At 74.4% G+C, this 115,343-nt stretch carries 88 protein-coding genes and 4 pseudogenes (1 of these 92 only partly in view); 45 read left to right on the top strand and 47 right to left on the bottom strand.

Going from position 1 to position 115,343, the window contains the following annotated elements:
• Positions 1 to 696 (bottom strand): annotated as a pseudogene (locus G9H72_RS04150) (hypothetical protein); the annotation flags it as partial.
• Positions 697 to 1,165: 469 nt separating this feature from the next.
• Here G9H72_RS04150 and G9H72_RS04155 point away from each other — a divergent pair.
• From G9H72_RS04155 to hrpA, 3 genes are read left to right on the top strand one after another with little or no spacing between them, the layout of a single operon-like run.
• The gene (locus tag G9H72_RS04155) at positions 1,166 to 2,086 is read left to right on the top strand and encodes a PAC2 family protein (protein ID WP_166167963.1); all 921 of its coding nucleotides are present in this window, start codon (positions 1,166 to 1,168) and stop codon (positions 2,084 to 2,086) included.
• Between the two features lie 8 nt (positions 2,087 to 2,094).
• Positions 2,095 to 3,174 carry a glycosyltransferase gene (locus G9H72_RS04160; protein WP_166167966.1) on the top strand — a complete coding sequence of 360 codons (1,080 nt, stop codon included), beginning with the start codon at positions 2,095 to 2,097 and terminating at the stop codon, positions 3,172 to 3,174.
• Between the two features lie 60 nt (positions 3,175 to 3,234).
• Positions 3,235 to 7,170 carry an ATP-dependent RNA helicase HrpA gene (gene hrpA / locus G9H72_RS04165; RefSeq protein WP_166167969.1) on the top strand — a complete coding sequence of 1,312 codons (3,936 nt, stop codon included), beginning with the start codon at positions 3,235 to 3,237 and terminating at the stop codon, positions 7,168 to 7,170.
• 20 nt (positions 7,171 to 7,190) lie between these two features.
• On the opposite strand, the gene G9H72_RS04170 is transcribed toward hrpA, so the two are convergent.
• Complete coding sequence (locus tag G9H72_RS04170; protein ID WP_166167972.1) at positions 7,191 to 7,652, bottom strand: hypothetical protein; 462 nt, start codon at positions 7,650 to 7,652, stop codon at positions 7,191 to 7,193.
• A 48-nt stretch (positions 7,653 to 7,700) separates the two neighbouring features.
• On the opposite strand from G9H72_RS04170, the gene G9H72_RS04175 reads away from it, so the two are divergent.
• The 3 genes from G9H72_RS04175 (at position 7,701) to G9H72_RS04185 (ending at position 10,661) form a co-directional block, all read left to right on the top strand.
• The gene (locus G9H72_RS04175; protein ID WP_166167975.1) at positions 7,701 to 8,786 is read left to right on the top strand and encodes a hypothetical protein; all 1,086 of its coding nucleotides are present in this window, start codon (positions 7,701 to 7,703) and stop codon (positions 8,784 to 8,786) included.
• A gap of 179 nt (positions 8,787 to 8,965) precedes the next feature.
• Positions 8,966 to 10,129, top strand: a complete 1,164-nt coding sequence (locus G9H72_RS04180) for an RtcB family protein (protein WP_166167978.1) — start codon at positions 8,966 to 8,968, stop codon at positions 10,127 to 10,129.
• 7 nt (positions 10,130 to 10,136) lie between these two features.
• Positions 10,137 to 10,661: a molybdenum cofactor biosysynthesis protein gene (locus G9H72_RS04185; protein ID WP_166167981.1), complete on the top strand. Its 525-nt coding sequence runs from the start codon at positions 10,137 to 10,139 to the stop codon at positions 10,659 to 10,661.
• 23 nt (positions 10,662 to 10,684) lie between these two features.
• On the opposite strand, the gene G9H72_RS04190 is transcribed toward G9H72_RS04185, so the two are convergent.
• The 4 genes from G9H72_RS04190 to G9H72_RS04205 all read right to left on the bottom strand — a co-directional run bounded on the left by G9H72_RS04190 (position 10,685) and on the right by G9H72_RS04205 (position 12,527).
• Complete coding sequence (locus G9H72_RS04190; RefSeq protein ID WP_166167984.1) at positions 10,685 to 10,888, bottom strand: DUF5302 domain-containing protein; 204 nt, start codon at positions 10,886 to 10,888, stop codon at positions 10,685 to 10,687.
• A gap of 77 nt (positions 10,889 to 10,965) precedes the next feature.
• Complete coding sequence (locus tag G9H72_RS04195; protein WP_166167987.1) at positions 10,966 to 11,379, bottom strand: ankyrin repeat domain-containing protein; 414 nt, start codon at positions 11,377 to 11,379, stop codon at positions 10,966 to 10,968.
• 33 nt (positions 11,380 to 11,412) lie between these two features.
• Complete coding sequence (locus tag G9H72_RS04200; protein WP_166168932.1) at positions 11,413 to 11,883, bottom strand: NUDIX domain-containing protein; 471 nt, start codon at positions 11,881 to 11,883, stop codon at positions 11,413 to 11,415.
• 2 nt (positions 11,884 to 11,885) lie between these two features.
• Entirely contained in the window at positions 11,886 to 12,527 is a 642-nt protein-coding gene (locus tag G9H72_RS04205) for a hypothetical protein (RefSeq protein WP_166167990.1), read from the bottom strand.
• A 212-nt stretch (positions 12,528 to 12,739) separates the two neighbouring features.
• Between G9H72_RS04205 and G9H72_RS04210 the strand changes: the two genes are divergently transcribed.
• The gene (locus G9H72_RS04210) at positions 12,740 to 13,702 is read left to right on the top strand and encodes an SDR family NAD(P)-dependent oxidoreductase (RefSeq protein WP_331271971.1); all 963 of its coding nucleotides are present in this window, start codon (positions 12,740 to 12,742) and stop codon (positions 13,700 to 13,702) included.
• Between the two features lie 54 nt (positions 13,703 to 13,756).
• Positions 13,757 to 14,587: an aldo/keto reductase gene (locus tag G9H72_RS04215; protein ID WP_166167996.1), complete on the top strand. Its 831-nt coding sequence runs from the start codon at positions 13,757 to 13,759 to the stop codon at positions 14,585 to 14,587.
• A gap of 71 nt (positions 14,588 to 14,658) precedes the next feature.
• Here the strand turns inward: G9H72_RS04215 and G9H72_RS23335 are convergent.
• Positions 14,659 to 15,555, bottom strand: a pseudogene (locus G9H72_RS23335) (DUF4192 domain-containing protein); the annotation flags it as partial.
• 153 nt (positions 15,556 to 15,708) lie between these two features.
• On the opposite strand from G9H72_RS23335, the gene G9H72_RS04225 reads away from it, so the two are divergent.
• The 4 genes from G9H72_RS04225 to G9H72_RS04240 all read left to right on the top strand — a co-directional run bounded on the left by G9H72_RS04225 (position 15,709) and on the right by G9H72_RS04240 (position 19,701).
• Positions 15,709 to 17,367 carry an MFS transporter gene (locus G9H72_RS04225; RefSeq protein WP_331271972.1) on the top strand — a complete coding sequence of 553 codons (1,659 nt, stop codon included), beginning with the start codon at positions 15,709 to 15,711 and terminating at the stop codon, positions 17,365 to 17,367.
• Between the two features lie 45 nt (positions 17,368 to 17,412).
• Entirely contained in the window at positions 17,413 to 18,531 is a 1,119-nt protein-coding gene (locus tag G9H72_RS04230; protein ID WP_166167999.1) for an NAD(P)-binding domain-containing protein, read from the top strand.
• Positions 18,532 to 18,697: 166 nt separating this feature from the next.
• Positions 18,698 to 18,901: a cold-shock protein gene (locus tag G9H72_RS04235; protein ID WP_166168002.1), complete on the top strand. Its 204-nt coding sequence runs from the start codon at positions 18,698 to 18,700 to the stop codon at positions 18,899 to 18,901.
• Between the two features lie 329 nt (positions 18,902 to 19,230).
• On the top strand, positions 19,231 to 19,701 hold the full coding sequence (locus G9H72_RS04240; RefSeq protein WP_166168005.1) for a CYTH domain-containing protein: 471 nt from the start codon (positions 19,231 to 19,233) through the stop codon (positions 19,699 to 19,701).
• A 3-nt stretch (positions 19,702 to 19,704) separates the two neighbouring features.
• On the opposite strand, the gene G9H72_RS04245 is transcribed toward G9H72_RS04240, so the two are convergent.
• The 6 genes from G9H72_RS04245 to G9H72_RS04270 form a co-directional block, all read right to left on the bottom strand.
• Positions 19,705 to 20,529 (bottom strand): hypothetical protein, encoded by an 825-nt coding sequence (locus G9H72_RS04245; RefSeq protein WP_166168008.1) that lies wholly within the window; start codon positions 20,527 to 20,529, stop codon positions 19,705 to 19,707.
• Between the two features lie 4 nt (positions 20,530 to 20,533).
• Positions 20,534 to 21,730, bottom strand: coding sequence for an AI-2E family transporter (locus G9H72_RS04250; protein WP_166168011.1), 1,197 nt, complete (start codon positions 21,728 to 21,730; stop codon positions 20,534 to 20,536).
• Complete coding sequence (locus tag G9H72_RS04255; RefSeq protein ID WP_166168014.1) at positions 21,727 to 22,794, bottom strand: AI-2E family transporter; 1,068 nt, start codon at positions 22,792 to 22,794, stop codon at positions 21,727 to 21,729. Before G9H72_RS04255 ends, G9H72_RS04250 begins: the two co-directional genes overlap by 4 nt.
• Complete coding sequence (locus G9H72_RS04260) at positions 22,791 to 23,648, bottom strand: DUF1206 domain-containing protein (protein WP_166168017.1); 858 nt, start codon at positions 23,646 to 23,648, stop codon at positions 22,791 to 22,793. The genes G9H72_RS04255 and G9H72_RS04260 overlap by 4 nt, the downstream gene beginning before the upstream one ends.
• 90 nt (positions 23,649 to 23,738) lie before the next feature.
• Positions 23,739 to 24,785 carry a coiled-coil domain-containing protein gene (locus G9H72_RS04265; protein ID WP_166168022.1) on the bottom strand — a complete coding sequence of 349 codons (1,047 nt, stop codon included), beginning with the start codon at positions 24,783 to 24,785 and terminating at the stop codon, positions 23,739 to 23,741.
• The gene (locus G9H72_RS04270; RefSeq protein ID WP_166168025.1) at positions 24,782 to 26,446 is read right to left on the bottom strand and encodes a coiled-coil domain-containing protein; all 1,665 of its coding nucleotides are present in this window, start codon (positions 26,444 to 26,446) and stop codon (positions 24,782 to 24,784) included. The genes G9H72_RS04265 and G9H72_RS04270 overlap by 4 nt, the downstream gene beginning before the upstream one ends.
• A gap of 96 nt (positions 26,447 to 26,542) precedes the next feature.
• Here G9H72_RS04270 and G9H72_RS21265 point away from each other — a divergent pair, with 96 nt between their 5' ends.
• Positions 26,543 to 27,190 (top strand): saccharopine dehydrogenase NADP-binding domain-containing protein, encoded by a 648-nt coding sequence (locus G9H72_RS21265; RefSeq protein WP_331271973.1) that lies wholly within the window; start codon positions 26,543 to 26,545, stop codon positions 27,188 to 27,190.
• On the top strand, positions 27,103 to 27,798 hold the full coding sequence (locus G9H72_RS21270; RefSeq protein ID WP_231126423.1) for a saccharopine dehydrogenase family protein: 696 nt from the start codon (positions 27,103 to 27,105) through the stop codon (positions 27,796 to 27,798). Before G9H72_RS21265 ends, G9H72_RS21270 begins: the two co-directional genes overlap by 88 nt.
• On the opposite strand, the gene G9H72_RS04280 is transcribed toward G9H72_RS21270, so the two are convergent.
• Positions 27,770 to 28,435, bottom strand: a complete 666-nt coding sequence (locus G9H72_RS04280; RefSeq protein ID WP_166168028.1) for a TetR/AcrR family transcriptional regulator — start codon at positions 28,433 to 28,435, stop codon at positions 27,770 to 27,772. The two genes, G9H72_RS21270 and G9H72_RS04280, sit on opposite strands and share 29 nt — an antisense overlap.
• A 37-nt stretch (positions 28,436 to 28,472) precedes the next feature.
• On the opposite strand from G9H72_RS04280, the gene G9H72_RS04285 reads away from it, so the two are divergent.
• A complete protein-coding gene (locus G9H72_RS04285; RefSeq protein WP_166168033.1) occupies positions 28,473 to 29,021 on the top strand; it encodes a DUF4188 domain-containing protein in 549 nt (182 codons plus the stop codon).
• An 18-nt stretch (positions 29,022 to 29,039) separates the two neighbouring features.
• Here G9H72_RS04285 and G9H72_RS04290 read toward each other — a convergent pair whose 3' ends face one another.
• Positions 29,040 to 30,356 carry a multidrug effflux MFS transporter gene (locus tag G9H72_RS04290; protein WP_166168037.1) on the bottom strand — a complete coding sequence of 439 codons (1,317 nt, stop codon included), beginning with the start codon at positions 30,354 to 30,356 and terminating at the stop codon, positions 29,040 to 29,042.
• 274 nt (positions 30,357 to 30,630) lie between these two features.
• On the opposite strand from G9H72_RS04290, the gene G9H72_RS04295 reads away from it, so the two are divergent.
• From G9H72_RS04295 to G9H72_RS04315, 5 genes are all read left to right on the top strand, one after another.
• A complete protein-coding gene (locus G9H72_RS04295) occupies positions 30,631 to 31,401 on the top strand; it encodes a SprT-like domain-containing protein (protein WP_166168040.1) in 771 nt (256 codons plus the stop codon).
• Positions 31,402 to 31,470: 69 nt separating this feature from the next.
• Positions 31,471 to 32,073: an antitoxin Xre/MbcA/ParS toxin-binding domain-containing protein gene (locus G9H72_RS04300; protein ID WP_166168043.1), complete on the top strand. Its 603-nt coding sequence runs from the start codon at positions 31,471 to 31,473 to the stop codon at positions 32,071 to 32,073.
• Positions 32,073 to 32,816, top strand: coding sequence for an RES family NAD+ phosphorylase (locus G9H72_RS04305; protein ID WP_166168048.1), 744 nt, complete (start codon positions 32,073 to 32,075; stop codon positions 32,814 to 32,816). The genes G9H72_RS04300 and G9H72_RS04305 overlap by 1 nt, the downstream gene beginning before the upstream one ends.
• Before the next feature lie 105 nt (positions 32,817 to 32,921).
• Positions 32,922 to 33,425 carry a mycothiol transferase gene (locus G9H72_RS04310; RefSeq protein ID WP_166168053.1) on the top strand — a complete coding sequence of 168 codons (504 nt, stop codon included), beginning with the start codon at positions 32,922 to 32,924 and terminating at the stop codon, positions 33,423 to 33,425.
• An 88-nt stretch (positions 33,426 to 33,513) separates the two neighbouring features.
• A complete protein-coding gene (locus G9H72_RS04315) occupies positions 33,514 to 34,356 on the top strand; it encodes a cutinase family protein (protein WP_166168060.1) in 843 nt (280 codons plus the stop codon).
• Between the two features lie 10 nt (positions 34,357 to 34,366).
• Here the strand turns inward: G9H72_RS04315 and G9H72_RS04320 are convergent, their stop codons facing one another.
• Positions 34,367 to 35,236 carry a ParA family protein gene (locus tag G9H72_RS04320; protein ID WP_166168063.1) on the bottom strand — a complete coding sequence of 290 codons (870 nt, stop codon included), beginning with the start codon at positions 35,234 to 35,236 and terminating at the stop codon, positions 34,367 to 34,369.
• Positions 35,233 to 36,738: a ParB/RepB/Spo0J family partition protein gene (locus tag G9H72_RS04325; RefSeq protein WP_166168066.1), complete on the bottom strand. Its 1,506-nt coding sequence runs from the start codon at positions 36,736 to 36,738 to the stop codon at positions 35,233 to 35,235. The genes G9H72_RS04320 and G9H72_RS04325 overlap by 4 nt, the downstream gene beginning before the upstream one ends.
• A 254-nt stretch (positions 36,739 to 36,992) precedes the next feature.
• Between G9H72_RS04325 and G9H72_RS04330 the strand changes: the two genes are divergently transcribed.
• Genes G9H72_RS04330 through G9H72_RS04350 form a run of 5 tightly spaced genes read left to right on the top strand, consistent with a single transcriptional unit; the run spans position 36,993 to position 41,622 of the window.
• Positions 36,993 to 37,619 carry a M15 family metallopeptidase gene (locus G9H72_RS04330; RefSeq protein ID WP_166168069.1) on the top strand — a complete coding sequence of 209 codons (627 nt, stop codon included), beginning with the start codon at positions 36,993 to 36,995 and terminating at the stop codon, positions 37,617 to 37,619.
• Positions 37,616 to 38,740 carry an alanine racemase gene (gene alr, locus G9H72_RS04335; protein ID WP_166168072.1) on the top strand — a complete coding sequence of 375 codons (1,125 nt, stop codon included), beginning with the start codon at positions 37,616 to 37,618 and terminating at the stop codon, positions 38,738 to 38,740. The genes G9H72_RS04330 and alr overlap by 4 nt, the downstream gene beginning before the upstream one ends.
• Positions 38,737 to 39,690, top strand: coding sequence for a D-alanine--D-alanine ligase family protein (locus tag G9H72_RS04340; protein WP_166168075.1), 954 nt, complete (start codon positions 38,737 to 38,739; stop codon positions 39,688 to 39,690). Before alr ends, G9H72_RS04340 begins: the two co-directional genes overlap by 4 nt.
• Before the next feature lie 55 nt (positions 39,691 to 39,745).
• Entirely contained in the window at positions 39,746 to 40,963 is a 1,218-nt protein-coding gene (locus G9H72_RS22220; protein WP_166168078.1) for a sensor histidine kinase, read from the top strand.
• Complete coding sequence (locus G9H72_RS04350; RefSeq protein ID WP_166168081.1) at positions 40,960 to 41,622, top strand: response regulator; 663 nt, start codon at positions 40,960 to 40,962, stop codon at positions 41,620 to 41,622. The genes G9H72_RS22220 and G9H72_RS04350 overlap by 4 nt, the downstream gene beginning before the upstream one ends.
• Positions 41,623 to 41,835: 213 nt before the next feature.
• Here G9H72_RS04350 and G9H72_RS04355 read toward each other — a convergent pair whose 3' ends face one another.
• The 3 genes and pseudogenes from G9H72_RS04355 to G9H72_RS04365 form a co-directional block, all read right to left on the bottom strand.
• Positions 41,836 to 42,660 (bottom strand): hypothetical protein, encoded by an 825-nt coding sequence (locus tag G9H72_RS04355; protein ID WP_231126424.1) that lies wholly within the window; start codon positions 42,658 to 42,660, stop codon positions 41,836 to 41,838.
• 374 nt (positions 42,661 to 43,034) lie between these two features.
• Positions 43,035 to 43,196: pseudogene (locus tag G9H72_RS23340) on the bottom strand (SDR family NAD(P)-dependent oxidoreductase); the annotation flags it as partial.
• Positions 43,197 to 43,204: 8 nt separating this feature from the next.
• Positions 43,205 to 43,636: a hypothetical protein gene (locus tag G9H72_RS04365; protein WP_166168084.1), complete on the bottom strand. Its 432-nt coding sequence runs from the start codon at positions 43,634 to 43,636 to the stop codon at positions 43,205 to 43,207.
• 297 nt (positions 43,637 to 43,933) lie between these two features.
• Here G9H72_RS04365 and G9H72_RS21280 point away from each other — a divergent pair, with 297 nt between their 5' ends.
• Positions 43,934 to 45,778 (top strand): metallophosphoesterase family protein, encoded by a 1,845-nt coding sequence (locus G9H72_RS21280; protein WP_331271974.1) that lies wholly within the window; start codon positions 43,934 to 43,936, stop codon positions 45,776 to 45,778.
• Between the two features lie 141 nt (positions 45,779 to 45,919).
• Here G9H72_RS21280 and G9H72_RS04375 read toward each other — a convergent pair whose 3' ends face one another.
• On the bottom strand, positions 45,920 to 47,566 hold the full coding sequence (locus G9H72_RS04375) for a peptide chain release factor 3 (RefSeq protein ID WP_166168090.1): 1,647 nt from the start codon (positions 47,564 to 47,566) through the stop codon (positions 45,920 to 45,922).
• 141 nt (positions 47,567 to 47,707) lie between these two features.
• Here G9H72_RS04375 and G9H72_RS04380 point away from each other — a divergent pair, with 141 nt between their 5' ends.
• The 4 genes from G9H72_RS04380 (at position 47,708) to G9H72_RS04395 (ending at position 54,273) form a co-directional block, all read left to right on the top strand.
• On the top strand, positions 47,708 to 51,643 hold the full coding sequence (locus G9H72_RS04380) for an Ig-like domain-containing protein (protein WP_166168093.1): 3,936 nt from the start codon (positions 47,708 to 47,710) through the stop codon (positions 51,641 to 51,643).
• 129 nt (positions 51,644 to 51,772) lie between these two features.
• Complete coding sequence (locus G9H72_RS04385) at positions 51,773 to 52,357, top strand: TIGR03086 family metal-binding protein (protein WP_166168096.1); 585 nt, start codon at positions 51,773 to 51,775, stop codon at positions 52,355 to 52,357.
• The gene (locus tag G9H72_RS04390; RefSeq protein ID WP_166168100.1) at positions 52,350 to 53,510 is read left to right on the top strand and encodes a serine hydrolase domain-containing protein; all 1,161 of its coding nucleotides are present in this window, start codon (positions 52,350 to 52,352) and stop codon (positions 53,508 to 53,510) included. The genes G9H72_RS04385 and G9H72_RS04390 overlap by 8 nt, the downstream gene beginning before the upstream one ends.
• A 19-nt stretch (positions 53,511 to 53,529) precedes the next feature.
• On the top strand, positions 53,530 to 54,273 hold the full coding sequence (locus G9H72_RS04395) for a copper homeostasis protein CutC (RefSeq protein WP_331271976.1): 744 nt from the start codon (positions 53,530 to 53,532) through the stop codon (positions 54,271 to 54,273).
• Positions 54,274 to 54,386: 113 nt separating this feature from the next.
• On the opposite strand, the gene G9H72_RS04400 is transcribed toward G9H72_RS04395, so the two are convergent.
• The 4 genes from G9H72_RS04400 to G9H72_RS04415 are packed head-to-tail and all read right to left on the bottom strand — an operon-like array spanning position 54,387 to position 58,119.
• A complete protein-coding gene (locus G9H72_RS04400) occupies positions 54,387 to 55,499 on the bottom strand; it encodes an N-acetylglucosamine-6-phosphate deacetylase (protein WP_166168103.1) in 1,113 nt (370 codons plus the stop codon).
• A gap of 3 nt (positions 55,500 to 55,502) precedes the next feature.
• Positions 55,503 to 56,387 carry an SIS domain-containing protein gene (locus G9H72_RS04405; protein WP_166168109.1) on the bottom strand — a complete coding sequence of 295 codons (885 nt, stop codon included), beginning with the start codon at positions 56,385 to 56,387 and terminating at the stop codon, positions 55,503 to 55,505.
• Between the two features lie 17 nt (positions 56,388 to 56,404).
• Positions 56,405 to 57,340 carry an ROK family protein gene (locus G9H72_RS04410; RefSeq protein WP_166168114.1) on the bottom strand — a complete coding sequence of 312 codons (936 nt, stop codon included), beginning with the start codon at positions 57,338 to 57,340 and terminating at the stop codon, positions 56,405 to 56,407.
• Complete coding sequence (locus tag G9H72_RS04415) at positions 57,340 to 58,119, bottom strand: glucosamine-6-phosphate deaminase (RefSeq protein ID WP_166168120.1); 780 nt, start codon at positions 58,117 to 58,119, stop codon at positions 57,340 to 57,342. The genes G9H72_RS04410 and G9H72_RS04415 overlap by 1 nt, the downstream gene beginning before the upstream one ends.
• Positions 58,120 to 58,349: 230 nt before the next feature.
• On the opposite strand from G9H72_RS04415, the gene G9H72_RS04420 reads away from it, so the two are divergent.
• The 5 genes from G9H72_RS04420 (at position 58,350) to G9H72_RS04440 (ending at position 65,329) form a co-directional block, all read left to right on the top strand.
• Positions 58,350 to 59,549, top strand: a complete 1,200-nt coding sequence (locus G9H72_RS04420; RefSeq protein WP_166168125.1) for an ROK family transcriptional regulator — start codon at positions 58,350 to 58,352, stop codon at positions 59,547 to 59,549.
• A gap of 75 nt (positions 59,550 to 59,624) precedes the next feature.
• Positions 59,625 to 60,944, top strand: a complete 1,320-nt coding sequence (locus tag G9H72_RS04425; protein WP_166168149.1) for an extracellular solute-binding protein — start codon at positions 59,625 to 59,627, stop codon at positions 60,942 to 60,944.
• 94 nt (positions 60,945 to 61,038) lie between these two features.
• A complete protein-coding gene (locus G9H72_RS04430; RefSeq protein WP_331271977.1) occupies positions 61,039 to 61,980 on the top strand; it encodes a carbohydrate ABC transporter permease in 942 nt (313 codons plus the stop codon).
• Positions 61,980 to 62,906: a carbohydrate ABC transporter permease gene (locus G9H72_RS04435; RefSeq protein WP_231126425.1), complete on the top strand. Its 927-nt coding sequence runs from the start codon at positions 61,980 to 61,982 to the stop codon at positions 62,904 to 62,906. Before G9H72_RS04430 ends, G9H72_RS04435 begins: the two co-directional genes overlap by 1 nt.
• Before the next feature lie 158 nt (positions 62,907 to 63,064).
• The gene (locus G9H72_RS04440) at positions 63,065 to 65,329 is read left to right on the top strand and encodes a family 20 glycosylhydrolase (RefSeq protein ID WP_166168152.1); all 2,265 of its coding nucleotides are present in this window, start codon (positions 63,065 to 63,067) and stop codon (positions 65,327 to 65,329) included.
• 53 nt (positions 65,330 to 65,382) lie between these two features.
• Here the strand turns inward: G9H72_RS04440 and G9H72_RS04445 are convergent, their stop codons facing one another.
• The gene (locus G9H72_RS04445; protein WP_166168155.1) at positions 65,383 to 66,750 is read right to left on the bottom strand and encodes a hypothetical protein; all 1,368 of its coding nucleotides are present in this window, start codon (positions 66,748 to 66,750) and stop codon (positions 65,383 to 65,385) included.
• A gap of 95 nt (positions 66,751 to 66,845) precedes the next feature.
• On the opposite strand from G9H72_RS04445, the gene G9H72_RS04450 reads away from it, so the two are divergent.
• The 5 genes from G9H72_RS04450 (at position 66,846) to G9H72_RS04470 (ending at position 70,054) form a co-directional block, all read left to right on the top strand.
• A complete protein-coding gene (locus G9H72_RS04450; RefSeq protein ID WP_166168157.1) occupies positions 66,846 to 67,109 on the top strand; it encodes a helix-turn-helix domain-containing protein in 264 nt (87 codons plus the stop codon).
• Positions 67,106 to 67,597 carry a Clp protease N-terminal domain-containing protein gene (locus G9H72_RS04455; protein WP_166168160.1) on the top strand — a complete coding sequence of 164 codons (492 nt, stop codon included), beginning with the start codon at positions 67,106 to 67,108 and terminating at the stop codon, positions 67,595 to 67,597. The genes G9H72_RS04450 and G9H72_RS04455 overlap by 4 nt, the downstream gene beginning before the upstream one ends.
• Before the next feature lie 95 nt (positions 67,598 to 67,692).
• Positions 67,693 to 68,340 (top strand): TetR/AcrR family transcriptional regulator, encoded by a 648-nt coding sequence (locus G9H72_RS04460; protein ID WP_166168163.1) that lies wholly within the window; start codon positions 67,693 to 67,695, stop codon positions 68,338 to 68,340.
• A gap of 78 nt (positions 68,341 to 68,418) precedes the next feature.
• Positions 68,419 to 69,339, top strand: coding sequence for an NmrA family NAD(P)-binding protein (locus G9H72_RS04465; RefSeq protein ID WP_166168166.1), 921 nt, complete (start codon positions 68,419 to 68,421; stop codon positions 69,337 to 69,339).
• 64 nt (positions 69,340 to 69,403) lie between these two features.
• Positions 69,404 to 70,054 carry a hypothetical protein gene (locus tag G9H72_RS04470; RefSeq protein ID WP_231126426.1) on the top strand — a complete coding sequence of 217 codons (651 nt, stop codon included), beginning with the start codon at positions 69,404 to 69,406 and terminating at the stop codon, positions 70,052 to 70,054.
• 110 nt (positions 70,055 to 70,164) lie between these two features.
• Here the strand turns inward: G9H72_RS04470 and G9H72_RS04475 are convergent, their stop codons facing one another.
• Complete coding sequence (locus G9H72_RS04475; protein ID WP_166168169.1) at positions 70,165 to 71,328, bottom strand: serine hydrolase domain-containing protein; 1,164 nt, start codon at positions 71,326 to 71,328, stop codon at positions 70,165 to 70,167.
• Between the two features lie 524 nt (positions 71,329 to 71,852).
• On the opposite strand from G9H72_RS04475, the gene G9H72_RS04480 reads away from it, so the two are divergent.
• Positions 71,853 to 72,488: a DUF4352 domain-containing protein gene (locus tag G9H72_RS04480; protein ID WP_166168172.1), complete on the top strand. Its 636-nt coding sequence runs from the start codon at positions 71,853 to 71,855 to the stop codon at positions 72,486 to 72,488.
• Positions 72,489 to 72,583: 95 nt separating this feature from the next.
• On the opposite strand, the gene G9H72_RS04485 is transcribed toward G9H72_RS04480, so the two are convergent.
• The 6 genes and pseudogenes from G9H72_RS04485 to G9H72_RS04510 form a co-directional block, all read right to left on the bottom strand.
• Positions 72,584 to 73,237 carry a response regulator gene (locus tag G9H72_RS04485; protein WP_166168175.1) on the bottom strand — a complete coding sequence of 218 codons (654 nt, stop codon included), beginning with the start codon at positions 73,235 to 73,237 and terminating at the stop codon, positions 72,584 to 72,586.
• Positions 73,225 to 74,493: a sensor histidine kinase gene (locus G9H72_RS04490; protein WP_331271978.1), complete on the bottom strand. Its 1,269-nt coding sequence runs from the start codon at positions 74,491 to 74,493 to the stop codon at positions 73,225 to 73,227. Before G9H72_RS04490 ends, G9H72_RS04485 begins: the two co-directional genes overlap by 13 nt.
• Before the next feature lie 177 nt (positions 74,494 to 74,670).
• A pseudogene (locus G9H72_RS23345) lies at positions 74,671 to 75,150 on the bottom strand (ATP-binding domain-containing protein); the annotation flags it as partial.
• A gap of 339 nt (positions 75,151 to 75,489) precedes the next feature.
• Positions 75,490 to 78,342, bottom strand: a complete 2,853-nt coding sequence (locus G9H72_RS04500; protein WP_331271979.1) for a vitamin B12-dependent ribonucleotide reductase — start codon at positions 78,340 to 78,342, stop codon at positions 75,490 to 75,492.
• A gap of 105 nt (positions 78,343 to 78,447) precedes the next feature.
• The gene (nrdR, locus tag G9H72_RS04505; RefSeq protein ID WP_166168181.1) at positions 78,448 to 78,936 is read right to left on the bottom strand and encodes a transcriptional regulator NrdR; all 489 of its coding nucleotides are present in this window, start codon (positions 78,934 to 78,936) and stop codon (positions 78,448 to 78,450) included.
• Between the two features lie 768 nt (positions 78,937 to 79,704).
• Positions 79,705 to 80,052: a LysM peptidoglycan-binding domain-containing protein gene (locus G9H72_RS04510; RefSeq protein WP_166168184.1), complete on the bottom strand. Its 348-nt coding sequence runs from the start codon at positions 80,050 to 80,052 to the stop codon at positions 79,705 to 79,707.
• 189 nt (positions 80,053 to 80,241) lie between these two features.
• Between G9H72_RS04510 and lexA the strand changes: the two genes are divergently transcribed.
• Positions 80,242 to 80,913 (top strand): transcriptional repressor LexA, encoded by a 672-nt coding sequence (gene lexA / locus G9H72_RS04515; RefSeq protein ID WP_166168187.1) that lies wholly within the window; start codon positions 80,242 to 80,244, stop codon positions 80,911 to 80,913.
• A gap of 180 nt (positions 80,914 to 81,093) precedes the next feature.
• Here the strand turns inward: lexA and G9H72_RS04520 are convergent, their stop codons facing one another.
• The 7 genes from G9H72_RS04520 to G9H72_RS04550 form a co-directional block, all read right to left on the bottom strand.
• Positions 81,094 to 81,294 carry a cold-shock protein gene (locus G9H72_RS04520; protein ID WP_166168190.1) on the bottom strand — a complete coding sequence of 67 codons (201 nt, stop codon included), beginning with the start codon at positions 81,292 to 81,294 and terminating at the stop codon, positions 81,094 to 81,096.
• Positions 81,295 to 81,495: 201 nt separating this feature from the next.
• Positions 81,496 to 82,347 (bottom strand): hypothetical protein, encoded by an 852-nt coding sequence (locus G9H72_RS04525; protein WP_166168193.1) that lies wholly within the window; start codon positions 82,345 to 82,347, stop codon positions 81,496 to 81,498.
• 29 nt (positions 82,348 to 82,376) lie between these two features.
• Positions 82,377 to 82,967 carry a DUF6318 family protein gene (locus G9H72_RS22225; RefSeq protein WP_269205050.1) on the bottom strand — a complete coding sequence of 197 codons (591 nt, stop codon included), beginning with the start codon at positions 82,965 to 82,967 and terminating at the stop codon, positions 82,377 to 82,379.
• Positions 82,968 to 83,161: 194 nt separating this feature from the next.
• Complete coding sequence (locus tag G9H72_RS04535; RefSeq protein WP_331271980.1) at positions 83,162 to 83,440, bottom strand: helix-turn-helix transcriptional regulator; 279 nt, start codon at positions 83,438 to 83,440, stop codon at positions 83,162 to 83,164.
• A gap of 10 nt (positions 83,441 to 83,450) precedes the next feature.
• Positions 83,451 to 84,929, bottom strand: coding sequence for a non-homologous end-joining DNA ligase (ligD, locus tag G9H72_RS04540; RefSeq protein WP_166168199.1), 1,479 nt, complete (start codon positions 84,927 to 84,929; stop codon positions 83,451 to 83,453).
• Between the two features lie 9 nt (positions 84,930 to 84,938).
• Positions 84,939 to 86,963 carry an ATP-dependent DNA helicase gene (locus G9H72_RS04545; RefSeq protein WP_166168202.1) on the bottom strand — a complete coding sequence of 675 codons (2,025 nt, stop codon included), beginning with the start codon at positions 86,961 to 86,963 and terminating at the stop codon, positions 84,939 to 84,941.
• Between the two features lie 100 nt (positions 86,964 to 87,063).
• A complete protein-coding gene (locus G9H72_RS04550; protein WP_166168205.1) occupies positions 87,064 to 88,029 on the bottom strand; it encodes a helix-turn-helix domain-containing protein in 966 nt (321 codons plus the stop codon).
• Between the two features lie 223 nt (positions 88,030 to 88,252).
• Here G9H72_RS04550 and G9H72_RS04555 point away from each other — a divergent pair, with 223 nt between their 5' ends.
• A complete protein-coding gene (locus tag G9H72_RS04555) occupies positions 88,253 to 89,080 on the top strand; it encodes an alpha/beta fold hydrolase (RefSeq protein ID WP_231126427.1) in 828 nt (275 codons plus the stop codon).
• 57 nt (positions 89,081 to 89,137) lie between these two features.
• On the opposite strand, the gene G9H72_RS04560 is transcribed toward G9H72_RS04555, so the two are convergent.
• The 5 genes from G9H72_RS04560 to G9H72_RS04580 all read right to left on the bottom strand — a co-directional run bounded on the left by G9H72_RS04560 (position 89,138) and on the right by G9H72_RS04580 (position 111,651).
• Positions 89,138 to 98,866, bottom strand: coding sequence for a Calx-beta domain-containing protein (locus G9H72_RS04560; protein WP_166168208.1), 9,729 nt, complete (start codon positions 98,864 to 98,866; stop codon positions 89,138 to 89,140).
• Positions 98,867 to 99,206: 340 nt separating this feature from the next.
• Positions 99,207 to 107,972 (bottom strand): calcium-binding protein, encoded by an 8,766-nt coding sequence (locus G9H72_RS04565; RefSeq protein ID WP_166168211.1) that lies wholly within the window; start codon positions 107,970 to 107,972, stop codon positions 99,207 to 99,209.
• Positions 107,973 to 108,049: 77 nt separating this feature from the next.
• On the bottom strand, positions 108,050 to 108,226 hold the full coding sequence (locus G9H72_RS04570; RefSeq protein WP_166168214.1) for a hypothetical protein: 177 nt from the start codon (positions 108,224 to 108,226) through the stop codon (positions 108,050 to 108,052).
• Positions 108,227 to 108,306: 80 nt separating this feature from the next.
• A complete protein-coding gene (locus G9H72_RS04575; RefSeq protein WP_166168217.1) occupies positions 108,307 to 111,177 on the bottom strand; it encodes an ATP-binding protein in 2,871 nt (956 codons plus the stop codon).
• Between the two features lie 120 nt (positions 111,178 to 111,297).
• Positions 111,298 to 111,651 (bottom strand): GntR family transcriptional regulator, encoded by a 354-nt coding sequence (locus G9H72_RS04580; RefSeq protein ID WP_166168952.1) that lies wholly within the window; start codon positions 111,649 to 111,651, stop codon positions 111,298 to 111,300.
• A 267-nt stretch (positions 111,652 to 111,918) separates the two neighbouring features.
• On the opposite strand from G9H72_RS04580, the gene G9H72_RS04585 reads away from it, so the two are divergent.
• Together G9H72_RS04585 and G9H72_RS04590 are read left to right on the top strand one after the other, a co-directional pair.
• Positions 111,919 to 112,536, top strand: coding sequence for a TetR/AcrR family transcriptional regulator (locus G9H72_RS04585; protein ID WP_166168223.1), 618 nt, complete (start codon positions 111,919 to 111,921; stop codon positions 112,534 to 112,536).
• Positions 112,533 to 113,069, top strand: a complete 537-nt coding sequence (locus G9H72_RS04590; protein ID WP_166168226.1) for a dihydrofolate reductase family protein — start codon at positions 112,533 to 112,535, stop codon at positions 113,067 to 113,069. The genes G9H72_RS04585 and G9H72_RS04590 overlap by 4 nt, the downstream gene beginning before the upstream one ends.
• A 71-nt stretch (positions 113,070 to 113,140) precedes the next feature.
• Here the strand turns inward: G9H72_RS04590 and G9H72_RS04595 are convergent, their stop codons facing one another.
• Both G9H72_RS04595 and hflX read right to left on the bottom strand, forming a co-directional pair.
• Complete coding sequence (locus G9H72_RS04595) at positions 113,141 to 113,599, bottom strand: DUF4383 domain-containing protein (RefSeq protein WP_331271981.1); 459 nt, start codon at positions 113,597 to 113,599, stop codon at positions 113,141 to 113,143.
• 244 nt (positions 113,600 to 113,843) lie between these two features.
• Positions 113,844 to 115,343 carry the 3' portion of a GTPase HflX gene (gene hflX, locus G9H72_RS04600; RefSeq protein WP_166168229.1) on the bottom strand. 12 nt of this gene lie beyond the right edge of the window, so 1,500 of the gene's 1,512 nt are visible here — the last part of the coding sequence; the start codon falls outside the window, past its right edge; the stop codon is at positions 113,844 to 113,846.

Below are 115,343 nucleotides of genomic sequence, written 5' to 3' on the forward strand. Positions count from 1 at the left end.
GTCCGTGGCCCCTGCTCCCCCGCTCCCCGGCGCCGGGGTCTTCGTCGGCGTGGGGTCGGGCTCGGGCTTCGGGTCGGCGACGGGGCCGCCCGGGCCTCCACCCGTCGAGCCACCCGTGCCTCCGGACGCGGGTGCCGTGGCGCTGGGCGCCGGGTCGGGGCGCTCCGTGGACGGCTGGGTCGGTGGGGCCGAGGGCTTGGCGGTCGGCTTGGGCGTCGCCGGCGGTGGCGCGGGAGTCGGGGCCGACGACGGCGTGCCGGCGCCCGACCCGGAGGGCAGCTGCCCGGGGTCGAGGTCCTCGCCGGAGCCCTCGGCCGCCGACCCGCCGGACGAGCTCGACCCTTTGCTCCCGGAGTCTCCGGCCTCGGCCGAGCTCCCGGACGCCTCGCCGACGCTCTCCGAGGCCTCGGCGCTCGACGCCTGGGCCGAGAGGTGGGCCACGGACGTCTCGGCGACCGCGGGCCCGGCTGCCACCAGCCAGGCGGCGCCGACGGCCACCACGAGCAGCGCCAGCCGGGCCACAGCATGGACGAGGCGGCGGCCGGGGTCGGCGCCCGGCGATGTGCAGGCCATGCCTGCCGTGCCGGTGAGCGAGCCAGAGCCGGTCAGCGAGCCAGAGCGGGTCAGCACGGAACGGGCGGCGGCGACGGCGCGCGACGGCACAGCGCTGGCTGCACTGTCGCGATGTAAGGCCACGCCGTCACCTTTTCGGGGTCGCCGCGCTGACGAGCCGGCGGCTCGCGTCCGCAAATCTAGCGTCTTGTCCTCGGGGTAGCGCCAGGAATCGGTCGGACTCGTCCTCACAGAACGGGCTCGTCACCCATTCCGGGCGTCCCGCCCACGTCCCCGGCCCCGGCCCGACGCGCCGGCTCGGGCGGCGGACCTGCGCGGGAATCCGTCGGCGCCCCCGGGGCTTGACGCCATGGGCTGCGTGCGCAGCCCGGGCGTTGCGCGGGTGGCGGGAGCCGGGAGCCGTGCGCGGGTGGTGTGGGACGGTGTCCCTGGCCGCGCGCGCGTGCCGGCGACCGGCACCGGCCCGGGCGCCCGGGCAGCCGAGCGGCCGCCCGGCCCAGCAGGGCCGGGGTGGACACAGGAGGGGCCGTCGAGGCGCCCGGCTCGCCGCCGGGGCCACCCCGGCGAGCCGGCACCGAGGAGGCGCACGCACGTGCTGGACCCGCAGGAGCTCTTCGAGCTGACCCCGGTGGCGGACGAGCTGCCCGAGGGCTTGGTCCTGGTGTGCGCGCTCGACGGCTTCCTCGACGCCGGCGCGGGGGTCCGGCTGACCCGGGAGCACCTGCGCGCCGTGGGCTCGCCCCGTACCGTCGCGACCTTCGACGTCGACCAGCTGCTGGACTACCGCGCACGCCGCCCCGTCATGACGTTCGCCCGTGACCACTGGGCGTCCTGCGAGATCCCCACGCTGGACCTGCAGGTCCTCACCGACGCCGCAGGCGCGCCGTACCTCCTGCTGGCCGGGCCCGAGCCGGACTCCCAGTGGGAGCGGTTCGTGGCCGCGATCTCGCTCGTCGTCGAGCGTCTGCGGGTCCGGATGGTCGTCGGGCTGGACTCCATCCCCATGGGTGTCCCGCACACGCGCCCGGTCGGCGTCACGGCGCACGCGTCGCGCCGCGAGCTGGTCGCGGCGTACCCGGCCTGGTTCGAGGACGTGACCGTGCCCGGCAGCATCGGCCACGTGCTGGAGTTCCGGCTGGCCCAGTCCGGGCTCGACACGGCCGGGTTCGCCGTGCACGTGCCGCAGTACCTCGCCCAGGCCGAGTACCCGCCCGCGGCGGTCCGCCTGGTGGCAGCGCTGCAGGACCTCGCCGGGCTGACGCTGCCCGCCGACGCGCTGGAGCAGGCGGCGGGCGAGGTCCGCACGCGCATCGACGCCGAGGTGCAGGGCTCGACCGAGGTGAGCGCCGTGGTGTCGCGGCTGGAGCAGCAGTACGACGCCTTCCTCGCGGCCCGGCAGGGCGAGACCCCGCTGGCCGCCGACGCGGCGGACCTGCCGACCGGGGACGAGCTGGGCGCCGAGCTGGAGCGGTTCCTCGCCGAGCAGGCGCGCCGCGACCGGCCGGACGCCTGAGCCGCGGCGTGCGCGTCCTGCTCTACACCGACGGCCTCGGCCGCGGCGGCGCCGAGATCAGCCTGGGCAACCTGCTCGCCGCGGCCCCGGACGGCCTCGACCTCGCGGTGGCGGGGCCGGGGGCCGAGGTGGTCGAGTGGGTCGCGGCCCGCCGCCCCGGCACACCCGCGCACGTCGTGCGCCCGGGGGCGGGCTCCTCCCTCCAGCTGCTGCGCCGGGTACGCCCCGACGTGCTCCACGCCAACCTCAGCGTGCCGTGGGCGGGCGCGGGTGCCCTCGCCGCCGCGTACGCGACCCCCGGCCTGCGAGCCGTCGCCGTGCAGCAGTTGCCCCTGCGCACCACCGCGCTGCCCGAGTGGGCCCGCACCCGTGCCCTGCTGGCCCGGCTCGACGCCCACGTGGCCGTCGGCGAGTCCAGCGCCCGCCGGGTCGAGGACTTCTACGCCCTCGGGCGCGGCAGCGTGCGGTCGGTCCCCAACGGGGTGCCCGACGTCGAGCTGCCGGCCCGGTCCCCGCGTGAGCGCCTGGTCGTCGGCAGCCTCGGCCGGCTCGACGGGCAGAAGGCGTACGACGTGCTGCTGCGCGCCGCTGCGCGGGTCGAGGGCATCGAGGTCGAGGTGGTCGGGGAGGGCAATGAGCGGGAGCGGCTGGAGGCGCTGGCCGCCGAGCTCGGGCTGACCGGACGGGTGCGGCTCCCGGGCTGGTCGGAGCGGTCGCGCGAGGCGCTGGCCCGGTTCGACGTGTTCTGCCTGCCCAGCCGGGCCGAGGGGTTCCCCCTGTCGATCGTGGAGGCGATGCTCGCCGGGCTCCCGGTCGTGGCGACGAGCGTGGGCGGCGTTCCCGAGGCCGTGCTCGACGGCCGGACAGGCCTCGTGGTGCCCCGCGACGACGTGGACGCGCTGGCGGCGGCGCTCGTCCGGGTGCGCGACGACCCCGGGCTGCGCGACGCGCTGGGCAAGGCGGGGCGCGCGCGGGCGCTCGCCGGGCTCACCGCCGACGCGATGGCCGCGGCGTACGCCGAGATCTGGCGCGAGGTGCTGGCCCGGCCCCGGGCCCCCCGGCTGCGGGTGCCCCGGCCCAAGCCCTGAGCGAAGCGCGCAAATCCCGGGCGCGGGCCGCCGCGCGCGCCGCCTAGGCTGGGAGGCGGTATGGGAACGAGCGTCACCGGCCGGCTGGCCGAGCTGCAGGAGCGCCTGTCCGGGGTGACGCTGCGCGACGAGCGCCGCCTCGCGCGGCGGATCTCGGGCGCGCGCCGCATCCGCGACGAGGCCGCCCGGAGCACGGTGGTCGACGAGATCACCGCCGACCTCGAGCGGGCCGAGGCGCGGCTCACCGCGCGGCGGGAGAGCCTGCCGACGATCCGCTACCCGGAGGAGCTGCCGGTCAGCCGGCGCAAGGACGACATCCTCGAGGCGGTGCGCGACGCCCAGGTGGTCGTCGTCGCCGGCGAGACCGGGTCCGGCAAGACCACGCAGCTGCCGAAGATCTGCCTCGAGCTGGGGCGGGGCGTCCGTGGCCGGATCGGCCACACCCAGCCGCGCCGGCTTGCGGCCCGGTCCGTGGCCGAGCGGGTCGCGGAGGAGCTGGGCTCCGAGCTCGGCGGCGCGGTGGGCTACAAGGTCCGCTTCAACGACTCCGTCGGCGACGACACCTTCGTCAAGGTGATGACCGACGGCATCCTGCTCGCCGAGATCCAGGGCGACCGGTTCCTCAACGAGTACGACACGCTCATCCTGGACGAGGCGCACGAGCGCAGCCTCAACATCGACTTCCTGCTCGGCTACCTCAAGCAGCTGCTCGCGCGCCGACCGGACCTCAAGCTCATCATCACCTCCGCCACGATCGAGGTCGAGCGCTTCTCGCGGCACTTCGGCGACGCCCCGATCATCGAGGTGTCCGGCCGCACCTACCCGGTGGAGGTGCGCTACCGACCGCTCGTCGACGGCGCGGCCGGGGGCGACGACGAGGACGGCGACGCCGCCCAGGCCGAGCCGCGCGACCAGGTCACGGCGATCTCGGAGGCCGTGGAGGAGCTGTGCGCGGAGGGGCCGGGCGACATCCTGGTCTTCCTCAGCGGCGAGCGGGAGATCCGCGACACCGCCGACGCGCTCGCCAAGGCCGACCTGCGCGACACCGAGATCCTTCCGCTGTACGCCCGGCTCTCCGCCGCGGAGCAGCACCGCGTCTTCTCCTCACACCCCGGCCGCCGCATCGTGCTCGCGACCAACGTCGCCGAGACCTCGCTCACCGTCCCCGGCATCAAGTACGTCGTGGACCCCGGCACGGCGCGCGTCTCGCGCTACAGCTTCCGCACGAAGGTGCAGCGCCTGCCGATCGAGCCGGTCTCCCAGGCGTCGGCCAACCAGCGCAAGGGCCGCTGCGGCCGTGTGTCCGAAGGGATCTGCATCCGGCTCTACTCCGAAGAGGACTTCCTGTCCCGGCCGGAGTTCACCGACCCGGAGATCCTTCGCACGAGCCTTGCGTCGGTCATCCTGCAGATGACGGCGCTCGGGCTGGGTGACATCGCGGCGTTCCCGTTCGTCGACCCACCGGACCCGCGCAACATCAAGGACGGCGTGCTGCTGCTGCAGGAGCTCGGCGCCATCGACCCGGACGAGAAGGACCCGAAGAAGCGGCTCACCGAGGTCGGCCGCCGGCTGGCCCAGCTGCCGGTCGACCCGCGCCTGGGCCGCATGGTGCTCGAGGCCGGCGACAACGGCTGTGTGCGCGAGGTGCTCGTCATCGCCGCCGCGCTGTCGATCCAGGACCCGCGCGAGCGGCCCGTCGACAAGCAGCAGGCCGCGGCGGAGAAGCACGCGCGGTTCACCGACCCGACCTCGGACTTCCTGGCGTACGTCAATCTCTGGAACTACCTGCAGGAGCAGCAGAAGGCGCTCTCCTCCAGCGCGTTCCGCCGGCTCTGCAAGAACGAGTTCCTCAACTACCTGCGGGTCCGCGAGTGGCAGGACGTGCACACCCAGCTGCGCCAGGTCGCCAAGGCGCTGGGCCTCTCGGCGAACACCGCGGACGCCGACCCCACGCACGTGCACACCGCGCTGCTCGCCGGCCTGCTGTCGCACATCGGCCTCAAGGACACCGACAAGCACGAGTACCTCGGTGCCCGCGGCGCCACGTTCGCCGTCTTCCCCGGGTCCGGGCTGTTCAAGAAGCCCCCGCGGTGGGTGATGTCGGCCGAGCTGGTCGAGACGACCCGGCTCTGGGCCCGCGTCAACGCGCGGATCGAGCCCGAGTGGGCGGAGAAGCTCGCCCAGCACCTGGTCAAGCGCACCTACAGCGAGCCGCACTGGGAGAAGGACCGCGCCGCCGTCCTGGCGTACGAGAAGGTCACGCTCTACGGCGTCCCGCTCGTGGCCGGGCGGAAGGTCAACTACGGGCGCATCGACCCGCCCGTGGCGCGTGACCTCTTCATCCGCAACGCGCTGGTCGAGGGCGACTGGCGCACGCACCACGCGTTCTTCGAGGAGAACCGGCGGCTGCTCGAGGACGTCGAGGAGCTGGAGAACCGCGCGCGCCGCCGCGACATCCTCGTCGACGACGAGACCCTCTTCGACTTCTACGACAAGCGCATCCCGGCCGACGTCGTGTCCGGCGCCCACTTCGACAGCTGGTGGAAGAAGGCCCGCCGCACCGAGCCGGACCTGCTCAGCTTCGAGAAGTCGATGCTGGTCAACGAGTCGGCGAGCGGCATCGCCGAGGCGGACTACCCCGACGTGTGGCGGCAGGGCGACCTCGTGCTGCCGTTGACCTACCAGTTCGAGCCCGGCACCGAGGCCGACGGCGTCACCGTCCACGTGCCGCTGCCCGTGCTCAACCGGGTCTCCCCCGCCGGGTTCGACTGGCAGATCCCCGGGCTGCGCGAGGACCTGGTCACCGCGCTGATCCGGGCGCTTCCCAAGCAGGTCCGCACCAGCTTCGTGCCGGCGCCGAACTACGCGAAGGAGGCGCTGCAGGACCTGCCCGTGCAGGACGTCCCGCTCGTGGACGCGCTCGCCCGCAGGCTGCGGCTGATGACCGGCGTGATCGTCGACCCCGGCGCCTTCGACCCGGAACGCGTCCCCGAGCACCTGAAGGTCACCTTCCGGGTCGAGGACGAGCGCAAGCGCAAGGTCGCCGAGGGCAAGGACCTCGAGGCGCTCAAGCTCCGGCTGGGCGGCCGGATGCGGCAGGCCATCTCCGAGGCCGCGCCGAAGGTCGAGCGGTCCGGGCTCGTCGGCTGGGAGGTGGGCGCCCTGCCGCAGGTCTTCGAGCAGCAGCAGCGCGGCGGCCACCGGGTCAAGGCCTTCCCGGCCCTCGTGGACGAGGGCGACAGCGTGGCCGTCCGGCTGCTCGGCAACCAGACGGAGCAGGCCGCCGCGATGTGGGCCGGCACCCGCCGGATGCTGCTGCTGACGATCCCGTCTCCCGTGCGCAACGTCGTGCGCGGGCTGTCGAACGCGTCGAAGCTGACGCTCAGCGCCAACCCGCACGGCAGCGTCGCGGCGCTGCTCGACGACTGCATCGCGTGCGCCGTCGACTCGCTCATGGCCGAGCACGGCGGGCCCGTGTGGGACGAGGCCGGGTTCGAGAAGCTGCGGGACGCCGTACGGGCGGGCCTCTTCCCGGTCGTCATGGAGGTGCTCGGCGAGGTGGAGCGGGCCCTCGCCGCGGCGGCCGCGCTGCGCAAGCGGCTCGACGGCCTGACCAGCGCGACGCTGGCGGCCTCGCTCGCCGACATGCGCTCCCAGCTCGACGGGCTGGTGCATCCCGGGTTCGTCACGCAGACCGGGCGTCGGCGGCTGCCGGACGTCACCCGCTACCTGCAGGCGCTGGGACGCCGGCTGGACAAGCTCCCGCAGGACCCAGGCCGCGACCGGCTGCAGTTGGCCAAGCTCGAGCAGGTCCAGGCCGAGTACGCCGCGGCGCTCGCCGCCGTCCCGGACGGCCGCCCGGTCCCCGAGGAGCTGCGCGACGTGCGCTGGATGATCGAGGAACTGCGGATCAGCTACTTCGCGCAGACCATGCGGACGGCGTACCCGGTGTCGGAGAAGCGGGTCTACCGGGCGCTGGACGCGCTGGCGGGCTGACGGGGCCGCGTCGTGCCCGCTCAGACGTAGCGCAGCGCCACGCCGAGCACGGTGGCGGTGCCAGTGAGCCCGATCAGCGCGGCTCCGGCACGGGTGAAGTCCGCCCGGTGCCGAGGCACCTCGTCCGGCGTCGCGAAGAGCCGCCGCGGCCACATCCGCCACGAGACCCGGACGAACACGCCCGCGGCGACGAGCAGCAGCGTGGCCTTGACCGCCACCAGGGCCCACCACGCGCCGCTCCGGCCGTCCCGCTCGAGCAGCACCAGCCCGGCCCCGGTCGTGCCGAGGGCGACGAGCAGCGACACGACCTTCCAGCGCGCGCCCGCCGCGACGTACGTCGCCGCCTCCTCGGCCTCGGCCGGGCCGCCGTGGAAGGCCACCAGCCGTGGCTGCACGACGGCCAGGCTGTAGGCCATCGCGCCGAGCCAGCCGGCGGCGAGCAGCAGGTGGGCGATGACGACGAGGAGCTCCGCGACACGCATCGGCCCAGTCCATCAGGGCGACGCCGCCGGTGCTGGCACGCTTGACCCGTGTCCCCGCCGCTGCCGGACGAGATCGCGGTCGGCCGACGGCTGGCCGCGCTGCTGTCGGACGGCCGCCGGGACGGCACCCTGCGGCTGGCGTGCGGCCTCGCCCTGCTCGACGTGGTGACCGAGGCCGGGCAGCCCGGGCCCGGCCCCGCCCTGCCGGTGCCGGTCGACGGGCTGGCCGACCGGGTGGTGGAGCTCTACTGGCGGCAGGCCCGGCCGTACGGGGGCCGCGTGCTCGCCCAGGGCCGGGCGGTGGGCGCGCGCCTGGCCGTGCTCGAGGAGGTCGCCACCCTGGCCGCGGACGCCCGGTCCGCCGACAGCGGGACCGCGCACCAGGCCGCGGTCAGGCTTCCCGCTCGCTACGGCGCCGCGCGTCGGCGCATCGCACTGACGCTGGCCCAACAGCCGCTGACCGACCTGCAGACGCCGGCCGGGCTGGCCCGCGGCAGCGCGCCGCCGTTCCTCTTCGACGACTCCTGGCTCGGCCGGCGCGCCACCCAGGCCGACCTGGACGCGCACGACCGCTCCATCGTCCTCCTGCCCGGGGTCGCGGGCGCCCTGCTGCGGCTCGCGCCGCTGCTGCGCCCCCTGGTGGAGCAGCTCTGGGCCGATCACGTGAGCCGGGTCAACGGCGTCGATGCCCACCGGGCGCTGTCGGACTTCCTCTTCGGCGCCGCTCCGGAGCGGCTGGCCCCGCTCGCCGAGCCGTTGGGCGAGCTGCAGGCAGGCCGCTGCTTCGCCTGCGCAGGGCCGCTGGGCCGGCCGCGCGTCGAGCACTTCGTGCCCTGGGAGCGCTATCCCCTGGACGCCGCCGCCAACCTCGTGGTCGTCGACGAGCGCTGCGCCGCTGACCGCGACGGCGCCCCCTTCGCCCTTCCCCTGGTCTTCCGCTGGCACCGCAGGCGCGGGCTCTACGACCGGGGCGAGATCGCCGGCTGGCCCGTCGAGCACGCCCGCACGCAGGCGGTGGTGCTGGCCGCGTACGCGACGGTGCCGGCTGGCACCCCGCTCTGGGCGGGGCGCGGGACGTACGAGCTCGCGGCCGGCGGCGAGGGCGCGCGGGTCCGCTCGCTGCTCGCCGCCTAGCCGCCCCCCGGTACCGCGGACGGCCGAGCGCGGAATGAGCGCCCCCGGCGGTGGTACACCGAGGAGGAAGCGGGCATCGACCGGGGAGCACACGGAAAACCGCTGGGGCATCCCCTTTTCCCGATGGCACCGTGTGCGGCGGCAACGAGCGTGCCAGCGGGCGGAAAGGGTGAAGTGCAATGCAGCAGCTGACGACGAAGCTTCTCAACTGGGCATCGGTGATCGACCCCCAGACCATGGAGCAGGCGCAGCGGACGAGCGAACTCCCCTTCATCTACCCGCACCTGGCGCTGATGCCCGACGCGCACCTGGGCAAGGGCGCGACGGTCGGGTCGGTCATCCCCACCCTGGGGGCGATCATCCCCGCGGCGGTCGGGGTGGACATCGGCTGCGGCATGATCGCCGTCCGCACGCAGTTCACCCGCGACGACCTCGCGGGCCGCCCCCTCGGGGCGCTCCGCGCGTCGATCGAGCAGGCGATCCCGCTGTCGGCCGGCAACTACAACCGCAGGCTGACCGACACGGCCGCCGCCCGCATCGACGAGCTGCAGGCGCTGCCGATCACCCAGGAGCCGTCCGCGTACGCGAAGCGCTGGGAGCTGCAGCTCGGCACCCTCGGCTCGGGCAACCACTTCATCGAGGTGACGGCCGACGAGACCGGCGCCGTCTGGCTTTTCCTGCACTCGGGCTCCCGCGGGGTGGGCAACCGGATCGCGCAGCATCACATCGGGGCGGCGCGGGCGCAGATGGACCGCAAGGGCGTAAAGCTCCCCGACCGCGACCTCGCCTACCTCGAGGAGGGCACCCCGTCGTTCGACGACTACATCACCGACCTGCGCTGGGCGCAGCACTTCGCCCTGCTCAACCGCGAGGAGATGATGGACCGGCTCGTGGGCTGCCTGGCCAAGGAGATGGGCGAGCCGGTGCAGGAGATCGAGCGGATCAACTGCCACCACAACTTCACCCAGCTCGAGGAGCACTTCGGCAAGCAGGTGTGGCTGAGCCGCAAGGGCGCGATCGAGGCGCGGCGGGGGCAGGCCGGCCTCATCCCCGGCTCGATGGGCACGGCGAGCTACGTGGTGAAGGGAAAGGGGAACGCCGATTCCCTGAACTCCTCCCCGCACGGCGCGGGGCGCGTCTACTCGCGGTCGGCGGCGCGCCGCACGTTCACCCGGACGCAGCTCCGCGAGGCGATGAAGGGCATCGAGTTCCGGGACACCGACGCGTTCCTGGACGAGATACCGCAGGCGTACAAGGACATCGACCAGGTCATGGCCGACGCAGCGGACCTGGTGGAGGTACGCCACGTGCTGCGCCAGCTGGTGAACGTCAAGGGCGACTGAGCCGGGCGTGGAGCTGCCGTACTCCTACTCGGTCGAGGTCCTGCACCTGCTCGTGTCCCCCGGCCACGCCTACGAGGGCCGCCCGGCGGACGGGCCGGCGCTGGTGCCGACGGCAGATGCGGACGAGGTGGAGGTCGTCGCGGGCAGAGGGATCCGCGGCGACCGCTACTTCGGCCGCCCCGCCCACGTGGACGCCTCGGTGACGCTCATCGCCGTCGAGGGGCTCGAGGCGGTCGCCGCCGAGCTCGGCCTCCCCGCGCTCGACCCGCTGCTGGCACGGCGCAACGTCGTGCTCCGCGGCGTCCCGGTCGACGCGCTCGTCCGCACGCCGTTCAGCCTGGAGGCAGGCGGCCCGCCGGTGCTGTTCCGGGGCGGGCGCCCGGCGAACCCGTGCGCCTGGATGGACGTGGTGCACGCCCCGGGCGCCTTCCGTGCGCTGCGCCGCCGCGGCGGGGTGCGCGCCCGGCCGGAGGCCTCCGGCATCCTTCGGCGCGGGCCGGGTGTGCTGCGCACGCCGGCCGAGCTCGGATGAGCCGGCCGGCGCGCGCAGCCGGGTCAGCCGGACTTGCGGCGGAACTGGCGCTGGACCTTCGCGTTGCCGTGCCCGCCCACGTGGGGCTGGTTGCCACCGGGGCGGCCGGGAGCGCCGTGGCCCTGCTTGTGCGCCAGCGCCTCGCGGAAGCGGGCACGCATGTCGTCGTCGGCCGATGGGGTGTCGGCGGCACCCTCGGCGGGCTCGTTCGGGGCTTCGTCGGCCATTGACAACCTCCGGTGCTGCGGCTCGCGGACGTCCCGATCGTGCCACTCGCCCGCTAGCGGGCGCCACGTGCGGTGCCTCAGCCGGGCGCCCGCGGGTGCGGGCCACGGCCGGTGAGCAGCGCCGTCATGTCCGGCAGGTCGAAGAACTCGGCGATGGCGAGTGCCGACTTAGGCCCCAGGGCTGGGTCGGCCCCGGCGTCCAGCAGGGCCCGGACGGTCTCCTCGGACCGGCGGAAGACCGCCGCCGCGAGCGCGGTCTGCCCGTTGTCGTTGACGCGCGCGTGGTCGGCGCCGCGCTCGAGCAGGGCACGGACGGTGCCCGGGTGGCTGTGGTACGCCGCCAGCAACAGCAACGTGTCGCCCTTGGCGTTGGTGAGGTTGACCGGCAGCCCCGCATCGACGTACTCCGACAGCTGCTCGGTCGCGCCGCCGCGCGCGAGGTCGAACATCCGCGCGGCGAACGCCAGCTCTTCCTCGTTCAGCTCGGGCATGCGCTCACCATAGGAGCCCGTCTCGCCCGGCGGTCACGGGACCTCGGCCACGTGTGCGGCGAGCCGGTCGAGGAACGGCAGCTGGCTGGCGAAGATCTTGCGCCGCGCGGCCTCCAGGTCGAACCACTCGGCGCGGTCGATCTCCGGGAACTCCTGCAGCCGGCCGGACCGGGGCGGCCACTCCATCGAGAAGAGGTTGCTGTGCACCCCGGCGACGTCGAGGTCGCCGTGCAGTGCCCAGACAGTGTTCACCTTGCCGCTGGACTGGCGGGCCTCGCCGAGCGGCACCGGCTCCCCGTCCGGCGCGGGCTTGCCCAGCTCCTCGAGGAACTCGCGGCGGGCGGCGGCCAGCGGCTCCTCCTCGGCGGTGTACTCGCCCTTCGGCACGCTCCAGTGCCCGTCGTCCTTGCGGGCGAACAGCGGCCCTCCGGGGTGGGCGAGCAGCACCTGCACGACGTCGTCCCGACGACGCCACAGCAACAGCCCGGCGCTCCGCTTCGGCAGGCTCAGCTCCTTCGGATCCGGTCGAGCAGCCCGGCGAGCGGGCGCGGGTTGACGAGCCCGGACACCTGCCGGGCCGAGGGGGTCTGGACCGGCGGCGCCGGGGGCAGCGCGCGGGCCAGGGTGTCGGCGACGCGCTCGACGAGATGCGGCGCGAGCCGTGGCGGCTGGACGGCGAGCCAGGAGACCAGCGCGGCGACGTCACCGGCCCGCGCCCCGGCCTGGGCCCCCGCGCCACCGTGCGCGGGCACCGCCCGCGCCGGCAACGGCCCGACACCGACGACGGCCACCACGGCGTGCACGTGGCGCCCGAGCGCGGGGTGGAGCAGCCCGGCGATCGCGGCCGCCGCCCGCTCGGCCCGCTCACGCCGCCGGCGCACGGAGCGGTGGTCGAGCACGGCCTCGGGCCCCCGTCGGGGCGCCCGCGGCCGGCGCAGCACGTCCACGGCGAACACCCCCGCCGGGCCGACGAGGACGGTGCCCGGCCCGAGCGGCACCGCATCGGGCCAGCGCCGGTCCTCGAGGCGCACGTAGCCGAGCGCCGTGACCTGGCGGAGCGCGGCGGCGACGAGCGCCTCCCCCGGCAGCGCGCGGGCCCGGATGCGTCCGGGCCGCAGCCGCAACCGGCCCGACCGCCCTGTCCGCACCGGCCCTCCCCCGATCGCGCCGCGGACCTCGCGCCCTCGTCCCGGCCCGTCCCGTCGCCCTTCGACCGCCGCCGTCCCAGATGACCACATCCTCCACACGGCGACAGAGCCGCCCTCACCGGGGCGGCCTCGGCATGCGCCTCCCGCTCCGGCGTGCCAGGGTCGTCGGGCGTCCGAGCGGCAGCGCCGGACGGGGCTCGAGGAGGCGGTCTGTGGGGACTCGGCGCAACCCGCTCGCGGTGACGTTGCCGCCGCGGAGGCCGCTGCGCGCGGCGGGCGGCCAGGGGGACCGGAGCGACCCGGGCGATCCGGGCCGCCGGCCGTCGGTCGTCGTGGTCGTGGGGGCCTCCAGCGGCATCGGCCGGGCCACCGCGCTCGCCCTCGCCGGCCGCGGTGACACCGTCGTGCTCAGCGCGCGGGGGCGGGACGGGCTCGAGCGGGTTGCGGCCGAGTGCGCAGGGCTGCCCGGGCGCACGCTCGTGCTGCCCGCCGACGCGCGGTCGGCCGAGGACATGCGGCGGCTCGCCGAGTCGGCGGTGGCCTCGCTCGGGCGCATCGACGGCTGGGTCCAGTCCGCGGGGGTGATCGCGTACGGGCGGGTCGAGGACGTGCCGTCCGAGGTGTTCCGTGCCGTGCTCGAGACCAACGTGTTGGGCGTGGTCCACGCCGCCCAGGCGGCCCTGCCGGTGATGCGGGCGCAGCGGTCCGGCGTCCTGGTCGTGCTCGGCTCGCTGCTGGACAAGGCGACGGCGCCGCTCATGGGGTCGTACGTCTCGTCCAAGTGGGCGGTGCGTGGGCTCACCCGGGTGCTGCGCCAGGAGACTCGGGACGCCCCCGGGGTGAGCGTGTGCAGCGTGGCCCCTGCGGGCGTCGACACCCCCATCTATCGCAGCGCCGGGACCTATGCCGGCCGGCTCGGCTCGCCGCCGCCGCCGGCCGACGCGCCGGAGACGGTCGCCGCGGCGGTGCTCGCGTGCCTGGACCGCCCGCGCCGGCAGGTCGTGGTCGGGCCGGCCAGCCGGCTCGTCCAGGCGGGGTTCGTCGTGCTGCCGCCGGTCTACGACGCGCTCGTCGGGCCGCTGCTGCGCGTGCTCGGCCTCGCTCCCGGCCGGGTGGGCCCGACGACCGGCAACGTCCTGTCCCCCGACGGCGCCGCAGGGCCCGGACGCACGTGAGCCGCGCCCGTGGGCGAGTCTGATCCGCGCCAGCCAACGCACTCTGGAGGCCACATGCCCGCCGTCCCCACCCGCTCGCTCAACAACGGCGTCGACATCCCGCTGCTGGGCTTCGGCGTGTTCCAGATCCCGCCGGACGAGGTCGTCGCCCCCGTGGCCACCGCGCTGGAGGCCGGCTACCGGCTGATCGACACGGCCGCGGCGTACCGCAACGAGGAGGGGGTCGGCCGCGCCCTGGCCGACAGCGGCATCCCGCGCGAGGAGCTGTTCGTCACCACCAAGCTGTGGAACGAGGACCAGGGCTACGACTCGACGCTGCGGGCCTTCGACGACAGCCTGGCCAAGCTCGGCCTGGAGACGCTCGACCTCTACCTGATCCACTGGCCGAGCCCGCACCGCGGCCTCTACGTGGAGACCTGGAAGGCGCTCGAGCGGGTCTACTCCGAGGGCCGCGTCCGCGCGATCGGCGTCTCGAACTTCACGCAGGCCCACCTGCAGCGGCTGTTCGACGAGACCGACGTGGTCCCGGCGGCCAACCAGGTCGAGCTGCACCCCGAGCTCCCGCAGGACGAGCTGCGCGCCTTCCACGAGGAGCACGGCATCGTGACCCAGGCCTGGAGCCCGATCGGCGCCGGCAAGGGGCTGCTCGAGCACCCCGTCGTCACCGGGCTCGCGACTCGGGTCGGGCGCACGCCCGCCCAGGTCGTCCTGCGCTGGCACGTGCAGCGCGGCACGGTCGTGATCCCGAAGTCGGTCACGCCCGAGCGCATCCGGTCCAACATCGAGGTCTTCGACTTCGAGCTCTCCGACGCCGACATGGCGGAGGTCAGCGGCCTGGCGTCCGGGCGGCGCATCGGCCCCGACCCCGACACCGCCACGTTCTGAGGCCGGGGCGGCAGGCGGGCCAGCTCGTAGCCCGGGTCGGCGGCCAGCGCGCGCTCGAGGGCGACGTTGGCCAGCGCACCGTCCCCGCAGACGTAGGCCACCGTGGCGAGCAGCGCGCAGACCGGTGCCGCGTGCACGTCGGGGGTGAGCCGGGCGAGGTCGGTCCAGAGCAGGGTCAGCGCCGGGCACGGGACGTCGAGCACCATGGTCAGCGCCTGGTCGCGGGTGACCCGGTCGACGAGCCCGAGCGTGATCCGGGCCGCCGTGACGTCCTCGAGCCCGGGGCTGCCCTGGGCGTAGGCGGCCGCCGCCTCCTGCAGCAGGTGCAGGGTCTCGCGGCGCAGCTGCCGGGCCCCGCCGAGCTGCAGCGCGGCCTCGACCGCCTCGTCGGCGGCGGCGTACGCGAGGAGCAGGCCGGCGGCCCGGACCCCGTGCAGTCCCGGCTCCACCGAGGCGGCGAGCGCGTCGCGGCCCGGAAGCGGCGCCCTGCCCAGCAGCGCCGACTCGGCGGCGTAGTGCAGCGCGGCCGACGCGCTCAGTGGCGGCAGCTCGCTGCCCTCCGCGGGGCAGCAGGGGCCGGTGCACGCGTACGACCACCAGCGCCCGCCGCGGGCGAGCAGCACCTCGGTCGCGCCGATCCCGACGGCGCGGAGGCCGGCGAGCAGGGCGTCCACGAGCCCGCGGTAGGCGAGTCCCTCCCGGCCCGTCTCCCCGCCCCGTCGAGCGGTGACGCAGACGACGAACACGTCGTCCGCGCCCTGCCTCCGCGCCCTCTCTACGACCTCGGCGGCGACGCCCCGCTCGTCCTCCGGGCCCGGCAGGTCCAGCCGCATCACCAGCCCCAGCCGTCGACGCGGCCCGGTCAGGCAGCCGACCACCAGGCTCTCCTGTGGAGGGAAGCCGAGCAGGTGCGGGAGGGCGAGGACGAGGTCGGCGGGGGACGTCATGCGGACGACGGTCTGCTCCATGCCCGAAGCCTGGAGCCCCCCCGCGCCTGCCGGGCCGGCCGCGGCGCATCTGTGGACCTGGCGGGAGCCCGGTCACGGGCTGTGGACAGGGCGGGCCCGGTGACGGCGGGCCGGGCAGGATCGACAACGGGCGAGGTGGGGAGAAGGAGGCCCGTGGACGCGATTCCCGGTGTCGGCCAGGCCGGCGCCCTGCAGGCGGGCACCAGCGGCACCGGCGGCACGGGTCGCGGCAGCGGGCCGGCAGCAGGCCCGTGGGCACCGCTGGCCGTGCCGGTCTACCGCGCGCTCTGGATCGCGGTGCTGGTCAGCAACATCGGCACCTGGATGCAGACCGTGGGGGCACAGTGGCTCCTCGTCGACGAGCCGAACGCGTCGACGCTGGTGGCCCTCGTGCAGACGGCCTCCACCCTGCCGGTCGTCGCGCTCGCCCTGCCGGCCGGCGTGCTCGCCGACTCCTTCGATCGGCGGCGGCTGCTGCTGGGCGTGCAGGCCTTCCAGGTGGTGGTGGGCGCGATCCTCACGGCGCTGACGGCCGCCGGCCAGATGCGCCCCGCCCTGCTCCTGACCCTCACCTTCGCGCTGGGGGCGGGCGCAGCCGTCACGGCCCCGGCGTACCAGGCCCTGATCCCCGAGCTCGTCCCGCGCTCGCAGATCACCTCCGCCTCCGCCCTCGGCTCGATCAGCGTCAACCTCGCCCGTGCCGTGGGGCCGGCTGTCGCGGGGCTGCTCATCTCGCACGTCGGCGTGGCCGCGGTCTTCGCGCTCAACGCGGTCACCTTCGCGGTCTTCGGCGCCGTGCTGCTCGCGTGGCGGCGGCCGGTGGACGACCCCCGCGAGCGGGAGCCTTTCGCGTTCGCCCTGCGGGCCGGAGGACGCTACGTGCGCCACTCGCCCGTCGTCCGCCGCCTCCTGCTGCGCGTGCTGCTGTTCGTGGTCCCGGCCATGGCGGTCTGGGCGCTGCTCCCGCTCGTCGCCACCCGCCGCCTGGACCTCGGGGCGAGCGGCTACGGCGTCCTGCTGGGCGCGCTCGGCGTGGGCGCCGTGGGCGGGGCGTTCCTCCTGCCCCGCGCCCGTGCCCGGCTGTCGGCCAACGCCCTGGTGGCGGTGGCGTCGTGCCTCTACGCCCTGGGCCTGGCCGTCGTGGTCGCCGCCGACGTCCTGCCGCTCGTCCTGCTGGCGCTGCTGCCGGCGGGGGCGGGCTGGATCGGCGTGCTGTCGACGATGAACGCGTCGCTGCAGCTGTTCCTGCCCAACTGGGTACGCGCCCGCGGCCTCGCCGTCTACCAGGTCGTGCTCTTCGGCGGGCAGGCCGTGGGCGCCTTCGGCTGGGGGCTCGTCGCCGACCACCTCGGGCTGCGCACCGCCTACCTGGCCGCGGCGGCGGGGATGGCCGTCGGAGCGGCCTCGATCGCGGTGTGGCCGCTGCGGGACACCCGCGGGCTCGACCGCAGCCCCGCCGTGTTCTGGCCGGAGCCGGAGCTGGCCTTCGAGCCGGCCCCCGACGACGGGCCGGTCCTCGTCACCCGGGCCTACACCGTCGCCGAGCAGGACGAGGAGGAGTTCCTCGAGGCGATGGAGCGCGTGCGCCGGGCCACCCAACGGACCGGTGCGGTCCGCTGGCAGGTGTACCGCGACGGGGCCGACCCGCGCCGGTTCCTCGAGGCGTACGTCGTCCCCTCCTGGGCCGAGCACCTGCGCCAGCACGAGGGGCGGCTGACCGGCTCGGACCGGGTCGCCGAGGAGCGCGCCAACGCGCTCTCGAGCCCGCCGCCGGTCGTGAGCCACCTCTTCCCGGCCGGGCGCGCGCACTGACCCGACGCCCGGAAGCCGGGAGGCCGCCCCCGCGTTGCGCTGTCCATGACCACGGGAGCGGCCCGCGAGATCGACGTCGTCGTGGTGGGCGCGGGCCAGGCGGGCCTGTCCGCGGCGTACTTCCTGCAGCGGCTGGGGGTGCCGGCCGAGCGCGGGTTCGTCGTCCTCGACGCGGACGCGGCGCCCGGCGGGGCCTGGCAGCACCGCTGGGAGTCGCTGCGCATGCGGACCGTCCACCGCATCGCGGACCTGCCGGGCCTTCCGTTCGAGCAGCCCGGGCCCGACGCCGTCGCGGCCGAGGCGCTGCCGGCGTACTTCGCCGCCTACGAAGAGCGGTTCGGCCTGCCGGTGCACCGCCCGGTCCGGGTGCGCGCGGTCCAGGAGGGGCGGGACGAGCGGCTGGACGTGCTCGGCGACTCCGGATCCTGGTCCGCGCGCGCGGTCGTGAACGCGACCGGCACCTGGACCCGCCCGTTCTGGCCGTACTACCCCGGTCGCGAGACGTTCCGCGGCCGGCAGCTGCACACGGCGGACTACCGCGGGCCGGACGAGCTGGCCGGGCGGCGGGTGGTCGTCGTCGGCGGCGGGGCGTCCGCGGTGCAGCTGCTGGCCGAGGTGTCGCTGGTGGCGCGCACGACCTGGGTGACGCGGCGGCCCCCGGTGTGGCGGGACGCGCCCTTCGACGAGGAGGCCGGCCGGGCTGCGGTGGCCCTGGTCGAGCAGGCGGTCCGCTCCGGCCGCCCCCCGGCCAGCGTCGTCAGCGTCACCGGTCTGGTGGAGTCGCCGGCAGTCGCCGAGGCCCGGGCGCGCGGGGCGCTCGAGCGGCTGCCGATGTTCGACCGCATCCTCCCCGAGGGAGTCGCCTGGGCGGACGGGCGCTCCCTGCCGGCCGACGTGATCCTCTGGTGCACCGGCTTCCGCGCGGCCCTGGACCACCTGGCCCCGCTGCGGCTGCGCCTGCCCGCCGGTGGGATCGCGATGGACGGGACGCGGCCCGTGGGCGAGCCCCGGCTGCACCTGGTCGGGTACGGCCCGTCGGCCAGCACGATCGGCGCCGCCCGGGCCGGACGGCAGGCCGCACGGGAAGTGGTGGCGTTGCTCGCGGGCGCTTCGCGCCACGCCGGGCCGGGCGACCGGTTGACGCTCTCGGGGGGTGCCGCGTAGTGTCTGGTGTGGTTGCAGTTGTGCTTCACGCTCGTTTCTTGACGCCGCGAAGTTGACAGCGGGCGTCACACGTTCTCCGGATTCTCTGGTCGAACACGACAGCTCGTCGCGACCGAGCCCCGCCGCGTCCGCGTGCGGGCCTACAACCGGAGAAAAGGAGAGCCACATGGCTCAGGGTGTCGTGAAGTGGTTCAACGCCGAGAAGGGCTTCGGCTTCATCGCCCAGGACGGCGGCGGCCCGGACGTCTTCGTCCACTACTCGGCGATCACCACGCAGGGCTACCGCACGCTCGAGGAGAACCAGCGTGTGGAGTTCGAGGTCACGCAGGGCCAGAAGGGCCCGCAGGCCGAGCAGGTTCGCCCCGTCTGAATCGGGGTATGCGGCGCCGGTGGCCAGGCTCAAGCCGCGGCCACCGGCGCCGATGCTCTGCAGCAGCGACGCTGCGGAGCGATAGCAAGTAGGAAGGACTCGTCATGATCGACGACTACGGTCCCTGGGACGACTGACCTCACTCGTCCCGACCGAAGGCTCACGGCCGGCAGCCCCGCGCAGGGCGCCGGCCTTTGTGCTGTCCGGGGGCAGGGCGGCGCCGGCCGGCGTCAGGCCCCGGGGCCGCGGCGCTGCCGCACCCCGGCCGCCGGACCGGGCATGCTGTGCCCAGCAGATGATTACGCAGGAGCAGGGTGAGGGGACGGCCGGTGGGCGAGCGCAGGTTCCTGGTCCCGAGCGTGCCCGACCTGACCGGCCGCCGGGCCACCCTGCTCAACACGGCGTACCTGCCCGGCGCGCCCGGCTGGACGGTGGTGCTCTGCCGGGCGTACGAGCTCGACGACCGGGGCAACCCCGGGCCCGGCCGGCTGACGATGGACGTGCGCGGCCCCGAGTCGGCCGCGAAGTCCCTGCACTACTCCGGCCGCCTCGACCCCGCCGCCGGCGCCGCCCTCTTCGCCGCGGCGCCCGCGAAGGCCTTTCGCAGCAGGTACGACCTGGACGACCAGTGGTCGCTCGACGTCTACCACCTGGAGAACGAGGGCCTGGCTGTCGCAGTCGGCCGCTTCCCGCCCGGAACGACGGTGCTGCGGGTGCCGTCCTGGTGCGGCCGCGAGGTCACCGCTGACCCGGCGTTCAGCGATCTCGGAATCGCCGAACGCCGGGCAGGCGCGCGCTGACCGTCAGCCGGAGGCCGCCCCGGCCCAGCCGGGTGCCGTCGGGAACAGGTGCCGGTCCGCGACCAGGGTGAGCACACGCCGGGCCGCCGCCGGTGCCTCGAGGACGCCCCGGGGCACGGACACGCCGTCGTGCTCGTAGGCCCGGGACGCGAGCTCCTCGAGCAGCGGCGTGACCGGGCCGTCCCACCCGCGCAGCCGGAGCCCGGTCGCGCGCTGCAGCCGGGCCACCTGCACCAGCCCCAGCGCACGCTCGGCGTGCTCGGGGAAGACGCCCGCGAGGAAGAGCGCGCCGTCACCGAGCCGCCGCCACACGGCCGCCCGCTGCTGCGCCGGCAGCGCCTCGAGCACCCCCGCCAGGCGCGGCAGGTCCAGCTCGTCCCACCGGTGGCGCCGCACGCCGCGCCCCGTCTGCCGGTAGGCGACCCCGGAGGCGACGCGCGAGTACGAGGTCAGCAGCTCGATGAGGAAGAGCCGGTGGCGCGGGTCGGTCGCGAACGCCGCCAGCGCCGGCCCGTCGAAGACCGGCACCCGCGAGCGCGGGCCGGTGCGGTCGGCGACGTACGCCGTGCCCACGAGCGCGCCGGTCACGCTGTGCACGGCGGCCGCGAAGACGAGGAAGGGGGACACGTAGCGGAAGCGCTCGGCGTCCGCGTGCCGGTCGTCGAGGATCGGGTCGGTGACCGCCCGCCGGTCGAGCAGGTCCAGGAGGAGGGTCGGCTGTCTGCGCAGGGCCGGGACCTGATCGGCGCGACCGCCCGTCAGGGCGAGCAGGTCTCGGTCGTCCAGGTGCTCCCGGTAGCGCAGCGCCACCGCGTCGAGGCCGTCCATCGCCCTATGGTGCGCCTGCCGTGTTGCCGGCAGGGCCACGGGACGCAACGGGCGTGTCACGTCCGGGCCCACCGGTCGACGGGCCGGAGCCGGCCGCGTCGTCCGGGTCGCCGGCGTCGTGTGGGTCGCCCGCGCCGTCCGGGTCCTCTGCCTCGCCCCCGTCACCTGTGTCGCCTGCCTCCTCGGCGAGCAGCTCCCGCACGACCCCGGCGGCCACGTGCGCCAGCACGAAGGACACGACGGCGCCGACCACGCCGTACATCTCGAAGCCCCCGAGCAGGGCCAGCGAGGAGACGAGCCGCACGGGCGGGCGCTCGCGCCGGGCGCGCCGATGGACGAGGTAGGCCATGGCCAGCTCCACCACGAGGACGGAGGCCGCCACCAGCAGAGCCTGCTCGCGCGGGACCGTCAGCCAGAGCAGGGCGAGGGACGGCACGTATGCGACCACGAGGCCGAGGAACGGCAGCAGCCGCCACATGGCCACCCACAGGCCGATGGGCTGGGCCCCCGGGACGTCGACGGCCGCTCCGAGCCCGGCGACGGCGAGCCCGGCGACCGCCGCGTGCAGGACGGCCCGCCGGGCGGTGGCGGCGCCGTGGACGAGCCCGCGCCCGGCCTGCGTGGTCGAGAGCCGGTCCCCCGTCGCGGCGGCGACCGCCTTGGCCAGCCGGCCCAGCGCGCGGCGGCCGCTGCCGAGCATGAACACGGCGAGCGTCGCCACGACGGCGAAGATCGCCAGCCGGGACAGCGTCCCCTCGGCCACCTCGCGCGGGGCGCCCAGCAGCCGGGTGGGCGCCTCGTCGATCAGCAGGCGTACGCGGTCGACCAGCTCGTCGGCCTGCTCGCGGTCCCGCACCCCCCAGTCCGCGAGCAGGTCGGCCGCAGCCCGGGGGGCGGCGTCCTGCAGCCGGCGGTACTGCAGGACGACGGTGTTGCCGACCTCGTACGTCACGAGGGCGATCGAGGCCAGCGTCGTGACCGTCACGACGGCGACCGCCAGGCCGCGCCGCATCACGCGTCCCAGGAGCCGGACGGGGCCGTCGAGCAGGAAGGCGACCGCCGCCGCGGTGAGGGCCCAGGCGACGACGTGACGTGCCCGGTCGAGCGCGAGGAGGACCGCCAGGGTGCCGGCGCCGGCCGCGACGACCCGCACCGCGGTGGCCAGGTCGAGCTGGAGCCGGGTACGCGAGCTCGAGCTCATGGGAGCGGGACGCTCCGCGGCCTGAGCTCGGTGTAGGCGACCTTGGCCGCCGCGGCGAGCGGCACCGCGAGGACGGCGCCGACGAGCCCCGCGACGGCCGCCCCGCCGAGCGCGCCGAGCATCGTCGTCATCGGAGAGAGCTGGACCGCCCTTCCGATGACGACGGGCTGCACGAGGCGGTTCTCCAGCTGGGAGTAGGCCAGCCACAGGGCGAGCGCCACCAGCGCGGTGCCCACGCTGCGCGTCGCGGCCAGCACGACGAGCGCTCCCCCGCCCACGATCCCGCCGAGCTGGGGGACGAAGTTCCACAGCAGCGCCCACAGCCCGGCCGCGACGGCGAGCGGCACCCCGAGGGCGAGGCCGATCGCGAGGGCGGCCGACCCCGCGAGCATCGCGAGCGCCAGCGAGCCCACGGCATAGCGCCCGATGGCGACGTAGAGGCTCGAGCCCAGCCGGGACGCCAGCTCGCGCCGCGCGGGCGGCAGCCGCCGGTGGGCCGCCGCGACCAGCTGCGGGCCCTCGAGGAGCAGGAGCACCACGAGCAGGAAGGTGAGCGCCGCCCCGGTGACCGCGTCGAGCAGCAGCCGCACGGTGCCGCCGATGGCACCGAGGCCGGAGTCGAGCCGCTCGGGCAGGCCGCCCAGCCAGGACTGCACCCGCTCGGACACCTCGTAGCGGCGCACCAGCTCGCCGACGACCGGCGTCTCCTCCAGGTCCGCGGCCACGGCCCCCGCGTCGAGGCTGCCCTGGGTCGCCTGCCGGACCATGGCCCGCGCGAGCAGCACGAGCGCGCCCGCGGTCAGCGTCGCCGACACGCCGACCACGAGCGCCACCGCGGCCCCGCGCCCGAGGCGCAGCCGGCGCTGGACCGCGCCGACGACCCGGTCGAGGGCGAGGGCCAGCACCAGGGCGACCATCAGTTGCACCAGGGTGCCGCGCACTCCGCGGCCCACGTCCACCGCGACGACGACGGCGGCCACGACGCCGCAGAACAGCAGCAGCGAGCGCGGCTCGACATCGACGGTGCGGACGGCTTCCCGGGCCGTCGCGTCCGGCTGGCTCACAGCCGGCGGTAGCGCGCCTCGACGAAGGAGTACGCCCCGAAGCACAGCAGCCCGGCGGCCGCGAGCAGCAGGAGGTAGCGGCCGTACGGCTGGCCGGCCAGCTCGGTCAGGGCGGCGTCGAGGCCGCGCGCCTTGTCCGGGTCGAAGGTGGCCGCCGCCCCGATGACGAGCGCGCCGACCAGCGCGAGGACCACGCCGCGGGAGACGTAGCCCGCCTGCCCCAGCCGGCGGACCGGCTCACGTGCCGCCGGCGGGACGCGGCCGACGTCCAGCCGCTCCTCGAAGGAGGTCGAGAGCCCCTTCCAGGTCAGCGCGACGGCGATGCCGATCACCACGAGCCCGGCGGCCACGACGAGCGGCCTGCCGCCGGTCGTGCCGAGCAGTCGCGCCGTGACGCTCTCGCTGCCCTGTCCGCCGCCGCTGCCCAGGGCGGTGCGGGCCGCCAGGACGGCGAGCCCCGCGTAGAGCACGGCCTGCGCCGCCGACTCCAGCCTGCCGAACGCCCGTGAGCGGTCGGAGCCGGCGTCCCGGTGGCCCCACCCCGCCTCGGTCGCCTGCCAGACCGCGTAGCCGACGAACCCGGCGGCGACCAGCCAGAGCAGCGCCTTGCCGGCGCCGTTCTGCGCGAGCGTGGCGAAGGCCCCCTCCTGGTCGGCCTGCCCCGAGCGCTCCCCCAGCGCGATGCGCACGGCGAGCACTCCGATGAGCGCCCACACCAGCCCCCGGCCGGCCAGGCCGACGCGGGCGAGCCGCTCGACCCAGACGCTGTCGGCGGCCGCGCGGGCCGATCCCGCGGCCTGGCGGCCGGCGCCGCGCAGGCGGGGGTTGGTGACGGTACTGCCGACGTTGCCCATGGCGTCCCTCCCGAGTCGCCCGGAGCCCTACCCCGCTGCGGCGGCTCTCAAGAGGGCGGCCAGCAGTGGGGCCCTCGCCCCGGGGGCGCGTCAGCGCGGCGGCACGCCCACGCCGGCGGACTCGGTGGCGCCGGTCGGCCCGGCCTGGTCGTTGGCCGCCTCGGGTTCCTGCGCCGAGCCGGCCGCCTCCAGGGCGGTCAGGTCGACCACGTCCGGCTGCCCATCCGCGGACGGCGCCTCGGGCGACGCGTCCCCGAGCGGGTTGGGCAGCGCGGCGCCACCGAGGGTCGCGAGCATGCGCCGCACGTTGGTGAGCTGGGCGTTGATGCTGTCCCGACGTTGCGTGGCGGCGACCAGCTCGCGCTCGGAGTCGGCGCGGATCTGCGCCGCCCGGGCCTTGGCGTCGCCGACGATCTCCTCGGCCTGCCGCTGGGCCTCCTCGACCGCTCGCGCCGCCTTGCGCTCGGCGTCCTGGCGCAGCTTGTCCGACTCGAGCCGCAGCTGGTCCGCGCGCTCCTGCGCCTCGGCGAACTGGCGCTCCGCCGCCGCGGTCCGCTCCGCGAACTCGGCCTCGGCGCGGCGCCGGCGCTCGGCCAACGTGGTCTCGAAGTCGGCTGCCGCCTCCGCCGCGCGGGCCCGCTGGGACTCGTAGAGGGCCTCGGCCTCCTCGCGGCGGGCCGCCGCCTCGCGGTCGGCCTCGTCGCGGATGGTGTCGGCCTGCCGCCGGGACTCCTCCAGCGTCCGCGCCGCCTGCGCGTCGGCGTCCGCGCGCAGCTCCCCGGCGTACCGCTCGGCCTCCGTGCGCTGCTTCTGGGCAGCCTGCTCGGTCAGCTCGCGCTGCCGCTGGGCGTCCTCGGCGGCCTCCACACGCAGCTGGGCCGCCTCCTCCTCCGCGAGCGCGAGGATCTGCTGCACCCGGGCGCCGAGCCCCTCGTAGCTGCTCGGCGCCGTCGTCGGCTCGCCGGCCGCTCTCGCCGCCTCCGCCGCCTGTTGGAGCTGGTCGACGGTGCGGGCGAGGTCCGCGGCCTGGCTCTGGGCGTACTCGAGCCGGCTCTGCAGCTGGGTGACGAAGCTGTCGACCTGGGCCGGCTCGTAGCCCCGACGGGAGATCGCGAACTGGGGGGCGCTGTCGGTCATACCGGCGTCCTGTCCTCGGAGGGTGGGGCGGGGTGCGGCTCGGGGTGGCTCGGCTCAGCGGGGCCGGCGGGCAGCGGCGCCTGCCCAGCGGCGACATCGGCGGAAACATTGGCGGCGACATTGGCTATGGCGGCCGGCGGGCCGGCCTGCGGGGCGGCGGGCGGGTGGGCGGAGCCGGTGGTGGGCGGCCCGGGCACGGCGAGCGCCTCGATCACCCCGGAGAGCGAGGCGAGCTCGTTCGCGATCTCGTCGCGGCGGCGGGTCAGGACCGCCACCTCGTTGCGGGCGCGGTCGAGGATCTCGTGCGCGTCGGTCCGCAGCGTGTCCGCCTCCTGGCGGGCGTCGGCGACCAGCTCGGTGGCCTCGGCCCGCGCGGCGCGGCGCAGGTCCTGGGTCTCGCGCTGGGCCTGGGCCGTCTGCTCGGCCACCCGCTCGCGCAAGGCCCGCGCCCCCGCGTCGGCCTCCTCCATGCGGCGGGCGGCGCGCTCCTCGAGCGCCTGCGCGGAGCGTCGGGCCTCGGCGAGCTCGGCGGCGGCGCGCTGCTCGGCCTCGCCGACCAGGCGAGCGGCCTGCTCCTCGGCGCGCTCGACGATCCCCGCGCTGCGGGCGTGCAGCTCGGCGACCTCGCGCTCGGCCTGCTCGGTGCGCTCGCGAGCGGACGTACGGGCGCGCTCGAGCAACGCCACGACCTCCTCGCGCACCCGGCGCACGGTCTGCGCGGCCTCCGCGTGCGCCTTCGACCGCGCCGCCGCGGCCTCCGCCTCCGCCGCGGCCAGCAGCGACTCGACGGTCTTCTGCGCCCACTCGGTCTGCTCGGCGGCCTCGGCCAGCTGCGCGTCGCTCGTCGCCTGCGCCGAGTCCAGGGTGCGGGCAGCCTCCGCGGCCGCCGCCTCCCGGGCCGCGGCCGCCTCCCGGCGGGCCTCGTCGAGCTCGGAGCGGGCCTCCGCCCGCCACTCCAGGGCGACCCGCTCGGCCTCCTGCCGGGTCTGCCCGGCGTACGCGTCGGCGGCGGTGCGCGCGCCGGCCGCGGCCTCCTCGGCCTCGGCCTCGACCCGTCGGGCCTCCTGCTCGGCCGCCTCCCGACGGGCCTGCGCGTCACGGGTGGCGTCCTCCACCAGCCGGGCCGCTTCGGCGCGCGCCTGCTCGAGGGCCGCCACCGCCGCCGCACGGAGGGCGCCGGCCTCCTCGGCGGCCTCCGCCCGGGCCTGCTCGGCCACGCTCCGCGCGGCCGCGACCAGCTCCGTGCACTGCCGGTCGGTGGCCTCGGCCAGGAGCGCGCTCTGGTCGGCGGCGTCCGCGAGCAGCTGCGCCGCCTCGTCACGCGCCTCCGAACGGCGGGCCTCGGCCTCGGCACGGCTCCGGGCGTCGAGCGCCTCCGCCCGCTCCGTCGCCTCGGCGAGCAGCGCCTCGGCGCGGGCCTCCGCCTCCGCCACCACGGTGACGGCGCGGCCGGCCTCGGCGTGCAGCCGCCGGGTCTCCTCGCGCTGGCTCTCGACGTCCGCGAGGGCGGCGGCGGCGTCCCGCTCGGCCTGGGCGCGGACCATGTCGGCCTGGCGCTGCGCCGTGACGAGCAGCCGGGCGGCCTGCCCGCTCGCGCTGAGGTCGATGAGGGCCGGCGACGCCTCGGGTCCCGGAGCTCGCTCGTCGGCCTGCACGTCCATAGTGCCGCATAGTGCCATTTCTCTCCGGCTGAGGCGACGGCCAGGGCAGGCCCCTCTGGCGGTTTCCCGGCGCCCGCCGCTCCGCATACTCCGGGCGTGCTGCCGACCACGGGCCGTCCCGAGCGCCTTCCTGAGCGCCGTCCCGACGGCCGGCTGGACGTCGCCCTGCTCGGCGCGACCGGGTCCGTGGGGCGGGTGGCCGCCGCGTACCTCGCGGCCGCGGCTCCGGCGGGGGCTCGGATCGGGCTCGCCGGCCGCTCACCGGAGGCGCTGGGCCGGCTGCGCGACACGCTCCCCGAGCGAGCCGCGACGTGGCCGCTGCTGGTCGCCGACACCGCCGACGACCGCTCGCTCGACGCCCTTGCCGAGAGCGCGCGCGTCGTCGCGACCACGGTCGGCCCGTACGCCCGGCACGGCCTGCCCGTCGTCGCCGCCTGCACCCGAGCCGGGGCCCACTACGCCGACGTCACCGGCGAGACCCTGTTCGTGCGCGAGAGCATCGACCGGTTCCACGCCGCTGCCGCGGGCGAGGGGACGCGCGTCGTCCACGCCTGCGGGTTCGACGCCGTGCCCTCCGACCTCGCGGCCCTGCTGCTCGCGGACCGCGCGCGGACGGGTCGGGCGGCCTCACCCGCACGGTGCTCGTCGCCGGCCCGATGCGCGGCGGGATCGGTGGCAGCACGTTCGAGAGCCTGCGCGGGGAGCTGGACGCCGCGCGCGCCGGCGCTCGGGCGCGGGCGCTGACCCGGGACCCGTACGCCTTGAGCCCGTCCGCCGACCGGCCCCTTCCGACCGGCCGCCGGCGGGCGGTCCGCAGCGTCGCCGGCGTCTGGACCGCGCCGTTCCCGATGGCCGCGTTCAATTCACGAATCGTCCATCGCAGCAATGCGTTGCAGGCATTCGACTACGGGCACGAGCTGGACTACTCGGAGGCGCTGCACGTCGGCGGCGGACGCCTGGGCCTGCCGGCCGCGGCCGCCGTGGCCGCAGGGCTGGGGGTGGCCGGCGCGCTGCTCGCCCGTCCACCCTCCCGCCGGGTGCTCGACCGCGTGCTCCCGACGCCCGGGGAGGCACCGTCCCCCGAGGTGCAGGAGGCCGGGCACTTCGGCACGACGACGTACACGGTGACCGGGACGGGCGCGCGGTACGCGGCCACGGTCGCGGCGCCCTTCGACCCCGGCTACGGCGCGACGGCGCGGATGCTGGCCGAGAGCGCGCTGGCCCTGGCGCTGGACGCGGGGCTCCTGCCGCACCGGGCGGGGGTGCTCACTCCGGCCGCCGCCCTGGGCCCGAGGCTGGCCGAGCGGCTGCGGGGCGCGGGCTTCACGTTGACGACGACGCGGTGGCCGTAGGCGAGCTGGCCACCAGCCCCTCGCGGATCACGTCGAGCACCCGGTCGAGCAGGCTGCCGGGCCGCCGCTCCCGGACCGCCTGCTCGACCTCGTCGGGCAGCTGTCCCTCCAGCACGAGCTGCGCGACGCCGTGCACGCACGCCCAGGCCACCTGCTCCGCGCCCGTCCGGCCCTCCGCCGTGAGCCGGCCCTCGTCGACCAGGCCGTCGAGCGCGGCGCCGAGCAGGGCGTACGGGTCGTCCTCCTCCGTGCCGCCCGGCGGGGTGGGGCAGGGGGTGAAGGCCGCCCGGAACAGCCCCGGCTCGTCGAGCGCGAACTGGACGTACGCCGCGCCCGTGGCGCGCAGCGCTCCCGCGGCCGAGCGCTCGCCCTCGGCGGCCTCGGCCCGCATCCGCGCTGCGAGCTGCAGCATGGCCTCGTCACGGACCGCGGTGACGAGGTCCTCGCGGCTGGAGAAGTGCCGGTACGCCGCGGTGGGCGACACCCCCGCCCGGCGTGCGACCTCGCGCACCCCGACCGCGGCCGGGCCGCCCTCCTGCGCAAGGGCGAGCGCCCCTTCGAGCAGCGCCTCGCGCAGCCGCCCGTGGTGGTAGGGCCGCTTCGCGCGGGAGTTGACACTGTCAACATCTGCTGCCATGTTGACAGCGTACACATCTTGCGACGGAGGGACGGGCATGTCCGCGACAGTGGTTCCCGGGCGCATGACGGCGGCGACCGACGACGACGTCGTGGTCTTCCTCATCGGCATGCGGGTGAACCGGCTACGGGCCGTCCGCAGCTGGCTGCCGGCGGCCCTCGCCATGCCGCGCATGCTGCGCGAGCTCTGGTGCCGGCCCGAGCTCGGGATGCTCGACGCACGGACCTACTACTCCGGCCGCGTCATCCTCGTCGTGCAGTACTGGCGGTCCTTCGAGCACCTCGACGCGTACGCCCGCGCCGCCGACCGCGAGCACCTGCCGGCCTGGCGGGCGTTCAACAAGCAGGCGCGCAGCGCGGGGGACGCCGCCGGCATCTTCCACGAGACGTACCTCGTGCCCGGCGGCTCGCGCGAGTCGATCTACGTCGGCATGCCGGCGTACGGCCTCGGCCGGGCGCTGGGCGTCGGCCCGGTCGCCCGGCGCGGTGAGCGGGCGGCACACCGGCTGGACGCGCGTACGCCGGACGTCCCGGTCGTCGACGCGGCCGGCGAGCTCGTCCCGCAGCCCGACGGCGCCCACCGGTAGCCGCGGTAGTGGCGCGGCCTATCGCCTGGCCGCGCCGGGGTCCGCCGCGCCGGTCGTTCCACCCTCGGCGGCCAGCCGGACGGTCGACGCCTCGAAGCCGGCCAGCTGCCAGGGGCGGACCACCGTGACCAGGACGAGGGCCGCAGCCGCCATCCCACCGGCGACGAGCGCGGCCATCGCCGTCCCGTCGTTGCCGAGCGCGCCGACGAGCGGGGAGGCGAGCGAGCCGATGCCGAACTGCGCCGCCCCGAGCAGGGCCGCCGCGGTGCCGGCGGCCTCGCCGTGCCGCAGCAGCGCGAGCGCCTGGGCGTTCGGCCCTGCCATCCCGAAGCCGGCCAGGGAGACGAAGAGGGGGACGAGGATCCCGGCCAGGCCTCCGGTCCCGGTCGCCGCGAGCGCGAGCATGACCAGGCCGGCGCCCGTGCCCACCGCCAGCGCGGCCACGAGCAGCTGCTGCGGCCCCCAGCGGCGCAGCAGCCGGACGTTGAGCTGCGTGGCCCCGATGACGGCGACGGCGTTGGCCGCGAAGGCCAGCCCGAACTGCTGCTCGGAGAGGCCGAACTGGTCCTGCAGGACGAACGACGAGCCGGCGACGTAGGCCAGCAGCGAGGCCATGGACAGGCCGATGACGAGGACGAGCCCGACGTACGGGCGGTCGCGCAGCAGGGCGACGTAGGCCGCCGCCGTGTCGCGCACTCCCCCGCGACGCCGGCGGGACGGGGGCAGCGTCTCGCGCAGGGCCAGGGCCGACAGCGCCATGAGCACGGCGCCGAGCAGGGCGAGCGCGATGAAGATGCCGCGCCACTCGGTCCAGCGCAGCAGCTCGCCACCGATCGTCGGGGCCAGGACCGGCGAGGTGCCGAGCACCAGCATGAGGCGGGAGAACATCGTGGCCGCGGCGAGGCCGGAGAACAGGTCCCGCACGACGGCGAGCGCGACGACGGTCGCGGCGGCGGCGCCGAGCCCCTGGGCGACCCGGAGCACGCCGAGCACCGCCACGTCGGGCGCCACGACGCACAGGGCCGAGGCGACGACGTGCAGCGCGGTCCCGGCCAGCAGCGGCCGGCGGCGGCCGAACGCGTCCGACAGCGGGCCGATCACCAGCTGGCCGACCGCGAGGCCGGCCAGCGTCCCGGTCAGCGTGAGCTGGACCGCGGCCTCGGTCGTCCCCAGGTCCTCGGTGATCGTCGGCAGCGCCGGCAGGTAGAGGTCGATGGTGAAGGGGCCGAGGGCCACGAGCAGGCCGAGGACCGCGACCAGGCGGAGCCGCTCACGCGGGGAGACGGTGGGAGGGGGAGCCGTTTCGGCGTCGCGGGCATCGGTTGTCGCGGTCATGCGGTGTCGTCGTCCTTCGAGGGTGGGGCTGCGCCCGGGAGCGGACGCACGGACCGCGCTGTCCGGACCGGACAAGGATGTCAGACGGACGGCTCCGACCCCTTGTCGATTGTCGTCCCGCCGTGCCCCGGGCCGCGGTGTCAGTGGCGTCGGCGATAGTTCGACCGTGCCGGCGACGTCCGCGGCTGCAGGCTCGCCGCGCGCGGCCGCCGCGCTCGGCGCCGGGCCCAGGCACGCTGGACGTCAGGACGGACAGGACGAGGAGACGGGGACGATGGAGCTTGCGGAGGCCAGGGCGCACGGCGAGGAGCTCCTGCACCGACACGGCCTGGCCGGCTGGAGGCTGGTGTTCGACAACGCCAAGACCCGCGCCGGGGTGTGCCGCTTCGAGCGCAAGGAGATCGGGCTGAGCCGCGTCCTGACCCAGCTGCACACCGCGGCCGAGGTCCGCGACACCCTGCTCCACGAGATCGCGCACGCCCTCGTGGGCCCCCGGCACGGCCACGACCGGGTCTGGCGGGCCCGGGCGCTCGCCATCGGCTGCAGCGGGGAACGGTGCGTCCCCGCGACGGCCGAGCGCGCCCCCGGGCCGTGGCTGGGGGTGTGCCCGCAGGGCCACGAGACCACCCGGCACCGCCGGCCGGAGAAGGTCCAGTCGTGCGCGAAGTGCTCGCGCCGGTTCGACTTGTCGGCGGTCTTCCGCTGGACCTACCGAGGACAGGAGGTGCCGATGCACCCGGCGTACGAGGCGCAGCTCGCGTTCTACCGGAGCCGGGCGGCGCGAGCGGCCCGCACGGCTCAGGCCGCGCAAGCGGGGGCGGCCTCCGCGGGCGGGCAGACCGCCGCGGCCTCGGTGACGGCGACCCCGCGCCCGACCGCGCCCGGCCCGGCCGCGCTGCCCGTCGGGGCTGCCGTGCGGCTGGGCGGCCGGGGCAAGTACGCCGGGCTCCGCGGGACGATCGAGAAGCGCGGCCGTACCCGCTATCACGTCCGCACCCGGCTCGGGCTGGTGGCGGCGCCGTTCGAGCTGGTCGAGCGGCAGTAGCCACTGCCGGTTGACGACGTTGACCCTCCGGGTAGGCTGGAGGTTGACGTCGTTGACCGAGGAGCCGCCGTGAGCCCGTCCCAGCGCATCGTCCGCTCGCCGTCCGCGACCGCGACGAGCACGGCTGCCCGGCGCTCTGCCGCCCCGCCCGCGCTGGTGGGCCTGCGTCCCAGCCAGCAGCGCTTCGTCAACTCCATGATCGCCGAGCTGCTGCTGCGCGACCCGGACGGCAGCCGGCTCGACCGCGTCGACGACCCGGACGCGCTCGCCCGCGAGACTGCGGGCCGCGTCGTCGACACGGCGGCCGCGTGGGAGGCGCACCTCGGCGCGTTCTACGACGTGGAGGGCGTGCGCACGCTGCTCTCACGCGGCGGGCGCCTCATCAGCAAGCAGGCGGTGAGCAAGCGCAAGGGGCTCCTTGCCCTGACGACCGGCTCCGGGCGGGTCGTCTACCCGCGCTTCCAGTTCGCCGACGGCGCCCCGCTCGCCGGGCTCGACGACGTGCTCGCGGAGCTGCCCGAGCCGCTGGTGTCGCGGTGGACGGTCGCCTCCTGGCTGGTGTCTCCGCAGCCCGCGCTCGACGGCGAGCGCCCCGTCGACGTGCTCCGGGAGGGCAGCCCGGCCCCCGTCGCCGCCGCCGCCCGCGGATGGGCGCGGAGCCTGGCGGCCTGATGCAGCGGCCCCGCTCCCCCGAGCCACCGCTCGAGCCCCCCTCCGAGCCGCCCGCGGGTCCCCCCGGCAGCGGGCCCGCCGGCTTCCCGGCGCCCGGCCGCGAGGGGTCCTTCGACGGCTTCCCCGCGGTGGACGCGGCCCGGGCGACCGGCCCCTTCTTCCGCATCTGGCGCGCCCGCGACCCCGAGTCCGGCGAGCGGCGTACGCCGTGGTTCTTCTCCAGCCTGCCCAGCCGGCTGCCCGGCCGGTTCGACCTGCCACGCCCCGAGGGCACCTGCTACTTCGCCGACCGGGCCTACGCCGCCTGGCTGGAGGTCTTCCGCGGCTGCGGGCTCGTCGACCGCGTCGACGTCGAGAGCCGCCGGCTGCTCACCGTGACGCGCACGGCGCCGGCCCCACCCCGGCTCGCCGACCTGCGCGCACCCGCATCCCGGCCGTTCGGCGTCACCGCCGACCTCGTGGGCGGCGATGACTACGCGCTGGCCCACCGCTGGGCGGGAGGCCTGCGCCGGGCCGGCTTCGACGGGATCAGCGGCACGATCCGCCACGACCCCACGCACGCGGCGCGCAACGTGGCGCTCTTCGGCCCCGCCGGGCCGCGGCACCGGGTCGGCGGGTGGCAGGGGTCGAGCACGCCGCTCGCCCGCTCGATCCGGCTGCTGACCGAGCTGGCGCCGTTCGGGACCGGGGTGGCTGCCCGGCCGTGGGACGTCGCCGTGACGCCGGTGGAGCGCCCCGGCTGACCGGCCGCGAGGCGTCCCGGCCGGCCTGGGCCGGAGGCTCGCCCGTGAATGCGCCGTCGACGGCCTGGGGAGAGGACGACTGCACCCGATCACGAGGAGACGCCGATGACCGTCGCTGACCTGCTGAAGGACGCCTTCGAGCGGATGAAGGAGCTCGGGCACGACGCGGTCGACGGGCTCTCGGGGGAGCAGCTGGCGACCCGGCCCGACGGCACGGGCAACTCGATCGCCTGGCTGGTGTGGCACCTGGCCCGCGTGCAGGACGACCACCTCGCCGAGGCCGGCGGCTACGAGCAGGTGTGGACGGCCCAGGGCTGGGCCGACCGGTTCGGGCTGCCGTTCGAGACCGGCGAGACCGGCTACGGGCAGTCCGCGGCCCAGGTGGGGCAGGTGCGGGCGGGCGCCGAGCTGCTCGCGGGCTACCTCGACGCCGTCGTGGACCGCACGCTGGAGTACGTCGGCAGCCTCACCGACGCCGACCTGGACCGGGTCGTCGACGAACGCTGGGACCCCCCGGTCACGCTCGGCGTGCGCCTCGTCAGCGTCGTCGGGGACGACATGCAGCACCTGGGGCAGGCGGCGTACGTGAAGGGCCTGCTTGGCAGCTAGCGGCCATGGCCGCGTCTGCACGGCGCGGGCGGCCCGTCCGGTCACCTAGATTCCGGGACGTCGCACCGCCGTCGTCCCGGGAGCAGCCATGTCCGTCTCGCGCCGCCTTCCTCGTGCCCTGCTCACGGCGTGCGCGGTCGTCGCGTGCCTGCTCGGGCTGCCCGGTCCCGCCCCGGCGGCCGCCGCCGGGGCCGCCGTGGCCTGCACCGACGCCACGCTGGTCTTCGCCCGTGGCTCCGGCCAGCCGCTGGGCGCCGGGGAGGTTACCCGCTTCTTCTCCGCGTCGCTCGCAGCGCTCGCGGCGCGACCGGTGGGCACGTACGAGCTCGGCACCCATGCCCAGGGCGCGGCCCGCTACCCGGCGGTCGGCGTCGGCACCGACTCCACCGAGGCCTTCCTCACCATGATCGGCGCAGACCTGTCCTGGACCGGCCTCGGCAGCTACCGGGCCAGCGTCGCCCAGGGGGTCGCCGAGACGGCGGCCTACCTCTCGGCCCGCTCCGCGCTCTGCCCGGGCGAGCGCTTCGTGCTGAGCGGCTACTCGCAGGGCGCGCACGTCATCGGTGACGCCCTGGCCGGGCTGGCCCCCGCCCTGCGGGCGCGGGTCGCGTACGTCGCGCTCTTCGGCGACCCGAAGCTTCACCTGCCCGAGGGCAAGGGCATCGTCCCCCCGGCCTGCCGCGGCGGCAGCAGGTCCCCCTGGCGCCGCGGCAGCGCCGGCTGCCTGGTGGACAGCGGGATCCTCGAGGCCCGCGTGCCGTACGTCCCGGCCGACCTCGCCGGCAGGGTCGGGTCCTGGTGCGACTCCGGCGACGCGGTCTGCACGAACAACCTCGCGGCGTTCCGCAACACGGCGCACTCGGCGTACGACCTGCCCGGCAAGGGCGTGGACCAGGCCGCCACGGAGATCGCCGCGGCGCTGGCGCGTTGAGGAACGGCCCTCACCACAGCCCGGGCTCCTCCGTCCGCGCCCGTGATTCCGCCGGAATCGCCCGCCGCCGGGGGGCCGGCGGGTCGAGCGGATCCCCCGACGCGGGCAGGACGCCCGCCCGGGCCAGGGCGTCCAGCACCGCGCGGTAGTCCTCGGTGACCGCCTCCCGCGGGGAGTGCACGGGGAGCGGCCGCTGCTGGGCGTACGCCTCCGGGACCCGCACGCTGCGCCGGACCGCGGGAGTGACGATGTCGCCGTAGTTCTCGGCCAGCAGGGCGAGCGCCTGCGCGTAGAGCACGCCCGCCCCGGTGGGCGGCACGTTGCACGGGATCACGCCGGCGAGGGACAGCTTGGGGTTGTAGGCGCTGCGGACGTCCTCGACCGTGCCCTCCAGCTTCGGCACGCCGGCCAGCTCCTTGACCGTCGGCTGGGCCACGGTGATTACCGAGTCCGCTGCGACGAGCGCTGCGATCGTGAAGATGCTCAGCGCCCCCGGGCAGTCGATGATCGTGACGTCCGCGGCCGCCTGCTGCTCGGCCATCGCCTCCAGCGCCTGGCGCAGCCGCTGCTCGCCGCCGAGCGAGCGGGCCAGCTCGACCGCGTCGGCGTCGAGCCGGTCGTCCGCGGGCACGAGCCGCAGCCGCGGCACGTCGGTCTCCACGGCGGCGTCGACGAGCGTGAGCCCTCGCCGGCGCAGCAGCACGTCACCGAGGGTGGCCGCAGGCTCGTCCACCCCGAGCCAGGTGGTGGCATTGGCCTGGCCGTCGGAGTCGAGGAGCAGGACCTCGTGCCCACCCTGGGCGAGCAGGGCGGCGAGGGTCACGGCGCTGGTCGTCTTCCCGGCCGACCCCGCCTGGTTCGCGATGGCGACTGTGATCACTGGACGTCCTCTGCAGGGGTGCCGGCGCTGATTCCGCCGGAATCACCGGCGGGCGGCGCGTCCCGCGCCTGGCCCAGCCGGCGTTGCTCCCACGGGGTGGGGACGTAGCCGACCGCGTCGACGAGCCGCTGGACGTGGGCGGCCTCCCGCCTCCCCCACTCCTCGCGCGGAGCCCGGGCCGCGAGCTCGTCCGCCGCGACGGTCATGGCCCACGCGCCCCACGCGTGCTGCCGGTCCGGGCCCGTCGCCAGGCTGTCCCGCCAGACCTGCGGGTCCTTGGCGTAGGTGTCCCCGATCCGGCGCCCGAGCCAGCCGTGGACGAGCTTGAGCGCGCCGGCGCTGTCCACCCGGCGGTGCAGGGCCGCCTCGGCCAGCTCGCGCAGGAGCGCGCGGGCGTCCGGCGGCGCCTGCACGAGCGCGGTGCACGCCGCAGCGCGGGCCTTGGTCGCGCGCCGGCGCTCGCGCTCCTCGTCGGGGGCCGCGACGGGGCCTTCGGGGTCCCCCGGCACGGTCTCGGCGGACGTGTAGTACTCCAGGCCCTGCGGCGTCGCGACGGCGACCAGCGTCCCCGCCGCACGGGATGCCACCACCTCCTCGTCCGTGTGCAGCCGCCGGCCCTCCGCCGCCTCGGAGCCCCACACGGCCTCCGGCTCGACGAGGGGGACGCCCTCGCGCGCCGCCTGCTCCTGCGCCTGCTCGACGGCCCGCTGCGCCTCGGCCCGGCGGGTCAGCTCCTGCACCGCCGCCGGGACCGGCAGCGACCGCTCCTTGGCCAGCCCGTACGCCGCCTCGGCCTGCTCGGCCGGCATCGCCGCGAGCGCGGCGGCGTCGGCGAGCGAGAGGGCGCCCTCGGCGAGGTCGCGCCGGGCCGACGGGGCCAGCCGGAGCAGGGCGAGCCGCTTGGACACCTGGCTCTGGGCGACCCCGAGCCGGCGGGCGATGTCGCGCTGGCTGACTCCGCGCTCGGCCAGCGCGGCGTACTGGCGGGCCTCGTCCAACGGCGTGAGGTCCTCGCGGTGCAGGTTCTCCAGCCCGGCCGCGACCAGCGCCTCGACCGGGTCGGCAAGGTCCTCGCGGACGATCGCCGGCAGCGTCGCGCGCTCGGCCAGCAGCGAGGCCGCCCGGCGCCGGTGGCCCATGACCACCACGTAGCTCCGCCCGGCCATGGCTGCCGCGTGGTCCGGGTGGGTGGCGACCCAGGCGGCGGTCGGCACGAGGGTGACGGGCTGCTGGACCCCGCTCTCCCGGATCGACGCGGCGAGCTCGGTGACGTCCCCGACCGCGCTGCGCGGGTTGTCCGGGTTCTCGGCGATGTCGGACAGCGGCACGTCGAGGACCGCCCGGCCCGGGCCGGCCTCCTGCCCGGGGCGCGCGAGGGCCGCGACGATGCGCCCGCTGCGGGCCGGGAAATGCTCCTCGGACGTGGCCGCGGGCACCCGTCGGGTGAGCGCCGCCACGGCGGAGCCCTCGAGCCCGCGCCCTCGCCTGCTGCTGGGTGCCACAGAAGTCCTTTCGCCGGTCGATCGGCTCGCCGCGCCGGACGGGCGGGCGAGTCGGACGGGCACTGTCTACGCCAGCGGGTGGGGGCCCGTTCAAGGCGGCGCGCCGCTGCTGCTCGAGTGATTCCGGCGGAATCACCCGCGGGCGCCCCTCCTGCCACAGCAGCACCAGCGGTACCTCCACTCCGCCTCAGGTACCGCAGCCCGGCACCTGCGACCGAGGCGGCGCAAGGTCGGCGATCCCTAACGTCGCGGCCATGACAACGCTCATCGCCGACCCCGACGTGGTCGCGATCCCGGTCGAGGACAACGGCGACCCGCTCGTCGACCTCGCCACCTGCGGCATCGCCTGCGCCGAGCCGGGCAGCGACCGGCGCCACGTGCGCTCCACGCTCGCCGACCGGCTGTTGGCCGCCGACGCGGCGCTCCCCCCGGGGGTGCGCCTGCTCGTCGTCGAGGGGCTGCGCACCGCCCGCGCCCAGGCCGCGGTGCTGACCGGCTACACCCGCGAGCTGCGCACCACGTTCCCCTGGCTCGGGTCGAAGGAGCTGCGGCGGCTCGCGACCCGCTACGTCGCGCCGCTCGAGGTCGCGCCCCACGTGGCGGGGGCCGCGGTCGACGTCACGCTCGCCGACGCGTTCGGCCGGGAGCTGTGGATGGGGACCGAGCTGGACGCCACCCCGGAGGAGAGCGGAGGCCGCTGCGCGTTCGACGCCGACGTCGACCCGGAGGCGCGCCGCAACCGCATTCTGCTCGCGCGGGCCCTCGGCGACGTCGGGCTGGTGAACTATCCGACCGAGTGGTGGCACTGGAGCTTCGGCGACCGCTACTGGGCCTTCGTCAGCGGGGCGGACCGCGCGATCTACGGCCCGGTCGAGCGATGAGCCGCCCCACCCTCACGGTCGATCTCTCGGCCGTCGCGGCCAACACCCGCCTGCTGGCCTCCGCGGCGCGCGGCGCCCTGATGGCCGTCGTCAAGGCCGACGGCTTCGGGCACGGGGACGCGGGCGTGGCCCGCACGGCGCTGGCCAGCGGTGCGACGGCGCTCGGGGTGACCTCGGTCGAGGAGGCGCTGGCGCTGCGCCGGGACGGGGTGGAGGCGCCCGTGCTCAGCTGGCTCAACCCGGTCGACGCGCCCTTCGACGAGGCGGTGCGGGCGGGGGTGGAGCTCGCCGTGCCCTCGCCGGCCCACCTGCAGGCGATCGCCGCTGCGGCCCGCCGCACCGGGCGGCCCGCCCGGCTGCACCTGCACGTCGACATCGGGATGGCCCGGGACGGCGCCTCCCCGCTGGAGTGGGACGCGCTGTGCGCCGCGGCCCGCAGCGCCGAGCTCGCCGGGGACGTACGCGTCGTCGGCGTCATGGGCCACCTCGGGTGGGCGGACCAGCCGTGCGACCCGCTCAACCGGCACGGCCGCGAGCGCTTCCTCGAAGCCGTGGCGGCGGCGCGGGCCGCCGGCCTGCGCCCGGGCACGCGTCACCTTGCCGCGACCGCGGCCACGTTGACCGCGCCCGACACCCACTTCGAGCTCTGCCGCGTGGGCGCGGGGCTCGCCGGCATCGACCCTTCCGGGACGACCCGGCTGCACCCTGCCCTGACCCTCACGGCGCCGGTCGTCGCGGTGCGCGAGGTGCCCGCCGGCACGCACGTGGGCTACGGCCGCACGTACGCCACGTCGCGGCGGGCTTGGCTGGCCCTGCTCCCGGTGGGGTACGCCGACGGCATCCCGCGCGCGGCCTCCGGATCGGCGTGGGTGCAGCTGCGCGGGCGCCGGCGCCGGGTCGTGGGCGCCGTGTCCATGGACTGCGTGGTCGTCGAGGCCGGGGAGGACCCGGTGGCCCTCGGGGAGACCGCGACGGTGTTCGGCCCGGGCGCCTCCGGCGAGCCCACCACCGCTGACTGGGCCCGCTGGGCGGGGACGCTCGAGCACGAGATCGTGACCGGGATCGGCCCGCGCGTGGCACGCCGGACGCTGACGGCTCCGCAGCTGGCGGTGAGCGCGTGAGCGCCCGGCGGCGCGTCGCCGTGATCGGCGGCGGGCGCAACTGCGAGCACGAGGTCGGCCTCGCCACCGCCGCCTCGGTGCGGCGGGCGCTGGACCCGCGGCGCTACGACGTCGTGCCCCTGACGATCGGGCGGGACGGCTCGTGGTCCTCCGACGGCTCCCCGCTCGCCTTCGCCGACGCCGTCGCGGTGCTCGCGGCCTGTGACGTGGCCTTCCCGGCGGTGCACGGCCCGCACGGCGAGGACGGCACGCTCGCGGCGCTCTGCGAGCTGGCCGGCGTCCCCTACGTCGGCGCCGGCGTCCGCGGCGGCGCGCTGGCCATGGACAAGTGGGCCACCAAGCTGGTGGCGGCGGCGCTGGGCATCCGCGTCGCGCCGGGGATGGTCGTGGCCTCCGTCGACGAGCTCGTCCCCGTCCGGCTGCCCGCGGTCGTGAAGCCGGTGGCGGCCGGCTCCAGCCACGGGGTGACGCTCGTCCGCTCGGCCGCGCAGCTCGTGCCGGCGGCCCGCGCCGCGCTGGAGCTGGACACCCGGGTGCTCGTGGAGGAGCTGGTCGTCGGGCGCGAGGTGGACGTGGCGGTCCTCGAGCGCGCCGACGGGACGCGCGTGGCCGGCCCGCCGCTGGAGGTCGTCGTGCCGTCCGGGCGGCTGTTCGACACCGAGGCCAAGTACGACGGGTCTGCCGACTTCCGGCTGCCGGCCGTGGTCTCGGACGTCGAGGGCAAGGAGCTCGAGGAGGCCGCGCTCGCGATGTTCGACGCGCTCGGCTGCTCGGGCGTGGCCCGGGTCGACTTCTTCCTCACGAGGAGCGGCCCCGTGCTCAACGAGGTCAACACCATGCCCGGGCTCACCGAGCAGTCGCAGGTGCCGAAGATGTTCGCGGCGGCCGGCCTGGCGTACCCCCGGCTGCTGGACGAGCTGGTCACGGGGGCGCTGGCCCGCGTTGGGTGACGTGATTGCATGGGCGCGTCCTCTTCTCCGCACCGGATCGGCACGCGCACAGTCCATGGCCCACTCGCTCTCCTGGCCGCCCGACGAGGCGGGGCGGCGCCTGCTCCTCGGCGGCGCGATCGGCCTGGCCGTCGCGGCGTTCGGGCTGTGGGAGACCGGCCGCGGCATCTCCGCGAACAACCCCAGCCCCCTCGCCGCGGTCGCGATGGGGGTGGCGGCGGGGACGTACCGGGTCAAGCCCGCGCTCGCCCTGGCGCTGGTGTGGGCGGCCGCCGTGCTGCAGGTGCTGCTCGGCCGTGACGTCGCGTTCGTGCAACTGGCCACCCTGCTCGTGGCGTACGGGACGGCCCGCTACGGGCGCCCGGTCACGGTGTGGGCCAGCGGCGTCTCGATCCCGATTGGGGCGGTCCTCGCCCTGGCGTACATCGCGACCACCGGCACCGACCTGCCGCGCCGGCTCGGACTGTACCGCTTCGGCGGGGACCTTTCGGCTCCTGTCGTGGCGAACGGGCTCGTGCTGGTGCTCGCCGCGCTGGCCGGCCCCTGGCTGGTGGGGCTGCTGCTCCGGGTCCGCGACGCGTACCGGCGCTCCGTGGCCCAGCGGCGCGCCGCCGAGGCGGAGGCCGAGCGGCACCAGGAGATCGCGGGGCTGGAGGCGGCCCAGGCCCGGCTGGCCCGCGACGTGCACGACGTGGTCGGCCACTCGTTGACCGTCATCCTGGCGCAGGCGGACTCGGCGCAGTTCTACGAGGACGCCGACATCGCGAAGATCCGCTCCGCGATGGAGCAGATCGCCGCGACGGCACGCTCCTCGCTGGGGGACGTGCGCCAGGTGCTGGCGTCCACGTCACCGGACGCCGCTCCCCCGCGTCCACCGGGTGGGCTGGACGAGCTGATCGAGGGCGTGCGCGGCGCCGGCCACGACCTGCGGCTGCGGGTCGAGGGCCTGCCGCAGCCGATGCCTCCGGAGCTGGACGTGGTGGCGTACCGCGTGCTGCAGGAGATGCTCACGAACGCCATCCGGCACGGGCGGCGCGACCTGCCGATCTTCGTGGACCGGACGTGGGGCGCCGACGAGCTGCGCCTCGAAGTGCGCAACGCCGTTCAGGAAATGGAGTACACCTCCGGGGAAGGGCTCGGGCTGCCCGGCATGGCACGGCGGCTCGAGGCCGTGGGCGGCCGGCTGCGTACCCGCCGGGAGGACGTGCCGGAAGGCACGGTGCAGTTCACGGTGACGGCCGACGTGCCGGTGCGGCCCAAGGGGGGACGATGAGCGAGCCGATCCGCGTGCTGCTGGTCGACGACCAGGAGCTCTTCCGGTCGGGGGTGGCGGTGAACCTCGACGCGCAGCCCGACATGCAGGTCGTCGGGCAGGCGTCCAACGGCCGGGACGCCGTCCACCTGGTCGCCACCACCCAGCCGGACGTCGTGCTCATGGACATCCGCATGCCGGAGATGGACGGCGTGGAGGCGACGCGGCTGATCTTCGCGCCGGAGGCCGCCGCCCGCCGCTCCCGGCCGGTCCGGGTCATCGTCCTGACGACGTTCAACCTGGACGACCGGGCCGCGACGGCGATCCGCTACGGCGCGAGCGGCTTCCTGCTCAAGGACGCGACGCCGGACTTCCTGCGGGCCGCGATCCGGACCGTGCACTCGGGGAGCGCCGTCCTCGCGCCGGACGACCTGCACACGCTGCTCGAAGGAGGGTTCCGGCACTCGCAGCCGCTGCCCTCGGCCTACGGCTCCCTGACCGACAAGGAGCGCGAGATCCTCGACGCGGTGGCGCGCGGCCTGAGCAACGCCGAGGTCGCCGCCGAGACCTTCCTCAGCGAGTCGACGGTGAAGACGCACGTGGGCAGCATCCTGCGCAAGCTCGACCTGCGCGACCGGGTGCAGATCGTCGTCTTCGCCCACGAGCACGGGCTGCGCTGAGCGTCAGCGCTCGCGTGGGCGCGCTCTCGCCGCCCTCCACGGCGGCGATGCCCAGGTGCGCGAGCAGTGAGCAGGCGCGCACGCCGACCAGCGTCCCGGCGACCATGACGGCAGCGACCGCCCGAAGGGCGAGCGTGATGACGAGCCCGGTCGTCATGACGGTCCACGTCTGTCGTGAGCCACCGCCCCGGTGCACCACGCCCTGCTGATGCCTCAGCTCCCGAGCAGGCGGTGCTTGACGCCCTTCGCGGTGGCGCCCGTCCGGTAGGACTGGACGAGGTACGACCCGAGGGCGATGTTGCCGCCGGCGAGGACCGGCACGGCGTACTGCGCGAGCCGCTCGCGCTTCTGCCAGCGCGCGATCTCCGGCGGCGTCCCCTCGGTCGGGATCGTCGCGTCCTTGACCTCGACCTGCTCGCCGCGAGCGTGCGCCGCCTCGGCGAGCTTGGCCACCTTCTTGCCGGTGTAGGTGCTGTACGCCGTCGCCGCCGCCCCGAGCACGCCGACCCCGGCCTTGAGCATCCCGGCGGTGGCGAATCCCTGCTGCAGGGCCATCCGCCCCTTCCCGACCTGGGTGAGGCGGAGCCCGGCGCCCAGCACGGCTGCGATCCCGACCCACTCGACCGGGCCGAAACGGCTCCACGCCGAGTCGGCCACGCGGATTCGGTCGATGCCCTGGGGCAGGTCCTTGCCCGCCTTGTTCACGCCGGCGGCGCCCATCACCGCGCCGCCGAGCCAGAGCGCGGCACCGAGGTCGTGCACCGCCTGCGCGAGCGCGTGGTTGTCCGAGGAGCTGGTGGGGCCCTTGCCCATGTCCGAGGCCTTTCCGTCGTGGCGGGTCTGCAGGGCGGCGGTCGCCAGCCCGAAGAGCGCGAGGTCGCGTACCGGGTGATGCTTCTGCAGCTTCACGTAGACGCTGCGCTCGCGGAACCAGCCGCGGTGGGTGCCCCGCTCCTGCAGCCCGTAGCCCGCGTGGTGCAGGCGCTTTTCTCCCGCGGCCGGCCCGGCCGGTCCGCGTGCTGGGAGCGGTAGAGCCACAGCTCGATGGCCCGGTCCATCGTCCGCGGCGCGAGCGCCCCGGCCGGCTGGGCGGCCGTGGCCTGGAACCCGAGGTACATGTCGCGACGCTGCCCACGGTGATGAGCGCCCCGTGCCTGCTGTCCGTGCGCTGCCTGAAGTACGCGACGGCCTCCAGGGAGCCGTACGCCACACCCCACAGCACGGTGTCGTAGACCCGGTGCATGTCCTCGGTCGACACGTCCTCGATGCGGCCGAAGATCGACACACCGCCGTTGTTCTTCCAGGTGTCGAAGCCGCCGAGCTCCTGGACGGCGGTGCGGGCGATCTCCTAGGACGTCCTCCTGCCGGCCGACGTCCGCCACGACGTACGTCGCCCGCCCGCCCTGCGCCCGGATCACCTGCGCCAGGCCGCGCAGGGCCTCCTCGTTGCGGGCGGCGAGCACGACGGCGGCCCCGCGCGCAGCGGCCTGCCGCACCGTCACCAGCCCGATGCCGCTCGAGGCGCCGGTGATGACGACGACCTGGTCGGCCAGGGGCTTGAGCCTGTGGCGCATCCCCCGCCTCAGGCCTGGTCGCCCAGCACCTCGGCGCGCGTGGCCTCACCGGTGCTGTTGTCCGGCACCTGCCCGAACCGGTTGTCCGAGGGGTCGACGCCGATCGCCTCGCGCGCGGCCTCCCCGCCGGTGGACATGTCGCCGAGCGGCGTGTCGGAGGTGCTGCGGTCCAGATCGGCGATACCGGTGGGCGCCGCAGTGCTGCCCGCATCGGACTCGGCCCGGCTCGAGGAGGCCGCGGAGTCGCCCCCGCCGGGCTCGCTCGCGGTGAAGCCGGCCTCGGCGGCCACGTCCTCCGCGCGCCGGCCGATCTGGTCCGGGCTCGTGGCCGTCGCCGGGTCGACGTTGCCCAGCGCGGTCTCGCCGGGCAGGTCCTGCATGGCGGCGCGGGCGCCCTCGCGGTCCTGGCCGGAGGGGGTGGAGCCGGTGTCCTGCGTCATGGGGTCTCCCGGAGCGGGCTCGGTCGTGCTCGTATGCGGCGGTACGCGCGGCCTGGTCTCGACCGGTCAGCGGGGCGCAACGCGGCGTCGCAGCCGCGGCAGCTCCCGGTGTGTGGCGTTCCTTCCCGTTCGTCCGGCTTGTACGCGGAGGAATGCCGCGATTGTTCGGTGGCGCCGTCCTTGCGGCCCCGCGACCCGTTGCAGCGCCGAACGATCTCGGAGAAGCTGCAGCGGACGTTCTTCTGCGCGCCAGCTGGGCAGAACCTCAGGTTCACCGGGCCTCGATCGGGTCGGCGCGTGACTGCGAACTCCCCGCTCCCCGCCTCCGGTGACCCCTCCCTGGTCTCCCGCCGTACCGTCCTCGCCGGCTCGGCCGGCCTCGTCGCCGGCGCCGCCCTGACCGTCTCGGGCGCCTCCGAGGCCTCCGCCGCCCGCCGCGCCTACTCGACCGACGGCCCCGCCCTGCTGTGCGAGCCGTACCAGCTGGACCCGAGCTGGAGCGATGTCAACATCGTCTGGCACACCGCGACCGAGGGCGACGAGCACTTCGTGCTCTTCGGTGACGCGGTCGCCGACATGACCGCCGCCGAGGCCGTCGCCGCCGTGACGGGCAAGGCCGCCAGCGGTGACGGCTGGCGGCGCAAGAGCGCCGACACGCACCGGCTGAGCCAGACCGCGGAGGACGCGGCCTCACGCGCCCCCCAGGCGTACACCAGGCTGACGCCGCGCCCGGTCTTCCGCCACTGCGGCCGGGTCATCGGGCTCGAGCGCGGCGTCCGCACGCCGTACCGCGTCGTGTCGCTGCACTCGGACGGCCGCGCGACGGTCAGCGCGGCGTACACGGCGGAGGCGAAGGCGCGCCGCGGCGACGCGGTCAAGCTGCTCCTCACCAGCGACCACCAGCTCAAGAACATGACCCCGGCGAACCTCACCAAGGTCGCCGAGACCGTCGGCGTCGAGCTCGACGGCGTCCTCGTCGCCGGCGACCTGGTCAACGTGCCGGACCGGGCGAGCGAGTGGTTCGACTCGACCACGGGCCTCGCCTTCTTCGCCGGCCTCACCGGCCGGGCCAGGTTCACCCTGGGCGGCAAGCAGTACACCGGCGCCCCGCTGATCCAGAACACCCCGCTCTACCCGGCCATCGGCAACCACGAGGTCATGGGCCGCACGGTCGAGGCGACGCTGGACGCGCAGTTCAACGACCCGCACCCGCGCTCGGTCGCGGAGCGCCGCTTCGCCACCGAGGGCTCCGGCGACCGCGAGGCGTGGGTCACCGCGAACTCCTGGAACGCCACGACGTACGAGGAGATGTTCCCCTTCCCGGCGTCGAAGCAGGGTGGGCCGCAGTACTGGTCGACCACGATCGGCGACGTCTTCCTCGTCAGCCTCTTCGTGACGCAGATCTGGCGCTCGGGCTCGACAGCGCCGAACGTGAAGGGCAAGTTCCAGGAGGCGTCCTCGACCCTCGCCGACCCGACGAAGTGGGGCTACGGCCAGCACATCTTCGAGCCGGTGTCGAAGGGCTCGGAGCAGTACGAGTGGCTGGAGAAGCAGCTCTCGTCGAAGGAGGCCCGCAAGGCCAAGGTCCGCGTGGTCATGTACCACCACCCCGGGCACGGCCTCGGCGACAACTCCGCCCCGGCGTTCACCGACCCGGTCCCGACCGTCACCCGCGACGCTTCGGGGAACGTCACTTCGGTGAAGTACGAGTACCCCCTCGAGGACGACCACATCCTGCGCGACCTCGAGCCGCTGTTCAGCAGGTACGGCGTGAACCTCGTGCACAACGGCCACTCCCACCTGTGGAACCGCTTCGTCAACGCCTCGGGCGTCAACTGGCTCGAGACGTCGAACGTCGGCAACTCCTACGGCGCGTACGACGACTTCAACGGCACGAAGCGCGCGCTCCCCGACGACGGCGAGAACGTCCTGCTCGGCGACCCGGGCGGCCTGGAGCCGGTCGTCCCGACGGTGGCGCCGCTGACGGACGCGCAGGGCCGGCCGATGCCGTACGTCTCGAGCAACGACATCACGTGCTTCTCGGTGCTCGACACCGCGGACATGGTCGTGCGGTCGTACCGGTACGACACGCGTGACGCGGCTGCGCCGACGGTGCTGTTCGACGAGATGCCGCTGGGCTGAGGTGCGGGCTGCGACCCTGTGGAAGGTCACGCTTGCTGTAGCGAGCATGCCTTGCCACAGGGTCGTGGCCGCCCGGTCCAGCCTCGGCTCCGCAGCACCGGGGCCACTTCAGCTGCCACCGAGCAGGGCGGGAGCCAGCCCTCAGACCCCCGCCGCCATGCCCACCAGCGGGTCCAGCCGCAGGCCCGGGTGCTCGCGCGCGACCGTCATCATGCGCCACTTGTTCAGGAACAACGCCAGCGCGGTGCCGTCGCTGCGCACCATCACCTCGGTCCCGGGCAGCCGCGACAGCGTGTCGGCGGCCTCGATGTCGGTGACGCGCGCGATCGAGTACTCCAGCGGCTCCATGTGCACGGGCGCGTTGAACTCGTGCTCCATGCGGTACGCCGACACCTCGAACTGCATGGGCCCGACCGCCGCCAGCACGGGCGCCTGGTCACCGCGCAGGTCCGAGCGGAGCACCTGGACGACGCCTTCCTGGTCCAACTGCTCGACACCGCGGCGGAACTGCTTGTAGCGGCCGACGTCCTTGGCCCGCATGACCGAGAAGTGCTCGGGCGCGAAGCTCGGGATGGCGGGGAACTCGACGGCCTTGTCGACGTAGAGCGAGTCGCCGGGGCGCAGCGCGTTGGCGTTCACCAGGCCGATCACGTCCCCGGGGTACGCCGTCTCGAGCGTCGAGCGCTCGCGCCCGAAGAGCGCCTGGGCGTACTTGGTGTGGAACGGCTTGCCGCTGGCGGCGTGCGTGACGACCATGCCGCGCTCGAAGACGCCGGAGCACACCCGCGCGTACGCCACCCGGTCCCGGTGCGCGGTGTCCATGCCCGCCTGCACCTTGAACACGAACGCGCTGAACGGCGCGTCGAGCGCGCGCCGGCCGCCGCGGACGTCGGGGCGCGGCGCCGGTGCGGGCGCCAGCTCGACGAGCGTGTCGAGCAGCTGCTTGACGCCGAAGTTCTGCACGGCCGAGGCGAACAGCAGCGGGGACGTCTCCTCGGCGAGGTACGCCTCCTGGTCGTGGTCGGCGCCGCTGGCCTCCAGCAGCTCGGACTCCTCGACGGCCGTCACCCAGGCGTCGCCCTCGCGGGCGGCGGCCGCGTCGGCGTCCATGACCTCCTGGGGGGCGACGGTGGCGCCGCCGGACGTGCGGGTGAAGCGGACGTACTCGCCGGTGCGCCGGTCGAGCAGCCCGCGGAAGTCGCCGGCGATGCCGACCGGCCAGTTCACCGGCGTCGGCTTGAGCCCGATGGTCGACTCGATCTCGTCGAGCAGCTCGAGCGGCTCCTTGCCGGGGCGGTCCCACTTGTTGATCACGGTGATGATCGGGACCTTGCCCGCGCGGCACACCTCGAAGAGCTTGAGCGTCTGCGGCTCGAGCCCCTTGGCGGCGTCGAGCAGCATGACCGCGCCGTCGACGGCGGCGAGGACGCGGTAGGTGTCCTCGGAGAAGTCCGCGTGGCCCGGGGTGTCGAGCAGGTTGATCACCGCGTCGCGGTAGCCGAACTGCAGCACCGACGACGTGATCGAGATGCCGCGGTTGCGCTCCATCTCCATCCAGTCGGAGACGGTGCCGCGCCGGCCGGCCTTGCCGTGCACGGCGCCCGCCTCCTGGATCACCCGGGCGTGCAGCGCCAGCGCCTCGGTGAGCGTGGACTTGCCGGCGTCCGGGTGCGAGATCACGGCGAACGTACGCCGCCGCGCCGCCTCACCGGCCGCGTCCCCCGCGGGCAGGGCCGAGCCGGTGCCCTCGTCCGTGAGCGGGCCCGCTGCCTCGGCTGTGCTGCTCATCGCGTGATTCCTCTTCGTGTCCGGCACCACGTCCAGGCTACCGGCGGGCCGGCGCACACCTCTCATATCGCCGTCCGTACCGCCGATGGAGGGAACGTCGACCCTTCAGCGCGCCCCTGCGCGCCGCACCCTGGAGTGCAAGTGCCTCGTTACTCTGCCAAGCACCGGTTCCGTGACCGGCGTGCCTGGGTGGCGGCCGCCGTCGCAGCCGCCGTCACAGCCGGCGGCCTGACCGCCGCCGGGCTCGTCGGGCCCGGGCGCGCCACGGCGTACACCAGCCTGAACATGTCCGGGCAGACCCTGGTCTTCGACCACACCACCGGCAAGTACGTCGACATTGCCGGCACCGGCTCCGGCGAGGACGACGGCGACATCGTCCTCTACAAGAACGTGGCCGACGTCTCCGGCGTCAAGGTCGACGCGGTCGTCACCAGCGACATCACCAACGCCACCGTGGACGTGTACGACGCCCCGGGCAGCGCGAGCGGGGTGGCCGGCAACTTCCAGATCGACGCCCACACCGGCACCGGTGGCGGCACGACCGGCTTCTCGTTCGCGTTCTACGAGGCCGGGACGTACACGGGCCCGGGGTCGGGCACGCCGGTCGTCCTCAAGAACGTGACGATGACCTCGATCGACATCGACACGTCGGGCAGCACCGAGTACCAGTTCACCGACTTCAGCGGCTTCCAGCGCTACACCGTCGTCAACGCCCGCAACACGGCGAACCAGCCCTGGCTCGAGGTCTCCCAGCCGCCCGGCAGCAACCGCGCGCGGTTCAAGGCGACCGACCCGGCCAACCGGCCCAACGACCCGCGCGACCAGGCGAGCGTCACGTACGACGCGCTGAGCCGGATCGACATCGTCTTCGGCAACGTGACGGCGGGCAACAACTTCTTCGGGGTGCAGTTCGGGACCCCGAACTGGGGCGCCTACTCGACCCAGGTCGTGACGTACGACAACCCCTACAACCAGCCCCCCACCACGACGAGCCGCACGGTCAACGTCGTCCCCGGCGTCCCCACGCCGCTGCCGCTGTCGACCTTCGGCACGTACTCCGACCCCGACGACAACCCGATGGCCGGCGTCAGGTTCGTGAGCACGCCGACCCAGGGCGCGCTGGAGCTGCAGACGGGCTCCTCGTGGGCGCCGGTCACCGCCGGCCAGTTCGTGACGACGGACGACATCGAGCTGGGCAAGCTGCGCCTGACGGCCGGCCCGCTCGACAGCATGGACTTCCGCGTCTCCGACGGCCTCGCGCTCAGCACGGGGTCCAACACGGTGACGCTGAGCCCGTCGACGACGAGCCAGACGATCACCTTCCCGAGCCCGGTCGTGGCCGCGCCCGGCAGCACCGTCGCCTCCGACGCCACCGCCTCCTCCGGCCTGCCGGTCACGCTGACCAGCAAGTCGCCCGCCATCTGCGCCGTGGACACGCTCGACCCGACCACGATCGACGCGCTCGTGGCCGGCGCGTGCACGGTCGAGGCGACGCAGGACGGTGACGGGACGTACGGCTTCGCCCCGCCCGTGGAGCTGACCTTCCCGGTCTCCACCCTGGCCGGCCAGTCGATCACGTTCCCGGCTCCGGGCACCCAGCAGCTGGCGACCGGCGCGCCGCAGACCTTCGCCTCGGGCGCGACCGCCGACTCCGGCCTGCCGGTGACGCTCGCGTCGTACACCCCGTCGGTCTGCACCGTGTCCGGCCTCTCGATCCGCGTCGCGGCCACCGGTCCGTGCAAGGTGCGCGCCACCCAGCCGGGCAACGGCACGTACGCCTTCGCGACCCCGGTCGAGCGTGTGTTCGACGTCGTCCTCGCCACCTACGCCGTCACCTACGACGCCAACGGCGGCACCGGCACGACCCCGACCACGTCGACGTTCTCCGCCGGCGGCTCGACCACCGTGGCCGGGGGCGCCGCGCTCTCCCGCGCCGGCTACTCGTTCCAGGGCTGGAACACGGCCGCCGACGGCAGCGGCACGAGCTACGCGGCGGGGGCGACGTACAGCACCAACGCGAACGTCACGCTGTACGCCCGCTGGGCGCCGGTCTACACCGTCAGCTACGACGCCAACGGCGGCGCCGGCGCCCCGGTCTCCGCCAGCTTCACGGCCGGCGGGTCGGTCACGGTCGCGAGCGGCTCGGGCGTCACGTACGCCGGCCGGGCCTTCACCGGCTGGAACACCGCCGCGGACGGCTCGGGCACGGCGTACGCCGCCGGCTCGACCTACAACGCGGGCGCGCACGCGACGCTGTACGCCCAGTGGCACGTGCTGAACATCGCTCCCGCCTACACCGGCGCGGGCTCGAACACCGCCCAGACCGTCGTCCTCGGCGACACCCCCGCCGGGCTGGCGGCCACCGACGCCGACAACGACCCGCTGACCTACACGCGCACGGGCGGCGTGCTGCCGGCGGGCGTGACCCTCGGCTCCGGGGGCGCGTTCTCCGGCACCGTGACGACGCCCGGCGTGTACGTCGCGACGGTCACCGTCGCCGACGGCCGGGGCGGCACCGCGGACACGACGCTGACCGTCACCGTCGTCGCCGCGGGCGCGCCCACGGTCGGCCCGGACACCGCGACGACCCCGGTCGACGCACCCGTCACGACCGACGTCCTCGCCAACGACACCGACCCGGCCGGCTACCCGCTGACGGTCACCGGCATCACGCAGCCCGGCCACGGCAGCGCGGTTCTCGGCACCGGCGGCCGCGTGACGTACACCGCCGCGACTGGCTGGAGCGGCAACGACTCCTACACCTACACGGTCGACAACGGCCGTGGTGGGATCGCCGTCGGCACCGTGAGCGTCTCGGTGACGCCGCGCGCGGCCGACGACAGCGCGGTGACGCCGGCGGAGACCCCGGTCACGATCGACGTCCTCGCCAACGACGTCGGCACCTTCGACCGCTCCTCGGTCACCGTGACCAAGGGCCCCAGGCACGGCACGACCGTGGTCGGCTCGGGCGGCAACGTCGTCTACACCCCGGCGTTCGGGCACGCCGGCGACGACGCCTTCACCTACACCGCGCTCGACGGCGCCGGGCGCGCGGTGGCGGCGAACGTCACGGTCGTCACGACGCCGCCGGCCGTGGCCGCTCCGACGTCGCTGTCCTCGTCCGGCACCGGCTCCGCGCAGCAGACCGGCGGGGTCTCGATCCCGCGCGGCGGCTCCGCGATGCTGCTCGACGCGGCCGGCAACCCGGCCATTGTCGTCACCGTGCCGGGCGAGGGGACGTACGCGCTCGACACCACGACGGGCACCATCACGTTCGTCCCGGCCCCCGGCTTCACCGGTGTGGCCAAGGGCGTGCGGTTCCGGGTGACCGACGCGTACAACCAGGTGGCGTCGGCGACGTACGTGCCGAACGTCGTCCCGGCCCCGGCCGCCCCCGTGGTGCTCCCGCCGGTCAGCGCCGGGACGTCGGCGCCGAAGCGACGCACAATCGCGGAGTCCGGCAGCACCGTTCCGGTGAGCTGCTCGGTGTCGAACGCCCGCATCGACCGGTGCGCGGTGACGCTCTTCGCCCACGTGAACGGGGAGCCCACGGTCACCGGCCGCGGTGCCGTGAAGGTCGCGGCGGTCAGGTCGGTCCGCTACCTCAACGTCCCGGTCAAGCTGACCGCGCTCGGGCGTGCCCTGGCCGCGCAGCCGGGCGGCCGGGAGATGTCGGTGGTCTCGCGCATCGCCCGCCGCGGCGGCGGCCCGACCCTGGTCGTGCACACCCGCACCAAGGTCGTCGCGAAGGACGTGCTGCTCGTCCGCCCCGTCTACTTCGACACCGACAGCTCGGTCATCCGGCCGGCCGACCGCAGGTACCTCGACGGCCTGCGGACCAAGCTGACCGGGGTGCGCACCGTCACCTGCATCGGCTCGACCGACTCGCGGGACACGACGGCCTACAACGTCGGCCTGGGCAAGCGGCGTGCCGTCTCGGTCTGCACCTTCCTGCTCGAGGGGCTCGACGCGGACGCCGTGACGGTCACCCAGGGCGAGACCTCGCCGATCGCGACCAACGCGACCGCGCGCGGGCGCCAGCTCAACCGGCGCACGGACATCCGCCTCGGCTACTGAGGCGCTGCCCCGCCGACGGCCGTCCCGCTTCGCGCGGGGCGGCCGTCGGTCGTCCCGCCCGCCGATGAGTCGGGGCGCCCGCCGGCGTCTTCCCCTGCGTCGACGACGCCGCTGACGAGGAGACCGGACATGCTCGACCTCACGCCCACCGCCCGGACGGTCGCCGGGGTGGTCGCCGGCGTGCGCGACGACCAGCTGGCCGCGCCGACGCCCTGCCCGGACCTGTCGGTCGGGGCGCTCCTGCACCACCTGGAGGGCGTCTGCCTCGGCTTCACGGCGGCGGCGCGCAAGGACCCCGTCGGCGGCAGCGCGGCGCCCGTCGCGGACGCGGCCGAGCTCCGGCCCGGCTGGCGGGACGAGCTCCCCGGGCTGCTGGCCATGGTGGCGGAGGCCTGGCTCGCCCCGGCCGCGTGGGCCGGGCCGACGCGCGTCGGCGGGATCGACCTGCCCGGCGAGGCGGCGGGCGTCTTCGCGCTGGACGAGCTGATGGTGCACGGGTGGGACCTGGCGGCCGCGACCGGGCGGCCGTACCACTGGGACGAGGGGCTGACCGTCGCCCTCCACGCCTTCCTGCAGGGCGCCGTCGAGCCGGACGGGACACCCGGCCTGTTCGGGCCACCGGTGCCGGTGCCGGACGGCGCGCCGCTGGGCGACCGCGTGCTGGGGCTCACCGGGCGCGACCCGCAGTGGCGCCCCGCGGTCGCGCATGCCTGACCGGCTCGGCTCGTCCGGCCTCCGCCGCTTCACCGAGGCCGCCGCCCGCTGCGTCGACGACGGGACGGTCCCCGGCCTCGTCGCGCTCGTCGCCCGCGGGAAGCAGGTGCACGTGGCCACGCCGGGCTCGGTGGCGTACGGCGGGGCACCCGTGCAGCGGGACTCGGTGTTCCGGGCCTCCTCCACGAGCAAGCCGGTGACGGCCGCCGTGGCGCTCGCGCTCGTCGAGGAGGGCCTGCTGGAGCTGGACGCGCCGGTCGAGCGGTGGCTGCCGGAGCTCGCGGGCCGGCGGGTGCTCCGGCGGCCGGACGGGCCGCTGGAGGACACGGTGCCGGCCCACCGCCCCGCGACCGTGCGCGACCTGCTGACGTTCACGGCGGGCTTCGGCCTCACGATGGAGATGTTCGACGGGCCCGAGCCGTGGCCGGTCGTCGCGGCGGCCGACCGGCTGCGGCTCGGCCTGGTCGGCCCGCCCCGGCCGCACGAGCTGCCCGGGCCCGACGAGTGGGTGGCGGCGCTGGGGTCGCTGCCGCTGATGGCGCAGCCCGGTGAGCGCTGGCTCTACAACACCGGGTCGCAAGTATCGGGCGTGCTCGTGTCCCGCGCGGCCGGGGCACCCTTCTCGCAGGTGCTGCGCTCGCGGGTGCTGGGGCCGCTGGGCATGCGGGACACCGCGTTCTGGGCGGCGGACCGGCTGGTGACCGCGTACGAGGACACCGGGGCGGGCCCCGTCGTGTGGGACGCGCCGGACGGCGACTGGGCGCGGCCGCCGGCGTTCGAGGACGGGGCCGGCGGCCTGGTGTCCACGGCCGACGACCTGCTGGCGTTCGCCCGGATGCTGCTGCGCGGCGGCGAGCCCGTGCTCCGCGCTTCCTCGGTGGAGGGGTTGACCCGCGACCAGCTCACCCCGGCGCAACGCGCAAGCGCCGGCGTCTTCCTGGACGGGCGTACGTGGGGGCTGGGCGGGTCGGTCGTGCTCGCGGGCCCGGCCCGGGGGGCGTTCGGGTGGGAGGGCGGGCTGGGCACGTCGTGGCTCGTCGACCGGGCCCGCGACCTCACGGTGATCGTGCTGACCCAGCGGCTGTTCCGGGGGCCGGGCGACTACGCGGTGCACGCCGCGCTGCAGGAGGCGGCGTACTCGGCGGTCGGGTGACCAGCCGTAGCCTGCAGCAGTGGGCGTACTGACGGAGGTCTGCCTCGACGACGTCGACGGCGTGCTGCTCGCCGAGTCGCTGGGCGCGGACCGCGTGGAGCTGTGCGCCGGGCTCGTCGAGGGCGGGACGACGCCGAGCATCGGCACGGTCGCGGTCACCCTGTCGCGGGTCACCCGCATCGGCGTGCAGGTGATGATCCGGCCGCGTGGTGGCGGCTTCGCCTACTCCCCCGCCGAGGTCGACACGATGCTCGCGGACATCGCGGCCGTACGCGCGCTGCCTGTGCCGGCCGGGGTGACCGTCGGCTTCGTGCTCGGTGCGCTCACGCCCGACGGCGCGCTGGACGACCCGACGATGGCCCGTCTCGTCACGGCGTGCGGCGGCGCGCCCGTGACGATGCACAAGGCCTTCGACACGCTGGCCGACCTGCCGGCCGCGCTGGAGCGGCTCGTCGCCCTCGGCGTCACCCGGGTGCTCACGTCGGGCGGCGCGACGTCGTGTGCGGAGGGAGTCGCGGCGCTCGCCGCCCTCGTGCAGCAGGCGGCGGGCCGGATCGGCGTGCTCGCCGGTGGCGGCGTACGCCCGCACAACGTCGCCGACCTGGTCGCCCGCACCGGAGTGCAGGAAGTGCACTTCCGGGCCGCCCTTCCGGTCGGGCCCGCGGCCGGCAGCGCGACCGGCGTCTCCTACGACGCCGGGCCTCGGCTCGCCACCGCCGCCGGCCCGATCCGCGAGATGCTCCGCGCGCTCGACGGGCACTGACGCGCCGCCCGGATCGGCGCAATGCCGCACTCACACCATCGGCCTGCGCCACGATGCGCCATCGGCACGGACCTAGCGGAGGAGTGGGACATCGACCCACAGCGGGTGGCGCGTCAGAGCCACTCCCCGCCGCGCATCACCCGCCGGACCGTCACCGCGTCCGGGTCGAGCACGACGAGGTCGGCGTACGAGCCGGGGCGCAGGTCCCCGACGCCCTCCAGCCCGAGCAGCTCGGCGGGCCGCGACGTGACGGCCGCGAGCGCCTCCTGCAGCGGTACGCCCGACTCGACCACCAGCCGGCGCAGCCCACCCGCAACGGGGGTGGTGCTTCCGGCCAGCGACCCGTCGGCGACGACCCGTGGCACCCCGTCCACGACGTCGACCGCCTGGCCGGCCAGGTCGTACCGGCCGTCCGCCTGCCCGGTCGCCGACATCGCGTCGCTCACGAGGACCACCCGGTCCCCCGCGGCCCGGAGCGCGAGGGTCACGGCGAGCGGGTCCAGGTGCTCGCCGTCGACGACCAGCTCGAGCGTGAGCCGCTCGTCCGTGAGCGCGACACCGGGCAGCGCGGGAGCCCGGTGCGAGAACGGCCCCATCCCGTTGAACAGGTGGGTGACCGCGCGCGCCCCGGCGTCGACGGCGGCAGAAGCGGAACCGGCGTCCGCATCACTGTGCCCCAGCGCGGCGACGACACCCAAGTCGGCGAGGCGGCGTACGGCCTCGAGCCCTCCGGGCAGCTCCGGCGCGAGCGTCACCATCGCCACGGGGCCGGCGGCGAGCAGCCGCTCCAGGTCGTCGGGGGACGGCGGCGCGAGCAGCCGCTCGTCGTGCGCGCCCCTGCGCAGCGGTGAGAGGAAGCGGCCCTCCAGGTGGACTCCCGCGACCACCCGCGAGCGCACGAGCGTGCCGAGCCGCCCCACCTGCCGCTCCATGACCTCCAGCGGCGCCGTCGCGACCGAGGCGACCACCGACGTGGAGCCGGCGCGTGCGTGGAACTCCGCCGCGGCCCGCACGCCGTGCGCGTCCGCGCTTGCGAAGTCCGAGCCCAGCGCCCCGTGGCAGTGCACGTCGACGAAGCCGGGGACGACGACGCCGTCGAGGTGCTCGTCGGCCGCCACCGGGATGCTGCCCTGGCCGAGCGCGGCGACGCGCCCGTCGGTGACGCGCAGCCAGGCGGGCCGCAGGTCCTGCCCGGCGGTGACGACCCGGTCGGCGGTGAGCAGCACGGGTCAGACCTGCCCCGGGGAGAGCACGACCGCACGGGTGAGCGAGCGCGGCCGGTCCGGGTCGAGTCCGAGCGCCTGCGCCTTCGCGACGGCGAGCCGCTGGGCGACGACGAGGTGGGCCAGCGGGTCCAGCTCGCTCGTCACGAGCTCCGCGCCGGTCCGCTCGACGTCGTCGGTCAGCCCGGCGGGCGGCTCACCGAACATCCACACCAGCCGCCCGGCCTCGGCGACCGCGATCGGGCCGTGCCGGTAGTCCATCGCGGGGTACGCCTCGCACCACGACTGCGACGCCTCGCGCGCCTTGAGCGCGGCCTCGTGCGCGAGCCCGACGGTCCAGCCGCGCCCCAGGAACGACACCTGCGTCGCCGGGACCCATCCCGACACCTCGACCGTCAACGCCGCCTCCGCGTCGGCCGCCGCGGCGTCGATCGACTCGCCGAGGGACGCGCGCAGCAGCGCCAGCGTCGTCGTGGCGAACCGGGTCTGGACCACGGACTCCTCGTCGGCGAAGGACAGGTCCACGACGCCTCCCGCCTGCGCGGCCGCGGGCTCGCCGGGGCAAGCAGTGATCACGGTCGCAGGAATCGCGGTTTGCTGGAGCAGGCTGACGATCTCGCTCGTCGTGCCCGAGCGCGTGATGGCGACGAGCCGGTCGTACTCCCGGCCGGTCGGGAACTCCGACCCCGCGAACGCGTCCGTCCAGCCCTGCCCGGCCTGCTCGCGCAGCGCGGCGTAGCTCATCGCCATGAACCAGCTCGTGCCGCACCCGACGACCGCGACGCGCTCCCCGGGCTGCGGCAGGGCCTCGGCGTACGCGGGGGCGAGCCCCGCCGCGCGCCGCCAGCACTCCGGCTGGGCGGCGATCTCGGTCTCGACGAACGTGGCCACGGGCTCCTCCGGTCGGGTCAGGGCTGCTGCGGGCCGGGCGGCAGCCAGCGACGGGTGCGCTCCCGCCAGCCTGCCGCATCGGCGGCGGCCAGTGCGGAGCCCAGCAGCCCGGCGTCGGCGCCGAGCACGGACAGCTCGACCGGCGGCGCGGGCCGCCAGGGCAGCCGCTCCTGCAGCGCGACGGCGAGCGGGCCGAGCAGGGCCGAGCCGGCCCCGCTGAGCCCGCCGGCGAGCGACACCAGAGCCGGGTCCGTCATCAGGACCGCGGCAGCGATCCCGGCCGCCAGGGCGGCCACGGCCTCGGCCCACACCCGGTCGGCGAGTGCGTCGGCGCCGAGGGCCGCCACGATCCCCGGGGTGTCCAGGGCGGGGTCTCCCCCGGCGGCGCGGTAGCGGCGCAGCACGCCCGCCGCCGACGCGTACACCTCCACGCAGCCGCGCGCGCCGCACGCGCAGGGCTCGCCGACCGGGTCGATGCACACGTGCCCGAGCTCGCCCGCGGTCCCGCTGGAGCCGTCGAGCAGCCGGCCCCGCACGATCGAGCGCGCCGCGACGCCCGTCCCGAGAACGACGCAGAGCACGTCCTCGACCCGCCGGCCGGCGCCCAGGCGCAGCTCGGCGGCACACGCGGCGCGGACGTCGTGCTCGATGGCCACCGGGACCCGGAGCAGGTCCGCGAGCTGCGGCCCGAGGGGTACGTCGCGCAGCCCGAGGTTCGCCGCGAACCGCACCACTCCCGCCCCGCTGTCGACGACTCCCGGCACGCCCACCCCGACACCGGCCATGGCAGGAGTCCGCAGCTCGGACACGACGGCGGCGACCGCGTCGGCGACCGGGCTGCCGTCGTGAGGGGTCGACACCGTACGCCGACTCAGGAACCCGCCGTCCGGCGTCACCTGCGCGGCCTTGATCGTGGTGCCGCCCACGTCGACGGCCACGAGCGCAGCCGCCATCAAAACCCCTGGCCGGCGGGCTTGTGCGCCAGCACGAAGCGGTAGTGGTCGAGGTCGCGCAGCCCGGCGGCGGCCTCCTGGTCGATGACCACGGTGACGTGCGGGTGCAGCTGGAGCACCGACGCCGGGCAGCTCGCGGTCACCGGCCCCTCGACGGCGGCGACGACCGCAGCGGCCTTCGCCGCTCCGGTCGCCACGAGCACCAGGTGCCGCGCGTCGCGGATCGTGCCCAGCCCCTGGGTGATCACGTGCCGGGGGACGTCCTCGATGCGGTCGAAGAAGCGGGCGTTGTCCGCGCGCGTGCGCTCGGCGAGGGTCTTCAGCCGGGTGCGGGACGCGAGCGACGAGCCCGGCTCGTTGAAGCCGATGTGGCCGTTCGCGCCGATGCCGAGGATCTGCACGTCGACCGGCCCGTTCTCGCGCAGGGCCGCGTCGTAGCGCCTTGCCTCCTCCAGCGGGTCGGGCGCGCCGCCGTCGGGGCCGTGCACGCGCGCCGGGTCGAGGTCGACCAGGTCCACGAGCTCGTCGCGGATGAAGCGCGCGTAGCTCTGCGGGGAGTCGCGAGCCAGCCCGACGTACTCGTCGAGGAGGAACGCGTCGAGGCCGGCGAGGCTCACCTCGCCGGCCCGGCACCGCCGCCCGAGCTCCCGGTAGGCGGGCAGCGGCGAGGAGCCGGTGGCGAGCCCGAGGACGCGCGCCCCTGACGACACCGCGGCGGCCACGATGTCGGCCACGACCGCGCCGGCCTCGGCCGGGCCGGCCACGGGGACGACCTCCACGGTGCCTCCTCCAGCGGGGGGTCGAGCGCGTCCGGCGCGCTCGGCGGGTCGCCCGAAGAATCGGCCCCTCTCTCGACCCGTGTCAAGCAGTGGAGGAACTCAGCAGCGCGAGCAGGCCCGGCCCGTGACTTTCTCCAACTTCTTGCGGAACGGCCCTCTCCAAGGGCTTTACGAGGTCGTAATCGTCCGGGCATTGACGAGCACTCCGGACTAGCGCAATTGTTCCGGCCATGCCGACCGACTCCGCGACCCGAGGGCAGCAGGCACTGCGGTCGGCGAACCGCGCCCTGCTCCTCTCGGTCCTGCGCGAGGGGCCGGCCAGCCGGGCCGCACTCGCCCGCGCCACGCGGCTGTCCTCCACGACGGTCTCCAGCCTGGTCGCGGAACTGGCCGGGGCCGGGGTCGTCGAGGTGGGCGACGGCGCCGCGGGGACGGGCGCCGGGCGTACCGGCCGCCCGGGGCGGCTGGTCCGGCTCGCCCCCGACCGCGGCGTCGTGATGGGGCTCGACCTGTCCTACGACGGGGTGCGCGGCGCGGTGGGCGACCTCGACCACCGCGTGCTCGCGGAGGCCGAACGGCTCTTCCCGCGTCTGCCCGAGGCCGACGAGGAGGACCTCGGGCCCCTCGGAGGGCTGGTCGCGGAGGTGGTCGCCGAAGCGGTCGCGGCCGCGGGGGTCCCGGTCGAGCGGCTGGCCCGCGTCGTCGTCGGCGTGCCCGGTGTGGTCGACCCGCTCACGGCCTCCGCCGTGTCGACGCGCGCGCCGTGGTGGAGCGGGGTCACGGTCTCGAAGGTCATCGGCGAGGCGCTCGGCCGCGAGCTGCCGGTCTCGGTGGAGAACGACGCCGACCTGCTCACCGTGGGCGAGGCGCAGCACGGCGCCGCCCGCGGGATGGGCGACGTCCTCGGCCTCGACGCGTCCTCGGGCGTCGGGCTCGGGCTCCTGCTCGACGGCCGGCTGCACCGCGGCTTCCGCGGCGGGGCCGGCGAGATCGGGCACGTCCAGGTGGTCGAGGGCGGCGGCTTCTGCGTCTGCGGCAACCGCGGCTGCCTGGAGACCGTCGCCTCGCTCGACCACGTGCTCGGCGAGCTCCGTCCCGTCCACGGCGAACGGGCCGGCACCCGCGAGGACCTCGAGCGGCTCGTGAGCAGCGGGGACCGGGCGGCGGTGCGCGCGGTGAGCGACGCCGGCGCGCTCATCGGCAAGGTCGTCGCCGACGCCTGCACGCTGCTGGCGCCGCAGGCCGTCGTGGTCAGCGGCTCGCTCGCGGCCGGCGGCCCCGTGCTCTGCGAGGCCGTCCGCACCGCGGTCGCCCGACACACGACCCCGCGCTCGGGCCACCCGGTCCAGGTGCTGCAGAACTCCCTCGGCGACCGCGCCGTCGTGCTGGGCGCGCTCGCCCTCGCGGCGGAGGACGCCACCACTTCCTGAACCCGACATCGGGCTTCCGGCCCGCGACAGCAGAGCCAGGCATCCCGTGACAGCTCTTCGACCCTGGAGGACCCCATGACCGACTCCTCGCCCTTGCGCCGCAGAGGCCGCTCCGGGCCGGCGCGCTGGGCCGCGCTGTCCCTGGCCGGCGCCCTGCTGCTGGCCGCGTGCGGCGGCGACGACGGCGACGACAGCGGGGCGGACGGCGCCGCGGCGCCCGCCGCGAGCGCCGGGGCGGACCTGTCGACGACGATCAAGATCCTGGCGCCGAGCTACACCGAGACCTCGCAGGCCGACTGGCAGAAGGTCATCGACGGCTTCAACGGGGAGTACCCGAACGTCACGGTCGAGCTGCAGATCGAGGCCTGGGACGGCTTCACCGACAAGGTGCAGGCGCGCATCCAGGGCCAGGACGCGCCGGACATCCTCAACGACAACAACTTCGCCGACTACGCCAACAGCGACATCCTCTATCCCATCGACGAGGTCATGAGCCCGGAGACGCTGGCGAGCATCGAGCCGGCGCTGCTCAAGAACGGCGTCGGTGAGGACGGCACGCAGTGGGCGGCCCCGGACATCGCGTCCGCGCGGCTCCTGGCCTACAACACCGAGCTGTTCGAGCAGGCGGGCATCACGTCGCCGCCGAAGACGTGGGACGAGCTGCTCGACGCGGCGACCAAGATCTCCGAGCTGGGGGGCGGGGTCTCCGGCTACGGCATGCCGCTGGGGCAGGAGGAGGCGCAGGTCGAGGCCAGCCTCTGGGTGTGGGGCAACGGCGGTGACTGGGTGTCAGGCAGCGACCTGACGGTCGCGTCCGAGCAGAACGTCGCGGCGTTCGAGCAGATGAAGCGGTTCATCGACGCGAAGGCGACGCAGCCCGACCCGGGCGCCAGCAACCGGCAGGCGGTCGCGGACCTGTTCAACCAGGGCAAGCTCGGGATGTACGTCAGCCACCCGGGCCTGCTGGCCGAGACGCGCAGCAAGTTCCCGGACGTGAAGTTCGAGGTCGCGCCGATGCCGACGAAGGACGGGTCCGCGACCGCCAACCTCGGCGTGACGGACTTCATCGAGGCGTTCGACAACGGCGACGAGGACCGCAAGGCGGCGACGAAGGCGTTCCTCGACTACCTGTACCAGCCCGAGGTCTACGGCCCGTGGGCCGCGGGCACCGGCCTGCTGCCCGTGACGAGTGCGGCGATCGCCGAGAAGTCGGCGTCCGACGTGGACAACAAGCCGTTCTACGACGTGCTGTCCACCGTCCGGTTCCTGCCGCAGGGCAACCCCAACTGGACGGCGCTGCAGAACGCGCTGCAGCAGAACGCCGGCCAGATCGCCACCAAGCCCGCTCAGGAGGTCCTGAGCGGCATCGAGGAGCAGGCGAACGCCGGCGGCTGACACCGGCCGTACGGCGCCCGCCCCGGCCTGCGGGGCGGGCGCCGGCCCTCGACCCGCTGGCAGGAACTGGACGACGCAGAACAGGAGGCCCGCCGTGGCCACCACCACCGCCCCGGCACCGTCGACCCTGGGGGCGCGCCCCGGCCGGGCCCGGCGGGCGCCCGGGCACAGCAGCCTCGTCGCCGCGCTGCCCTGGCTGGCACCCGCCCTGCTGCTGATCCTCGGGGTCGTCCTCTATCCCGCCGGCTACATGGTCTACACGTCGTTCCGCAGGTTCAACCGGATCGGCGTGGAGCGCGGGAGCGCAGGCCTGGACAACTACAAGCAGGCCCTGGACTACCCGGGCGTCGACATCGGCCGCGTCTTCCTCAACACCTTCATCTGGGTCGCGGTGGTGACCGTGGTCTCGATCGTCATCTCCCTGTTCCTGGCGCAGTTCCTCAACAAGCAGTTCCGCGGGCGCAAGCTCGTGCGCCTCGCGGTGGTCGTGCCGTGGGCGGCCTCGGTGGTGATGACGACGTCGATCTTCTTCTACGGGCTCAACCCCGACTACGGCATCATCAACCGCTTCCTCGTCGACATCGGGATCCTCGACGCGCCCTACGGCTTCACCAAGAGCGCGGTCCCGGCGTTCTGCACGGCCATGGTGGTGGCGGTCTTCGTCTCGCTGCCCTTCACCACGTACACAATCCTGTCGGGGCTGCAAGGGGTGCCGGACGACGTGATCGAGGCGGCCTACATGGACGGCGCGTCCGCCTGGCAGCGCTACACCAAGGTGATCCTGCCGATGCTGCGGCCGGCCATCAGCATCGCGACGCTCATCATGATTATCAACGTCTTCAACTCGCTGCCGATCCTGCAGATCCTCGTCGAGGCCCCCGGCTACGACGCGGACATCACGACGACGTTGATCTTCAAGTACAAGACAGTGCTCGGGCCGGGCGTGGCCTCTGCCCTGTCGGTCGTGAACTTCCTCGTCGTCATGACCGTGATCGCCGTCTACCTGGCCGTGCTGCGGCCCACGAAGGACCGCTGATGTCCGTCGCCGAGCCCGGCCTGCGCCCCACCGTCGCCGAGGCGGGGCTGTCCACCGCCGACTCCCCCCGCCGCCGCCGGCCCTCCCGCGGGACGGGCATCCACCGGCGGCCCAACCCGTGGCTCATGCTGCTGGGCGCGGTCGTCGTCGTGACGGTCTTCGTCCTGCCCTACGCGATCATGTTCATCGGCTCGTTGAAGAGCCAGGCCGACATCACCCGCATCCCGCCGCCCTACATCGGCGACGCCGTGCACTTCGACAACTACCGGACCATGTGGTCGTCGAGCGTGCACCCGGGAGACGGCCTCACCGCGACCGTCGTCATCTCGGTCGTCGCGACGGCGGTCGTCCTGCTCGTCGCGACGCCCGCGGCGTGGTTCACCGCCCGCTACACGTTCCCCGGGCGCACCGTCTTCCTCGCGCTCGTCCTCGTCGTGCAGATGCTCCAGCCGACCGTGCTCGCCGTGGGCCTGTTCCGCGAGTTCCTGCAGCTCGGGCTGAACGACACCTGGATCGCGATGATCCTGGTGAACTCGGCCTTCAACCTGACCTTCGCCGTCTGGATCATGCAGGCGTTCTTCGCCTCGATCCCGCGTGAGGTCGACGAGGCCGCCGCGCTCGACGGGGCGAGCAAGCTGCAGATCCTCACGCGGGTCTCGCTGCCGCTGGTCTGGCCGGGCATCGTGACCGCGCTGATCTACGTGTTCGTGGCCGCGTGGAACGAGTACGCCGCCGCCTCGATCATCATGACGTCCAACGACCTGCAGCCGCTGACCGTCGCGCTGCCCCGGTTCTTCGGGCTCTACGCCGCTCAGTGGCACTACATCTTCGGGGTGTCGCTCGTGGCGATCGTCCCCGTCGTCGTCCTGTTCGCGCTCATCGAGAAGAGGCTGGCCGGCGGGCTCACCGCCGGCTCGGTCAAGTAGGTCCGGCACACTTTCCGACCGGGGGCGCTCCGCCCCCGGCCCAGGTCCGGCGTGGCACCCCGTCGGCGCGCCCGCGGCGACGGCCCGTTCTGCGATCCTGGAGGTCTCTCGTGAGAATGCCGTTGGTCCCGCACACAATGCCGCAGCGCAGATCCCGGATGCTGACTGCCGTCGTCGCCGCATCGCTCGGGGCCGCCTCGCTGTCCGCCGCCGGCGTCACCGCGGTCGGCACGCCGGCGCGGGCAGCCGTGGCGCCCGTGACCGCCCCGCAGGTCATCCCGCTGCCGCAGTCGCTCTCCCTGCGCGAGGGGAGCTTCACCCTCACCGCCGGCACGCGCATCGTCTCCGCGAGCGGAGCGCTCCCGGTGGCCCAACAGCTGGCGGACGTGCTCCGCCCGTCGACCGGGTACGCCCTGCCGGTGTCGACCGGCGCCCCCGCCGCCGGCACGCTCGCGCTCGCCCTCGACGGCCCGGCGTCACTCGGCGACGAGGGCTACACGCTCGACGCCGGCGCCGGCGGGGTCGTCATCCGCGCGCACACCGCCCACGGCGCGTTCAACGGCGTGCAGACCCTGCGCCAGCTGCTGCCGGCGTGGGTCGAGAGCCCGACCGTGCAGCCGGGCCCGTGGACGGTGCCGGGGGTGGCGATCAGCGACACGCCGCGCTTCGGCTACCGCGGCGCGATGCTCGACATCGCCCGGCACTTCCAGACCGTCGACACGGTGAAGCAAATCATCGACGACATCGCGGCGTACAAGATCAACACGCTCCATCTGCACCTGGCCGACGACCAGGGCTGGCGCATCGCGATCGAGGGCCGCCCCGAGCTCACCACCATCGGCGCGCAGTTCGGGATCGACAACTCCCCCGGCGGCTACTGGACGCAGGCGCAGTACGTCGAGGTCGTGCAGTACGCCGCGAGCCGCTTCGTCACCATCGTGCCGGAGATCGACACCCCGGGGCACACGAACGCGGCGATCATGTCGTACGCCGACATCCACCCGGACATCAACTGCAGCGCGAACAAGCCGCCGAAGTGGAACCTCACCGGCGACGTCGGCTACAGCGCGCTCTGCCCGGACAGCCCGAACACCTGGGCGCTGCTCACCGACGTCATCAACCAGCTCAGCGCGCTGACGCCCGGGCCGTACTACCACATCGGCGGCGACGAGGTCCCGACGACGATCCTCACCCAGCAGCAGTACGCCGACTTCATCAACCGGGAGGCGCCGATCGTCGGCGCGGCCGGCAAGATCGTCATGGGCTGGAACGAGATCTCCGAAGGCGACTTCGGGCGACCGGGGATGCCGCAGGGCGTCGTGCAGTTCTGGGGCACCGGCGGCACGGGCTCGGGCGGCGACTCCGCGCGGCGTGCCGTGCAGAAGGGGATGAAGGTCGTGATGTCCCCGGCCGACCGCGCCTACGTCGACCAGAAGTACGTGACGACGCGGACGACCAACCCGAACGGGCCGGTCACGCCCATCGGGCTCAACTGGGCCTGCCCGCGCGGCTGCGACGTCGACACGGCCTACAACTGGGACCCCGCGACGCTCGTCCCGGCGCGCACGACGTCGACCGGGGAGCAGCTGCCGGCCGTCACCGAGTCCGACGTGATCGGCGTCGAGGGCGCGCTGTGGTCCGAGACCGTCAAGAACCTCTCGGACGCCGAGTACCTCTACTTCCCGCGGCTGCCCGCCATCGCCGAGCTGGGCTGGTCCCCGGCGAGCGGGCCGGGGCGTACCTTCGACGAGTTCAAGGTCCGCCTCGCCGCGCAGGGCGCACGCTGGACCGCGGCGGGCGTCAACTTCTACCCCTCCCCGCTGGTCCCGTGGCGGGCCGACCTCGCCGCGGCGGACGTCAACGTCACGAACACCTACCCGTACTCGGTCTCCGGAGCCCTGGCGACGATCGCGCTGCCGCTGCTGACCGGCACGGCGACGGCGACGGTCGACTGGGGAGACGGCACCACGTCCGCCGCGACCCTGACCGGGACTCCCGGCGTCTACGCCGACACGACCGCACCGCGCGTGAACTCGCTCTGGACCGCGTCCGGCAGCCACACCTACGCCGGGCCCGGCCACTACACCGTGACGGTGACCGTGACCTCGGGCGCGACGACGCAGTCGGTGAGCTTCGAGGTGACCGCGGCGAGCATCGCGGAGGTACGCGGCGAGCTCGCGTCGCTGCGGGCGTCCGGCGACGTCGTGGCCAGCACCTACCGCGACCTGCTCGACGTGGTCGCGATGGCGCAGGCCGCCGAGAGCGCCGCCGACTCCGCGTCGGTGAGCACGTACGTCGGACAGCTGCGCAGCGCGATCCTGGCCCTACGCCCGGCCAAGGTCAGCGCCGAGGGGAAGGCGTCCCTGCTCGACCTGCTCGCGCAGTGGCCTCCGGCCGCGGGGGCCGCCCGCCCGGCGGCCTGAGCCGCGCTGCCCGCCCCGCCCCGCCACCGGTCCGCCGGTGGCGGGGCGCAGCGCTACGACGCGGGCAGCGAGTTGTGCTTGAACAACGCCTTCCGGGCCGCCTTCGCGACCGACTTGTCCTCGAGGAGGACCCCCAGCCCCTCGAGGACGGGCGCCGTCTCCGGGTGACGGACGCGCCACAGCCGCTCGATGACCTCCTCGACGGGCAGCGGCGCGCAGAGCGCGTCGAGCAGCCCGCGCAGCCCGTCGAACGGCTCCATCAACATCGCGGCGTGCAGCCGCTCGACGAGCTCGCCCTCCTCCCCCGCGGCCCAGGGGCGCGGCGGGTCGAGCCGCTCGCGGAGCCGCCACACCTGCACGAAGGGGCGCAGCTCGGGCTGCCCGGCGAGGGTGCCGACGGCCTCGACCGTGTCCGCGCTCGAGGCGTCGAGGACGCCGAGCACGAGGGACGCCGCCACCTGCCTCGCCACCGGGTCCATCACGGTGACGGCCTCGACGAGCTGGGCGGCGGCGTCCTCGCCGTTGCCCTCGACCCAGACCCGGAGCTCGTGGCGGGCGAAGTCGAAGGGAACGTCGAGCAGTGTGGCGAGCACGTCCGGCGCGCCGGCCGCGACGAGCGCGGCGGCGGCGCCGGCGTCCACCCGGTCGATGCCCGACGCACCGAGCGGGCTGAGGGAGACCCGGCCGTGCACGGGCAGCCGCTCCCCGACGCGGTCGACGTCCCGGTCGATCTGCTGCGACTGCTGCAGCGTCTGCCGGGCGTCCTCGTCCGGCTGCAGGGCCCCCAGCTCGACCAGGCGCCGGACGCCGCGGACGACGTCCTGGCGCGCCGACTCCTTCTCGTCCGGCAGGGTGGCCGGGTCCATGGCGTCGAGGTCCTCCGCGGAGTACAGCTCCTCCCAGGCCCGCTCGGCGGCCTCGTCCAGGTCGACGGGGCCGTGCGCGGCCAGGTCGAGCACGAGGGCGGCCAGCGAGGCGTCGGCGACCTTCGCGTACGCCCGGACGCCCTCGCTGTTGAGGCGGTAGTGGTGACCGGTCGGGCCGACGGTGAACAGCATGGCGACGAGCAGGTCGAGCCAGGCCACCTTCGGTGACCGATACGCCGGCGCGGCCCGGGCCAGCGAGCCGTCCACGACCTCGATTAGCCCGGCCGCGAGCGCGAGCCGGTACGTGAGGTCGACCTCGTCGAGCTCGTAGCTCTCCTTCGCCTCGACGCTCCCGTCCTCGTACGTCTCCTCGAGCGGCTCGCCCGTCTCCAGGAGCTCGTTGAGGGCGCGCGCGTCGTCCAGGCTCAGGCCGCCGTCCGCGGTCAGCGGCCGGCCGCCCCCGACGTAGTCGAGGAAGGCCGTGACCCGCCGCAGCCAGAGCGAGGACAGGGCTGCCGCCTCGAGCGGATCGTCGACGGGAGGAGTGCTGGTCATGGCGGTGACGGTAGCCGCCGCCGCGGGAAGCCCGCCCCGGGGCCGCTATCAACCGGGGTTGACAGCTTGGGACGCATCAACCTAGGTTGATAGCCATGGCTGAGGCGATCCAGGTCCCACCGGTCGAGGACACCGAAGCGGCCCTCGCCGCCGTGGTCGCGCTGCGCCGGCTGGCCAACCAGCTCGAGTCCGCCGCCGTGGCCCACGCCATCGGCGCGGGCTGGACCTGGGCCGAGGTGGGCCAGGCGCTCGGCATCAGCCCACAGGCCGCCCACAAGAAGCTCGCCCCACTGCTGCCGGAGCCCTCACCCCGCTCCCGCACCCGATCCCGCACCCGATCCCGCAAGGAGAAGCAATGAGCATTCGCGACAAGGTCGCCGACGCCACCACGATCTCCGCCCTGCTCACGGGCGCCGAGCAGGAGGCACTGGCCGTTGGGGACGAGCTTCCCGGCGTCGAGCACCTGGTGCTGGCGGCGCTCGGCCTGCCGGACGGGACGGCCGCCACGGCGTTCGGCCGCCTGGGCGTCTCCCCCGACGCCTTCCGCACGGCCGTGGCACAGGTGCACGCCGAGGCCCTCGCCACAGTGGGCGTAGCCGCGCCGGATGCCGGCCCGTCGGTACGCCGCGTGGGGCCGCGGTCGTTCCGGGCCAGCGCCACGGCGGACGAGACGTTCCGGAACGCCACTGCCCTGAAGCAGGATTCCGGAGCTGGGCGACTGCTCGGGGCCCACGTGGTCGCGGCTGCCTGCGAGCAGGAGCGCGGCACGTTCCCCCGCGCGCTTCAGGCGCTGAATGTGGGCCGGGCCGAGCTGCGGGCGGCGGCTGTGACCGAGGCGCGGCGGTAGCACCGCGGGCCGCGCGCGGGTTTGCGGCCGGGCACCGCCGGACACCAACCGGAGAGCATGCTCCACCTGGAGCACGTTCTCCGGAAGGAGGGGCCGTGGCCACCGCAGACCGACCGCTGCGGCGGGACGCCGAGCGCAACCGGGAGCGCATCCTGGGTGAGGCGCGGCGGCTCGTCGCGCACTCCGGGCTCGGCGTCAGCCACGACGAGATCGCGCGGGCGGCGGAGGTCGGCGTGGGAACGGTCTACCGCCGGTTCCCGCGCAAGGAGGTGCTGCTCGAGGAGCTCTTCGCCGCGCAGCTCGACACCGTCGCCGAGCTGGCCGAGGGGGCGGCCGCGCACGACTCGGCGTGGGACGGGCTCTGCGAGTTCCTGGAGCACGTGCTGCGCATGCAGGCGGCCGACCGTGGCTTGCGCGAGCTGCTGAACGGGTCTGCGCACGCGCCGGCCCTGGCCCGCCGGGCCCGGGAGCGGATCGCGCCGCTCGTGGGCGCAGTGCTCCGCCGCGCCCAGGACGAGGGGGACGTCAGGGCGGACGTCGAGGTCACGGACGTCGCCCTGATCCCGCTGATGACCTCGGCCGTGGTCGCGCCCGGCGGGCTCGACGCCGGCCGGCGCGCGCTCGCCCTGCTGCTGGCGGGCCTGCGCCGCGTACCGGATGACCAACCTCCGCTTCCCGCGTCTGCGCTGTCGCCCGCCCGGCTCGACGCCGTCCTCGGCGGCGAGCCCACTCTCCCTTCCTGACTCCCCCTGGAGCTCGACCGTCCCGGCCGAGCCCTGCCCGCCAAGCGGAGAGCCCTCTCCGCAATGAAGGAGCACGTCATGTCCGACACCCAGACCGTGCTGCTGGCCGGTGCGACCGGAATGCTCGGCGGCCGCATCGCCCATCACCTGCTGGCCAACGGGGACGCCGGGCTTCGCCTGCTCGTACGCCCCGGCGCCGCCGCGGACCCCCGCAAGCGCCAGGCGCTCGACCCGCTCGCGGCCGCCGGCGCGACGATCACCGAAGCGGACCTCACCGACGCCGGCTCGCTGGCCCGCGCCTGCGCCGGCATCGACGTCGTCGTGTCAGCGGTGCAGGGCGGCCGCGGCGTCGTCGTCGACGGCCAGGCCGCGCTGGCCCGGGCCGCCGCGGCTGCCCGAGCGCGCCGCATGCTGCCGTCCGACTTCGCGCTGGACCTCTTCGCGGTGCCGGCGGGCGAGGTCGCGTCCTACGACGTGCGGCGGGAGGCGGACGAGCTCATCGCACAGACCGGCCTCGAGACCGTCCACGTGCTCAACGGCGCGTTCCTCGACATGTTCGTCGAGCCGCGTGGCGCGCTGGAGCTCGACGATCGGGCGGGGACGGCGACGTTCTGGGGCACGGGCGAGGAGCAGTTCGAGGCGACGACCGTGGACGACACCGCGGCCTACGCGGCGCTCGCGGCCCTGGACCGTGACCTGCCACCTGGCAAGCTCGCGGTCGCCGGCGACCGGCCGAGCGCGCTGTCGATGCTCGCGGCGCAGGAGCGGGCGACCGGCCGGACGTACCGGCGGGTTAGCCGCGGCAGCGTCGAACAGCTGCAGGAGCAGGCCGCCCAGGCCCGCAGCCGCGACCCGTGGTCGATGGAGGCGGTCGTCGGCGGCTACCTCGTCTGCATGCTCACCGGGCAGGCCGCGCTGACCGACCTGCAGAACGCGCGCTACCCGCAGGTGCGGCCGCGGACGTACGACGAGCTGCTCGGCCTTCCGGGCGCGGCCTGACATCGGTGCGGCCCGTTCCGCCGTTCGGCCGCGCGGAGCGCCGCTGCCTTGCTTCGCTGGGGGCATGACGAGGTTCCTGCATACCCGGAGCGCGGCCGTCGGGGCCGCCGTCGCCCTGGTCGCGGCCGGCGCAGTGGGCGGTGGGCTGGCCACGGCCGCCACCAAGACGCCCCGCGTCACGACCGTGTGCGTGAACGCGAAGACCCAGGAGCTCACCAAGCCCAGGAGCGGGCGGTGCGCGCGCGGCACGACGCTGAACGCCGTCGGCGCCGCCGCCGTCCCGGGGCCGCGCGGGGCGACCGGGCCGGCAGGCCCGCCGGGGGCTCCGGGCGCGGCAGGGGCCACCGGGGCGCCCGGTGCGGTCGGGCCTGCAGGACCGGCGGGGCCGCCTGGGCCACGCGGGGCGGCCGACGCGTACTTCGTGAACTGGCAGCCGGGCGTCGGGGTGGTCGGGAAGTCCGACGGCGTGAGCCTCGTGGGGCAGTCCAGCTCCACCTTCGCCGGCTTCACGACGGCGGACGTCTTCCTCACCTTCCCGGTGCGTGACGTCCGGGCGTGCGGTGCGGCCGTGTCCGTGCAGGGACTCGAGGCCACGTACGCCCGACTCCCCGTGGCGCAGACCGCGTACACGAGCACGCCCAACCAGCTGCAGGTCGCCACCACCTGGGACGGGGGCGGCGCGCCGGGGTTCTCGCTGACCGTCACCTGCCCCTGACAGGGCGGGGGCACGTCCAACGGCGTGCGCGGCGAGCCGTGGAGTGCCAGCAGCGCTCTGGCGCGGCTGACGCTCCACGGCCTGCCGTTCGGGGCTCGGCTCGGGCGGGCCTACGCCTCGCACACCGCCTTGTCGACGGCCGTGTTGAGGTGGCTCAGCGACTCGATCTTCACGGGCAGGGCGGTGACGGCGAGGACCGCGCCGCGCCCGCCCTCGGTCACGAGGCCACGGCTCTCGTACCCGACGAAGTCGCCGCCGTGGCCCCACGCGTCTGCGCCGCAGGAGAGCTTCTTCTTCGCGATGCCGAGGCCGTACGACCAGCCGCTCTCCGGCTCGAACCCGGGCGCCTTGACCGCCTTCAGCATCTCCTTCTGCTGGGCGGGCTCGAGCAGCTTGCCGTCGATCACCGCCCGGTAGAACGTCAGGACGTCGCTCGGGGTGGCGATCAGCGCGCCGGCCGCCCACCCGCCGGACGGCTCGAACGCGGTCATGTCGCGGTACGGCGCGTCGGCGGAGTCCCGGTGGTAGCCCTTGGGGTGCGGCTGCTTGAGAGTGAGCGTGCCGAGGCCGGGCCAGTAGGTCTCCTTGAGGCCCAGCGGCTTGATAATCCGGTGGGTGATCTGCTCGCCGATCGGGCGGCCGGTGACCTTCTCGACGACGAGGCCGGCGAGGACGTAGTTGGTGTTGCTGTACTCCCACTTCGTGCCGGGCGTGAAGTGCGACGTGTGGGCGAGCGCGATGTCGACGAGTGAGCGCGGGTCCCGGTAGGTGCGCTGCGCCTGGTCGAACGGCAGGAAGATGTCCTCGTCGTAGTCCGGCAGACCCGACGTCTGTTGCAGGAGCTGGCGGACCGTGATCTTGCGCCCGTCGTTGCCGTTCTTCCGCACCAGCCCGGGCAGGTAGGTGTCGACCTTCTCGTCGAGCGCGATCTTCCCCTCGCCGACGAGCTGGAGGACCACCACCGCGGTGTAGGTCTTGGTGTTGCTGGCGATGCGGATGTAGCCGTCGGCCGGGACCTTCGCGCCGGTCTTCAGGTCGCCGACGCCCGCGGTGTAATTCCGGATCTTGCCTTCGCGATTGCTGACCGCGCCGAGCGCGCCGGGGGCGCCGTCCTCGGTAACGAGGGCGTTCATGCGCTGCTGCGTCCCGTCCACCCGCGCCGTGCCCGCGGCATCGGCCGGAACCGTGCCGACGAGCGCGGTGGTGGCGACGGCCGCGAGGGCGACGCCGCTCAGCGTGCGGCGGCGGGAGGTGTGGCCTGAGGTGAGGCGCATGGTCGCTCCTTCGTCGGGCTTCGTGCTGACGAGGTCAACACTCGTCCGTCGGAGCGGCGGTCACGATCCCCTGGGCTGGCGTCTCGTCGGTAACGCCTGCACTACCGGCGGGCGTCCTCAGCTATCCGGATACGCCCGTCGGGCGTATCCGGATAGCTTGCCTCAAGAGGCGGTGACCGTTCGGAGCGGCGATGCACACTCGGGCATCGTTTCCGCGTTCTCGACGCACGATCAAGGACTACTCGGTACGGTCGTCCTGCTTGCACAATCGTTCGGGGGAACATATGTCGAACAACATGCCGCCATCCGGTGGCGAAGGTCCGCAGTACCCACCACCAGGGCAGTCCGGCGTTCCGCACTATCCGCCGCCTCCTGGCGGCTACCCAGCCTCCGGATACCCGCCGCCGGGTGGTCAGTACCAGGGTCCGCCGCCTGGGTTCCAAGGCGGCTATCCGCCGGTGGTACCGCCTGAGCCGACGAGGAAGAAGCCGCTCTTCAAGCGGGTCTGGGTTTGGGTAGCAGGCGTGTTCCTGGTTCTGCTCGTGACAGGCATTGCCACCAGCGGCGGGTCCGGCGGCAGTTCGAACAACCAGGCCGGGAACGCGCCAGCTGCAGCGAAGAAGCCTGCCGCTCCGCCCGCAGCGAGCGCGAGCGCGCCGGCTGTAGAGCCCACGGAGGCGGCGCCGGCTACAACTCAAGCTGCGCCTGCAACGACCGAGGCAGCCCCGCCGCCTCCACCGCCACCGGTCGAGATCACCTACCCGGGCAAGAAGGACGGTGACACTGCGGTGAAGGCCGGCGAGTCGGTCAAGCTCTCGGGCTGGACGGCAACGACAACCCCCCTGAAGCAGGTCAGCGTCGACTTCCTCGGCGAACACCTGTGCACCAACGTTACGTTGGTCAACCGGGACGACGACCAGCAGGAATGGAACACCTTGTCCTGGAAGATGCAGACGCCGAACGGTGCAGTGCTGGACATGGCGTTCACGGCTGACGACAAGGACCTCGACGTCGCGGGCGGCGGGCTGGCGCCCGGCGGGAAGATCACTGGTCGCGTCTGTTTCGAGGACAAGGACGCCGGAAAGGGCGACTATGTCGTCTTCTGGCAGCCTGACATCTTCTCCAGTGAAGACCGCGGTGCCTGGGTGAACAAGCGCTGACCACCCACTGCTCGCGCCAGCGCCGCCGCGCCACATGGGGCCGCGGCGGCGCTGGCCTTACTGGCTGCCTGTCCGCCCGGGCTGCTCCCGCTGAGTCATCGCCTCACGTCCTCTAGGTACCGCAGGACGGCGACCACCCGCCGGTCGGTCTGCTCGGTCGGCGGCAGGTCGAGCTTGGAGAAGATGCTGCGGATGTGCTTGTGCACCGCGCCGTCGGTGACGACGAGCCGCTCGGCGATAGCGGCGTTGCCGAGCCCCTGCGCCATGAGGTCGAGCACCTCGCGCTCGCGCGACGTCAACCGCTCCAGGCCCGCGTCCGCACGCCCGCGCGTCATGAGCTGCGCGACGACGTCGGGGTCGATCGACGTGCCGCCTGCGGCGACCCGGTGCAACGCCTCGAGGAACGACTCCACGCGCCCGACGCGCTCCTTGAGCAGGTAGCCGAGCCCCGCGGCCCCGCTGGCCAGCAGGTCGGTCGCGAAGGCCTGCTCGACGTACGCCGACAGCACCAGCACCGCCAGCTCCGGCTGCCGACGGCGGGCCTCGACGGCGGCGACGATGCCCTCGTCGGTATGGGTCGGCGGCATACGTACGTCGACGATGGCGACGTCGGGCCTGTGCTCGTCGACGGCGGCGAGGAACGGCTCGGGACCGTCCGTGGCGGAGACGACGTCGAGGCCCTCGGCCTTGAGCAGCAGCGCGACGCCCTCGCGGAGCAGGGCGTCGTCCTCGGCGATCACGATCCGCACGGCAGCTGTACCTCCAGAGTTGTGGGCCCGCCGACCGGGCTCGTCATCGTCAGCGTGCCGTCGAGCGCCTCGACGCGTCGCCGGATGCCGAGCAGGCCGCTCCCCCGTGACTCGTCCGCCCCGCCCTTGCCGTCGTCGGTGACCCGGAGGTGCAGGTCGTCGCCTCTTCGCTGCACCTCCACGTCGATCGACGTCGCACCGCTGTGCCGCGAGCCGTTGGTCAGCGCTTCGGCGACGGCGAAGTACGCGGTGGCCTCCACCGCGGCTGCGCATCGGCCGGGCACGTCCACCCGCAGGTCGCACCTGATCGGGCTGGTCGCTGCGAGCCCGCGCAGCGCACCCGTGAGGCCGCGATCAGCGAGCACCGGCGGGAGGATGCTGCGGACGACGCTGCGCAGCTCGGCAAGCGCCTCCTCGGCCGCCAGTTGCGCGCGCTCGAGGATCTCGGGCGCTGCCGCAGGATTGCGCTCGGCGGCGCGGCGTGCGGCACCGAGCAGGACGGTGACCGCGACAAGGCGGTTCTGCGTGCCGTCGTGGAGCGCCCGCTCGATCCGGCGCAGCTCGGTCGCGTGTGCGTCGAGCGCCGCGGCCCGGGTCGCGGACAGCTGAGCCACCCTCAGCGTCAGGTCGCTGCTCGGGTCGATCGGCAGCAGCCGCAGCCCCCGGCGTACGAGCCAGCGGGCCATCCTCGGGGTCAGCCAAGCGCCGAGGGCGATCCAGCCGACGCCGAGCAGGAGGGCGGCGAACGCGCTCCCCCAGCTGCCGACCACCCACAGGCTCAGCGTCGGCGTCACCTCGCCCTTCGGGAAGACACGCCACCAGAGCGGGACGCTGATGTCGCGCAGGCCGGAGATCGGCAGCAGCAGGCCGAGGGCCGCGAGCAGCAGGCCGCCGGTGGCGTGGCCGACGAGCCAGCGCAGCTCACGGCGTACGTCCGGGTCGTGGCGCGCCTCGCGGAGGTCGCGGGGCGGGTCGCCCGGGCCGAGGAAGGACCTGCCGCTACGACGCAGCCTCACACGCTCCCGGTCCGCGACAGCGTGGACGGTGCGTAACGCGCGCGGGGCCAGCAGCAGGCCGACGCCGACGAGCGACAGGGCCAGGACGACGCCCAGCCAGCAGAACACGGCGAAGGCGAGCAGGGCTGTGACGAAAGCACCGGCCACCTCCTCCAGCGAGGGAAGCACGTCGCCCGCGGCGCGAGGCAGCCGGCCGCGCATGCCCTGCTGGGCTTCGTCCTGCGGCGCCTGGCGCGGCACGTCGAGCTCCGTCCGTCGCGGCGGGCATGGCCTCTGAAGCGTAGGCAGCTTCACGACGGTTGTCGGTAGTGCCTGCTGCACCGTCCGCTCCGGTGTCCCGTCCGGGAGGCTGGGCGGCTGGCGAGCTGCCTGCATGCCTTCCCCTCGGGTAGCGAGCGTCCGGACGCACCACGTCGGCTACGAGTGCCCGCCCCGCAGCCGCTGCATCACGGCGGGGCCGCCGATGCGCTCGATCTCATGCGGGTCACCGCACACCACCAGCAGATCGCGGGCTCGGGACAGCCCGACGTACAGCTTCTCCCGAGCCCGCTCGTCGGTCCCGAACCGGTTCACGGCCAGGACCGCGACCGGCCGCTCGAGGCCCTTGAAGCCGAGGACGTGCTTGCTCGGCGTCCCAGAAAGTCTCCCAGTACTCCCGCTGCCCCCGGTCCTGACGCGCGACCTGCTCGGGGTGTCGCCGTCCGGTCGTCAGGAGGGCGAGGTGCTCCGGCGCCCACCCCTCGTCCAGCAGCAGATCGACCTGGTCGTCTGCCGTGGCCAGAGCGTCCTCTGCGGCGCAGGGCACGAAGCGGACCGGCGGGCCGTCCTCGCCGCGGGTGCGGGTCTGGAACGTGGCAAGGGGCCGAAGGCGCGGGCGATCTGCTTGGTGTTGCGCAGGCACCGGCGGGACCGACGACGGCGCCGGGGCGCGGGCGGCTGTCGTAGCGAGCGGCGCACAGCAGGCCGCATCCCGATCGCGAGCCAGGAGGCCGCGTGAACTTTATGAGGTCCCGCGGGCAACGGGGTTCTTGATCGCCGCGGAGCTCGACCTCACGGGCATCGGAGGACGCCGCCCCGGGGGCTGCAGGTCGAGCCTGAGCACCCGGGGCGGTCGCGTCACCAAGATGCAACCAGCAGTGTCAGTCGGTACAGATCTCTAGGGCCGGCAGCCGACGCGACGCTGAAACCGCCGTTAGGAAGTCCCCGCAACTCGCCGCGACGTCGCCGTGAGCCGCCTCAGCTGCACCCGCTCGTGCTCCCGCACCCCTCGCACACGTAGCAGCTACCGGCAGGCCGCATCTTCGTCCCGCAGCTCATGCACAGCGGCGCGTCAGCGGTCCGCCCGAACTGCGCCTCCATCAGCTCCGCCGACGAGTGCACCTCCGCAGGAGCGGACTGCACCGCCTTGGGAGCCGGCGTGACCGGCGCCGACTGGGCGTAAGTCTCGAGCTCCTCCTCCACGTCGTCGTCGGCCGACTGCACGGCCTCGTAGGAGCCGGTGTCGAGCTGGCGTGCCCGCTCCTCGGCGGAGTAGATGCCCAGCTCGGCCCGCGTCTCGAAGGGCAGGTAGTCCAGCGCCAGGCGTCGGAAGATGTAGTCCATCATCGACTGGGCCATGCGGACGTCGGGGTCGTCGGTGAGGCCCGCCGGCTCGAAGCGCAGGTTGGTGAACTTCTCGACGAACGTCTCGAGCGGCACGCCGTACTGCAGGCCGATCGACACCGCGATGGAGAAGGCGTCCATGACTCCGGCGAGGGTCGAGCCCTGCTTGCCGAGCTTGAGGAAGACCTCGCCGAGGCCGTCGTCGGGGTAGGAGCCGGCCGTCATGTACCCCTCGGCGCCGCCGACGCGGAACGAGGTCGTCATCGACGGACGGGACTTCGGAAGGCGCTTGCGGGTCGGGCGGTACTCGATGACCGGCGCGGGCGCGGCCTCGGCGACAGGGGCCTCAGCCGAAGCGGTCTTGGCCTTCGCGTCGGACAGCGGCTGGCCGACCTTGCAGTTGTCGCGGTAGATCGCGAGCGCCTTGAGGCCCATCTTCCAACCCTGGAAGTAGACGTCCTCGATCTCCTCCACCGTCGCCGTCTCCGGCATGTTGACGGTCTTGGAGATGGCGCCGGACAGGAACGGCTGCACCGCGGCCATCATGCGCACGTGCCCCATGGGGGCGATCGCGCGCTCACCGATGGCGCAGTCGAAGACCTCGTAGTGCTCCGGGCGCAGGCCGGGGGCGTCGACGACATGGCCGTGCTCGGCGATGTACTCGACAATCGCCTCGATGGTCTCCTGCGGGTAGCCGAACTGGCGCAGGGCCCGCGGCACCGTCTGGTTGACGATCTGCATAGAGCCGCCACCGACGAGCTTCTTGAACTTCACCAGCGAGAAGTCCGGCTCGATGCCCGTGGTGTCGCAGTCCATCATGAAGCCGATGGTTCCGGTCGGGGCGAGCAGTGAGGCCTGCGCGTTGCGCCAGCCGTTGCGCTCACCGATCGACAGGCACTCCTCCCACGCCTTGGTGGCGAGGGTGTGGAGGTCGCGGTCCATGGCACCGATGGTGCGTAGCGAGTCGTTCGCGGCGGCGTGCTTGCGCATGACCCGCTTGTGCGCGGTCGCGTTGCGGGCGTAGCCGTCGTACGCGCCGACGATGCCGGCGAGCTCGGCGGACCGGCGGTAGGCGACACCCGTCATGAGCGAGGTGATCGCGGCCGCGATGGACTGGCCGCCGGGCGAGTCGTAGCCGTGGCCGGTCGCCATGAGCAGCGAGCCCAGGTTGGCGTACCCGATGCCGAGCTGGCGGTAGGCGCGCGTCGTCTCGCCGATGGCCTCGGTCGGGAAGTCGGCGAAGCAGATGGAGATGTCCATCGCGGTGATGACGAGCTCGACGACCTTGGCGAAGGCCTGCGCGTCGAACGTGTCGTCGTCGCGGAGGAACTTCATGAGGTTGAGCGACGCGAGGTTGCACGAGGAGTTGTCCAGCGACATGTACTCCGAGCAGGGGTTGGACGCGGTGATGCGGCCGGTCTCGGGGTTGGTGTGCCAGTCGTTGATCGTGCCGTCGTACTGGATGCCGGGGTCGGCGCACTCCCACGCGGCCTGGGCGATCTTGCGCCACAGCTCGCGGGCGTCGACGGTCTCGATGACCGTGCCGTCCTTGCGGGCACGAAGCCCGAACTCCCCGCCCTTCTCGACCGCCTGCATGAACTCGTCGTTGACGCGGACCGAGTTGTTGGCGTTCTGGTACTGCACGGACGTGATGTCCGCGCCGCCCAGGTCCATGTCGAAGCCAGCGTCGCGGAGGGCGCGGATCTTGTTCTCCTCGCGCGCCTTGGTCTCGACGAACTCCTCGATGTCGGGGTGGTCGACGTCGAGCACGACCATCTTCGCCGCGCGCCGGGTGGCACCGCCTGACTTGATGGTCCCCGCGCTGGCGTCGGCGCCGCGCATGAAGCTGACCGGGCCGCTCGCGGTGCCGCCGGAGGACAGCAGCTCCTTGCTCGAACGGATGCGCGAGAGGTTGAGGCCGGCGCCGGAGCCGCCCTTGAAGATGAGCCCCTCCTCGCGGTACCAGTTGAGGATCGACTCCATCGAGTCGTCGACCGAGAGGATGAAGCAGGCCGAGACCTGCTGCGGCTCGGCGGTGCCGACGTTGAACCACACCGGGGAGTTGAACGCGAAGACCTGGTGCAGCAGCGCGTAGGTCATCTCGTGCTCGAAGACCTCGGCGTCGGCCTCGGACGCGAAGTAGCCGTTGTCCTTGCCGGCCTTGGTGTAGGTGAGCACGACGCGGTCGATGAGCTGCTTGAGGCTCCACTCGCGCTGCGGGGTGCCGACGGCGCCACGGAAGTACTTCGTGGTGACGATCGTGGAGGCGTTCACCGACCAGAAGTCCGGGAACTCGACCCCGTGCTGCTCGAAGATCGTCTCGCCGGTCTTCCAGTTCTGCTGGACGACGTCGCGCCGCTCCCAGGTCACCTCGTCGTACGGGTGAACCCCGGGAGTCGTGTAGATGCGCTCGACCTTCAGCCCCGCCGGCACGCTTCCGCGCTGGCGACGCACCGTCGGCTTGCGCTCGCTCGACGTCTCCGTCACGACCCGGTCCTCCTCATAGATGTAAAACAAGCTGGGCATCTCAGGCCATTCCGGCAGCTGAGACTCGTTCGCGTCCGATCCGGCCACCGTCGGCCTCGTACGCGGTCAGCCGCTCGCCGAGCCTGCGGCGGGCTCGAGGCCCACCGCTTCCCGCTCGGCGCGCAGCAGGGTGATGGCGGCTTCGAAGTCCTCGAGGGAGTCGAAGCCCTGGTAGACGCTGGCGAAGCGCAGGTAGGCGACCTCGTCGAGCTCGCGGAGCGGCTCGAGGACAGCCAGCCCCACCTCGTGGGCCTCGACCTCGGCGCAGCCGGAGAGGCGGATGGCCTCCTCGACGCGCTGGGCGAGCAGGGCGAGCTGGTCCTCGGTGACCGGGCGGCCCTGGCAGGCCTTCCGGACACCGACGAGGACCTTCGCGCGGCTGAACGGCTCGGTGGCGCCGCTGCGCTTGATGACGGCGAGGCTCGCGGTCTCGACCGTCGTGAAGCGGCGCGTGCACTCGGGGCACTGCCGGCGGCGCCGGATGCTGGCGCCGTCGTCGCTCACTCGGCTGTCGACCACGCGGGAGTCGGTGTGGCGGCAGAACGGGCAGTGCACCGCTGCCTCCTCAGGCCCTGGGTGGCCCGGCTGTGCACGAAGTTGGGGACAACCTCGGGAGAAGCTGGGGACCACATGTGGATGACTTACACGGGTGTAAGTACAAGATGTAGTGGACCTTACGGGGGCCGGGCACTAGACCGCAACCTCGGGCCAGGGGTCGATCGCGTCGTCCCAGGTCGCGCGGCGAAAAGCGGTTCCGGAGCCGTGGGCGTGTCGGGCGTGTCGCCGGACAGGACGGCCGAGAAGGCCTTGGGGCGAGCGTCGTGTGGAAGCAGGTTGCGCGCGGCGCGGGTGTCCGGACGGCGCATTGCCCGCAGCGACATGTGGACGGTGACGGCCGGCGCTGGCCGCGAAGGCGGTGTAGCACCAGGTGGTGTGAGCTCGCTCAGGCGACGCCGCTCGTACAGGGGGCCGGCCGGTTGTAAAGGAGGGGCGCGCGGCGCACGGGCGCGGACACACCGCTGAACTGGGACTCGCACACAGCCCGCGTCCTCGTAGGAGTGCACGCGGCGGCGATACGAGCACTGGTGCTCGCAGACAGGCGGTTGCAGGTCGACGTCAACGCCACTCACGAGGTGGCGCGCACGACTCGCACTTGGTGGGACTCGACGGGCGGGGAGCCTGGGCCGGAGCGTGAGGCGAGAGGATCACCTAACGCGGTGGAGGGCGACACCCCTCAACAGCGCAGGGGCCGGCTCAGCCGAAACCGGCGACCGCCTAAGTGCATGCGGTTCGAACGAGCCGCGCGGCGTTCTGCGGTCGCCCTCAGGAGGCCGGCACGATGAGCCGCTGACCCGGCTGCAGCTGAGTCGTCGTCATGGCGTTCAGGTCGAGGATACGGTCGACGGTGTCGCGGGGGTCGTCCCCAGGCGCGGCTCTCAGGGCTATGGCCCAGAGGGTGTCGCCCGGCTCGACACTGACGTAGGCGGTCGCGGGTCCCGCCGAAATCGACGACGCCTGCACACCGCCGCCGCGCCCCCAGCTGAGCGCCAGCAGGGCGACGAGCGCCAACGCCAGGACGATGACGGCCTTGCCGCGGGTCGTGAGCCGCAGGTGCGCGCGTGTGTGCTGCTGACGGGGCAGCGTGCGCGGTGCGATGGTCAGAGCAGTCATCGGTAGCCTCCAGTCTCGTACAGGCGTTCGATCGAACACCTGTACGTGTTGTACCACCTGGGACTGACAGGCAACACGCCGAATCGAACACTTGTTTGAACGGACGGGTGATCATCGCTAGCGTCTGGACGCGAGATCGCGGCCGCTGACTGGCGGCGCGAGGGGCTGCAGCACTACTTGGAGGAGCGCGTGAGCGTCCGCGAGATCCCCGACGGCCCTGCCGACGCGTCCGGGCTGACGCCTCGTCAGCGCAAGGTGCTCGAGGTGATCCGCGACAACGTGGAGCGCCGGGGCTATCCGCCCAGCATGCGCGAGATCGGTGAGTCCGTTGGGCTCACCAGTCCGAGCAGCGTCGCTCACCAGCTACGGGTGCTCGAGCGCAAGGGCTACCTGCGCCGTGACCCCAACCGGCCGCGAGCGATCGAGGTCGTCACGCCGGAGCTGGACGCGGTGCCGGACGAGACGGGCGAGCTCGACGAGCGCCCCGCCCCGAGCTACGTGCCCCTGGTCGGTCGGATCGCGGCCGGCGGCCCGATCCTGGCCGAGCAGGCTGTCGAGGACGTCTTTCCTCTCCCGCGGCGCCTGGTCGGCGACGGGCAACTGTTCCTGCTCGAGGTGCGCGGCGACTCCATGATCGACGCGGCGATCTGCGACGGCGACTGGGTCGTCGTCCGGCAGCAGCCCGTAGCGGACAACGGGGAGATCATCGCGGCCATGATCGACGGCGAGGCAACGGTGAAGACCTACCGCCGGCGCGACGGCCACATCTGGCTGCTGCCACACAACAGCGCCTACGAGCCCATTCCCGGTGACGACGCAACTGTGCTCGGGCGCGTTGTCGCGGTGCTACGAAAGGTCTAGCCGGCCATCTCGACAGCTTTCCTTCACTGGACGGTTACGAAGTCGTAACCGTCGCAGTATTGACCTGCCGAGAGGTGCGTGCATTCCCGGGAAGCGGGTGGGGCCGCGACCCGCAGTACCCACAACGACGAAGCCCCGCCGACCATCAGTCGGCGGGGCTTCGTCGAAGTCTAGGGTGTTTCAGACGACGCGGACGTTGACCGCCTGCGGCCCCTTCTGACCCTGCTCGGTGTCGAACTCCACGCGCTGCCCCTCGGCAAGGGTCTTGAACCCGTTGCCCTGGATGGCACGGAAGTGCACGAACAGGTCGGGGCCACCGTCCTGCTCGATGAACCCGTAGCCCTTGTCGTCACGGAACCACTTAACGGTGCCCTGAGCCATAACCTTGAACCTTCCTGGCTCGGCCGCCACGGGGGCCCCACCTCTGCATGGGACCTACACGCCCGCGTGATCGATCCACTGCGAGCGACACGCAACCTACGCACACACGCACGAACCTCTTGCGACCGAGGTGGAGCGTAGCAGTCAGGCCACTCTCGGCAAAGGGCTAGCGGGCACCTTTCTGGATGTTCCGGACGCGCCCTACTGCTCCCCGCTGACCAGCTCGGATGCCGCCGAGGCAACCTCGAGGGTGACACTCGGGCCGTCCGCTTCCACCCGCTCCGGAACCTCGTGCCAGGTGGTCTCGTCATGGTGGCGGTACTTGCCTGCCCAAACGACTGTCACTGATGGCGAGACGCGTGCGCCGGACTGCTTGTACTGGTGCGTGATGGTCTGGTTCGGGTAGGGCTTGCCCGGGTCCGTGGTGGTGAGCTCGGTGCCGTCACCGAAGTGCCAGATGTAGCGCTCGGGGGTCGCGGTGAAGTCGATCTGCTCCACCGCGACGAGGACATCAGTCCAGGTTTGAGCACCGACTCGCGTGTAGAAGATCGTATCCAATCCCACCAGCGACCTGCCGGAGGGTTGGATTTGTGGTCTTGCGACTGGCACAGTTAATGCCTTGAAGGCTGCGACAATCTGCGGAAGAGTAGCTCGCGGGTCTTCTTCCGTCGGATCCCTCGGCGAGCGACATACCATGCCACCCTGTTGCCAATCGCTGCGAGTTCCCGCCACCGGGTCAACGGTGCGCCGCCACACCCAGAAGTTGAGCTGTCCCACCCCGCAGCCAGTTGTTGCTCGCGTGCAACCGGAGTCGACGACCTCCTCCGGCTTGTTGCCGTCGCAGGCCGGGGTGTAGGCCTTCTCGATGTAGGGTTTCTGTGCACCGGGAGCGGCAGCGCCTCCGGAGGACCCGCCATCCTTGGCGGAGCCCGGTGTAGTCGCCTCCTCCCCAACGACCCAGCCGTCCCCCTCGCAACTCTTGGGACCGCAAATCTCGATATCTGCAGCCTCCGCTGGCACCACCTGCAACAGCCACGACAGGACTAGCAGCATCAGGACGGAGGCAGGTCTACACCACCTCGTCATAGCGAACCGTCCGCATCGATGACTTCCGCAACTTGCCAGCCCGCATCCAGACGCACCAGGCGGAAGATGGAACTGCTGCCCACGACCGGCTGGTCCACAACCCGTTCGTTTCCTCCGGGCAATCGGTAGGCCAGAGCAGCATGGTCAGCTACTACTGATATGTCCTGGAACCCGGTCGGCGCTCCTCCCGGCGCGGCAACGTCTTTCAGCACCATCGCAAAGCTGGTGAAGTGACCACCGGCTTCATGTACTCGCTCGACGGAGTCCACGTACCTCGAGCATGTCTGGCAGTCACCGCTGCTCAGTGCTAGTAACGGGGCGACGTCGCCCGTACCATAAGCACGATTCAGGAGTGCTACATAGTGGCGAACGAAGGCCTTGGCGCCTTCGAAATCATGTGCGGTCACGTCGGCAGTCGGCGTAGGGACAACGGACGTAACCGTCGCACTCGCGCTCGCACCCACACTCACCGCCACCGTCGGTATCACCACCGCCGGCGCAGCAGCGCCCCCACCCCCGCCGCACCCAGCCAGCACGACTCCAGCCACCCCGCCGGCGGCCACCCTGCCCAAGGACCAGTAGCGCATGACCGGGGACGCTAGCTAGTGCAGACGCACCCCGCGCGGGTTATCCACAGACGGGTGAGGCTGGCCTCACCCGGAGGGCCGACCCGTCAACAGCTCAAGCCAGGGGCCGCCACTGCCAGCAGACCCCCCGGACTCCCGCGAGCACCAACCACGAAGAGGCGGCCACAGCAGCGACCGCCTCCCGTGAAGCCAGCTCAGGCGCCGAACAGCTCCAGGAACCCGCCGACGCGCACCTTCTTCTCCTGCGGGTGGCGCAGCCGGCCCCCGCGGAGGACGCGGTACGTGTTGCGGCGCCCCTCACGCGTGCGGCGCACGTACCCGGTCGACTCGAGGTCGTTCAGGATCGCCTGCACGGCCCTGTCGGTGATGCCGACTCGCTCGGCGATGTCCACGACCCGTGCCTCGGGGTCCTGGGCGATGGCCACGAGCACGTGCCCGTGGTTGCTGAGGAAGGTCCACTCTCGATCGGCCACGAGGGGCAGCCTAGCCCTTTCCCTGCGGCTCTACACGTACCTCCTCCGGCCGTTTGTCCGGCCGCAGGCCCCGCCACGAAGGGTGACGCAGTCTTCCGTCTCGGGTCCAGTTACCGAACTCAACCTCACCAACCAGGGTTGGTGAGATCCAATGCACGTCCTTGGCGTGTGTCTTCGGGACCTCGACGTCGAAGGGGCTCTGGGCCTGTTCGAGCGGCGCGAGCGTCCGCTCCAGGTCGGCCAGCGCGGCCGACGTGAACCCGGTCCCCACGTTCCCCACGTACGTCAGCCCCTCGTCGCCGTACACCCCCAGCACCAGCGACCCGATGCCCCCGCGGCGCCGCCCCTCCCCCGGCTTCCAGCCCGCCAGCACGACCTCCTGGGTGAGGAAGTGCTTGACCTTCACCCAGCACCCCGAGCGCCGCCCCGGGTCGTACGTCGAGTCGCGCTTCTTGGCCACCACGCCCTCGAGCCCCTGGGCCTTGGACACCGCCATCGCGTCCGCGCCGCCGCCCACGAACACCGGCGGCGTCGCCCAGCGTGCCCCCGCCAGCCCGAGGCCCTCGAGCAGCGCCCGCCGCTCGTCGTACGGCAGCCCCAGCGTGGGCTCCCCGTCCAGGTGCAGCACGTCGAAGACCAGGTACGTCACCGGCACCGAGCGGGCCAGCGCGCGCACCTGGGAGCCGCGTACGTGCATCCGCTGCTGCAGCGCCCCGAACGACACCCGCCCGTCCGGGCCGAACGCCACCAGCTCCCCGTCCAGCACCACCTGCCGCGAGCCGAGCGCCTCGCCCAGCGCCCGCAGCTCCGGGTAGCCGCCCGTCACGTCCAGGTCGTTGCGCGACACCGCCCGCGCCCGGCCGCCCTCCACGTAGACGACCGCCCGGATGCCGTCCCACTTCATCTCGTAGGCCCACTGGTCGTCGTCCCGAGCGGGCGGCAGCGGCCCCGCCGTGGCCAGCATCGGCTTGATCAGCTCGGGCAACGGCGCCCAGGCGCCTCCCGAGACCGCGGCGGGGGCAGGGCTCATCCGGTGCACCATCCAGTTCTTGCCGCCGGTCGCGAACAGCACGAACTTCGCGCCGTCGATCTCGGCCGGCCCGCCGTGCAGCACGACCTGGACCTCGCGGTCGGTCCACTTCACCGTCTCGTACGTCCCGCGCGCCCACTGGTGGACCTGCCCGCCGCCGTACTCGCCGTGCGGGATCTCCCCGGCGAACGACGCGTACTCCAGCGGGTGGTCCTCGGTGTGGACCGCCAGGTGGTTCCGCTTCGGGTCGGTCGGCAGCCCCTTGGGCACCGCCCACGACACCAGCACCCCGTCCCGCTCGAGCCGGAAGTCCCAGTGCAGCGCCGTCGCGTGGTGCTCCTGGATGACGAACGTGTCGTCATTGCCCTCCGGCAGCGGCCCCTCGGCGGGCACCGGCTCCGGCGTGCGATCGGCCGACCGCATCGAGCGGTACGTCGACAGCTTGTCCTTGCCGGCCACGGGACGCCCCTACCCCGAAGCGACGGCCACCGCTCCCGCCCGCGGGGGCGGCACGCGGACCGGCACGATCGGCGGGGCGTCCTTGTCGATCCGGCGCAGCGCCTCGAGCACGGTCTCGCGGTTGGTCGTCATCCAGAACGGCGGCAGGCTCTCGCGCAGGAACCGGCCGTAGGGCTTCGTCGTCAGCCGCGGGTCCAGGATCGCCACCACGCCCCGGTCCGTCACCGCCCGCAGCAGCCGGCCCGCGCCCTGCGCCATCCGCAGCGCCGCGTGCGCCGTGTAGACCGTCTGGAACCCGGCCGGCCCCGCCGCGTCCTTGCGCGCCGCCATCAGCGGGTCGTCCGGCCGCGGGAACGGGATCCGGTCCATCACCACCAGCTGCAGCGCCGACCCCGGCACGTCCACGCCCTGCCAGAGCGACATCGTCCCGAACAGGCACGACGACGCGGTCGAGGCGAACTGGCGGACCAGCTCGGCCGTCGTGTCCTCGCCCTGCAGCATGATCGGCACGTCGAGCCGCTGGCGCATCGCGTACGCCGCCTCCTGCGCCGCCCGCATGGAGGAGAACAGCCCCAGCGTCCGCCCGCCGGCCGCCTCCACCAGCGCCGCCAGCTCGTCCAGCACCTGCGGGGCCATCGCCTCCCGCCCGGGCTGCGGCAGCCGCGACGCGACGTAGAGGATCCCCTGCCGCGCCGCGTCGAACGGCGTCCCCACGTCCAGCGACGAGTACGCCGACCCCGCCACGTCCTCGCCGTCGATCGTGATCACGCCCAGCCCGAGCGAGCGCGCCACCAGGTCGAACGACCCGCCGAGCTCCAGCGTCGCGGACGTGCAGACCACGGTCCGCTCGCCGAACAGCCGGTCGCGCAGCAGCCCGGCCACCGACAGCGGCGCCACGTGCAGGCTGCGCGCCACGGCCGGCCCGCGCTCGCTCACCGTCACCCACGCCACGTCCCACTGCGAGCCCGTGAGCAGCCGGTCGGCCACCTCGTACGCCGCGTCCACCGCCGCCCGCGCGGCCTTCTTGTCGCCCTCATCGGCGTCCTTGACCCGCCCGAGCGCCGACTGCGTCGCCCGCGCGGCGTCCATCATCGTGATCAGCGCGTCGGTCAGCGCGGCCGGCAGCGGCGAGGGCAGCCGGCCCGGCGGCAGGTCGTCCAGCGCCCGGGCCAGCTCGGTCGCCGACTCCTGCAGGTCGGCCGCCTCGTCGTCGACCAGCTTGAGCGCGCGCGACCCGGCCCGCTCCACCATCGACGCCGTCAGCTCCGCCGTCGCCACCCCAGTCACCCGGTCCACCAGCTCGTGCGCCTCGTCGACCACGACCACGTCGTGCTCGGGCAGCACCTGGAACGACTCGAGCGCGTCGATCGCCAGCAGCGCGTGGTTGGTGACCACGATGTCGGCCTCGGCCGCCCGCGCGCGGGCCAGCTCGGCGAAGCACTCCTGGCCGAACGCGCACTTCTGCGCGCCGACGCACTCGCGGGAGGTGACGCTGACCTGCCGCCACGCCCGCTGCGACACGCCGGGCACCAGCTCGTCACGGTCCCCGCTGTCGGTCTCGCCCGCCCACTCGCGGGCCCGCTGCACGTCCTTGCCGAGCGGGGTCGACGGCGTGCTGAACAGGGCCGACGCGTCGTCGTCGGGGACCGCGCCGGAGAGCTTGGCCTTGCAGACGTAGTTCGACCGGCCCTTGAGGATCGCGAAGGTCGGCTTGCGCCCGAGCAGCGGCGACACCGCGTGGGCCAGCCGCGGCAGGTCCCGGTCGACGATCTGGGCCTGCAGCGCCAGCGTCGCCGTGGCCACCACCACCGGGCCGTCCCCCCGGGCCGCGTGCAGCAGCGCCGGCACCAGGTAGGCCAGCGACTTGCCGGTGCCGGTGCCCGCCTGGACCAGCAGGTGCTCGCCGGCCTCCATCGCGTCGGCGACCGCCTCCGCCATCGTCACCTGGCCCACGCGCTCGGCGCCCCCGAGCGCGGCGACGGCGGCGCTGAGGGTCTCCCCCACGCCCGGGATCTTGCGCACGCCGCTCGCCATGACGTACGAGGTTAAGCGCCCGGGCGCCGTCTGCGGGGGAGGCTGGGGACGACCGCGCGGCGCCACGCCCGCGACGGCCCGCGCCTGTGGACGACCCGGGTCAGGAGCCGGCCGCCTGCCGCCGCCACTCCCCCGGGCTGACCCCGTACGCCTGCCGGAACCGCCGCCCGAAGTGCGTCGCGTCGCCGAACCCCCACCCGGACGCGACCGCCGCGACCGTACGCCCGCGCCCCGCCGGCGAGGCCAGCTCGGCCCGCGCCCCCGCCAGCCGCTCGCGCAGGATGTACTGCGCGAGCGTCGGCTCGCCGCTGCGCGCCCAGACGTTGTAGAGCTGGCGCAGCGAGACCGCGTGCGCCGCGGCGATGCGCGCCGGGGTCAGCCCGGGGTCGCGCAGGTTGCGCGTGATGTGCAGCCGGAGCCGGGGCAGCAGCGTCTCGGCCAGCGCGTACGCCCGCGGCGCCCCGGCCTCGTCCGCCGCGGTCATCACCAGCGCGCGCAGCAGCTCGATGGTCGCGGCGGCCAGCGCCGCCGTGGCCGGGCCCGGCGCGACCACGCGCGCTGCCGGCACCAGCCCGGCGACGTGGTCGCGGACCAGGTCGAGCAGGGGGCTGGACTCCAGCCGGCGCACGGCGCGGCGTACGTCCTCCGCCGGCAGCCCGAGCCGCGCGTGGTCCACGAGGAGGAAGTGGGCGGAGCCCGGCCCCCGCCGCACGTAGTGCGACGTGGTGGTCAGGTCCTTGAGGAACAGCTCGCTCGACAGCGACGTGCGGGTCGTGCCCTGCGTCTCGGCCGCCCACTCCGCCCCCTGCTGCACGCTGAGCACGAGCACCTCGCGCGGCGCCCGGCGCAGCTCGCGGGCCGTCCGACGGCAGGAGATGCCCCCGCTGGACTCGGTCAGCAGCGCGACCCCGCCGAGCTGCCAGTGCTCGACCCGGGACCGGAGCCCGTCCTGCTGGCCCTCGTGGACGACGTACCAGGGGATGTCGGCCGCCGCGCACGCGTCGTGGAACGCGTCGAGACGCGCCCGGGCGCCGGGGATCGTGTCGGTGTCGAGCAGCAGCGCCATTTCCGCGCACCCCCGCGGCCGGTCGGGCATCCGTCCCGGACGCTACCGCTCCCGGGGCCGTCGGCGGAAGATCCGCGGTGCACCCATGGTCGATTCTCCTGCACGCAGAGCCGAGACAGCCCGAATTCGACCCTCCTAGCGTGACCCGCATCCGGCCGGAAAGCGCTTCACCGTCGCAGCGCACGAGCCGGGCCGATCCGTGTCAGCACGATCAGGAGGGCTCATGCGCCTGCAACGCCGGTCATTGCGCCGCGGCGGAATGCTGTTCGCCGCCGCGGCACTGCTCGCCACGCTCAACTCCCCCGTCGCCTCCGAGGCGGCCGCGAAGGACGCGCCGAAGCCGACGGTCGTGCTCGTGCACGGCGCCTTCGCCGACTCCTCCGGCTGGAACGAGGTGATCGAGCGCCTCCAGAGGCGCGGCTACAGCGCCCTCGCGCCCGCGAACCCGCTGCGCAGCCTCACCGGGGACGCCGCGTACCTCCGGTCCGTCCTCGCCCAGATCGAGGGCCCGGTCGTCCTCGTCGGACACTCCTACGGCGGCGCGGTCGTCACGAACGCCGCAGCCGGGAACCCGAATGTCAAATCCCTGGTCTACGTTGCGGCCTTCGCGCTCGACCAGGGCGAGAACGTCCAGACCGCCAGCACGCTGGGCGGCGGCGACACGCACCTGCTCGAGCACATCGACCTGCGCGGCTGGCCCGGGCCGGCGCCGGGGCCGGGCAGCCTGGAGGGCTACATCAAGCCGGCCGACTTCCACGAGGTCTTCGCCCAGGACCTCAGCCCGCGTGAGACGGCCGTCATGGCCGCGGCGCAGCGGCCCGCCGCCCTGGCGACCTTCGACGAGCCGTCGGGCGTGCCGGCGTGGCGGACGATCCCGTCCTGGTACATGGTCGCCAAGCAGGACCACGTCATCCCGCCGGAGGCCGAGCGGGTGATGGCCGCCCGCGCCGGCGCCACGACGGTCGAGCTGGACAGCTCGCACGTGCCGATGATGAGCCACCCCGCCGAGGTCGTGTCGCTCATCCGCCGGGCGGCGGGCGAGCTGGGCTGAGCCGCATCCGGATGCCAGGGCCGTGGTCGCGGCCCTGGCACCCGGATGCCGTACGCCCTAGCGGTCGTCGTTGCGGATCGTGCCCACCGCCGACCTGGCCCCCAGGACGGCGCCCGCCGGCCTCGACAGCGTCACCCGCAGCGTCTCCGCCTTCTCCCTGGACCGGTCGCCGATCACGAGCACCGTGACGGTGGCCGACGTGCGGCCCTTGCGGAACGTCACCGTCCCCGACGCCTTGACGAAGTCCTTGCCCGCGGTGGCCGTCACGCCGGCCGCCGCCCAGCGCACCGTCACCGGTCCCTTGGCCGGCGGCGACAGCGAGAGCGTGAACGTCAGCTTCGCCTTCTTCCCGGGCTTGCCCTCGGCGACCGACGCGGCCCTCACCGACACCTTCGGCGTCGCCGGCTGCGGCACCGCGGTCTGCGACGGCGCCGGCTGCGGCGCGGGCGGGGCGGGCGGGGCGGGCGGCGCCGGCTGCGGGGCGGCCGTCCCGGTCGGCGCCGGCTGCAGCGGGCCCGGCTGCGTCGGCTGCGGCACGGGCACCGTCGGGGTGGGCTGGGGCGGCGGGGGCGGCGGCACCACGCCGCCGAGCACCGAGCCCTCGACGTCGCCGCGGACGTTGTCGCCCTCGCCGGCCGCCCCGTCGTTGGGCAGCTCGTCGAGCGTGACAGCGGCCGATCCGACCACCCGTCCGGAGTAGTCGGCGGTGTCCGCACCGGGGCCACCCGTCAGGTCGTCGGCGCCGTTGGCCGAAGCGCCTTGCACGAACCGGTCGTCACCCGAACCCGACTTCTCCACGTCGTCGCCCGGGCCGCCGTCGAGCAGGTCGGCCCCCGCACCGCCGGTGAGCGCGTCGTCGCCGTCCCCGCCCAGCAGGGTCATGGCTCCGGGAGCCGTGGCCAGCACGAGCAGCGTGTCCCGGCCCGGGCCGCCCTCGAGCGTCGCCGCCGCCTGCCGCGGGTGGTCGATGCTGAGCCGGTCGTCGCCGGCCCCCCCCACGACCCGGTCGACCGAGTCCTGGACCCAGTCGCGCTGCCCGGACAGCGGGTCGGTCGCGTGCCGGTCGGACTCGTCGCCGTCGTTGGCGTTGCCGTCGAAGCCCACCACCACCGACGTGGTGCGAGCGGCGTACGTGACGGTGTCGACGCCGGTGTCCCCGACGAAGATGTCAGCGCCGGTACCGCCGTCGAGCGTGTCGTCGCCCGTCCCGCCGTCCATCGCGTCGTTGCCGGCACCGCCGCTCAGCACGTCGTTGCCGGCCCAGCCGGACATCGTGTCCCGGCCGTCGCCGCCGCGCAGGGTGTCGTCGCCGTCGAGCCCGCCGATCGTGTCCTCGCCCTCGCCGCCGTCGACGAGGTCGTTGCCCGGGCCGCCGTGCAGGTTGTCGCCACCGGCCCCGCCGTCGACGACGTCGTTGCCGCCGCCGGCCGAGTTGACCGAGTCCGCGCCCTCACCCGTGCTGATGGTGTCCACCGCGTCGCCGCCGACCACGGTGTCGACGCCGGGCCCGGTGGTGATGACGTTCGCGCCGTCGGCCGCCGCGTTCTGCTCGCCGTAGCCGTACACCGTGTCCTCGCCCTCGAACGTCTCGATTGTGTCCGAGCCGAGCCCGCCGTAGACCCAGTCGCCCTGAGCGCTGCCCAGGACGGTGTCGTCGCCCCGGCCGGCGTCCACCCAGCTGCCGCCGTCCTGCACCTCGATGCGGTCGTTGCCGTCGCGGCCGTGGACGGTGTCGCGCCCGTCGCCGCCGAGGACCACGTCCTGCTGCGGGGAGCCCCAGATCTCGTCGTCACCCGAGCCGCCCTCGGTCCGGTCGGCGCCGCCCTGGGCCACGAGGTAGTCCCTGCCCTCCCCCCCGCGCAGGACGTCGGCCGCGCCGTCGTCGAGGTGGTCGACGTAGTCCTTGTCGTAGACGTTGTCGTTGCCCGGGCCGGCGTCCAGGACGTCCGCCCCGCCCATGCCGAACACGTGGTCCCAGCCGTCGTGCGTCTCGATGACGTCGGCGCCGCTCCAGCCCCAGACGTCGTCGCGCGCCCTGCCCGTGACGAGGTGCTCGAGGTCCGTGTGCACGTTGTCCAGCTGGGCCTGGCCGCCCGCGCTCCAGTCGTAGGGGTAGCTCCCGTCGCCGATCACGTCGTCCTTGGTGATCTTCAGCGACTCGGTGCGGTCGGCGTAGTCGGCGGTGTCGTAGCCGGCCCCGCCGCGCAGGTCGTCCGCCCCCGCGCCGCCGTCGACCGTGTCGTCGCCGGCCTCGCCGTCCAGCGTGTCCTGCCCCGGGTCGCCGTGCAGCGTGTCGGGGCCGTCGCCGCCGGCCAGCACGTCCCGCCCGGGGCCGCCCTCCACCAGGTCCTTGCCGCCGTTGCCGCGCAGCGTCTCGTCGGCCCTGCTGCCGCGCAGCACGTCGTCGTACGCCCCGCCGAGCACGGTATCGGCGTCGAAGACGTTGTCCGGCTGACCGCCCACGACGCCGTCGTTGGCCAGCCGGTCGAGCCGTACGACGACCGGCCCGGGCGCCGCGGAGTAGTCCGCGGTGTCCACCCCCTCCTGGCCGAAGAACGAGTCCCAGCCGGGCCCGTCCACCCACCGGTCGTCCCCCGGGCCACCGGCGACCTGGTTGCCGCCACCGCCTCCGGCGAGGGTGTCGTCGCCGCTGCCGCCCATCAGCAGGTCGGTCGCGTCGCCGCCGGTGAGGGTGTCGTCCCCCGGCCCGCCGTCGATCCGGACCGTCCGGTCGTGCGGGGCGACGATCGTGTCGTTCCCCGCGCTGCCGATGACGGTCTCCACCGCGTCGGCCGTGTCCTTCTCGCCGGCCGAGCCGCTCGGGCCGGGCAGCGTCACGGTCACGGCGGCGGTGTGGTCGCTGTAGTCGGTGGTGTCCTGGTCGCCGCCGCCCTGCACGTCGTCGTCGCCGAGGCCGCCGCGCAGGGTGTCGTTGCCCGCACCGCCCTCGAGCGTGTCGTTGCCGCCGCCCGCGTCGAAGGCGTCGTCGCCGGGGCCGCCCTCGAGCACGTCCGGGTACGCCCCCGACCGCAGGTCGTCCCGGCCGCCGCTTCCGGCCGAGGAGCACGGCAGCGGCTTGTCCACGCCGTCCTCCGGGATGGAGATGCCCGGGCCCGCGTCGCCGTAGAGCCCCGCCCTGCCGGTGTCGGCGTGCAACTGGTCGGCCTGCAGCCCCCCGCAGAGGACCACGTCGAGCTGGGCGGGGACCGAGGAGTGCACCTCGACCCGGTCGGCGCCGCCGCCCATGTCGCCGAAGACGCGGGTCACGCCCTCGAACCGCTCCTGCACGCCGAGCGCGCTGATCGACACCACGCCGGGCTCGACCTGGTCGATCATGAACGTGTCCGCGTTCGCCGTGGCGTTGAGCACCAGCGTGCCGTCAGCGTGGCGCCTGGCCGTCTTGGGCTCACCGGCGTCCTGCGGGGTGTTGCACCACTCGGTCAGGTCGGGCTCGTCGAGGAGGGTGGTGCTCGCGATCGGGTACTCCACGTCCCCCAGCGGGGTGTCCACGACGGCGCGGATGAACGCGCCGACGTGCGCTGAGGCGTTGAACATGCAGACCGGGTTGCTGTTGACGGCGAACTGCCGGCCGACGTCCTCGAAGCGGACGCGGCCGTCGTCGTCGCGCAGGTTGATGTCGACGTTGCCGTGCACGCCGCCCTCGGCGCCCACCGAGACGCCGGGCACGCCCACCGATGCGCCGGCGGTGAGCTCGGCCCGGAAGCGGATCTCGGGCACGTCGTTGCCCTGCTGGTCCCGGTCGTCGAGATAGAGCCCCTGCAGCAGGCCCTTCGAGACGTCCCAGAACCCGTTGTTGCCCGGGTCGTCGTCGGAGAGCACCTGGAACGCCTTGCGGAAGCCGTAGGTGTCGTAGCCGGCGGCGAAGTGCCCGTCGATGCCGGCGGAGCCGCCGATGTAGAGCGTGAAGGGGCCGATCGGGTAGCTGAAGGAGAAGCTGCGCTCGACGCCCAGCTTGCCCGCGTCGTAGCGGACCAGCGGGACGTCCTTGCCGAGGAGCATCCCGAACAGCAGCTTCGGGTCGTCGAAGGCCGGGAACGTGAACCCGCCCTTGGCCTGGGCGTCGGCGAGGGCGCCCTGGGTCTCGGGCCGCAGGCTCAGCCGCTCGAGGACCTTCTTCGTCCCGCCCGGGCCGGTCGCGACGCTCGCGTTCCGCACCAGGGCGTCGAGCTGGTCGGAGGGCACCGGGCCGAGTGCCGCCGCGGCGTCCAGGTCGAAGGAGCCCAGGAGCAGCTCGCCGTTCTGCCCGGCCGGCTGATCGAGCGCCTGGGCGAGGTTCTTCAGCAGCAGCATCCGGTCGATGACCTGCAGCCCGCTCGTGCGGCCGTTCTGCGTGTTGGCCGAGTCGACGGCGCGCATGAGGTCGATCCAGCGCGGCGCCGGCCTGCCCGCCCAGCGCGCGGCCTCCGCAACCCCGGGGATGGGCTTCTCGATCGCGTCCAGCGTCGGCTCGATGGGCGAGATGAACGTCCGCAGGTCGCGGGCGACCGGGCGCAGGAAGTCGGTGACGATGCTGCCGATGTCGAAGCGGACGTTGTCGAACCTCACGGTGAACTGGGGCTCGGGCCTGCTGCCCTCGGCCCCGCTCCACGTCAGCCTGCCGCCGACCCGCAGGTCGGCCTTGATCTTCGGCAACGAGGACGTCTGCCCGGCGCGCAGGTACGTCGCCAGCCCGAGGTCGAGCTTCGCCTGCACGTCGAGCGACGGCTGCAGCGACAGGCTGCCCAGCTGCTGGAGCGTCAGGATCCCGCCGGGTGCCGAGCTCTTGAGGTCGACCCCGAGCTTGACCGTGATGTCGTCCCCCGGGTTCTCGTCCTCGACCGCGATCGGCAGGAAAGCCAGCGTCGCGTCGAGGTCGTTGCCGGTAGCCGAGTTCGGCAGTGCCGCCGACGCCGTCACCTGCAGCTCGGGCTGCTGGGTGTTGGACGGGACGTAGAAGCCGTTCGTGCGGTCCACGCCGAAGGCCAGGTCGAGCTGCCAGGCCACCTTGGCGCCGATCTCCGCGTCGCTGGCGAGGCGCAGGCCGGGGAAGCCGATGTCGAAGGCGGACTTCGCGTCGAGGACCGTCCCGCCGATCGGGAGCCTGACCTCGAAGCTCTGCAGGTCGCCGACGGGCTGGGCCGCGTCGCACGTGCCGACGCCGCTGCCCTTGCGGCACTGCAGGGTCACCGTGACGTCCTGCCCGTTGCGGGTGCTGTCCTTGTTGATGTCGACGAGGACCGGGATGGACCCGAGCAGGTCCCGCGTGCGCTGCTCGATCGCGGGAATGGAGGTAGCCTCCTGCACCTGCGCCACCAGGGACTGGGCACGGCCCAGCACCTCCTCGTCGAGCTTCTGCAGCACGTCGGCCCCGGCGGTCGGGTCGGCCCCGATCAGCGGGAGCTTCGACCCCGGCGGCATGGCCTCCAGGGCGGCCTGCAGCTTCTGCGAGACGAGGCGCAGCCCGTCCAGGAGCAGCGAGAACTGCACGGCCGGGCTCGAGAGCGAGTTCTCGAGCGCCTCGATGTCGTAGGCCCAGGCGTCGGGCTCCAGCAGGTCCGGCGCGCTGAACGTGATGTCGCCGAGCGGGGTCGACTGCAGGGTCACCGGCAGCACGGCGCACGCGTCGACGCCCGCCGGGGCGCCGGTGCACCTGGCCTGCAGCGCCGGGTCGGGCTCGTGGAGGTTGCCGGCGCCGGGCGCGGGCAGCAGGGACTCGAAGAAGGTCTTGAGGTTCGTCGACCGCTGCCGGGTGGGGCTTGCCTTGGCGAGGGTGAAGCGCGCCGCGACCGCCGCGTGCGCGGGCTTGGCGGGCGTGCCGAGCCTGACCGTCACGCCCCCGACGGTCGCGTCGAAGGTGCCGGACACCTTGGCGCCGAGGCCGAGGTCGAGCCGGGACGTGTCGACGACGAAGAGACGGGGCTTCGCCCCACCGGCGCCGGGCGGGGTGGACGGCGTGCTGCCGAGGGTGACCCGGGGCAGCTCGACCCCGACGTCCAGGACGGCGCGTACGTCGTAGCTGACCCGCACGCTGCCCGCGGCGCCCAGCCCGGCGAGGCCGGGCGACGACGACGTCCTGCCCAGCCGCAGGTTGAGCGCGGACTCGGCGGGCGCGGACGTGACCGTGCAGCCCGTGCGATTGCGGTCGTCGGTGCAGGCGCCGAGCTTCAGGCTCACCAGCAGGGCGGCCTGCTTGTCGGCCGTCGCCGGCTCGTAGCCCAGCGTGACCAGGTCCGCGGTCCCGCGGACGCCGAGCGCGTCGGCGAGCCCCTTCTCCAGCAGCTGCTCGGCCTGCTCGAGGGTGAGCGCGTCGTTGACCGCGATGAGGTCGTCGAGCGCCGTGACGAGCTTCGCCAGCAGGGGGTCGAGGTCGGCCGGGCTCCGCCCGACCAGGGGCAGGTCGGCCGCGGCCGACGGGTCGTCGGCGATCGCGGTGCGCAGGCGCACCACGGCCTCGCGGGCGGCGCCGAGGACCTGGCCGACGATGGCGGTGGGGTCGTCGGGGTCGTACGAGAACGGGAGCAGCGTGTTGGTGAACGCCGCGTCGGCCGTGACCCTGAAGGCCCCGCTCCCGCTGGTGTCCGGGACCTGCGGCCAGCTGAGCGTGACCTTCCCGGTGGCGAGCGGCTGCCCTGCCAGCGACCCGACGACGGTCAGCTCCGTCGCCGGCAGCATGGCGTTGAAGGCGACGGCCACCGGCGACTGGCCGGCCGCGGCGGCGGCGCCGAGCTCGGCGAGGGTGACGACCCCGTCCCCGGACCGGTCGACGAGGTCGATCGCGACCATCGGCCTGGCCGGGTCCCGGCGCTGCAGCAGCGGGACCGGGCCGTTCGCCGTGTCCTCGACGTCCACCGCGAGGAGCGAGGCCTTGCCGGTGAGGTGGACGTCCGCGGTGACCGCGCCGTCCAGGGTGAGCTCCGGGCCGGTGCCGGCCTTGACGAAGAACCGCTGGTCCAGGGCGAGGCCGGGACGCAGGTCCGCGCCCAGGGTGAGGTCGAGCGCGTACGCCGGGTCGACCGTCGCCTTCGCGCTCCCGGTGAGCGACAGCAGCCCCGCGCTCTTGAGCGTGTCGCCGAAGTCCAGCGTCCCCGCGTTCGGCTCCGCCGCCGGGTCCGAGGCCAGCTTCACGTCGAGGAGGAGCCGGCCGCCCTCCCAGCGGACGTTGAGCGCGTCGGACGAGGGAAGCCCGAGGGCGGCAACCAGCTTCGGCACGATCTTGTCGAGAGTCGCGAAGCCCGGTTGCTTCGTCGGGTCGATTGTGATCGTCGCCATCGGGTCTGCCGGGTCGGTCAGCCCGTTGTCGACGAAGAACTTCACCAGGCGCTCGTTGAGCGACACGACCGCCGACAGGCCCTCCTTGACGAAGGGGAGGTCGAGGTCGCCGGACTGCTGAGCGGCGCTCAGCGCGGTGGTCAGCTGAGCCAGGCCGTTGACGAAGTCCGCGACGGTGACGTTCTCGAAGTCCCCGAGCTCGGCGAGCTGGAAGTCGGGGGCCTTGAACCCGTCGCAGAGGTTCTTGTCCGTGAGCGTGACCTTGCCGACCTTCCCCTCGAGGCCCTTGAGCCCCGCCTCCACGTCGAGGGCGATGTCGGCGCCGCCGGACGTGCACGAGACCGAGAACAGCCCGAGGCCGAGCTCGCTGGCGTCGATCACGCCGTCCTTGTCGGGGTCCTTGAACTTCGCGCCCACGGCGATGTCGGCCTTGACCTTGCCGGTCGCCGAGGCGCTGAGCAGCCCGACGTCCAGCTTCAGCGGCGTGCTGGCCGCATCGAGCGTCCCGTCGTGCTTGAGCTTGACCGTCCCGAAGTCCTTCTCGGCGGGGATCGTCAGCCAGTCCTTGTCCTTGCCCTTCTTCTTCGGCCGGACCTTCGCGTCGAGGTCGGAGACCCAGTTGATCGCGCTCGTCAGCGCCTGCACGCCGTCGAGCTTCAGGCCGTCGGACTCGTAGGCGACGTCGGACTTGCCCTCCCGCGCCACGTTCAGCTTGAGCTTGACGTCGTACTCGGTCGCCGGCACGTGCGGCTGGATGTCGACGTCGACGTCGACCTTCACCCCGCCCGGCAGGCCCGGGATGTCCTCGGCGCTGTTGCCGTCGCCGTTGATGTCGTCGAGGAAGGCGTCGAGCGCGGTGATCGAGCTCTCTGCCCGTCCCGAGAACTGCTCGATCTTGTCCTGCGCCCAGGCCATCCAGGTGAACAGCTGTTGGTAGTAGGTGTTGATGGTGGCCCGGTCCGCGACCGGGATCAGCTCGGCGAGCTGCTCGAAGGCGTCGAGGCCGTCCAGCGTGCCGAGGATGCCGGCGACGCCCTCCGCCGTCGCGGCCACGGCCGGGTCGGCGGCGAACGGGACCGGGGTGCCGCCGATGCCGAGCACCGGGGCGGTGACCTCCTCGATCCGCGAGCCGTAGCCGTAGAGGTGCCCCTCGGCGTTGGGGTGGAAGGCGCCGTTCTGGTCCCGCTGGTAGGCGAAGGACTCGAAGAGCTGGCGGATCCAGCGGTCCTTCGCGCAGTAGCCGTGCGTGGCGAACTTCGAGGCGATGCCGTCGACCAGCGCCCAGCTCGGGCCGCCGTTGTCGTCCGCCTTCTCCGCCGCGGCCTTCACCGCGGTGTTGAGGCCCGGCACCACCGTGCTCGTGGCCCACTGGTGCTCGTCCTGGGAGAAGCCGTCGCTCACCGAGCCGTCGGGCCTCTTGTCGGCGGCCCGCTCCGCGTCCGTCAGGCCGGAGCAGACCGAGCCGTCGTCGTACTGCGCGACGTCGAAGTACTGGGACAGGAAGACCTTGTCGACCTTGCCCGCCGCGGCGAGCTGGTCGATCTTCGCGTCCAGCCGGGCGTACGCCGGGGCGAGCTTGGGCAGGCCGGTCTCGTAGATGTGCTGGGCGTTGTCGGGGACCGGCACGCTCGCGGTGTGGCAGTGGGCGAGCGCCAGGCAGGACTTCACGATGGGCGCGAAGCCGAGGTCGTTGGCCCCGATCGACATGAGCAGGCCGTCGATCGTCCGCCCTGCGGCGAGCCGCACCGCCTCGTCGAGCTGGGCCGGCTTGACCGGCCCCTCGGCGGGCTCGATGCCCTCGTACGGGCCCAGCAGCCCGGTCCCGATCGTCGCGCCGCTGCAGGCGAGGTGGAGGAACGTCACCGAGCTGTGCGGGTCGCGCTTCTCCAGCCGGATCGCGGCCTGCGCGGGGCCGGCCAGCGCGCTGCGGTGGCACTGCTTGTCCTGCCACACCGGGCCGTAGAACGGGAACGGGCCGATCGGGGCGGGGCCCAGGGTGTCCGGGTTGCCCTCGCCGGACGCGACCGAGTCGCCGACGGAGACGAGGAGGACGTCCTTGAGCGTCACCGGCTGCGCGCTGGTGACGCCCGGCTCGCCGGCGATCGTGGCGGTCACGGCGTACGAACCGAGGCTCGGGAACTGCTGTTCGGTCCTGCACCCGGCGGTGACCGTGCGGTCGAGCGTGCCGCCCTTGACGGCCCAGACGACCCGGGTGCCGGCGCCGCGGTCCCGGACCGCCGGGGCCTGACAGGCGTCGAGCGTGGCGTTCCAGGAGCTGGGGTTCAGGTATCCGGGGCTCGTGTCGTAGTCCACCCTCCCGTCCCCGTCGGCGTCCGCGCCGATCCGCTCGGCCATGGCCCACGTGAAGGACATGTCCGCCGAGCCGGGGGCGGCACCGGCGCGTACGGCTCCGGCGACGCCGAGCGCGCCCAGCAGCGCGACGAGCAGGTACGCCCAGGTGCGGGGCGCGAGGACGGTGCGGGGGGCGCGGTGGGCCCCGCCGAGGCGGCTGGTCACAGAGGTCTCCGGGGCGGGAAGCAGGCACGGAAGGCCGGCAGCGGGATGACGCGCGGCACCAAGGGAGTACGAGCGCCGGCGTCGCGGGCTGATACGGCGGCCCGCGTCATGGCGGGGCGGGCGGCAAGGGTGCCGGCCCCCCTGCTCCCCGGCGTACGTCCGCAGCTCATGGCCGCACCGTGCCGCGCCCCGCTTGAGCCCTGCTTGCCCCGGGCTTGAGCCGGAGGCCGGCCCGGCTCAAGGGCCCCGGGAACCGCGACAGCCGGGCCTGCGCCGCGGGGTGCGGCGCGGGCCCGGCTGCAGGGCCGGGGACCACCTCGGGGACGTCAGGTGACGCGCCCTACCGGTCGTCGTTGCGGATGGTGCCCACCGCGGCCTTCGCGCCGAGCACGGCGCCCGCGGGCCTGGAGAGCGTGAGGCGGAGGGTCTCGTTCTTCTCCTTGGCCTTGTCCCCCAGCACCAGGACCGTCACCGCCGCTGCCCGCTGCCCCTTGCGGAAGGTGACCGTCCCTCCCGCCTTGACGAAGTCCTTCCCGGCCGTGGCGGTCAGGCCGGCCGCTGCCCAGCGCACCGTCACCGTCGACCGGGCCGGGGCCGACAGCGAGACGACGAACGTCATCCTGGCCTTCCTGCCGGGCCTGCCCTCCGCGACCGCCGCGGGCTTGACCGAGACCTTGACCGTCGCGGGCTGCGGCACCGCCGTCTGCGACGGGGTCGGCTGCGGCCCGGGCGGCGGAGGCGGCGGGGCCTGCGTCCCCGGCGGGGGCGGCGGGCCCTGCGTCGGCGGCGCGGGCGGGGGCGGCACCTGCGTCGGCTGCGGCTGCGGCTGGGTGGGTGCGGGGGTCGGGTCGACCGGCGGCGGCGGGGGCGGCGGCACGACCTGGCCGAGCCGGGAGCCCTCGACGTCGGAGCGGACGTCGTCCGACTCCCCCGCGGCGCCGTCGTCGGCGACGTCGTCCGGCGTCACCCTGACGGACCCGACCGCGCGGCCGGAGTAGTCGGCCACGTCGACGTCGGCGCCACCCGTCAGCGTGTCCGCGCCGTTCGGGGCCCCGCCCTGGACGAACCGGTCGGGCCCGGCGCCACCGGACTCGGAGTCGTCGCCCGGGCCGCCGTCGAGCACGTCGGCCAGCGGGCCGCCGGCCAGGGTGTCCCTGCCCGGCCCGCCGAGCAGCGTGAGCGTGGTCTCCACCGCGCGGTCGCCGGCCGCCAGCGTGTCGTCGCCGTCGCCGCCGTCGATCGTCATGACCGGCAGCTCGTTGTCGTTCTCGAGCCGGATCGTGTCGCCGAGCGGCGTTCCGACGACGACCTCGAAGCCGCCCCACAGCCAGTCCCGCCGGGTGCGGTCCGCGCCCGACATGGCCGCGTCCTCCTCGCTGCCGTCCCGGGCGTTTCCGTCCATGCGGACGAGCAGCGGCAAGCGGTGCTCGGCGTACGAGACCGTGTCGACGCCGCTCCCACCGGAGTAGTCGTCGGCGTTGGCACCACCGTCCATCACGTCGTCGCCGGCGTCGCCCTCGAGCTTGTCGTCGCCCGGCCCGCCGAGCAGCACGTCGTCGCCGTCACGGCCGCGCAGGTACTCGCGCCCCGGGCCGCCCAGCAGCCGGTCGTCGCCCTCGTCGCCGGTGAGGTCGTCGTCGCCGACCCCGGCGTCGAGCAGGTCCTCGCCCTTGCCGCCGTACAGCCAGTCGTCGCCCTCCCCGGTGACGATGACGTCGTCCCCGGGGTAGCCCCAGACCGAGTCGCCACCGCCGTTGGTGGTCACCACGTCGCGGGCGTCACCGCCGTACACCACGTCCCGGCCGCTGCCGCCGGTGATCGTGTTGGGGCCGTCGCCGGTGGAGCCGGGCTGGCCGTCGTCGCCGTAGACGCTGTTGTCCCCGTCGCCGGCATCGATCGTGTCCGAGCCCTTCTCCCCCCGGATGCGGTCGACGTCGGGGCCGCCGACCACCGTGTCGTCGCCGTCCTGGGCGAAGACGCTGTTCTCGCCCGGCCCGGCGTGCACGGTGTCGTCGCCGGCGCCGGCACGGATCTCGTCGCCGCCCGCGCCGCCGCGGACCGTGTCCCGGCCGGCCCCGGTGTCGACCCTGTCGTCGCCGTCGCCGGCCTCGACGGTGTCGCTGCCTCCGTCGCCGCGGACGTAGTCGTCCCCGGGGCCGGCGAAGAAGGCGTCGTCGGCCGTGTCCGTGTCGCGCTTGTTGTGCTCCACGTCGTAGAGCTCGTCCTTGCCCTCCCCGGCCTCGAAACGGTCGGCGCCCCCGTTGCCCTGCAGGTCGTCGTCGCCCTGCTGGGTCTCGAGGAAGTCGTGGCCGCTCCAACCCCAGACGTCGTCGTTGCCGGAGCCGGTGCGGATGTGCTCGAGGTCGGTGTGGACGTTGTCCGCGGCGTACGCCCCGCCGGCCCGGGCGTCCTCGCGTGCCCCGTCGTCGGCCACGCCGTCCTTGTCGATGTGCAGGTCGCTCGTCCGGTCCGAGTAGTCGGCCAGGTCGTAGTCGGCGCCTCCGTGCAGGTCGTCGGCGCCCTTGCCGCCCTCGACCCGGTCGTCGCCGGCCTCGCCGTCGATCGCGTCCGCGCCGGCGTCGCCGGTGAGCACGTCGCGGCCGGGGCCGCCGAGGAGCCGGTCGTCCCCCGGCCCACCCTCGACCAGGTCGTTCCCGCCGTTGCCGCGCAGCTCCTCGTCCAGCCCGCTGCCGCGCAGCGCGTCGTCGTACGCCCCGCCGAGGACCCGCTCGGCGTCGAGCACGTTGTCGGGCGAGCCACCCTCGACGCTGTCGTTCTGCAGCCGGTCGAGCCGGACCGTCACCGGCGCGGCCGCGGCGCTGTAGTCCGCGGTGTCGTGGTCGTCCTGCCCGGAGAAGGTGTCCATGCCCTGGCCGTCGACCCAGCGGTCGTCCCCGAGGCCGCCGAACAGCGAGTTGCTCCCCTGGCCGCCGCTGAGGGTGTCGTTGCCGAGGCCGCCGAACAGCAGGTCGGTCGAGGCGCCCCCGACGATCGTGTCGTTGCCCGGCCCGCCGTCGATGCGGACCTGCCGGTCGTCCGGGGCGACGATGGTGTCGTCGCCGTTGGTGCCGATGACGGTCTCGACGGCGTCGTTGGCGTCCTCCTCGTCGTCCCGCGACGGCAGGGTGATGCGGATGCCCTGGTCGTGGTCGCTGTAGTCGGTCACGTCCTCGGTGCCGCTGCCGCCCTTGACGCTGTCGCGCCCGAGACCGCCGCGCAGGTTGTCGTTGTCGGCGCCGCCGTCGAGGGCGTCGTCGCCGGCGCCGCCGTCGAGGGTGTCCGGCCCCGGGCCGCCGTCGAGCGTGTCGCCGAGCCCGCCCCCGCGCAGGTCGTCCCGGCCGCCGCTGCCGGCGGGAGCGCAGGCGGTCCTCTCCGGCTTGCCCTCGTCGTCGACGACCTCGAAGCCGGGCCCGTTGTCGCCGTGCAGCGCGGCGACGCCGGTGGAGGCGTGCAGCCGGTCGTTGCCGCGGCCCCCGCAGAGGACGACGTCGAGCCGGTGGGTCACGTCGCTGCTCTGGACGACCTCGACCACGTCGTCACCGCCGTCGAGGCTGCCCAGCACGCGGTTGACGCCCTCGAACTCCTCCTGGACCCCCTTGCCGTTGACCCTGACCACGCCCGGCGCGGTCTGGGTGATGAAGAAGGCCTCCGACTCGGCGCCCGTCCGGAGCACCAGGGAGCCGTCGGGGTAGCGCTTCGCCGTCTTCGGCTCCTCCTGCCCCTGCGGGGTGCTGCACCAGTCGAGCAGGTCGGGCTCGTCGAGGATCACCGCATTGGCGATGGGGTACTTGATGTCACCGAACGGCGTGTCCACCACGGCTCGGATGAACGCACTGATCTTTGCTGAAGCGTTGAACATGCATATCGGGTTCCGGTTGATCTTGAGCTGGCGCCCGATGTCCTCGAACCGCACCTTGCCGTCGTCGTCGCGCAGGTTGACGTCGACCTGCCCGCGGATGCCGCCCTCGGCCCCCACGGACAGCCCGGGCACCCCGATCGAGGCGCCGGCCGTCAGCTCGGCCCAGAAGGTGATCTCCGGGACGTCCTTGCCGGACTTGTCGAGGTCGTCGAGGTAGAGGCCCTGGAGCAGCCCCTCCGAGACGTTCCAGACGCCGTTGTTCGTGGGGTCGTCGTCGTTGAGCACCTGGTAGGCCTTGCGGATGCCGTAGGTGTCATAGCCCGCGGCGAAGTGGCCCTCGACCCCGGCGGCGCCGCCGATGTGCAGCTTGAACGGGCCGATGGGGAACGAGAACTGGAAGCCGCGCTCGATCGCGAGCCGGCCGGCGTCGAAGTGGACGAGGGTGACGTCCTTGCCGAGCAGCATCCCGAACAGCTGGGACGGCTCGTCGAAGGCCGGGAAGGTGAACCCGCCGTCGGTGCGGGCCGCGTCCAGGGCCGCCTTCTTGTCGAAGGCGAGCCGGTCGAAGACCTTCTTGCTGCCTCCGGGCCCCGACACCACGGTGGAGCCGGCGATCAGGTCGTCGGCCTGGTCGCCCGGGACGGGCTTCTGCGCCGCGGACGTGCTGACGGTGAACGACCCCAGCGGGATCTCCCCGGCCGCTCCTGCGGTGGTGTCGAGCGCCTTCACCAGGGTGACCAGGGTCTTCACCCGCTTGACGACCTGGAGCCCGCTCACCTCGCCGGGCCGCGTGTTGAGCTTGTCCACCGCCTCGAAGAGCTCGAGCCAGGTCGGGGCCGGCTTGCCGACCCACCGGGCCGCCTCCGCCACGCCCGGGATGGGCTTGTCCAGCGCCTCGATGGTCGGCTCGATCGGCGAGAGATACTTGCGCAGGTCGCCCGCCACGGGCTTGAGGAAGTCCCGCAGGACGCTGCCCATGTCGAAGGTGACGTCGTTGAACCTGATGGTGAAGTCGTTGTCGACGCGGGTGCCGTTCGTCGCCCAGGCGAAGGATCCCTGGATGAGCAGGTGCGCCTTGAGCTTGGGCAGCGAGGACTTGCCGGAGACGGCGGTGGCCAGCCCGAGGCTCAGCACGCCCTTGGCCTCCACGCTGGTGAGCAGCTGCGCGGCCCCGAGCTGCTGGACCGGGAAGCGGCCGCCGGCTCCCGCGCCGACCAGGTCGACGTTGACGGCGACGGAGAGGTCCTCACCGGGGTTGCGGTCCTCCAGGCTGATCGGGAGGAAGGCGATCTCGGCGGCCAGGTCGTTGTCCGGGCCGCTCGCGTTCGGCAGCGCGCCGGACGCCTTGACCCGCAGCTCGGGCCTGGTGCTGTCGGTCGCGACGTAGAACCCGTTGGCGCGGTCCACGCCGAAGCCGAGGTCGAGCTCGAAGGACGCCTTGCCCGACACGGCGCCTGCGGTCTTCAGGCGCAGGCCGGGGAACCCGACGTCGAACGCGGGCGCCTCGCCCTGCACGGCCGTGCCGATGGGCAGCTTGACCTCGAAGCGGTGCAGCGTCGTGACGGAGTCCGTGTCCGCGCAGGCTCCGACCCCGGCGCCCTTCTGGCACTCGAGCAGGACCGTGACCTGCTCGTTCGCACGCAGGACGGGGAGCCGGCCGAGGACGGCGAGCGTCCGCTCGCGCAGCGCGCCGGCCGTGCTCTGCGACTGCAGCTGGGAGACGAGGGTCTGCACCGGCTTGACGACGTCCTCGTTGATCGCGGCGACGATGTCCGCGCCCGCGGTCACGTCCACGCCGAGCAGTGGGACCTTGGTGCCCTCCGGCATCGCCTCGAGCGCCGCGGCCAGCTTGTCGACGAGCGTGATCAGCCCGTCGAGGATGAGCTCGAACTGGACCGAGCTGCTCTTCAGCGACTCCTGCAGGGCCCTGGCGTCGAACGTCCAGCCCGTCGGGGTGAGCAGGTCGGGGGCGGTGAACGTGACGTCACCGAGGTACCTCGCGCCGGACCCGGCGTACACCGGAAGCACGGCGCATGCGTCGACGGTCCCGGTGACGCCGGGGCAGCCGGCGCGCAGCCGGGCGTCGGGCTCGTGGACGGTCGCCTGCCCCTTGCGCGGCATCAGTGACTGGAGCCAGTTGGTGAGGGCGGAGCCGACGGTGAGCTCGGCTCCGGTGGGTGCGGCCGCCTTCAGCGTGAAGCGGGCGGCGAGGGCCGCGGTGGCCGGCTTGTCCGGGCTGCCGACCTTCAGCGTCAGCGGGCCGGCGGTCGCGTCGAGGGTCGCGCCGACGGTGGCCCCGACGCCGAGGTCCAGGGAGCTGTCGTCCTTGACGAAGAGGACGGGGTCACGGCCGCCGGACGGGGCCGGCGGCGAGGTCGGGGTGCTGCCGAGGCCGACCCGCGGCAGGCGCACCCCGACGTGCAGCACGGCGCGCGCGTCGTACTCCACCGTCGCCTCGCCGGAGGTGCCCACCCCGGCGAGCCCGGCGCTCGACGGGTCCCCGAGCTCGAGGTTGAGCGGCAGCGCGAGCGCCTTCTCGGTCACCGTGCAGCCCGTGCGGCCGGCGGCCCGCCCCTGGGTGCAGGCGCCCAGGGTCAGCCGTGCCGTCAGCGTGGCCTGCCTGTCGGCTGTCGCGGGGGTGTAGGCCAGCTGGACGAGGTCCGGCGTGGCTCCGCCGATGCCGAGCGCGGCCGCCAGCGCCTTCTCCATCGCCTGCTCCGCCTCCGCGAGCGTCAGCGCCTCGTTGGCGGCGATGATGTCGTCGAGGGCCGTGACCAGCCGGCCGAGCAGCGGGTCGAGGTCGGCCACGCTGCGCCCGAGCAGCGGAAGCCGGGCCTTGAGCGAGGGGTCCCGGGCGATCTCGTCGCGCAGCGCCACGACCATCTCCCGGCCGGACGTGAGGATCTGCCCGACGATCGCGGTCGGGTTCTTCGGGTCGTACGAGAACGGCAGCAGCTGGTGCTTGTACTTGTCGTCCGCCGTGACCGTGAAGCCCGCCGGGTCGGCGAGGTCCGGCCAGGACAGCGTGACCTTGCCTCCGGCGACCTGCTGGCCGATGACCCTGCCCGACACGAGCAGGTCCGTCGTCGGCACGGTCGCGTTGACCGTCACCCGCACCGGCGACTGGGCGTCGGCGACGGCGGCCGCGAGCTCGGCGAGGGTGACGAGGCCGTCGCCGGAGCGGTCGACGAGGTCGACGGCGACCATCGGCCTGCTCGCGTCCTTGCGTCGCAGCAGCGGCACCGGGCCGTCCACCCCGTCCTTCACGGTGACGGCGATCAGGGACGCCTTGCCGGTGAGGTCGACGTCGGCGGTGACCGCGCCGTCCAGGCTGAGCTCGGGCCCGTCCCCGGCCTTGAGGAACGCCCGCTGCTCGAGCTCGAGGCCGGGCCGCAGGTCGATGCCGGCCGTGACGTTCACCGTGTACGCCGGGTCGATCGTCGCCTTCGCACCGCCCGTGAGCGACACCAGGCCGGCGCTCTGCAGGGCGTCGCCGACGTCGAGCGTGCCGGCGTCCGGCTTGGCCGCCGGGTCCGAGGCCTGCTTGACGTCGAAGAGCAGGCGCTGGGCCTCCCACCGCAGGTTCAGCTGCGCCGGGCTGACGCCGAGGGCGGAGGTGAGCTTCGGGACCAGCTCGTCCAGGCTGTCGAGCTCGGCCTCCCGCTCCGGCGGGACGGTGACGCTCGCCATCGGGTTGGCGGGGTCGGTCAGCCCGTTGTCGACGAAGAAGGCCACCAGCTTCTCGTTGAGCTGGGCGACGCTCGAGAGGCCCTCCTTGACGAAGGGCAGGTCGAGCTCGCCCGCCTGTTGGAGCGAGTTGAGCGCCGTCGTCAGCTGCGCGAGCGCGTTGATGACGTCGACGGGGGTGACGTTGCCGAAGTCGCCGATCTCGGCGAGCTGGAGCTCCGGCGCCTTGACCCCGTCGCAGAGGCTGCGGTCGTCGAGCGTGACCCGCCCGACCTTGGCCTCGAGCCCCTTGAGCGCCGCCCGCACGTCGAGCGCGACCTGCGCGCCGCCGGACGCGCAGCTGACGCGCACGAGCTTCGTGGGGTCGCTCAGCTCCGCGTAGTCGATGACGCCGTCGGCATCGGGGTCCACGAACCGGGCGCCGACCGACACGTCGGCCTTCGCGCTGCCCGTGGCTGACGCCGCGAGCGGCCCGACCGTCAGGGCCAGCGGCGTCGAGCCCGGCGCGAACGTCTTGTCCACCGCGAGCCTGAAGCTGCCGACCTGCGCGTCGGCGGCCGGGATGGCGAACCGCTCGGCCTCGGGGAGCTCGGGGCGGAGCACGAAGCCCGTCCGCGAGGTGAAGGTGAGGCCTCCGGAGAGCGGCTGCCCGCCGATCGTCAGGTCGTCCGCGAGGAACTCGAGCTGCGGCGTCGCGTCGACCGTGACCTTCACCGTGAGCGTGATGTCGTACGAGGTCGCGGCGGCGTGCGGAGAGACCGTCCCGTCGATGTCGACCGTCAGGCCGGAGAGCCCGTCGATGTCGTCGGTCGTGTCGCCGTCACCGTTGAGGTCGTCGAGCCGCGTGTCCAGGCCGGCGACGGTCTGGCCCGCCTGCTGGGACACCTGCTCGATCCTCGCGTCGGCCTCGTCCAGCCAGTCGTCGACCTTGTCGTCGATGGCCCGGACCGCGGCCTCGCCGACGAGGGGCATGCCGGCGACGAGCTGCTTGGCCACGTCGACCACGCCGAGGGACGCGACGAAGCGGCGCAGCCCCTGCCCGATCGCGACGGCGACCGGGTCGGCGGTGCTCACCAGGACGGCCCGGCTCTGCTCCACGTCGCCCACCCGGACCGTCGCCGTGTAGGTGCCCGGCCGGGTGAAGGCGACATCGGCCCGACAGCCCTCGCGGTGCTGGGACGCGCCCGCGCCCGCGAACTCCCAGCGCGGCTGCTCGTCGGCCTTCCGCGCCGCCTCCGACGCGCAGGCGTCGAAGGAGACCGGCTCCCCCGGCGCCACCGCGGGGGCCTCGAACTCGTCGGTGGAGGCACGCGCGGCCGGCGGCGGCACGGCTCGGGGCCCGTCGGGCGATGCCGCCGCCGGCGGGACCGGGCTCGGTGGGATCGCGCCCGGTGGGCCGTACGAGAACGTGAGTTCCGGTGTCCGGGCCGGGCCGGAGAAGGCGCCGGCCCGCAGCGCGCCCATCGCCGCGAGAGCTGCGAGCAGCGCCACGGCGGCGAGGGCCCAGCGGAGGGCGGGATGCGGGCGAGGAGCGCGGTGGGCAGGGGCGCGGGTGGGCAAGGCCGTCTCCTAGCGGGTGACGAGAGGGGGGAAGGGGCGGTGGCGGGCCCGCGGTGCGGCGGGCCGGGCCGGTGCCGTCAGCACCAGCGCCAGGCGGGGAGGTCGGCGACGGCCGGGTACGGGCGCAGGGGCCACGGGGCGGCCGGGTCGCCCGGGTCGCCGGGGGGCAGGCCGAGGCTGTCGGCCAGCGGCCCCAGCGGGTCGGCGGGTGCGGGGGACGGGAGGCCCAGCAGCGCGGACGGCAGGCGGATCATGACCGGGAAGCCTGGCCGCCCGCGGTCCTTCCCGCGGCCCGCACGAGGGGCTGCAACGTCGCTGCAACCCCGGCGCCGGCTCAGCCGGCGGCGGCCGCCGGGAGGACGCGCGTCGCCCGGGCCACGTCGCGCAGCAGGTCGATCGCGGCTCCGAGGGACATCCCCCGGCCGCTGTCGTACGCCGTGGCCCAGCCGCGCGGCGTCAGACCCTCCCGGACGCGGGAGACGCAGGCCGGGCCGTCCACCGGGTCCATGCGGACGGCGGAGTAGCCGTAGCGCTCGCCCAGCGCGTCGACCGCCCCGAGCAGCCGGGCGCCCTCTGCGTGGCGCTCGAGCAGGGCGAGCGCCGCGGCGGCGACGTGCAGCCCGGCGAGCGTGCTGGTGACGTCGTCGACGGAGTACGTCTCGGTCACCGCGCTGAGCAGCAGCCGCAGCGCGCTCCGCCCGTCGTTGAGGTCCAGGTGCACCTTCGCGGCCACCCACCGCGCCGAGCCCACGGCCCACACGTCACCGCAGTCGGCGCCCTCGGACGCCGCGCGGGCGAGGACGGACAGCGCCTCCGCACGGCGCCCCTGGGCGCGCAGGTACTGCCCCTGGGTCATCAGCACCTTGCTCCGCGCCCACGGCTCCGCGCGCGGGAGCAGGCGCTCGGCTTCGGCGAAGTAAGAAGGGGCGCGGTCCAGTTCACCGAAGAGCGATTCCCAATACCCGCAGTACCCGTAGGCCACGGCACCGGCGCTCGCGTCGCCCGCCTCGGCCGCCTGCTCCGCGCCGAGCTCCGCCAGGGCGTGCAGGCCCGGCGTGTCCCCGGCCATGTAGGCGAGGATCGCGGCCCCCAGCGTCGCCCGGGTCTCGACGTCGGCGGGAGCGGCCCCGGGCAGCGCCCGCGCCGCCTCCGTCCAGCGCACCCCCTCGACCGAGTTGCCGCGCCGCAGCCAGTGCCAGGCCTGCCCCGCAGCCAGCCGGAGCGCGAGCGGGCGCTGCCGGCGCCCGAGCGCCCGGGTCAGGGCGGCACGCAGGTCCGCCCGGTCCGCGTCGAGCCGGGCGTGAGCGGCGAGCAGCCCCGGCCGGCGCAGCTCCGGCTCGAGCCGGTCGACGAGCCCGGCGTACCACTCGGTGTGCGCCTCGGCCAGCCGCTCGGCCCGCTCCGGTGGCAGCTGCTCACGCGCGAAGGTGCGCAACGTGTCCAGCAGCCGGTAGCGGCGCGGGGCGTCGACGCCTCCGCTGACCTCCACCATCGACTTCGCCGCGAGGCGGGCCAGCGGGCCCAGCACGTCGAACCCGAGCTCGGGCTCGCAGACCCCGCGCAGGGCGTCCAGCCCGAACGGGCCGGCGAAGACCCCGGTCGCCGCGAGGAGCTCACGCTCCCGGTCGTCGAGCAGGCCGTAGCTCCACTCCACCGCCGCCCGCAGCGTCCGGTGACGGGCGGGCGCCGTCCGGTCCGCGGCGGCCAGCAGGCTGAACCGGTCCGCCAGCAGCTCGGCGATGTCGGCGAGGGAGAGCACCGCCAGCCGCGCGGCCGCCAGCTCCAGCGCGAGCGGGATGCCGTCGAGGGCCGCGCAGAGCCGGCGCACGGCGGGGAGCGTGTCGGCGTCGAGCGTGAAGCCGGGCGCGGCCAGGGCGGCCCGGTCGGCGAAGAGCGCTTCGGCCTCTCCCGGAGTGCCCGCGACGCCGAGCTGCATGGGCGGGACCTGGACGACGCGCTCGCCCGGCACGCCGAGCGCCTCGCGGCTCGTCACGAGCAGCTGCAGGCCGGGGCAGCGCGACAGGAGCGCCGCGGCGAGGCCGGCGACGGCGTCGACGAGGTGCTCGGCGTTGTCGAGCAGCAGCAGCGCGCGGCGCCCGGCGAGTGACGCGACCAGGGGCTCGAGGGCGCCCTGGCGGGTCGAGACGCCGAGCGCCTGCGCGACGGCGGCGGCGACCAGCCCGGGGTCCTGCAGCTCGGCCAGCTCGACGAGCGTGGCCGGCGCGCCGCCGGGCGCGCCACGGCGTACGCACTCCAGCCCGAGCCGGGTCTTGCCGCTTCCGCCGGGCCCGACCAGCGTCACGAGCCGGGCGTCCTCGAGCGCGGCGTGCACATGCCCGATCTCGGCCCGCCGGCCGACGAAGCGGGTCAGCGGGAGCGGGAGCGGGGGCGCGTCCGGCGCCGTCGGCCCCGGCACCGGGGCGGCCGGCGCGGGGCCGAGCACCTCGGGGTCGTGCACGAGCAGGGCCTGGCGCAGCCGGTGCACCCGTGGCGTGGGGTCGAGGCCGAGCTGCTCGGCGAGCCCGCGGCGCAGCGCGTCCAGCGTGTCGAGCGCCTCGGGGACCCGGCCGGCGCGCGCGAGCCCGGTGGCCAGCAGCACCGCCGGCCCCTCGCGCAGCGGGTGCGCGGCGACGAGCGCGGCCAGCGCCTCGACCGCGGCCTGGTGCTCGCCGGCGGCGAGCTGGAGCTCTGCCAGCCGCTCCTGGGCGGAGAGGTGGGGCTCGGTGAAGGCCGCCGCGGCCTCCCGGGCGAACGGGGCGTCCTGCACGTCGGCCAGCGGGAGCCCGCCGCAGAGCGCGAGCGCCTGCTCCAGGAGCGTCCGCTCCTCGGTGCCCCGCGCGGGGTCGGCCGCGGCCGCCCGGGAGGCGCGCAGCAGGTCCTGGGCCGTGAGCAGGTCGACCGCCGCGCGGTCGACAAGCAGCGCGTAGCCACCGCTCCGGCTCTCCAGGACGTCGCCGAGATCGCCGGCGCGCAACCGGGAGACGTACGCCCGCAGGGTGCTCAGCGCGCTCGGCGGGCGCGGCGGGCCCCAGAGCGCCGTGACGAGGGTGTCGACCGGGACGGTGGCCCCGGCCGCGAGCGCAAGCCGCGCGACGAGCGCGCGCGGGCGCGGGCCACCCAGCGCCAGGGCCTCCCCCGCCCGCAGGACGCGCACCGGCCCGAGCAGGCACACCTGCAGGTCCACCCGCTCCCCCTCCTCAGCCACCTGCGACGCCCGCGGCGAGGCTAGCGACGCGCTCACCTCGGCACTCCGCCTTTCCCGTTCGGGTGGCTGTCCTTCGACGCGGAGCCCGTGAAGGGGGTTCCGGATACCTGGCGCTCCCGCTCAGCTGTCGCCGAGCGCCGCCCGGACGAGCGCGAGCGCCTCGGTGCTCGGCAGGCCGAGGGCGCGGGCGCGCCGGGCGAAGGCCTCGGCCGCCTCCTGCGCGGCGCGGTGCTGCTCGTCCTGGGCCGCCACCACGGTCCCGTTGCGGCCACGCGTCTGCACCAGCCCCTCCTGCTCGAGCTCGCGGTACGCCCGCGCGACCGTGTTGGGCGCCAAACCGAGGTCGTCGGCGAGCCGGCGGACGGTCGGCAGCCGGGTGCCCGCGGCGAGCTGACCGGTGCGCACCTGGCCCGCGAGCTGCGCGCGCAGCTGCTCGAACGGGGGGACGGGTGAGCTCGGGTCGAGGGCGATCATGGAGGCGTGGCCCGGTCGGCCGGCTCGTGCCGGCACCGCGCCCCGTCCTGCGGGCAGGTCAGCACGGCGAGCCCGGCCGGGCTCGGAGGGCAGAGCAGGCGGGCACCGGGGTGAACAGCATCGCGCCTCCGCGGGACAGGCACTGGTTGTACCAGGCGTTGTGTCACCGTACGGCCGGGAGCGCGCGCTGTCGAGGCGGCGCAGCGGGATCGACCAGGCATGGCGAGTAACTTAACGTTTGTTTGTTAACTATCAGAGGGAGCAGCTGTGGCGCGGCCACGCACGACGAGCGACGAGCAGGTCTTCGCCGCCACGGCACGAGCGGTCCGCCGCCACGGCCCGGCCGGTACGACGCTCGCGGCGGTCGCCCGCGAGGCGGGCATGTCGTCGGCCGGGCTCGTGCAGCGCTTCGGCTCCAAGCGGGCCCTGCTGCTGGCGTTCGCCGAGCGCGCCGCGGAAGCGACCGGCGCCTGCTTCGCCGGCAGCCGCGCGCGCAGCACGAGCGCCCTGGCGGCGGTGCACGACGCGCTCGCGACACTGACCGCCGACATCGAGGGCCCGGCGGACCTCGCCAACAGCCTCGGCTTCCTGCAGCTCGACGTCGCCGACCCCGAGTTCCGGGCGCACGCGGCGGTGAACGCGCGCCGGGTGGAGGCCGAGCTGGCGGCGCTGCTGGCCGAGGCCGTACGCGACGGCGAGCTGGCCGGCGGCGTGGACGTCGTGTCCCTGGCCCACGCGGCCTACGTCGCGTACAACGGCGTGCTGGTGCTCTGGCCGCTGACCGGGCAGGCGCCGCTGCGCGACGAGCTGCGCGCGGCGATCGACGCCGTGCTGCTTCCGCATCGACCCGGGGCGACGGCCCCACGGAAGGACGGACACCCATGACGGCGACCCGACGGTTCACCGGGGCGGTCTTCATCGCGACGAGCCTCGACGGCTACATCGCTCGGCGCGACGGTGACATCGACTGGCTGACCGGCCGGTCCGAGAGCATCGGCGAGACCGGCTACGAGGACTTCATGGCCCAGGTCGACTGCCTGGTGATGGGGCGGGGCACGTACGAGAAGGCCTTGACCTTCGACCACTGGCCCTACGCCGGACGGCCCGTGCTCGTGCTGAGCGGGCGGGCGCCCGCGGACGCGGACGAGCGGGTCCGGGTCGTGCGCACCGTCGAGGAGGCGGTGGCGGTGATCGAGGAGGCCGGTGCCCGCCGGGTCTACGTGGACGGCGGGCAGGTGATCCGCTCGTTCCTCGCCCACGGCCTGATCGACGAGCTCACCGTGACCACAGCGCCGGTCCTGCTCGGCGACGGGCTGCCGCTCTTCGGCCGGCTGGACGCCGACATCGCCCTCGAGCACCTGCGCACGGCGGTGCTCGGTGGCGGGTTCGTCCAGTCGACGTACGCCGTCCTCCACTGAGGACAGCCCAAGGGCGCTTCCGCGAAGCAGCCATCGCCGAAGCGCCCCTCAGCTGAGACCAGGACGAGGCGTCAGCGCAGGTCGGCGGTGTGGTCCGCGCGGCGCGACAGCACGACGCCGAGCCCGATCATGCCGACCCCCAGCACGAAGTGGAGCCAGTCGTCGGCGGTGTTGAGCGGCACGAAGTTGGCGTCGCTGTCCTTGTCGATCAGCAGGCCGTACAGCCACAGCACGAGGTAGACGGCGCCGCCGCCGATGAGGAAGGCGCGCGCGCCGGACACCGTGCGGGCCAGCAGGAAGCCGACGATGCCGAAGGCGAGGTGGACGATGTTGTGCAGGATCGACACCTGGAACACCCCGAGGAGCTTCGCCTCGGAGTGGTGGCCGGCTCCGCCGAGGTCGTCGTAGTTCGTGGTGATCCCGGGGATGAAGCCGAGGATGCCGACGAGCACGAACGTCGCCGCGACGACGAGCGCCGCGGTCTGCAGCAGGGTGCGGTGGGCGGTGGGACGGGATCCGACGGTGGACACGTATGGCTCCTGGCGGTGCGATGGCCGCCGCGCCGTCCGCCGGGACGGCGAACGCGCGGCGGGAGCGGTCGTTGGACGAGACGGCCCCGGCTGCTGGAGGCTGCGGCCGCGTCGGAGGACGCGGCATTGTCTCGCCAGCCGGAATTACCCGTAGGAGGCCGCCCAAACCGCCCGACGAGCAGCAGCGCCCGCCCCGGCGTGCCGGGACGGGCGCTGCGCGCCGTGCTCGGACGGCTCGGACGGCTCAGACGGCCGGGGCCACCGCGTAGGCCGACAGCTCGGCCGCGAGCCCCGCGTCGACCCGCGCGACCAGGCGCGTGCCGTCGGGCGTGTGCTCCTCGCTCAGCACCTCGCCGGTGTCGTGCACCCGCGCGACCAGCCCGCCGAGGGCGTACGGGACGACCGCGTCGACCTCGACCTCGGGGTGCGGCAGCGCCTCCTCGACGGCCCGCCGCAGCTCGGCGATGCCCTCACCGGTCCGCGCGGAGACGACGACGCAGCCCCGCTCCGCACGGCGCAGCCGGTCGACCACGTGCGGGTCGGCCGCGTCGGACTTGTTGACGACGACCAACTCGCGCACGTCCCCCGCGCCGATCTCGGCCAGCACCTGGCGGACGGTCGACAGCTGCGACTCCGGGTGGGGGTGCGAGCCGTCGACGACGTGCACGACGAGGTCGGACTGCGCGACCTCCTCCAGCGTCGAGCGGAACGCCTCCACCAGCTGGTGCGGCAGGTGGCGGACGAACCCGACCGTGTCGGCGATCGTGTAGGGACGCCCGTCCTCCGCCTCGGCCCGGCGCACGGTCGGGTCCAGCGTGGCGAACAGCGCGTTCTCGACGAGCACGCCCGCGCCCGTCAGCCGGTTGAGCAGGCTGGACTTGCCGGCGTTGGTGTAGCCCGCGATCGCGACCGCCGGCACGCCGCCGCGACGGCGCGCCCCGCGCTGGGTCTCGCGCGCCGTGCCCATCTCCGCGATGTCCTTGCGCAGCTTGGCCATCCGCGAGCGGATGCGACGACGGTCGGTCTCGATCTTCGTCTCACCCGGGCCGCGGGTGCCGATACCGCCACCGCCGGCCACCCGGCCACCGGCCTGACGCGACATCGACTCACCCCAGCCACGCAGGCGCGGCAGCATGTACTGCATCTGCGCCAGCGCGACCTGCGCCTTGCCCTCGCGGCTCTTCGCGTGCTGGGCGAAGATGTCGAGGATCAGCGCCGTGCGGTCGATGACCTTGACCTGCACGGCCTTCTCCAGCGCGATGAGCTGGCCAGGGGTCAGCTCACCGTCGCAGACGACGGTGTCGGCGCCGGTCGCCACGACCACGTCGCGCAGCTCCCGCGCCTTGCCGGAGCCGATGTACGTGCCCGCGTCCGGCTTGTCGCGGCGCTGGATCAGGGCGTCCAGCACCTCCGAGCCGGCGGTCTCCGCGAGCGCGGCCAGCTCGGCCATGCTCGTCTCGGCGTCCGCCAGCGTGCCCTCGGTCCACACACCGATGAGAACGACCCGCTCCAGCCGGAGCTGGCGGTACTCGACCTCGGTGACGTCCGTGAGCTCGGTCGAGAGCCCCGCCACACGACGAAGTGCCTGGCGGTCGGCCAGGTCGAGCTGCTCGCCGTCGACACCCACACCGTCGATGTCGTCTGCATAGCCAGCAGCGATGGAGTCCGAGAACGTCGCCCGCTCGTCGCTCGCGAGCCCGCTCTCGTCGTACGTGATCTCGGTGGAGGCCATCAGGGCCTCGGG

Source organism: Motilibacter aurantiacus (assembly GCF_011250645.1).
Taxonomy (GTDB): Bacteria; Actinomycetota; Actinomycetes; order Motilibacterales; family Motilibacteraceae; genus Motilibacter_A; species Motilibacter_A aurantiacus.

Bases quoted from the DNA above. Each gene is read 5' to 3' on its own strand.
- hrpA (WP_166167969.1), top strand. From the start codon at position 3,235: ATGGGAACGAGCGTCACCGGCCGGCTGGCCGAGCTGCAGGAGCGCCTG.
- G9H72_RS04170 (WP_166167972.1), bottom strand. From the start codon at position 7,652: ATGCGTGTCGCGGAGCTCCTCGTCGTCATCGCCCACCTGCTGCTCGCC.
- G9H72_RS04180 (WP_166167978.1), top strand. From the start codon at position 8,966: ATGCAGCAGCTGACGACGAAGCTTCTCAACTGGGCATCGGTGATCGAC.
- G9H72_RS04190 (WP_166167984.1), bottom strand. From the start codon at position 10,888: ATGGCCGACGAAGCCCCGAACGAGCCCGCCGAGGGTGCCGCCGACACC.
- G9H72_RS04195 (WP_166167987.1), bottom strand. From the start codon at position 11,379: ATGCCCGAGCTGAACGAGGAAGAGCTGGCGTTCGCCGCGCGGATGTTC.
- G9H72_RS04215 (WP_166167996.1), top strand. From the start codon at position 13,757: ATGCCCGCCGTCCCCACCCGCTCGCTCAACAACGGCGTCGACATCCCG.
- G9H72_RS04230 (WP_166167999.1), top strand. From the start codon at position 17,413: ATGACCACGGGAGCGGCCCGCGAGATCGACGTCGTCGTGGTGGGCGCG.
- G9H72_RS04235 (WP_166168002.1), top strand. From the start codon at position 18,698: ATGGCTCAGGGTGTCGTGAAGTGGTTCAACGCCGAGAAGGGCTTCGGC.
- G9H72_RS04245 (WP_166168008.1), bottom strand. From the start codon at position 20,529: ATGGACGGCCTCGACGCGGTGGCGCTGCGCTACCGGGAGCACCTGGAC.
- G9H72_RS04250 (WP_166168011.1), bottom strand. From the start codon at position 21,730: ATGAGCTCGAGCTCGCGTACCCGGCTCCAGCTCGACCTGGCCACCGCG.
- G9H72_RS04260 (WP_166168017.1), bottom strand. From the start codon at position 23,648: ATGGGCAACGTCGGCAGTACCGTCACCAACCCCCGCCTGCGCGGCGCC.
- G9H72_RS04265 (WP_166168022.1), bottom strand. From the start codon at position 24,785: ATGACCGACAGCGCCCCCCAGTTCGCGATCTCCCGTCGGGGCTACGAG.
- G9H72_RS04270 (WP_166168025.1), bottom strand. From the start codon at position 26,446: ATGGACGTGCAGGCCGACGAGCGAGCTCCGGGACCCGAGGCGTCGCCG.
- G9H72_RS21270 (WP_231126423.1), top strand. From the start codon at position 27,103: ATGCGCGGCGGGATCGGTGGCAGCACGTTCGAGAGCCTGCGCGGGGAG.
- G9H72_RS04280 (WP_166168028.1), bottom strand. From the start codon at position 28,435: ATGGCAGCAGATGTTGACAGTGTCAACTCCCGCGCGAAGCGGCCCTAC.
- G9H72_RS04285 (WP_166168033.1), top strand. From the start codon at position 28,473: ATGTCCGCGACAGTGGTTCCCGGGCGCATGACGGCGGCGACCGACGAC.
- G9H72_RS04290 (WP_166168037.1), bottom strand. From the start codon at position 30,356: ATGACCGCGACAACCGATGCCCGCGACGCCGAAACGGCTCCCCCTCCC.
- G9H72_RS04295 (WP_166168040.1), top strand. From the start codon at position 30,631: ATGGAGCTTGCGGAGGCCAGGGCGCACGGCGAGGAGCTCCTGCACCGA.
- G9H72_RS04305 (WP_166168048.1), top strand. From the start codon at position 32,073: ATGCAGCGGCCCCGCTCCCCCGAGCCACCGCTCGAGCCCCCCTCCGAG.
- G9H72_RS04310 (WP_166168053.1), top strand. From the start codon at position 32,922: ATGACCGTCGCTGACCTGCTGAAGGACGCCTTCGAGCGGATGAAGGAG.
- G9H72_RS04315 (WP_166168060.1), top strand. From the start codon at position 33,514: ATGTCCGTCTCGCGCCGCCTTCCTCGTGCCCTGCTCACGGCGTGCGCG.
- G9H72_RS04330 (WP_166168069.1), top strand. From the start codon at position 36,993: ATGACAACGCTCATCGCCGACCCCGACGTGGTCGCGATCCCGGTCGAG.
- alr (WP_166168072.1), top strand. From the start codon at position 37,616: ATGAGCCGCCCCACCCTCACGGTCGATCTCTCGGCCGTCGCGGCCAAC.
- G9H72_RS22220 (WP_166168078.1), top strand. From the start codon at position 39,746: ATGGCCCACTCGCTCTCCTGGCCGCCCGACGAGGCGGGGCGGCGCCTG.
- G9H72_RS04350 (WP_166168081.1), top strand. From the start codon at position 40,960: ATGAGCGAGCCGATCCGCGTGCTGCTGGTCGACGACCAGGAGCTCTTC.
- G9H72_RS04365 (WP_166168084.1), bottom strand. From the start codon at position 43,636: ATGACGCAGGACACCGGCTCCACCCCCTCCGGCCAGGACCGCGAGGGC.
- G9H72_RS04375 (WP_166168090.1), bottom strand. From the start codon at position 47,566: ATGAGCAGCACAGCCGAGGCAGCGGGCCCGCTCACGGACGAGGGCACC.
- G9H72_RS04385 (WP_166168096.1), top strand. From the start codon at position 51,773: ATGCTCGACCTCACGCCCACCGCCCGGACGGTCGCCGGGGTGGTCGCC.
- G9H72_RS04390 (WP_166168100.1), top strand. From the start codon at position 52,350: ATGCCTGACCGGCTCGGCTCGTCCGGCCTCCGCCGCTTCACCGAGGCC.
- G9H72_RS04410 (WP_166168114.1), bottom strand. From the start codon at position 57,340: ATGGCGGCTGCGCTCGTGGCCGTCGACGTGGGCGGCACCACGATCAAG.
- G9H72_RS04420 (WP_166168125.1), top strand. From the start codon at position 58,350: ATGCCGACCGACTCCGCGACCCGAGGGCAGCAGGCACTGCGGTCGGCG.
- G9H72_RS04425 (WP_166168149.1), top strand. From the start codon at position 59,625: ATGACCGACTCCTCGCCCTTGCGCCGCAGAGGCCGCTCCGGGCCGGCG.
- G9H72_RS04435 (WP_231126425.1), top strand. From the start codon at position 61,980: ATGTCCGTCGCCGAGCCCGGCCTGCGCCCCACCGTCGCCGAGGCGGGG.
- G9H72_RS04440 (WP_166168152.1), top strand. From the start codon at position 63,065: ATGCTGACTGCCGTCGTCGCCGCATCGCTCGGGGCCGCCTCGCTGTCC.
- G9H72_RS04445 (WP_166168155.1), bottom strand. From the start codon at position 66,750: ATGACCAGCACTCCTCCCGTCGACGATCCGCTCGAGGCGGCAGCCCTG.
- G9H72_RS04450 (WP_166168157.1), top strand. From the start codon at position 66,846: ATGGCTGAGGCGATCCAGGTCCCACCGGTCGAGGACACCGAAGCGGCC.
- G9H72_RS04455 (WP_166168160.1), top strand. From the start codon at position 67,106: ATGAGCATTCGCGACAAGGTCGCCGACGCCACCACGATCTCCGCCCTG.
- G9H72_RS04465 (WP_166168166.1), top strand. From the start codon at position 68,419: ATGTCCGACACCCAGACCGTGCTGCTGGCCGGTGCGACCGGAATGCTC.
- G9H72_RS04470 (WP_231126426.1), top strand. From the start codon at position 69,404: ATGACGAGGTTCCTGCATACCCGGAGCGCGGCCGTCGGGGCCGCCGTC.
- G9H72_RS04475 (WP_166168169.1), bottom strand. From the start codon at position 71,328: ATGCGCCTCACCTCAGGCCACACCTCCCGCCGCCGCACGCTGAGCGGC.
- G9H72_RS04510 (WP_166168184.1), bottom strand. From the start codon at position 80,052: ATGACTGCTCTGACCATCGCACCGCGCACGCTGCCCCGTCAGCAGCAC.
- G9H72_RS04520 (WP_166168190.1), bottom strand. From the start codon at position 81,294: ATGGCTCAGGGCACCGTTAAGTGGTTCCGTGACGACAAGGGCTACGGG.
- G9H72_RS04525 (WP_166168193.1), bottom strand. From the start codon at position 82,347: ATGCTGCTAGTCCTGTCGTGGCTGTTGCAGGTGGTGCCAGCGGAGGCT.
- G9H72_RS22225 (WP_269205050.1), bottom strand. From the start codon at position 82,967: ATGCGCTACTGGTCCTTGGGCAGGGTGGCCGCCGGCGGGGTGGCTGGA.
- G9H72_RS04545 (WP_166168202.1), bottom strand. From the start codon at position 86,963: ATGGCGAGCGGCGTGCGCAAGATCCCGGGCGTGGGGGAGACCCTCAGC.
- G9H72_RS04550 (WP_166168205.1), bottom strand. From the start codon at position 88,029: ATGGCGCTGCTGCTCGACACCGACACGATCCCCGGCGCCCGGGCGCGT.
- G9H72_RS04555 (WP_231126427.1), top strand. From the start codon at position 88,253: ATGCGCCTGCAACGCCGGTCATTGCGCCGCGGCGGAATGCTGTTCGCC.
- G9H72_RS04570 (WP_166168214.1), bottom strand. From the start codon at position 108,226: ATGATCCGCCTGCCGTCCGCGCTGCTGGGCCTCCCGTCCCCCGCACCC.
- G9H72_RS04580 (WP_166168952.1), bottom strand. From the start codon at position 111,651: ATGATCGCCCTCGACCCGAGCTCACCCGTCCCCCCGTTCGAGCAGCTG.
- G9H72_RS04590 (WP_166168226.1), top strand. From the start codon at position 112,533: ATGACGGCGACCCGACGGTTCACCGGGGCGGTCTTCATCGCGACGAGC.